Source organism: Polaromonas sp. A23 (assembly GCF_002001015.1).
In the GTDB taxonomy this organism is placed as follows: Bacteria; Pseudomonadota; Gammaproteobacteria; order Burkholderiales; family Burkholderiaceae_C; genus Polaromonas.
In genome coordinates this window covers 284,157-394,535 of sequence record NZ_MUNO01000026.1, presented here as the reverse complement: position 1 = coordinate 394,535, position 110,379 = coordinate 284,157, and the positions used below count along the sequence as shown (strand labels likewise).

Annotated in this window: 113 protein-coding genes, 1 tRNA gene, 1 pseudogene and 1 riboswitch (2 of these 116 running past the window's edge); of the genes and pseudogenes, 58 read left to right on the top strand and 57 right to left on the bottom strand. The window is 61.2% G+C overall.

Annotated features, from left to right (window positions below; genetic code table 11):
- The 7 genes from recR to B0B52_RS15365 form a co-directional block, all read left to right on the top strand.
- A protein-coding gene (recR, locus tag B0B52_RS15395; RefSeq protein ID WP_077594520.1) for a recombination mediator RecR crosses the window boundary here: on the top strand, window positions 1–177 show its 3' portion. The gene continues 450 nt to the left of window position 1, outside the view; 177 of the gene's 627 nt are visible here — the last part of the coding sequence; the start codon falls outside the window, past its left edge; it ends in the stop codon at window positions 175–177.
- 88 nt (window positions 178–265) lie between these two features.
- Window positions 266–679: an MAPEG family protein gene (locus B0B52_RS15390; RefSeq protein WP_077594519.1), complete on the top strand. Its 414-nt coding sequence runs from the start codon at window positions 266–268 to the stop codon at window positions 677–679.
- A 167-nt stretch (window positions 680–846) separates the two neighbouring features.
- Window positions 847–1,893 carry an ABC transporter substrate-binding protein gene (locus B0B52_RS15385; protein ID WP_077594518.1) on the top strand — a complete coding sequence of 349 codons (1,047 nt, stop codon included), beginning with the start codon at window positions 847–849 and terminating at the stop codon, window positions 1,891–1,893.
- A 176-nt stretch (window positions 1,894–2,069) separates the two neighbouring features.
- A complete protein-coding gene (locus B0B52_RS15380) occupies window positions 2,070–2,909 on the top strand; it encodes an ABC transporter ATP-binding protein (RefSeq protein WP_077594517.1) in 840 nt (279 codons plus the stop codon).
- 221 nt (window positions 2,910–3,130) lie between these two features.
- Window positions 3,131–3,970 (top strand): ABC transporter permease, encoded by an 840-nt coding sequence (locus B0B52_RS15375; RefSeq protein WP_077594555.1) that lies wholly within the window; start codon window positions 3,131–3,133, stop codon window positions 3,968–3,970.
- Complete coding sequence (locus tag B0B52_RS15370) at window positions 3,970–4,659, top strand: glutathione S-transferase family protein (protein ID WP_077594516.1); 690 nt, start codon at window positions 3,970–3,972, stop codon at window positions 4,657–4,659. The genes B0B52_RS15375 and B0B52_RS15370 overlap by 1 nt, the downstream gene beginning before the upstream one ends.
- Window positions 4,660–4,803: 144 nt before the next feature.
- On the top strand, window positions 4,804–4,956 hold the full coding sequence (locus B0B52_RS15365; protein WP_077594515.1) for a DUF3096 domain-containing protein: 153 nt from the start codon (window positions 4,804–4,806) through the stop codon (window positions 4,954–4,956).
- Between the two features lie 5 nt (window positions 4,957–4,961).
- On the opposite strand, the gene B0B52_RS15360 is transcribed toward B0B52_RS15365, so the two are convergent.
- From B0B52_RS15360 to gloB, 3 genes are all read right to left on the bottom strand, one after another.
- Window positions 4,962–5,819: a restriction endonuclease gene (locus tag B0B52_RS15360; RefSeq protein WP_077594514.1), complete on the bottom strand. Its 858-nt coding sequence runs from the start codon at window positions 5,817–5,819 to the stop codon at window positions 4,962–4,964.
- Between the two features lie 92 nt (window positions 5,820–5,911).
- Window positions 5,912–7,402, bottom strand: coding sequence for a transglycosylase SLT domain-containing protein (locus B0B52_RS15355; protein ID WP_371327403.1), 1,491 nt, complete (start codon window positions 7,400–7,402; stop codon window positions 5,912–5,914).
- A 101-nt stretch (window positions 7,403–7,503) separates the two neighbouring features.
- On the bottom strand, window positions 7,504–8,274 hold the full coding sequence (gloB, locus tag B0B52_RS15350) for a hydroxyacylglutathione hydrolase (RefSeq protein ID WP_077594512.1): 771 nt from the start codon (window positions 8,272–8,274) through the stop codon (window positions 7,504–7,506).
- A 12-nt stretch (window positions 8,275–8,286) separates the two neighbouring features.
- On the opposite strand from gloB, the gene B0B52_RS15345 reads away from it, so the two are divergent.
- The 5 genes from B0B52_RS15345 to B0B52_RS15325 all read left to right on the top strand — a co-directional run bounded on the left by B0B52_RS15345 (window position 8,287) and on the right by B0B52_RS15325 (window position 14,925).
- Complete coding sequence (locus B0B52_RS15345) at window positions 8,287–9,096, top strand: class I SAM-dependent methyltransferase (RefSeq protein ID WP_077594511.1); 810 nt, start codon at window positions 8,287–8,289, stop codon at window positions 9,094–9,096.
- A gap of 43 nt (window positions 9,097–9,139) precedes the next feature.
- Entirely contained in the window at window positions 9,140–9,616 is a 477-nt protein-coding gene (rnhA, locus tag B0B52_RS15340) for a ribonuclease HI (protein ID WP_077594510.1), read from the top strand.
- Window positions 9,617–9,768: 152 nt separating this feature from the next.
- The gene (locus B0B52_RS15335) at window positions 9,769–11,109 is read left to right on the top strand and encodes an efflux RND transporter periplasmic adaptor subunit (protein ID WP_077594509.1); all 1,341 of its coding nucleotides are present in this window, start codon (window positions 9,769–9,771) and stop codon (window positions 11,107–11,109) included.
- 32 nt (window positions 11,110–11,141) lie between these two features.
- Window positions 11,142–14,303 carry an efflux RND transporter permease subunit gene (locus B0B52_RS15330; RefSeq protein WP_077594508.1) on the top strand — a complete coding sequence of 1,054 codons (3,162 nt, stop codon included), beginning with the start codon at window positions 11,142–11,144 and terminating at the stop codon, window positions 14,301–14,303.
- A gap of 127 nt (window positions 14,304–14,430) precedes the next feature.
- On the top strand, window positions 14,431–14,925 hold the full coding sequence (locus B0B52_RS15325) for a thioesterase family protein (protein ID WP_077594507.1): 495 nt from the start codon (window positions 14,431–14,433) through the stop codon (window positions 14,923–14,925).
- Window positions 14,926–14,940: 15 nt separating this feature from the next.
- On the opposite strand, the gene B0B52_RS15320 is transcribed toward B0B52_RS15325, so the two are convergent.
- The 5 genes from B0B52_RS15320 to B0B52_RS15300 all read right to left on the bottom strand — a co-directional run bounded on the left by B0B52_RS15320 (window position 14,941) and on the right by B0B52_RS15300 (window position 20,532).
- A complete protein-coding gene (locus tag B0B52_RS15320) occupies window positions 14,941–16,359 on the bottom strand; it encodes a sensor histidine kinase (protein ID WP_077594506.1) in 1,419 nt (472 codons plus the stop codon).
- Between the two features lie 57 nt (window positions 16,360–16,416).
- Window positions 16,417–17,751: a gephyrin-like molybdotransferase Glp gene (glp, locus tag B0B52_RS15315; RefSeq protein ID WP_077594505.1), complete on the bottom strand. Its 1,335-nt coding sequence runs from the start codon at window positions 17,749–17,751 to the stop codon at window positions 16,417–16,419.
- Window positions 17,748–18,380: a molybdenum cofactor guanylyltransferase MobA gene (gene mobA / locus B0B52_RS15310; RefSeq protein ID WP_077594504.1), complete on the bottom strand. Its 633-nt coding sequence runs from the start codon at window positions 18,378–18,380 to the stop codon at window positions 17,748–17,750. Before mobA ends, glp begins: the two co-directional genes overlap by 4 nt.
- Before the next feature lie 147 nt (window positions 18,381–18,527).
- Complete coding sequence (gene moaA / locus B0B52_RS15305) at window positions 18,528–19,658, bottom strand: GTP 3',8-cyclase MoaA (protein WP_077594503.1); 1,131 nt, start codon at window positions 19,656–19,658, stop codon at window positions 18,528–18,530.
- 100 nt (window positions 19,659–19,758) lie between these two features.
- Window positions 19,759–20,532: an SDR family oxidoreductase gene (locus tag B0B52_RS15300; RefSeq protein ID WP_077594502.1), complete on the bottom strand. Its 774-nt coding sequence runs from the start codon at window positions 20,530–20,532 to the stop codon at window positions 19,759–19,761.
- A gap of 255 nt (window positions 20,533–20,787) precedes the next feature.
- On the opposite strand from B0B52_RS15300, the gene B0B52_RS15295 reads away from it, so the two are divergent.
- Window positions 20,788–21,546, top strand: a complete 759-nt coding sequence (locus B0B52_RS15295; RefSeq protein WP_254425722.1) for a type IV pili methyl-accepting chemotaxis transducer N-terminal domain-containing protein — start codon at window positions 20,788–20,790, stop codon at window positions 21,544–21,546.
- Between the two features lie 62 nt (window positions 21,547–21,608).
- Here B0B52_RS15295 and B0B52_RS15290 read toward each other — a convergent pair whose 3' ends face one another.
- On the bottom strand, window positions 21,609–23,042 hold the full coding sequence (locus B0B52_RS15290; protein WP_077594501.1) for an aldehyde dehydrogenase family protein: 1,434 nt from the start codon (window positions 23,040–23,042) through the stop codon (window positions 21,609–21,611).
- A gap of 129 nt (window positions 23,043–23,171) precedes the next feature.
- Complete coding sequence (locus B0B52_RS15285; RefSeq protein WP_077594500.1) at window positions 23,172–23,996, bottom strand: metal-dependent hydrolase; 825 nt, start codon at window positions 23,994–23,996, stop codon at window positions 23,172–23,174.
- 124 nt (window positions 23,997–24,120) lie between these two features.
- On the opposite strand from B0B52_RS15285, the gene B0B52_RS15280 reads away from it, so the two are divergent.
- Entirely contained in the window at window positions 24,121–24,750 is a 630-nt protein-coding gene (locus tag B0B52_RS15280) for a TetR/AcrR family transcriptional regulator (RefSeq protein ID WP_174575500.1), read from the top strand.
- A 48-nt stretch (window positions 24,751–24,798) separates the two neighbouring features.
- Here B0B52_RS15280 and B0B52_RS15275 read toward each other — a convergent pair whose 3' ends face one another.
- The gene (locus tag B0B52_RS15275; protein WP_077594499.1) at window positions 24,799–27,021 is read right to left on the bottom strand and encodes a sodium-translocating pyrophosphatase; all 2,223 of its coding nucleotides are present in this window, start codon (window positions 27,019–27,021) and stop codon (window positions 24,799–24,801) included.
- Between the two features lie 228 nt (window positions 27,022–27,249).
- On the opposite strand from B0B52_RS15275, the gene ppa reads away from it, so the two are divergent.
- Entirely contained in the window at window positions 27,250–27,795 is a 546-nt protein-coding gene (gene ppa, locus B0B52_RS15270; protein ID WP_077594498.1) for an inorganic diphosphatase, read from the top strand.
- 10 nt (window positions 27,796–27,805) lie between these two features.
- On the opposite strand, the gene B0B52_RS15265 is transcribed toward ppa, so the two are convergent.
- Window positions 27,806–28,657 carry an AraC family transcriptional regulator gene (locus B0B52_RS15265; protein WP_077594497.1) on the bottom strand — a complete coding sequence of 284 codons (852 nt, stop codon included), beginning with the start codon at window positions 28,655–28,657 and terminating at the stop codon, window positions 27,806–27,808.
- A gap of 94 nt (window positions 28,658–28,751) precedes the next feature.
- Between B0B52_RS15265 and B0B52_RS15260 the strand changes: the two genes are divergently transcribed.
- Window positions 28,752–29,126: a DUF6463 family protein gene (locus B0B52_RS15260; RefSeq protein ID WP_077594496.1), complete on the top strand. Its 375-nt coding sequence runs from the start codon at window positions 28,752–28,754 to the stop codon at window positions 29,124–29,126.
- Here B0B52_RS15260 and B0B52_RS15255 read toward each other — a convergent pair.
- From B0B52_RS15255 to B0B52_RS15235, 5 genes are all read right to left on the bottom strand, one after another.
- On the bottom strand, window positions 29,095–29,931 hold the full coding sequence (locus B0B52_RS15255) for an alpha/beta hydrolase (protein WP_254425721.1): 837 nt from the start codon (window positions 29,929–29,931) through the stop codon (window positions 29,095–29,097). The two genes, B0B52_RS15260 and B0B52_RS15255, sit on opposite strands and share 32 nt — an antisense overlap.
- A gap of 97 nt (window positions 29,932–30,028) precedes the next feature.
- Window positions 30,029–31,546 (bottom strand): wax ester/triacylglycerol synthase family O-acyltransferase, encoded by a 1,518-nt coding sequence (locus B0B52_RS15250; RefSeq protein ID WP_077594495.1) that lies wholly within the window; start codon window positions 31,544–31,546, stop codon window positions 30,029–30,031.
- A 131-nt stretch (window positions 31,547–31,677) separates the two neighbouring features.
- Window positions 31,678–32,010, bottom strand: coding sequence for a hypothetical protein (locus B0B52_RS15245; RefSeq protein ID WP_077594494.1), 333 nt, complete (start codon window positions 32,008–32,010; stop codon window positions 31,678–31,680).
- Window positions 32,007–32,828 carry a hypothetical protein gene (locus B0B52_RS15240; protein ID WP_077594493.1) on the bottom strand — a complete coding sequence of 274 codons (822 nt, stop codon included), beginning with the start codon at window positions 32,826–32,828 and terminating at the stop codon, window positions 32,007–32,009. The genes B0B52_RS15245 and B0B52_RS15240 overlap by 4 nt, the downstream gene beginning before the upstream one ends.
- A gap of 79 nt (window positions 32,829–32,907) precedes the next feature.
- Window positions 32,908–34,326 carry a GNAT family N-acetyltransferase gene (locus B0B52_RS15235; protein ID WP_077594492.1) on the bottom strand — a complete coding sequence of 473 codons (1,419 nt, stop codon included), beginning with the start codon at window positions 34,324–34,326 and terminating at the stop codon, window positions 32,908–32,910.
- Between B0B52_RS15235 and B0B52_RS15230 the strand changes: the two genes are divergently transcribed.
- Together B0B52_RS15230 and B0B52_RS15220 are read left to right on the top strand one after the other, a co-directional pair.
- Window positions 34,325–36,013, top strand: a complete 1,689-nt coding sequence (locus tag B0B52_RS15230) for an NAD+ synthase (RefSeq protein ID WP_077594491.1) — start codon at window positions 34,325–34,327, stop codon at window positions 36,011–36,013. The genes B0B52_RS15235 and B0B52_RS15230 overlap by 2 nt on opposite strands.
- Window positions 36,014–36,163: 150 nt before the next feature.
- Window positions 36,164–36,502, top strand: coding sequence for a P-II family nitrogen regulator (locus B0B52_RS15220; protein ID WP_007869659.1), 339 nt, complete (start codon window positions 36,164–36,166; stop codon window positions 36,500–36,502).
- 74 nt (window positions 36,503–36,576) lie between these two features.
- Here the strand turns inward: B0B52_RS15220 and B0B52_RS15215 are convergent, their stop codons facing one another.
- The 6 genes from B0B52_RS15215 to B0B52_RS15190 all read right to left on the bottom strand — a co-directional run bounded on the left by B0B52_RS15215 (window position 36,577) and on the right by B0B52_RS15190 (window position 40,090).
- A complete protein-coding gene (locus B0B52_RS15215; RefSeq protein WP_077594489.1) occupies window positions 36,577–37,164 on the bottom strand; it encodes a TIGR00730 family Rossman fold protein in 588 nt (195 codons plus the stop codon).
- Entirely contained in the window at window positions 37,161–37,577 is a 417-nt protein-coding gene (locus tag B0B52_RS15210; RefSeq protein ID WP_139351966.1) for a diacylglycerol kinase, read from the bottom strand. Before B0B52_RS15210 ends, B0B52_RS15215 begins: the two co-directional genes overlap by 4 nt.
- A gap of 96 nt (window positions 37,578–37,673) precedes the next feature.
- Window positions 37,674–38,192: an RDD family protein gene (locus B0B52_RS15205; RefSeq protein ID WP_077594488.1), complete on the bottom strand. Its 519-nt coding sequence runs from the start codon at window positions 38,190–38,192 to the stop codon at window positions 37,674–37,676.
- Window positions 38,193–38,303: 111 nt separating this feature from the next.
- Window positions 38,304–39,068, bottom strand: a complete 765-nt coding sequence (locus B0B52_RS15200) for a DUF3106 domain-containing protein (protein ID WP_077594550.1) — start codon at window positions 39,066–39,068, stop codon at window positions 38,304–38,306.
- A 30-nt stretch (window positions 39,069–39,098) separates the two neighbouring features.
- Window positions 39,099–39,527 carry a DUF3619 family protein gene (locus B0B52_RS15195; RefSeq protein WP_077594487.1) on the bottom strand — a complete coding sequence of 143 codons (429 nt, stop codon included), beginning with the start codon at window positions 39,525–39,527 and terminating at the stop codon, window positions 39,099–39,101.
- Window positions 39,524–40,090, bottom strand: coding sequence for an RNA polymerase sigma factor (locus tag B0B52_RS15190; protein WP_077594486.1), 567 nt, complete (start codon window positions 40,088–40,090; stop codon window positions 39,524–39,526). The genes B0B52_RS15195 and B0B52_RS15190 overlap by 4 nt, the downstream gene beginning before the upstream one ends.
- A gap of 305 nt (window positions 40,091–40,395) precedes the next feature.
- Here B0B52_RS15190 and B0B52_RS15185 point away from each other — a divergent pair, with 305 nt between their 5' ends.
- The 7 genes from B0B52_RS15185 to pbpG all read left to right on the top strand — a co-directional run bounded on the left by B0B52_RS15185 (window position 40,396) and on the right by pbpG (window position 49,667).
- Window positions 40,396–42,177, top strand: coding sequence for an acetolactate synthase 3 catalytic subunit (locus B0B52_RS15185; RefSeq protein WP_077594485.1), 1,782 nt, complete (start codon window positions 40,396–40,398; stop codon window positions 42,175–42,177).
- A 103-nt stretch (window positions 42,178–42,280) separates the two neighbouring features.
- Window positions 42,281–42,772, top strand: coding sequence for an acetolactate synthase small subunit (ilvN, locus tag B0B52_RS15180; protein WP_077594484.1), 492 nt, complete (start codon window positions 42,281–42,283; stop codon window positions 42,770–42,772).
- A gap of 137 nt (window positions 42,773–42,909) precedes the next feature.
- Window positions 42,910–43,926, top strand: coding sequence for a ketol-acid reductoisomerase (gene ilvC / locus B0B52_RS15175; RefSeq protein ID WP_077594483.1), 1,017 nt, complete (start codon window positions 42,910–42,912; stop codon window positions 43,924–43,926).
- Window positions 43,927–44,100: 174 nt separating this feature from the next.
- On the top strand, window positions 44,101–44,913 hold the full coding sequence (pssA, locus tag B0B52_RS15170) for a CDP-diacylglycerol--serine O-phosphatidyltransferase (RefSeq protein ID WP_077594482.1): 813 nt from the start codon (window positions 44,101–44,103) through the stop codon (window positions 44,911–44,913).
- 217 nt (window positions 44,914–45,130) lie between these two features.
- The gene (leuA, locus tag B0B52_RS15165) at window positions 45,131–46,825 is read left to right on the top strand and encodes a 2-isopropylmalate synthase (protein ID WP_077594549.1); all 1,695 of its coding nucleotides are present in this window, start codon (window positions 45,131–45,133) and stop codon (window positions 46,823–46,825) included.
- Window positions 46,826–46,869: 44 nt separating this feature from the next.
- Complete coding sequence (locus B0B52_RS15160) at window positions 46,870–48,408, top strand: 2-isopropylmalate synthase (RefSeq protein WP_077594481.1); 1,539 nt, start codon at window positions 46,870–46,872, stop codon at window positions 48,406–48,408.
- A 194-nt stretch (window positions 48,409–48,602) separates the two neighbouring features.
- Window positions 48,603–49,667 carry a D-alanyl-D-alanine endopeptidase gene (gene pbpG, locus B0B52_RS15155; protein WP_077594480.1) on the top strand — a complete coding sequence of 355 codons (1,065 nt, stop codon included), beginning with the start codon at window positions 48,603–48,605 and terminating at the stop codon, window positions 49,665–49,667.
- A 77-nt stretch (window positions 49,668–49,744) separates the two neighbouring features.
- Here the strand turns inward: pbpG and B0B52_RS15150 are convergent, their stop codons facing one another.
- From B0B52_RS15150 to B0B52_RS15135, 4 genes are all read right to left on the bottom strand, one after another.
- Window positions 49,745–50,536, bottom strand: coding sequence for an IclR family transcriptional regulator (locus B0B52_RS15150; protein WP_077594479.1), 792 nt, complete (start codon window positions 50,534–50,536; stop codon window positions 49,745–49,747).
- Between the two features lie 84 nt (window positions 50,537–50,620).
- A complete protein-coding gene (locus B0B52_RS15145) occupies window positions 50,621–51,382 on the bottom strand; it encodes an arginyltransferase (protein ID WP_077594478.1) in 762 nt (253 codons plus the stop codon).
- Entirely contained in the window at window positions 51,379–52,152 is a 774-nt protein-coding gene (gene aat, locus B0B52_RS15140; protein WP_077594477.1) for a leucyl/phenylalanyl-tRNA--protein transferase, read from the bottom strand. Before aat ends, B0B52_RS15145 begins: the two co-directional genes overlap by 4 nt.
- Window positions 52,153–52,271: 119 nt before the next feature.
- A tRNA-Asn gene (locus B0B52_RS15135) sits at window positions 52,272–52,347 on the bottom strand.
- 159 nt (window positions 52,348–52,506) lie between these two features.
- On the opposite strand from B0B52_RS15135, the gene thiD reads away from it, so the two are divergent.
- Window positions 52,507–53,349: a bifunctional hydroxymethylpyrimidine kinase/phosphomethylpyrimidine kinase gene (gene thiD / locus B0B52_RS15130; RefSeq protein WP_077594476.1), complete on the top strand. Its 843-nt coding sequence runs from the start codon at window positions 52,507–52,509 to the stop codon at window positions 53,347–53,349.
- Between the two features lie 23 nt (window positions 53,350–53,372).
- Here the strand turns inward: thiD and B0B52_RS15125 are convergent, their stop codons facing one another.
- The 9 genes from B0B52_RS15125 to B0B52_RS15085 all read right to left on the bottom strand — a co-directional run bounded on the left by B0B52_RS15125 (window position 53,373) and on the right by B0B52_RS15085 (window position 62,438).
- Window positions 53,373–54,638: a cytosine permease gene (locus tag B0B52_RS15125; protein WP_077594475.1), complete on the bottom strand. Its 1,266-nt coding sequence runs from the start codon at window positions 54,636–54,638 to the stop codon at window positions 53,373–53,375.
- A gap of 66 nt (window positions 54,639–54,704) precedes the next feature.
- Window positions 54,705–54,803, bottom strand: a riboswitch (TPP riboswitch).
- 99 nt (window positions 54,804–54,902) lie between these two features.
- On the bottom strand, window positions 54,903–56,003 hold the full coding sequence (locus B0B52_RS15120) for an NAD(P)/FAD-dependent oxidoreductase (RefSeq protein ID WP_077594474.1): 1,101 nt from the start codon (window positions 56,001–56,003) through the stop codon (window positions 54,903–54,905).
- 63 nt (window positions 56,004–56,066) lie between these two features.
- Window positions 56,067–56,396: a ferredoxin FdxA gene (gene fdxA, locus B0B52_RS15115; protein ID WP_077594473.1), complete on the bottom strand. Its 330-nt coding sequence runs from the start codon at window positions 56,394–56,396 to the stop codon at window positions 56,067–56,069.
- 89 nt (window positions 56,397–56,485) lie between these two features.
- On the bottom strand, window positions 56,486–57,799 hold the full coding sequence (locus B0B52_RS15110; RefSeq protein WP_077594472.1) for a sulfate adenylyltransferase subunit 1: 1,314 nt from the start codon (window positions 57,797–57,799) through the stop codon (window positions 56,486–56,488).
- Entirely contained in the window at window positions 57,799–58,755 is a 957-nt protein-coding gene (cysD, locus tag B0B52_RS15105; RefSeq protein ID WP_077594471.1) for a sulfate adenylyltransferase subunit CysD, read from the bottom strand. Before cysD ends, B0B52_RS15110 begins: the two co-directional genes overlap by 1 nt.
- Before the next feature lie 16 nt (window positions 58,756–58,771).
- A complete protein-coding gene (locus B0B52_RS15100) occupies window positions 58,772–59,392 on the bottom strand; it encodes a phosphoadenosine phosphosulfate reductase family protein (RefSeq protein ID WP_077594470.1) in 621 nt (206 codons plus the stop codon).
- A gap of 5 nt (window positions 59,393–59,397) precedes the next feature.
- On the bottom strand, window positions 59,398–59,802 hold the full coding sequence (locus tag B0B52_RS15095; RefSeq protein ID WP_077594469.1) for a DUF934 domain-containing protein: 405 nt from the start codon (window positions 59,800–59,802) through the stop codon (window positions 59,398–59,400).
- Window positions 59,803–59,812: 10 nt separating this feature from the next.
- Window positions 59,813–61,621 (bottom strand): nitrite/sulfite reductase, encoded by a 1,809-nt coding sequence (locus B0B52_RS15090; protein WP_077594468.1) that lies wholly within the window; start codon window positions 61,619–61,621, stop codon window positions 59,813–59,815.
- A 25-nt stretch (window positions 61,622–61,646) separates the two neighbouring features.
- Window positions 61,647–62,438 carry a sulfite exporter TauE/SafE family protein gene (locus B0B52_RS15085; RefSeq protein ID WP_077594467.1) on the bottom strand — a complete coding sequence of 264 codons (792 nt, stop codon included), beginning with the start codon at window positions 62,436–62,438 and terminating at the stop codon, window positions 61,647–61,649.
- Window positions 62,439–62,639: 201 nt separating this feature from the next.
- On the opposite strand from B0B52_RS15085, the gene B0B52_RS15080 reads away from it, so the two are divergent.
- Window positions 62,640–63,443: a response regulator gene (locus B0B52_RS15080; protein WP_254425720.1), complete on the top strand. Its 804-nt coding sequence runs from the start codon at window positions 62,640–62,642 to the stop codon at window positions 63,441–63,443.
- Between the two features lie 40 nt (window positions 63,444–63,483).
- Here the strand turns inward: B0B52_RS15080 and B0B52_RS22480 are convergent, their stop codons facing one another.
- Complete coding sequence (locus B0B52_RS22480) at window positions 63,484–63,627, bottom strand: hypothetical protein (RefSeq protein WP_168173555.1); 144 nt, start codon at window positions 63,625–63,627, stop codon at window positions 63,484–63,486.
- A 126-nt stretch (window positions 63,628–63,753) separates the two neighbouring features.
- Here B0B52_RS22480 and B0B52_RS15075 point away from each other — a divergent pair, with 126 nt between their 5' ends.
- The 4 genes from B0B52_RS15075 (at window position 63,754) to B0B52_RS15060 (ending at window position 70,516) form a co-directional block, all read left to right on the top strand.
- Complete coding sequence (locus B0B52_RS15075; RefSeq protein ID WP_139351957.1) at window positions 63,754–65,679, top strand: hypothetical protein; 1,926 nt, start codon at window positions 63,754–63,756, stop codon at window positions 65,677–65,679.
- Window positions 65,680–65,806: 127 nt separating this feature from the next.
- Window positions 65,807–66,205: a diacylglycerol kinase family protein gene (locus B0B52_RS15070; RefSeq protein ID WP_077594464.1), complete on the top strand. Its 399-nt coding sequence runs from the start codon at window positions 65,807–65,809 to the stop codon at window positions 66,203–66,205.
- A gap of 43 nt (window positions 66,206–66,248) precedes the next feature.
- Window positions 66,249–67,730: an exosortase O gene (gene xrtO / locus B0B52_RS15065; protein WP_077594463.1), complete on the top strand. Its 1,482-nt coding sequence runs from the start codon at window positions 66,249–66,251 to the stop codon at window positions 67,728–67,730.
- Window positions 67,727–70,516 carry a TIGR02921 family PEP-CTERM protein gene (locus B0B52_RS15060; protein ID WP_077594462.1) on the top strand — a complete coding sequence of 930 codons (2,790 nt, stop codon included), beginning with the start codon at window positions 67,727–67,729 and terminating at the stop codon, window positions 70,514–70,516. The genes xrtO and B0B52_RS15060 overlap by 4 nt, the downstream gene beginning before the upstream one ends.
- Window positions 70,517–70,741: 225 nt before the next feature.
- Here B0B52_RS15060 and mnmC read toward each other — a convergent pair whose 3' ends face one another.
- On the bottom strand, window positions 70,742–72,604 hold the full coding sequence (gene mnmC, locus B0B52_RS15055) for an FAD-dependent 5-carboxymethylaminomethyl-2-thiouridine(34) oxidoreductase MnmC (protein WP_077594461.1): 1,863 nt from the start codon (window positions 72,602–72,604) through the stop codon (window positions 70,742–70,744).
- An 18-nt stretch (window positions 72,605–72,622) separates the two neighbouring features.
- Window positions 72,623–72,895 (bottom strand): oxidative damage protection protein, encoded by a 273-nt coding sequence (locus tag B0B52_RS15050; RefSeq protein WP_077594460.1) that lies wholly within the window; start codon window positions 72,893–72,895, stop codon window positions 72,623–72,625.
- A gap of 157 nt (window positions 72,896–73,052) precedes the next feature.
- Here B0B52_RS15050 and B0B52_RS15045 point away from each other — a divergent pair, with 157 nt between their 5' ends.
- From B0B52_RS15045 to trxC, 4 genes are all read left to right on the top strand, one after another.
- Window positions 73,053–74,081: a sulfate ABC transporter substrate-binding protein gene (locus B0B52_RS15045; protein WP_077594548.1), complete on the top strand. Its 1,029-nt coding sequence runs from the start codon at window positions 73,053–73,055 to the stop codon at window positions 74,079–74,081.
- Window positions 74,082–74,396: 315 nt separating this feature from the next.
- Window positions 74,397–74,750: a hypothetical protein gene (locus B0B52_RS15040; RefSeq protein ID WP_077594547.1), complete on the top strand. Its 354-nt coding sequence runs from the start codon at window positions 74,397–74,399 to the stop codon at window positions 74,748–74,750.
- Complete coding sequence (locus B0B52_RS15035; protein WP_077594459.1) at window positions 74,737–74,967, top strand: hypothetical protein; 231 nt, start codon at window positions 74,737–74,739, stop codon at window positions 74,965–74,967. The genes B0B52_RS15040 and B0B52_RS15035 overlap by 14 nt, the downstream gene beginning before the upstream one ends.
- 44 nt (window positions 74,968–75,011) lie before the next feature.
- Window positions 75,012–75,449, top strand: a complete 438-nt coding sequence (gene trxC, locus B0B52_RS15030) for a thioredoxin TrxC (RefSeq protein ID WP_077594458.1) — start codon at window positions 75,012–75,014, stop codon at window positions 75,447–75,449.
- A gap of 8 nt (window positions 75,450–75,457) precedes the next feature.
- Here the strand turns inward: trxC and B0B52_RS15025 are convergent, their stop codons facing one another.
- The gene (locus B0B52_RS15025) at window positions 75,458–76,939 is read right to left on the bottom strand and encodes a DHA2 family efflux MFS transporter permease subunit (RefSeq protein ID WP_077594457.1); all 1,482 of its coding nucleotides are present in this window, start codon (window positions 76,937–76,939) and stop codon (window positions 75,458–75,460) included.
- A 276-nt stretch (window positions 76,940–77,215) separates the two neighbouring features.
- Here B0B52_RS15025 and B0B52_RS15020 point away from each other — a divergent pair, with 276 nt between their 5' ends.
- Window positions 77,216–78,040 (top strand): AraC family transcriptional regulator, encoded by an 825-nt coding sequence (locus B0B52_RS15020; protein WP_077594456.1) that lies wholly within the window; start codon window positions 77,216–77,218, stop codon window positions 78,038–78,040.
- 117 nt (window positions 78,041–78,157) lie between these two features.
- Here the strand turns inward: B0B52_RS15020 and B0B52_RS15015 are convergent, their stop codons facing one another.
- Entirely contained in the window at window positions 78,158–78,625 is a 468-nt protein-coding gene (locus B0B52_RS15015) for a YbaK/EbsC family protein (RefSeq protein ID WP_077594455.1), read from the bottom strand.
- A gap of 207 nt (window positions 78,626–78,832) precedes the next feature.
- Window positions 78,833–79,078, bottom strand: a complete 246-nt coding sequence (locus tag B0B52_RS15010) for a hypothetical protein (RefSeq protein WP_077594454.1) — start codon at window positions 79,076–79,078, stop codon at window positions 78,833–78,835.
- Between the two features lie 334 nt (window positions 79,079–79,412).
- Here B0B52_RS15010 and B0B52_RS15005 point away from each other — a divergent pair, with 334 nt between their 5' ends.
- The 4 genes from B0B52_RS15005 to alkB all read left to right on the top strand — a co-directional run bounded on the left by B0B52_RS15005 (window position 79,413) and on the right by alkB (window position 82,131).
- On the top strand, window positions 79,413–79,958 hold the full coding sequence (locus B0B52_RS15005; protein WP_077594453.1) for a hypothetical protein: 546 nt from the start codon (window positions 79,413–79,415) through the stop codon (window positions 79,956–79,958).
- Window positions 79,959–80,054: 96 nt separating this feature from the next.
- Entirely contained in the window at window positions 80,055–80,504 is a 450-nt protein-coding gene (locus B0B52_RS15000) for a hypothetical protein (protein WP_139351956.1), read from the top strand.
- 151 nt (window positions 80,505–80,655) lie between these two features.
- Complete coding sequence (locus B0B52_RS14995; RefSeq protein ID WP_077594451.1) at window positions 80,656–81,393, top strand: 2OG-Fe(II) oxygenase; 738 nt, start codon at window positions 80,656–80,658, stop codon at window positions 81,391–81,393.
- Between the two features lie 81 nt (window positions 81,394–81,474).
- Window positions 81,475–82,131: a DNA oxidative demethylase AlkB gene (gene alkB / locus B0B52_RS14990; RefSeq protein WP_077594450.1), complete on the top strand. Its 657-nt coding sequence runs from the start codon at window positions 81,475–81,477 to the stop codon at window positions 82,129–82,131.
- A gap of 102 nt (window positions 82,132–82,233) precedes the next feature.
- Here the strand turns inward: alkB and B0B52_RS14985 are convergent, their stop codons facing one another.
- The 4 genes from B0B52_RS14985 to B0B52_RS14970 form a co-directional block, all read right to left on the bottom strand.
- Window positions 82,234–82,491, bottom strand: coding sequence for a hypothetical protein (locus tag B0B52_RS14985; RefSeq protein WP_077594449.1), 258 nt, complete (start codon window positions 82,489–82,491; stop codon window positions 82,234–82,236).
- A gap of 108 nt (window positions 82,492–82,599) precedes the next feature.
- Window positions 82,600–83,145, bottom strand: a complete 546-nt coding sequence (locus B0B52_RS14980; RefSeq protein ID WP_077594448.1) for a DUF1697 domain-containing protein — start codon at window positions 83,143–83,145, stop codon at window positions 82,600–82,602.
- A gap of 7 nt (window positions 83,146–83,152) precedes the next feature.
- Window positions 83,153–83,770 (bottom strand): HAD-IA family hydrolase, encoded by a 618-nt coding sequence (locus B0B52_RS14975; RefSeq protein ID WP_077594447.1) that lies wholly within the window; start codon window positions 83,768–83,770, stop codon window positions 83,153–83,155.
- A 10-nt stretch (window positions 83,771–83,780) separates the two neighbouring features.
- Window positions 83,781–84,167: a RidA family protein gene (locus B0B52_RS14970; RefSeq protein ID WP_168173554.1), complete on the bottom strand. Its 387-nt coding sequence runs from the start codon at window positions 84,165–84,167 to the stop codon at window positions 83,781–83,783.
- 442 nt (window positions 84,168–84,609) lie between these two features.
- Here B0B52_RS14970 and B0B52_RS14960 point away from each other — a divergent pair, with 442 nt between their 5' ends.
- The 6 genes from B0B52_RS14960 (at window position 84,610) to B0B52_RS14935 (ending at window position 88,926) form a co-directional block, all read left to right on the top strand.
- On the top strand, window positions 84,610–84,924 hold the full coding sequence (locus B0B52_RS14960; protein WP_254425725.1) for a DUF1924 domain-containing protein: 315 nt from the start codon (window positions 84,610–84,612) through the stop codon (window positions 84,922–84,924).
- 35 nt (window positions 84,925–84,959) lie between these two features.
- Window positions 84,960–85,439, top strand: a complete 480-nt coding sequence (locus B0B52_RS14955) for a diheme cytochrome c (protein WP_077594445.1) — start codon at window positions 84,960–84,962, stop codon at window positions 85,437–85,439.
- Window positions 85,411–86,163: a cytochrome b/b6 domain-containing protein gene (locus B0B52_RS14950; RefSeq protein ID WP_077594444.1), complete on the top strand. Its 753-nt coding sequence runs from the start codon at window positions 85,411–85,413 to the stop codon at window positions 86,161–86,163. The genes B0B52_RS14955 and B0B52_RS14950 overlap by 29 nt, the downstream gene beginning before the upstream one ends.
- Window positions 86,164–86,199: 36 nt before the next feature.
- Window positions 86,200–86,871 (top strand): response regulator transcription factor, encoded by a 672-nt coding sequence (locus B0B52_RS14945; protein ID WP_077594443.1) that lies wholly within the window; start codon window positions 86,200–86,202, stop codon window positions 86,869–86,871.
- Entirely contained in the window at window positions 86,868–88,229 is a 1,362-nt protein-coding gene (locus tag B0B52_RS14940) for an ATP-binding protein (RefSeq protein WP_077594442.1), read from the top strand. Before B0B52_RS14945 ends, B0B52_RS14940 begins: the two co-directional genes overlap by 4 nt.
- A gap of 148 nt (window positions 88,230–88,377) precedes the next feature.
- On the top strand, window positions 88,378–88,926 hold the full coding sequence (locus B0B52_RS14935; protein WP_077594441.1) for an NADPH-dependent FMN reductase: 549 nt from the start codon (window positions 88,378–88,380) through the stop codon (window positions 88,924–88,926).
- 129 nt (window positions 88,927–89,055) lie between these two features.
- Here B0B52_RS14935 and B0B52_RS14930 read toward each other — a convergent pair whose 3' ends face one another.
- Window positions 89,056–89,703, bottom strand: coding sequence for an FMN-dependent NADH-azoreductase (locus B0B52_RS14930; protein ID WP_077594440.1), 648 nt, complete (start codon window positions 89,701–89,703; stop codon window positions 89,056–89,058).
- A gap of 154 nt (window positions 89,704–89,857) precedes the next feature.
- Between B0B52_RS14930 and B0B52_RS14925 the strand changes: the two genes are divergently transcribed.
- The gene (locus tag B0B52_RS14925; RefSeq protein ID WP_077594439.1) at window positions 89,858–90,763 is read left to right on the top strand and encodes a LysR substrate-binding domain-containing protein; all 906 of its coding nucleotides are present in this window, start codon (window positions 89,858–89,860) and stop codon (window positions 90,761–90,763) included.
- Here B0B52_RS14925 and B0B52_RS22265 read toward each other — a convergent pair.
- Window positions 90,760–90,954, bottom strand: coding sequence for a hypothetical protein (locus B0B52_RS22265; RefSeq protein WP_139351955.1), 195 nt, complete (start codon window positions 90,952–90,954; stop codon window positions 90,760–90,762). The genes B0B52_RS14925 and B0B52_RS22265 overlap by 4 nt on opposite strands.
- A 65-nt stretch (window positions 90,955–91,019) precedes the next feature.
- Between B0B52_RS22265 and B0B52_RS14920 the strand changes: the two genes are divergently transcribed.
- The 5 genes from B0B52_RS14920 (at window position 91,020) to B0B52_RS14900 (ending at window position 95,553) form a co-directional block, all read left to right on the top strand.
- Window positions 91,020–91,604, top strand: coding sequence for an alpha/beta hydrolase (locus tag B0B52_RS14920; RefSeq protein WP_174575499.1), 585 nt, complete (start codon window positions 91,020–91,022; stop codon window positions 91,602–91,604).
- Entirely contained in the window at window positions 91,601–92,593 is a 993-nt protein-coding gene (locus B0B52_RS14915) for a sulfate ABC transporter substrate-binding protein (RefSeq protein WP_077594437.1), read from the top strand. Before B0B52_RS14920 ends, B0B52_RS14915 begins: the two co-directional genes overlap by 4 nt.
- A gap of 2 nt (window positions 92,594–92,595) precedes the next feature.
- Window positions 92,596–93,471, top strand: a complete 876-nt coding sequence (cysT, locus tag B0B52_RS14910; protein ID WP_077594436.1) for a sulfate ABC transporter permease subunit CysT — start codon at window positions 92,596–92,598, stop codon at window positions 93,469–93,471.
- Window positions 93,468–94,391 carry a sulfate ABC transporter permease subunit CysW gene (gene cysW / locus B0B52_RS14905; RefSeq protein WP_077594435.1) on the top strand — a complete coding sequence of 308 codons (924 nt, stop codon included), beginning with the start codon at window positions 93,468–93,470 and terminating at the stop codon, window positions 94,389–94,391. Before cysT ends, cysW begins: the two co-directional genes overlap by 4 nt.
- 76 nt (window positions 94,392–94,467) lie before the next feature.
- Window positions 94,468–95,553: a sulfate/molybdate ABC transporter ATP-binding protein gene (locus B0B52_RS14900; protein WP_077594434.1), complete on the top strand. Its 1,086-nt coding sequence runs from the start codon at window positions 94,468–94,470 to the stop codon at window positions 95,551–95,553.
- 7 nt (window positions 95,554–95,560) lie between these two features.
- Here B0B52_RS14900 and B0B52_RS14895 read toward each other — a convergent pair whose 3' ends face one another.
- From B0B52_RS14895 to B0B52_RS22725, 4 genes and pseudogenes are all read right to left on the bottom strand, one after another.
- Window positions 95,561–95,953: a nuclear transport factor 2 family protein gene (locus B0B52_RS14895; protein WP_077594433.1), complete on the bottom strand. Its 393-nt coding sequence runs from the start codon at window positions 95,951–95,953 to the stop codon at window positions 95,561–95,563.
- Window positions 95,950–96,225, bottom strand: a complete 276-nt coding sequence (locus B0B52_RS14890; protein WP_077594432.1) for a DUF2277 domain-containing protein — start codon at window positions 96,223–96,225, stop codon at window positions 95,950–95,952. The genes B0B52_RS14895 and B0B52_RS14890 overlap by 4 nt, the downstream gene beginning before the upstream one ends.
- 1 nt (window position 96,226) lies before the next feature.
- The gene (locus B0B52_RS14885) at window positions 96,227–96,781 is read right to left on the bottom strand and encodes a GNAT family N-acetyltransferase (protein ID WP_077594431.1); all 555 of its coding nucleotides are present in this window, start codon (window positions 96,779–96,781) and stop codon (window positions 96,227–96,229) included.
- A gap of 77 nt (window positions 96,782–96,858) precedes the next feature.
- Window positions 96,859–97,038 (bottom strand): annotated as a pseudogene (locus tag B0B52_RS22725) (VOC family protein); the annotation flags it as partial.
- On the opposite strand from B0B52_RS22725, the gene B0B52_RS22845 reads away from it, so the two are divergent.
- Entirely contained in the window at window positions 96,977–97,432 is a 456-nt protein-coding gene (locus B0B52_RS22845) for a TOBE-like domain-containing protein (protein WP_077594430.1), read from the top strand. The pseudogene B0B52_RS22725 and the gene B0B52_RS22845 overlap by 62 nt on opposite strands.
- A 163-nt stretch (window positions 97,433–97,595) precedes the next feature.
- Here B0B52_RS22845 and B0B52_RS14870 read toward each other — a convergent pair whose 3' ends face one another.
- Both B0B52_RS14870 and B0B52_RS14865 read right to left on the bottom strand, forming a co-directional pair.
- Complete coding sequence (locus tag B0B52_RS14870; RefSeq protein ID WP_217349805.1) at window positions 97,596–98,600, bottom strand: C1 family peptidase; 1,005 nt, start codon at window positions 98,598–98,600, stop codon at window positions 97,596–97,598.
- A gap of 38 nt (window positions 98,601–98,638) precedes the next feature.
- Entirely contained in the window at window positions 98,639–100,492 is a 1,854-nt protein-coding gene (locus B0B52_RS14865; protein ID WP_139351954.1) for a hypothetical protein, read from the bottom strand.
- Between the two features lie 258 nt (window positions 100,493–100,750).
- On the opposite strand from B0B52_RS14865, the gene B0B52_RS14860 reads away from it, so the two are divergent.
- Together B0B52_RS14860 and B0B52_RS14855 are read left to right on the top strand one after the other, a co-directional pair.
- Window positions 100,751–101,257 carry a disulfide bond formation protein B gene (locus B0B52_RS14860; protein WP_077594428.1) on the top strand — a complete coding sequence of 169 codons (507 nt, stop codon included), beginning with the start codon at window positions 100,751–100,753 and terminating at the stop codon, window positions 101,255–101,257.
- A gap of 65 nt (window positions 101,258–101,322) precedes the next feature.
- Window positions 101,323–102,867, top strand: a complete 1,545-nt coding sequence (locus B0B52_RS14855) for an alkaline phosphatase D family protein (RefSeq protein ID WP_077594427.1) — start codon at window positions 101,323–101,325, stop codon at window positions 102,865–102,867.
- Window positions 102,868–102,960: 93 nt separating this feature from the next.
- Here B0B52_RS14855 and B0B52_RS14850 read toward each other — a convergent pair whose 3' ends face one another.
- Complete coding sequence (locus B0B52_RS14850) at window positions 102,961–103,377, bottom strand: hypothetical protein (RefSeq protein WP_077594426.1); 417 nt, start codon at window positions 103,375–103,377, stop codon at window positions 102,961–102,963.
- 164 nt (window positions 103,378–103,541) lie between these two features.
- Between B0B52_RS14850 and imuA the strand changes: the two genes are divergently transcribed.
- Genes imuA through B0B52_RS14835 form a run of 3 tightly spaced genes read left to right on the top strand, consistent with a single transcriptional unit; the run spans window position 103,542 to window position 108,919 of the window.
- Window positions 103,542–104,315 (top strand): translesion DNA synthesis-associated protein ImuA, encoded by a 774-nt coding sequence (gene imuA / locus B0B52_RS14845; RefSeq protein ID WP_077594425.1) that lies wholly within the window; start codon window positions 103,542–103,544, stop codon window positions 104,313–104,315.
- Window positions 104,275–105,708 (top strand): DNA polymerase Y family protein, encoded by a 1,434-nt coding sequence (locus B0B52_RS14840; protein ID WP_077594424.1) that lies wholly within the window; start codon window positions 104,275–104,277, stop codon window positions 105,706–105,708. The genes imuA and B0B52_RS14840 overlap by 41 nt, the downstream gene beginning before the upstream one ends.
- A 22-nt stretch (window positions 105,709–105,730) precedes the next feature.
- The gene (locus B0B52_RS14835) at window positions 105,731–108,919 is read left to right on the top strand and encodes an error-prone DNA polymerase (protein WP_077594544.1); all 3,189 of its coding nucleotides are present in this window, start codon (window positions 105,731–105,733) and stop codon (window positions 108,917–108,919) included.
- Here the strand turns inward: B0B52_RS14835 and B0B52_RS14830 are convergent.
- Together B0B52_RS14830 and B0B52_RS14825 are read right to left on the bottom strand one after the other, a co-directional pair.
- On the bottom strand, window positions 108,916–109,593 hold the full coding sequence (locus B0B52_RS14830) for a phosphoribosyltransferase (RefSeq protein WP_077594423.1): 678 nt from the start codon (window positions 109,591–109,593) through the stop codon (window positions 108,916–108,918). The genes B0B52_RS14835 and B0B52_RS14830 overlap by 4 nt on opposite strands.
- 36 nt (window positions 109,594–109,629) lie before the next feature.
- Window positions 109,630–110,379, bottom strand: partial view of a nitronate monooxygenase family protein gene (locus B0B52_RS14825; protein ID WP_077594422.1) — the 3' portion only. Its footprint extends 408 nt past the window's final position; only the last 750 of its 1,158 coding nucleotides appear in the window; the start codon falls outside the window, past its right edge — the gene reads right to left on this strand; the stop codon is at window positions 109,630–109,632.

The window sequence follows — 110,379 nt, the reverse complement described above, 5'->3', positions numbered from 1 at the left end:
GTGATCCTCGCCACCAACTTCACCGCCGAGGGAGAGGCTACCGCGCATGTGATTGCTCAAGCACTCAAGAGCCGCGGTGTACAGGTCACGCGCCTGGCGCGAGGCGTTCCCGTGGGCAGCGAGCTTGAATACGTGGACCTCGGCACCATTGCCCATGCGCTGGTTGACCGGCGCTAGGGCAGCCAAACTGATTCCGATTGCTACTATTTAGATAGCTGAACCGTGACCACCCATAACGACTGAAAGCCAGAAAGGCACTTTGACAATGACCTATGCACGATTCACTGTGGCCTACTGGTGCCTGCTTGTTGCGGCGCTTTTGCCTTTTGCCTGTGCGGCGCTGGCCAAGTGGGGAATGTGGCAGGTGTCCCCGCGCCAGGGCGGCTACGACAACAACAATCCGCGGGCCTGGCTCGCGCGGCAGACAGACTGGCGGGCGCGTGCCAACAGCGCGCAGGCCAACACTTTTGAAGCACTGCCATTTTTCTTTGCGGCCGTCATCATTGCGCACCTGCTTCAGGCTTCGCAGGTGCGGCTTGATGTTTTTGCGTTCGTATTTGTGGTCCTGCGCATCGCCTACATCATGATGTACGTGGCGGACATGGCCAAGAGTCGAAGCGCCATCTGGTTCCTGGCATTGCTGGTCAATATCGGCATTCTTTTTCTGGGTTATCGGTAACGTCTGGTAACCAAGGACTCTTTGCCTAACACCCGCCTTGCGCGGCGCGAGTTAGGCAGAGAGTCCCCGTTCCGTACAAACCCGCACGGGATGATACCGATGCGTGGTTTCTCCCTGTTGGCTATTCTCTTTGTGAACACATAAAAAATCGCAGAGAGGCTTCCAGCATGAACCACAGCACCATCAATCGCAGAACATTCGCCAGTGCCGCAGCACTTGGTGCGGCCACTCTGGCTTTCCCCGCTTTGCGCGCGCAAGGCAAGCTCGAAAAAACGAAGATTGCCCTGGCTGTTGGTGGCAAGGCTGCCTTTTACTATCTGCCGTTGACCATTACCGAACAGCTGGGTTACTTCAAGGCTGAGGGTCTTGAAGTCGAGATCAGTGACTTCGCAGGCGGTGCGCGTGCGCTGCAGGCGGTGGTGGGCGGCTCGGCCGATGTGGTGTCGGGTGCTTACGAACACACCATCAACCTGCAGTCGAAAAACCAGATGTTCCAGGCCTTTGTGCTGCAGGGCAGGGCACCGCAGATTGCTTTTGGTGTGTCCACCAAAAACATGCCCAACTACAAAACGGTGGCTGATCTGCGCGGGAAGAAAATTGGCGTTTCGGCACCGGGATCTTCGACCAACATGATGGCCAACCTGGTGCTGTCGCGCGCCGGGCTCAAGCCCGGGGACGTGAGCTTCATCGGTGTCGGCACGTCGGCCGGTGCGCTGGCGGCCTTGCGTTCGGGCCAGATCGATGCCATGAGCAACACCGATCCGGTGATGACCATGCTGGAACAAAAAGGCGAGGTGAAAATCATCTCGGACACGCGCACGCTCAAAGGCACGGTCGATGTGTTCGGCGGACCCATGCCGGCGGCCTGCCTGTATGCACCGACTGATTTCATCCAGAAAAATCCCAACACCTGCCAGGCGCTGGCCAATGCCATCGTGCATGGCCTGAAGTGGCTGCAAACCGCCGGCCCGGGCGACATCATCAAGACCGTGCCCGAGAACTACCTGCTCGGTGACCGCGGCCTGTACCTGGCGTCGTTCAACAAGGTGCGCGACGCCATTGCGCTGGACGGGCTTATTCCGGACGAAGGGGCCAGGACGGCACTCAAGGCCCTGGCCAGTTTTGACCCCAGCATCAAGGCCGACAAGATTGATCTGGGCAAGACCTATACCAACGAGTTTGCGCGGCGGGCAAAGGATAAATTCAAAGCCTAGAAATAGGCCCCTACGCTTGTCGCTTCGCGTACTGCGCTGCCCCCCGAGGGGGCCGCTGCGCCTGCGGCCCGGCTAAGCCGGTTCCGCGGCCCCGGCTGGTATGGAACTTCCACAGCCACTTCGCTTGTCGCTTGCCTCTGTCTAAGCAGTCCGGTTCGCGGCGACAATATTCACCCATGACAGACACAGCCGAAAATCACGCCAGCAATTACGCGCTTGAGCTGCTTGACATCAGCTGCACCTTTCGCTCGCCGGGTGACGCGGGGCCGGGTTACACCGCCGTTGGTGAAACCACATTGCGCATCCGAGCGGGTGAGTTTGTCTCTGTCGTCGGGCCGACGGGCTGCGGCAAGTCCACGCTGCTCAATATCGGCGCCGGCTTGCTGCCCCCGACCTCGGGCACCGTGAAGGTGTTTGGAAAACCCCTGGAAGGCATCAACACCCGCGCCGGCTACATGTTCCAGACGGAGGCACTGATGCCCTGGCGGAATACGATCGACAACGTCATGGTTGGCCTGCAATACCGCGGCGTGCCCGATGCCGAGGCGCGCGTCCAGGCGCAGGCCTGGCTGGACCGGGTTGGCCTCCGTGGTTTTGGCGACCGTTACCCGCACCAGTTGTCCGGTGGCATGCGCAAGCGCACGGCGCTCGCGCAGGTGCTGGCGCTGGACCCCGACATCATCCTGATGGACGAGCCTTTTTCGGCCCTCGACATCCAGACTCGCCAGCTCATGGAAAACGAAGTGCTGGACCTCTGGGCTGCCAAAAAGAAGGCAGTCCTGTTCATCACGCACGATCTTGACGAAGCCATCGCCATGAGCGACCGCGTGGTGGTGCTGTCGGCCGGGCCGGCCACCTTCCCGATGGGCGAGTTCGACATCGACCTGCCGCGCCCGCGCAATGTGGCAGAAGTCAGGACGCAGCCGCGCTTCATCGAGCTGCACACCCAGATCTGGGATGTGCTGCGCGACGAGGTGCTCAAGGGTTACGCTCAGCAACTCCGCAAGGCCGCCTGATATGTGCCCCTACGGTCGCTCACTGCGTGTAGCTCCCGAGGCCTTGCAGGCCGCCGCTCGCCAGAGGCTTCGCTTCTGTCGCCTGTCCAAAGCTGCTCAAGCAGCTTTGGAGCCGCAGGCTCCAGCCCCTCGGTGGCCGCTGCGCCTGCGGGCCGGCAAAGCCGGTTCCGCGGCCCCGGCTGGTATTGAGAGTCCCCTCGCTCGCCGTGCAGGAGTCTGATGTGTGGCACTACCTCAAACCCTCTGACCGAAACCTGCGCGTCTGGCAAATTGGCATGCTGGTCGTTTTTCTGACCGTGTGGCAGCTCGCTTCGCGCGACCAGCAACTGGCATTTTTCCTTGGTGAACCGGTCAAGGTGGCGGGGCGTGTGTGGTCCTGGTTCATGCCTTTCGGTTTCGGACCCAGCCTGCTGTTCCCCGATGGGCTGCCGGGCAATGCCGACATCTACCTGCACCTGGGTACAACGCTGCTCGAAACGGTGCTGGCCTTCGGCATAGGCACGGTGCTGGGCCTGGCCTGCGGTCTGTGGCTGGCGCTGGCCCCCATGGCCAGCGCAATCATGGACCCCTACATCAAGGCCGCCAACTCGATGCCGCGCGTGATCCTGGCGCCCATCTTTGCCATGTGGTTCGGCCTGGGCATCTGGAGCAAGGTGGCACTGGCGGTCACACTGGTGTTTTTCATTGTGTTTTTCAATGTCTACCAGGGGGTCAAGGAGGTCAGCCCGGTGGTGCTGGCGAACGCGAGGATGCTGGGTGCGAATCAACGGCAACTGCTGCGCACGGTGTATTTGCCGAGCGCGACCAGCTGGGTTTTTTCCAGCCTGCATACCTCGGTGGGCCTGGCTTTTGTAGGTGCCGTGGTGGGTGAATACCTGGGCTCGGCGCGTGGGGTGGGTTACCTGATCTTGCAGGCCGAAGGCACGTTTGATGTCAACACTGTGTTTGCCGGCATTGTGGTACTGACGGCGTTTGCGCTGGTGCTCGACGGTATTGTCGGCCGCATCGAGCGCCGGCTCATGAAGTGGCAGCCGCGCACCGGAGAAACGGAGAAGCTGTGATGGAAGGTCATCCACCCCTGATTCTTTATTCCGGGCCGCTGAGCATGTTTGGCGCCAAGGTTCAGATTGCCGCGCTTGAAAAAGGAATCGATTTCGAGCTGGTGATGGTGCCCTTCGAAATGAAGCGCCTGTACCAGCCCAGACATCCTGAAGTGGCACGCATCAATCCCAAGCAGCAGGTGCCGGTGCTGGTCCACGGCGAGCTGGAGATTTTCGACTCGACGCAGATCTTTGAATACCTTGAAGAGTTGCAGCCTGAACTGCCGCTGTGGCCGTCAGGCAGGGCGGCCAAAGCCCGGGCACGGCTGCTTGAGCATCAGTCGGACGAGGTGTATTTCCCGCCCATCATCCGGCTGATGAGCCTGCAGGACCAGCCGCAGGACCCGGTGGCCATCGCCGCGCGCGAGGCCTCGATGAGCTACTACCGGAAGATGGACGCCTTGCTGGCCGAGCGCGACTACCTCGCCGGCCCGTTCTCGTTTGCAGACATCGCCTTTTACATGGCGCAGCTTTTCGGCGAGCGCATGGGCGCCGCCATGGATGAGGGCACGCCGCGCCTGCTCGCCTGGCGCGAGCGGATTTCCCAAAGACCGGCGGTGCGGCAGGTGGCCGGGGCCATGGCGGCCTACCTGTTGTCGCAGAACCGGCCACTGCCGGCCTTCCTGGCAGCCTTGTTGCCAACCCGCTGAGGGCGCCTGCAGGCGGGCCAAGCCTGAGGGGGCCTGTTTGTTTCGTCCTACATACACGCTGGCAGCCGCTCGTTACATTGGGATCTGCATGCTCGCAACACCCAAGGTGCCGGCGGCATCCTCTTTCATCACCGCAAGGAACCCATGAACCTTCACCTTACCATCGGCCCTGTTGTTTCCCTGATCGCCGGCATCCTGATCCTGATCATGCCGCGCCTGCTTAACTTCATCGTTGCCATTTACCTGATCGTCATCGGCTTGCTCGGATTGTTTGGTACGGGCGCGCTAGAGCTCTAGAACGCTCAGGCTTTTTCCTGTACCCGCGCGAGCAGCGCCTGTTGCTGGGCTGGCGTGCGCCGCGTGATCAGGTCCAGCACGGCGTTGCGGTCCAGCAGGTTGATGCCTTTGAGCTTGGCGAACTTGCGCACGCTTTCGGTACAGCTGGACAAAGTGGCACAGGTCCCCCGCGTGAGATGGTGCGCGCTCATCAATTCAAGCAGCGGCTGCAGTTCGCGCGGACCTACCGATTGCCCCGGCCACTGTCTGCACAGCACCACCGCGACGGGGCTGCCCTTGCCCTGCTGCGCATGGCGTGAATACAACCAGATGGTGGCGCCACCCGCGGCGCCATGCGACTGGCTGCGGGTTTCAAACCCGCCCTGGCCCAGCAGGGCCTCGCACAGTGCGTCAAATTGCTGCGGCGACATGTGGTCAAACATCGCGGATGTCCAGATCACCGTGGCCGGTGGGCTGGCAGGTGCCGCGACTCGCGCTGGGGCTGTTCTGGGCTCAGCCCTTTCGGCTGAAGCGGATGGCCGGGCACCGGCCGCCAGGACAGGAGTGGCCCGGGCGGGGGGCTGTGCCGGTGTGTACGCATCGTTGACGGGCAGGCTACCGTAACCTGCAGCGCCGTGCGCCGGCTTGCGCCAGGCGGGTTCGAGGGCCAAGTTGTCGGCAGACATTTCGGCCTTCAGTCTGCCGACGAAATAGCTACCCGCCAAAACCAGGCCGAACAGCAACATCACCGCGCCCACGGGACGCAGCGCAGGTTCCATGATCGGCAGCAGCAAGATGATTCCCAGCCCCATGGCGACCAGCCCCAGCACATAGAGATACCTGCCGCCGCGTTGGGCTGGGTTGTGAGGTGTGCGGGCGGCCATGGCGGATGCACTCAACTATGCCATTGAGTCGATAGCTAACAACGCTTGGCGAATGCGGGCCAGGGGACGATTTTCCTTGAAATCATGGAAAACTAGCGCCTTTTGCTCTTGACGATGGCCTTGGCCGGGGCGCGCCGAACCGCCTTGATCGTTGCACGCTTTGCTGGCGATCCTGCAACGTTGCGGGTCTTGACAGGCAAGAACACCACGATCTGTTGTCCTGCCTTGAAGGCGGCGGATGCGCTGACCTTGTTCCAATCCGCGACGCTTGCTGCACTCAAGCCGTAACGCCGCGCGATGCTTGCGACTGTCTCACCCTTGCGCGCCTTGATGGTGCTGCGGCGTGTCACGATTTCAGGGGCGAAAGCCATCTGGGCGTTGTCGGCAACCTGGCTGGTGACATCGTCGTCCATCCTGGCGGTACGCGGCACCAGCAGTGTTGAACCGGCCTTGATCAGCATGCGCGGCGGAATGTTGTTGACTCCTCGCAGATCCGCTTCGCTCATGCCAACTTTTTTCGCGGCCTCGCCCACGCTCAATGTGGTGGGCGCGGTCCAGGCTGTCCAGCTGGCGTATTGACCTTGTGTGTAAGCGTCGAAGTTACGCTGAAACACCTTGGCGTTATCCCAGGGCAGGAGGATGTGCGGCGTGCCGGCTGCGAGAATCACCGGGCGATGCGCCGCGGGATTGAGCGCCTTGAAGTCGGCAATGCCGACGTCGGCCAGCCTTGCGGCCAGCGTCACGTCGATATCGCGATTGATCTGCACCTGCTGGAAGTAGGGGTGATTTTCAATCAGCGGCAGCTCGGCGCGGTAGGTTTGAGGGGCGGCAATGATGTTTTTGACCGCCTGCAGCTTGGGCACGTACAGTCGGGTTTCGTCAGGCATGCGCAAGTCCAGATAACCAGTCCCCAAACCGAGTTTCTGGTTCTTCGCGATTGCACGGCCCACACTGCCTTCGCCCCAGTTGTAGGCAGCGAGTGCCAGGTGCCAATCGCCAAACATGCCGTGCAGTTTTTGGAGGTAGTCCAACGCAGCGCGTGTTGACGCCAGCACGTCGCGACGGTCATCACGGAAGGCGTTTTGTTTCAGGTCGAAGTATTTACCGGTGGCTGGCATGAATTGCCACATGCCGGCAGCTTTGGCGCTGGAGACAGCCTGCGGGTTGAAGGCGCTTTCAATGAAAGGAAGTAGCGCCAGCTCGGTCGGCATGTTGCGGCGTTCGAGTTCTTCAACCACATGAAAAAGGTATTTGCTGGAACGCTCCGTCATGCGCTGGATATAGTCCGGCCGGCTGGTGTACCACTGCTCGCGGTCGGTGACCAATTCGCTCTCAAGATTGGGCATGGCAAAGCCGCGGCGTATGCGGTCCCACAAATCGGCCGGGGGCTGCAGAGAGGCCACGCCGCCGGAGGCCGCCTGCGTCTGCCCAATGGCCGACAAGGGGCCGGTAGGATATACCGGTGTGGCAGCAGGTGCTGTGGAGGAGGTACTCAGAACGGGGTCGCCGGGCATGCCGGGCGGGCTGGTACTGGCACAGCCCGCAACCAGGACGACGGCGGCAGCAAGAAGGAGGGATTTCAGCGGAGAGGTCAGTCGAGAGATCAGTCGAGAGATCAGTTGGATAAGGCTGGGTCGAAGGGCAGCGAGGGGAGAGGGGGAGGTGAATGTCTGCTGCAGCTCGGTCATTTGAATTGGTTCTTCCATTGCCTGATGGCGGCAAATACGGTGTTGTCGTCGTGCGCCGCAGGATCAAAGCGGTGGGCAGCGGCCACGACCACGGGCTGTCGGGTACGTAAAAACGGGTTGATCAGCAACTCCTGGGCTATCGAGGTGGGCAAGGTGGGCTCCCCGCTGTCTCTCAGGGCAGCACAGCGTGCATGGTAACCAATCAGCTCGCTGTTGTCAGGTTCTACTGCAAGTGCAAAAAGCAGGTTGCTCATGGTGTATTCATGGGTGCAGCACACTCTGGTGTTGCCTGGCAGCGCGGCCAGACGGTCCAGCGATGCCAGCATTTGCGCGGGCGTGCCCTCGAACAGGCGCCCGCAACCGCCCGAAAAAAGCGTGTCCCCGCAAAAGAGCAGGGGCCGTCCATCCACGTCGGGGGTGTAAAAAGCGATGTGGCCTGCGGTGTGGCCGGGCACGTCCAGCACCTGAAAATCAAGGCCCAGCGCCCGTACCGTGTCCCCGTCCCTGAGCCGAGTGAGGGGCTCGGGGATGCGCTCGCGGGCCGGACCGAAGACTTTCGCACCGGTTGCATCGCGCAGGGTGTCGACGCCGCCGATGTGGTCGAGGTGGTGGTGCGTGACTAGAATCGACTCTAATTGCAGTTGCCGGGCCTTGAGGACCTCAAGCACGGGCTGGGCATCGCCAGGATCAACGATCAGGGCACGCCGGCCGTCTTGCAACAGCCAGAGGTAGTTGTCGTTAAAGGCGGGAATGGGAGTCAGGTGCATGCGGCGGTCTCGATGGGCTCACAAATTATAGGTTTCACCGACTGGTTCAGGACCCCGCCCGGCGAGTATTTGCTGGCGTGGGAGCGCGAGCGATTCGACCTGGCTGTGGCCGACATGTTCGGTTACCACGCGCTGCAGCTGGGGTTGCCCGAGCTTGATGCCTTGCGCAGCAACCGCATGCCGCACAAATGGCTGGCGCTGCAGGGTCCCGAGTCGGCTCTGCTGGATGGTTTGTCGGGTGCCGATGAAAAACCGCCAGCTTCCCCGCGCGTCGCCTTGCTGACCGACTCGGCTGCCTTGCCGTTTCCGGAAAGCAGCCTCGATCTGGTATTGCTGCCGCACACGCTGGAGTTGAGCAACGATCCGCATGCCACGCTGCGGGAAGTTGAGCGTGTGCTTGTTCCTGAGGGCCGTGTGGTCATCAGTGGCTTGAACCCCGCCAGCCTTTGGGGCTTGCGTCAGCGCCGCGCGCATTTCTACCGTCGCCTGGGTTATGGCGAGCTGTTTTTGCCCGAGGCGGGGGAGTTCATCGGCTACTGGCGGCTGCGCGACTGGTTGCGGCTGCTTGATTTCGAGGTCGAATCGGGGCACTTTGGCTGCTACCGGCCCGCCGTGAGCAGGCCGGCTTCGCTGGAGCGGTTTGCCTGGATGGACCGCATGGGCGAGCGCTGGTGGCCAATTTTTGGAGCCCTGTATTTTGTAGTCGCTGTAAAACGTGTTCGCGGCATGCGTCTGCTGGAGCCCAACTGGAAAGCGCAGAAGGCGCCCGCTACCGCGCCAGCGGCCCTGGCTAACCAGATCCGCCGTCCTGGCTCTTTTTGAGTCTTCTTTTTTCACAACGACAACATCCGGAATTCGGCAAAGCATGACTGATTTTTCTCAAATCACGGCACAGCAACACGTGGTTATCTACACAGACGGCGCCTGTAAGGGTAATCCCGGCCCCGGAGGCTGGGGTGCCATGCTGACTACCGGTGACAGCGTCAAGGAACTGTTTGGCGGTGAAATGGGCACGACCAACAACCGCATGGAAATGATGGCCGTGATTGAAGCGCTGGCCGCGCTCAAACGCCCCTGCCGGGTAACGCTGTACCTCGACAGCGAATACGTACGCAAGGGCATCACCGAGTGGATCAGCGGCTGGAAAGCGCGTGGCTGGCGCACCGCAGCCAAGCAACCCGTGAAAAATGTCGATCTCTGGCAAAAGCTCGATGCTTTGGTTACCAGCAGTGGCCATGCCATCGAATGGCGGTGGGTCAAGGGGCATGCTGGCGATCCCGGCAACGAGCGTGCCGATGCCCTGGCCAACAAGGGTGTGGTTCTGGCGCTGTCCAGGGGCTGATGCGGCGTCGGCGGGGGGAGGCGGTGCCAATGTAAAGCCAGCGTAAATCTGGCCTTGATTTTGCTCAGGATTCCACCTCGGTGACACTGGTGGCGCAACCTGCTGTTACATTGATCCATTGTCAAAGTTTGACCTTAATCAACCGTTCCTCCATGGCATCAAAAGCAATTTATTCTGTCGTCGCGGTGCTCGGCATTGCTGGTCTGTCCGGTGCCGCATGGTGGTATCAGAACAAGGCCGGCAGCCCGGCCAAGGCCGCGTCTGCGGGGCAGTCGCAGCCGGCAGCCGGTGCGCGACCGACGGTTGAAGCCGCCAGGGTGAAGGTCGTAAGCCTTGTGGACGACGCGCAGGCAGTCGGCAGCCTGCGTTCACGCCGCAGCGTGGTGCTGCGCCCCGAGGTCAGTGGCCGCATCACGCAACTCAATTTCACGGACGGCCAGCGCGTGCGCAAGGGCCAGGTGCTGGTGCAGTTTGACGACCAGTTGCCACTCGCGCAGGTGCAGCAAAGCCAGGCGGAGCTGTCGATCGCCCAGGCCAACCAGAAGCGCAACCAGGAACTGGTCGCGCAAAACTTTGTCAGCCAGCGTTCCCTTGATGAAAGCGCGGCCAACCTGCAGGTGGCGCAGGCGAAGCTGTCGCTGGCCAGGGCCACCGCGGCCAGGCTGAAAATCGTCGCGCCCTTCGACGGCATTGCCGGCATCCGCCTGGTCAACCCCGGGGACTACCTCAAGGATGGGGCCGACATCGTCAATATTGAAGACATTGATGCCGTGTTTGTCGACTTCCGGCTGCCCGAGCGTTTTCAGAACAAGCTCAAGCGCGGCCAGACCGCCGTGGTGGACATGGACGCGCTGCCGGGCCGGAAATACGCCGCTGTGGTGCAGGCGATCGATCCGCTGATTGACGCCAACGGGCGCTCGGTGGCGGTGCGGGCCTGCATCGACAACCGGCAGCTGCAGCTACGCCCCGGCATGTTTGCCCGTGTCAACGTGGTGTTCGGCGAGCGGGACAACGCCAGAGTCATCCCGGAAGAGGCTCTGGTGCCTCAGGGTGACCGGCAGTTTGTCATCAAGCTCGTACCCGGGCCGGAGGCGCAAACCTGGATCGCCCGGCGGGTGGCGGTGCAGGTGGGTATCCGTCGGCCTGGCCAGGCGGAAATCGCCAGCGGGCTGGAGTCGGGCGACATGGTGGTCACCACGGGCCAGCAACGGCTTCAGCGCGACGGCATGACCGTGCGGGTGGTGGATCTGAGCCCGCCCGCTGCCGCACGGCCGTCCGACGGTGCGTCCGCCGCCGCTCCGGTGGCGGTGGCCCCCGAGGCCTCGCGCGTGCTGGCGGAAAAACCCTTGGGTGGCGCCAATCCCTGCCTGGTGGGGATGCGTGAGACGGGTCCCACGCCCACAATGTCCGGAGCGCCACGCGGCAGCGCCGTGCCGGCTCCGACCGAAGCCATGCCTGAAGCCAGGGCCCGGGCGACACGCAAGCCTGCCTGAGCCCGAAGCTATTCCTTGACTGGACCCCTCTGATGCAACTGGCTGAAGTCTCCGTACGCCGACCGGTGTTTGCTACCGTGCTGTCCCTGCTGATTGTGCTGGTCGGCGTGGTGAGTTTTCAGCGCCTGGCGGTGCGCGAGTACCCGAAGATCGATGAGCCGGTGGTGACGGTCAGTGTGCGTTACCCCGGCGCTTCGGCCGAGGTGATCGAGTCGCAGGTGACCAAGCCGCTCGAGGATTCGATTGCCGGCATCGACGCGGTGGATGTGCTGACCTCGATCAGCCGCGCAGACCAGAGCCAGATTTCCGTGCGTTTCCGGCTTGAGAAAGACGCCGACGCCGCGGCCGCCGAGGTGCGCGACCGTACCTCGCGCGTGCGCAACAAGTTGCCGCAGGCCATTGAGGAGCCGGTGATTGCCAAGGTTGAGGCCGATGCGTTCCCCGTGATCTGGCTGGCCTTCACCAGCGACAGCCTGACCAGGCTGCAGATCAACGACCTCGTCACCCGTGTCGTTAAGCCGCGCCTGCAAACCGTGACCGGTGTGGCTGACGTGCGCATCTTCGGTGAACGCAAATACGCGATGCGGGTCTGGCTCGATCCCCGGAAAATGGCGGCCTACCGCCTCACGACGCAGGACATCGAGGACGCCATCCGCCGCAGCAACCTGGAGGTTCCGGCCGGCCGCATTGAGTCGCAGCAACGCGAGTTCAGCGTGACGTCCGAGACCGGCCTGGTGCGTCCTGAGCAGTTCGGGGAGGTGGTGATACGCAGTGTCAACGGCTTCCCGGTCAAAGTGCGTGATGTAGCACGTGTCGAAGAAGGTGCGGCCGACGAGCGCAGCGGCGTGCGGCTCAATGGCCGGGCGGCCATCGGAGCCGGCGTGATCCGACAGGCGACGGCCAACCCGCTGGACCTTTCGCAGGGCGTGCGCAACATGATTCCGAGGCTCAAGGCCGATCTGCCGCCGGAAGTCAACATCGACATCGCCAACGACAACTCCGTTTTCATCGACCGTTCGGTCAGCAACGTCTACAAGACCATTGCCGAAGCGGTGGCGCTGGTGGCGCTCGTGATTTTTGTGTTTTTGCGCACCTTCCGCGCGTCCATCATTCCCATCATCACCATCCCGGTGAGCCTGATCGGCACCTTTGCCCTGATGGCGCTGGCGGGCTTCACCATCAATACCCTGACCCTGCTGGCGCTGGTGCTGGCCATCGGATTGGTGGTGGACGATGCCATCGTGATGCTGGAAAACATCTTTCGCCACATCGAAGAGGGGCTGGATCCGTTTTCAGCGGCCATCAAGGGTGCGCGTGAGATCGGTTTTGCCGTGGTCACCATGACGGCGACGCTGGTGGCCGTTTATGCGCCCCTGGCCTTCACCCCGGGGCGGACCGGCCGGCTGTTTGTCGAGTTTGCGCTGGCGCTGGCCGGCGCGGTCGTCGTGTCGGGCTTTGTGGCGTTGACCCTGACGCCGATGCTGTGCACCAAGCTGCTCAAGCATAACCCCAAGCCCAATGTCTTTGACCGCGGCATGGAGCGTTTCCTCAATGTGGTCTCTGACCGATACGCCAGCATGCTGCGCTGGGTGCTTACCAGGCGCTACCAGCCGGTGCCCGGCACGGGTGCGGCGGGCGGGAAGGTCAGGGCGTTTTTGCTGCAGGCTCGCTGGATCGTGGTGGGCGTCATGCTGGCCAGTGCGCTGGCGATCCTGTTGATCTTCCCGACCATGAAGCAGGAGTTGTCGCCGCTGGAAGACCGGGGCACCATCCTGGCCACCGTCAATGCGCCCGACGGCGCCACGCTGGACTACACCAACCGTTATGCGCAGGCGCTGGAGAAAATGGGTCAGCCCTACAAGGAGTTCGACCGGATTTTTGCCAGCATCGGCAACCCCACCGTGTCGCAGGCCAGCGTCATTTACCGCACGGTGGACTGGGATGACCGCAAGCGCAGCACGCTGGAGATGGCGCGCGAACTGCAGCCTAAATTCGCCAGCCTGCCGGGCGTCACCGCGTTTCCGATTACGCCTCCCTCGCTGGGGCAGGGCTTCCGCGAGCGGCCGCTCAACTTTGTGATCCAGACTTCGGACAGCTACGCAAACCTCAATCTCGTGATCGAGCAGATGCTGGCCGAGATAGCGAAGAACCCGGGCATCCAGTCACCGGTGTCGGACCTGCGCCTGAACAAGCCCGAGCTGCGGATCGACGTCAACCGCGACAAGGCCGCTGATCTGGGCGTCAGCGTGGAAGTGGTGGCCAAGGCGATTGAAACCATGCTGGGCGGGCGCAACGTGACGCGTTACAAACGCGACGCCGAGCAGTACGACGTGATCGTGCAGACCGAGGCCAGTGGCCGCAGCACGCCGGAAGACATCGAGGGCATTTATGTGCGGGGGCGCAACGACGCGATGATTCCGCTGTCCAGCCTGGTCACGGTGCGCGAGGCGGTCTCGCCGCGCGAGCTCAACCACTTTGGCCAGCGACGGGCTGCTTCCATCACGGCCAACCTGGCACCCGATTATTCACTTGGCCAGGCACTGACCTTCATGAACGAAACTTCGGCCAAGGTGCTCAAGTCCGGCTACAGCACCGACCTGAACGGCACCTCGCGCGAGTTCAAGAATTCCCAGGGTGCACTGGCCATCGTGTTTGTGCTGGCACTGGTCTTCATTTTCCTGGTGCTGGCCGCGCAGTTCGAGAGTTTCATCGATCCACTGGTGATCATGCTGTCGGTGCCGCTGTCCATGATTGGTGCGTTGATTGCGCTCAAGCTGTCAGGCGGCTCGCTCAACGTGTATTCCCAGATCGGGCTGATCACCCTTGTCGGGCTGATCACCAAACACGGCATCCTGATTGTCGAGTTCACGAACCAGCTGCGCGGGCAGGGCATGGACATGCTGGAAGCGCTGGTCAAGGCGTCCGCGCAGCGCCTGCGCCCCATCCTGATGACCACAGGCGCCATGGTGCTGGGCGCCTTGCCACTGGCGCTGGCTACCGGCGCCGGCGCGGAAAGCCGCGTCCAGATCGGCTGGGTCATCGTGGGCGGCATGTCGCTGGGCACGCTGCTTACCGTGTTTGTAGTGCCTACGATGTACGCGCTGTTTGCCCGCAAGAAAATTCCGGGGGCGAACAAGGCAGAGGCCGTGGAGCTGCCTTCCGGCGGCAGCCACGGCGAACTCATCGCCAAATAGATGCTCGCTGCGCGCACGCAGCGCACGCAGCAGATACCTGTTCTGTAGATTCAGGCTGTGCCGTCCTCCGGGCGGCACAGCGCCGGTTGCCTTCGCAGCCGATTTTCACTACAGACCAGGAAAAATCATGTTGCTCAAACAAACTGCCCGACAGGTTCAGCTTCAGCCGAAATCCGCGCCGCTGCCGCAGCTGCTGGTGGAAGCTTCAAAGACCTTCCACCACACCATCGACATCTACCTCAAGGATTCGAATGCCTATGCCAACACCTATTTTTCACGCTACTTCGAGTGGCAGGGCGTGTGCCGCGAGCGCTGGTTTCACCGGTGTATTTCGGCCGACATGCTGCAAAAGGCCGGCGTGTTCATCACCAAGTGCGCCCACCAGGAGTATGTGCACGAGACCTTTCCGTTCCAGGAGGTGGATTGCCAGCTCAACACCTTCGAGGTCAAGCAGTGTTCGTTTTACCTGCTGTTCCAGTTCATGGTGAGTGGCAGCGTGGTCTCTACCGGCTACCAGCAGGTGGTGTTTGCCAGCCACGACAAACGCATCCAGCGGCTGCCGGAAGACATCCTGCGCAAGGTGAAGGAGTACGAGTTGCCCACCGCCGCCATCAGAAACTGAGAAGCCGCCGCCGCGTCACGCAGCAAGTACCCCCGGGCGCGTGCTGCGTGGTCCGGATGCCGGCATACAGGCCGGGAATTCCATGGCAAAAAGGGTGTATTGCCCCTCGACGGATTCGCAGCGCATCCTGCCGCCGAAGGATGTGATGACGCGCCTGCAAAAAGCCAGGCCGATGCCGGCCCCCGCCGAATTCTTGGTGGTGAAGAAGGTGTCGAAAATTTTCGGCAGGGTCGCGGCCGAGATGCCGGTGCCGGTATCGACAAAGCTCAAGGTGTGCATCGGCGTACCGGCGGCGAGGGTGAGGGTGATCGAGCCCTTGCCTGCCACCTTCAGGGCATACAGCGAATTTTTCAGCAGATTGAACAGCACAAAAACAAACAGCGGGCTGGAGCCGTGGAACTCGAAGTCTTCCACGATATGCACGCTGACCCGCTCGCGTTCCCCTTTGGCAAACGGATAGGCCTCCAGTGCTTCTGCCACGCATTCGCTGGCCCGTTGACGCCCGAAGGTGCGGGTGTCTATCTGTTCCATCCGGGCCGAGGCCAGCATCATGTCGATTACCGCGTTGGAGCGGTCTACCTGGTGCCGGATGGCCTGCGACAGGTCGGCCATTTTCTGCGCTGCCCCGGGGCTGAACGTGGACTCGCACAGCCCGTGCGCCACTGCCAGCTCATAACCCTTGTGCAACTCCGGAAGGAATTGCGCCAGAGCTTCGGCCTGCAGGCGGATGGTGGCCAGTGGCGTGCGCATTTCGTGGGCCACGCTGGCGGCAATCACCACCGGGCTCATCAGGTCGTACTTCATCACGGCGACGGCGATCAAGCCCAGGCTGATCGCGATGAACACGACACCGGGCGGGTAGAACTCCACGCCGTAATTGCACAGGTAGTCCACCGCCGCAAAAAAATAGATGAACACGCTGGTAATACACAGGCGCAACTGCTGGCGCTGACCCGGCGGTGCGACCTGCTGCTGCCGGAAGGTGATGTACAGGCCCCGCGTCACCACCACGACGGTCTGCAATACATGCAGGGGGTGGAGGGGTCCGGCCTTCGGGTAGTAGCCGAAGAAGTAGTCGTAGTAGCCATTGACGATCCAGGGGGTGGTCAGGTCCAGGATGCCCAGGACAGCGGCGATGGCGTAGGACGTGACGACAAAGCGGCGCTCGCCCTTGCGGCCGGAGATTTCGGTCAGGAACTGGTAGAGGCTGGTTGGCAGGAAAAGTATCAGCAGGTAGCCGGACTTGACGAGGATGCCCGCCCATTGCGGGTCCTGAACCTGGAACAACACCGCCCAGGTGGCCTGCCAGAAGACAGTGGTGATGCAGAGAATGAAAAAACTGGTGCTGACGCGGGTAAAGCCTTTTTCCGCAACCACGTACAGCCCGTAAGCCAGAAACAGGGCCGATACGATGGCGGGCAGTATGGAATACATGAGTTCTCCTGATGCGGCGCCAATGTCGATGGACGTGTGCTGGTCAGGTGCGCGGGTTCACAGGACACCCTCAAACATCATCACATCCACCTCGTCGCCGGGGGCCACATTGCCCTGGCCATGGTGCAGCACGATCAGGCCATTGGCCTGGGCCATGGAGCTGAGCACACCCGAGCCCTGGTTGCCGGTGGTCTTGACTTGCAGCGAGCCGTCGGCAGCGCTGCTGACCGTGCCGCGCTGGTATTCGGTGCGGCCCGGCTTCTTGCGGATGGGCTCGAGGCTGCGCGCCTTGAGCAGGGGTGCCGGTGTGGTGTAGCAGCCCATCATCTGCAGCAGTGCAGGGCGTACAAAGGCGAGGAAAGTCACCATCACCGCGACCGGGTTGCCGGGCAATCCGAACAGGATGGCGGCAGGGGAACTGCTATTGTTTTGGGAGCTGACAGCGCCCGTATCTACTAGGCTGGAGGCCGATTTGCCTTGAGAAATTCGCCCCACAGCCATAGGGCGGCCTGGACGCATGGCAATTTTCCAGAAAGCCACATCGCCAAGCTTTTTCATCATGGCCTTGGTGTAGTCGGCTTCGCCCACACTCACGCCACCCGAGGTGATGATCGCATCGGCCCGCGCGGCTGCGTTGGTGAACGCCGCTTCCAGCAGCGCCGGGTCGTCGCGCACCGCGCCCAGGTCGATCACCTCGCAGCCCAGGCGTTTGAGCATACCGAACACGGTGTAGCGGTTGCTGTCGTACACCGCGCCTTCGCGCGGAGGCTCGCCCAGCGAGAGGATTTCATCGCCGGTGGAAAAGTAGGCCACCCGCAGCGGCCGCCAGGTACGCACGGTTTTGAGGCCCAAAGAGGCCGCCAGCCCAAGGCGCGCGGGCGTGAGAAGCTCACCTTTCAATAGCGCGGAGCGGCCCTGCATGAGGTCTTCGCCGCGCCGCCGGCGGTTGTCGCCGGGCTGCAGGAGTTTGGCGGGCAGGGTGATGGTGTCCGCCTGGACGCTGACGAATTCCTGCGGCACCACGGTGTCCAGTCCGGCCGGCATGATGGCGCCGGTCATGATCTTCACGCACTCGCCGTTTTGCACCGTGCCTTGCCAGGCTTTGCCAGCGAGGGCTGTTCCCACTACCTTGAATGTCAATGCCGTGCCAGCCGCGAGCTGGCTGCCACCGAAGGCATAACCATCCATGGCCGAGTTGTCATGTGGTGGCACGTCAAAAGGCGAGACCACATCGGCAGCCAGCACCCGGCCCAAGGCTTCGAACAGCGGCAGCTCCAGGACGTCCTGCACCGGCTCGACGAGCTGCGATAAAAAGCGCAGAACGTCGGCAGCAGGCAGGGCCTGCGGGTCGTAGCCTTGCAGCTCGGCGGCTATCTGGGCGATGCTTTTCACGGGCGCAGGGCTTCGAGCTGGTGAAGTTCCGCCAGCGTGTTGGCATTGAAGAAAGCGCGCGGGTCGTCGCTCGGCAGGTTGAAAGGCACCTGCACGGTCTTGTGCTGCGCCGTCCACGCATCGATCTTGCGCCCGCCGCCGGTGGTGAACAACATCAGGCTTTCAAGCAGGCGGGTGCGCAGCAGGCAGAACACCGGCTGCGCGCGCAGCTGACCGTCTTCCTCGGGCGCTGCCACCACGGCAATGTCGGCCTCCTCGTGCGCCAGCGCTTGCGCCAGGCGGGCGACCAGGTCCTCGCTGAACAGCGGCGTGTCGCAGGGCACCGTCAGCAGGTAAGGGGTTTCACAGCGTTCCATGCCGGTCAGGAAACCAGCCAGAGGGCCAGAGAATTCACCAAGGCCGGCCGCATCGGGCCAGACCGGCACGCCAAAGGATTCATAGGCAGCGAGGTTGCGGTTCGCATTGATCATCACTTCGCCGACCTGGGGCTGCAGCCGCAGCAGCGTGTGCAGCGCCAGCGGCACGCCGTTGAAATTCTGCAGGCCCTTGTCGGCGCCGCCCATGCGCGAGCCGCGTCCGCCCGCGAGGATCACGCCGGTGATTTCCGCGCCGTCTATCGTATCTATCATGGGTTTCCAGTTTTCGTGGCGAATAGCAGTGCGACGGACATCCCCTTCAAGCCAGGGCCGCGGAACCGGCTTTGCCGGGCCGCAGGCGCAGCGGCCCCCTCGGGGGGCAGCGCAGTACGCGAAGCGACAAGCGTGGGGGCCATACTTCTAGCCGCCTATGTAGCTCATCTCGACGCGTTTGCCACCGTCGCTGCCGGGCACTGACGCGTCCGGGGGCAGCGCGGCGCGCAGTTCCGAATAACGGTCATCGCGGCGGTGCCAGATGTGGGCGACCGCGCTGGAAATCTGCTCATCCGAATACTTGCCGTCGCGCAGCAGCGCACGCAAATCGTGGCCTTGGCTGGCGAACAGGCACAAGAACAACTTGCCTTCTGTCGAGAGCCGGGCCCGGTTGCAGTCGCCGCAAAAAGCTTTGGTGACGCTGCTGATCACGCCGATTTCTCCCGCGCCGTCTGCATAACGCCAGCGTTCAGCCGTCTCCCCGAGGTAATTGGCGTCGATGGCTTCAAGGGGGAATTCCTGCTGCAGGCGTTCAATCACCTGGGCCGAAGGCATCACCTCGTCCATGCGCCAGCCATTGGTGGCACCGACGTCCATGTATTCAATAAAACGCAGCACCGTGCCCGAATTGCGGAAGTGCCGGGCCATGGGCAGGATCTCGGCATCGTTGGTGCCGCGCTTGACCACCATGTTGACCTTGATCGGTGCCAGGCCCACCTTGTTGGCCACCTCAATGCCCTTGAGGACATCGGCGACCGGAAAATCCACATCGTTCATGCGCCGGAACACCGCGTCGTCCAGCCCGTCCAGGCTCACGGTGACGCGCTGCAGGCCGGCATCTTTCAGCGCCTGGGCCTTTTTGACCAGCAGGGAGCCGTTGGTGGTCAGCGTGATGTCGAGCGGCTGGCCTTGGGGTGTCTTGAGCTGGGCCAGCATCTCGATCAGCACTTCGAGGTGTTTGCGCAGCAGGGGCTCGCCGCCGGTGAGACGGATTTTCTCGACGCCGTGGGCCACAAAAATCTTCGTGAGGCGCGTGATCTCTTCAAAACTGAGCAGCGAGCTCTGCGGCAAAAAGGCATAGTCCTTGTTGAAGACCTCGCTGGGCATGCAGTAGCTGCAGCGGAAGTTGCAGCGGTCAGTCACACTGATGCGCAGGTCGCGCAGCGGCCGCGCCAGCGTGTCGGCCAGCAGGCCGGTGGGCGCCAGCAACTGCGCAGGAATATGCGGCACGCGCGCGGCGTAGCGGATGTCTGCGATGGGGATGATTTTGTCGGTCATTGGTAGGGGCCCAAGGGAGAATTTACTCCATCAGGTGCTTTGGCCGCGAGCTTCAGGACTTTGACCCCACCCGGAGCACCCTGTGGCCAGCCAAGGTGGTTCAGACACAGCGCGCTCCATCTACCTCGATGCACACGCCGCTGATGAAAGCCGCTTCGTCGCTGGCCAGGTAAAGCGCGGCGTTGGCAACGTCGAGCGCAGTCGAAAAGCGTCCGAGCGGAATGCTGGCCAGGAATTTCGCGCGGCGCGCTTCTCCTTCGGGGCCGGTGACCGTGCCACCGGCAAACTGGGTGGAGAGTGCCGTGTCCGGATTGAACACCGGGTTGATGCAGTTCACGCGGATGTTGTCCGGGCCGAGCTCGGCCGCCAGCGATTTCGACGTGGTGATGACGGCGCCCTTGGAGCCGTTGTACCAGGTCAGGCCAGGACGCGGTCGCACGCCGGCGGTCGAGGCGATGTTGATGAAGCCGCCGCCGCCCTGGGCGCGGAATACCGGCGTGGCGTGGATGGTCGAGAGGTAAATGCTTTTGACGTTGATCGCGTAGCAGCGGTCGAACTCTTCTTCGGTGGTTTCCAGCGCGGGCTGGTTGCGATGTGTCCAACCGGCGTTGTTGACCATCACGTCGAGCTTGCCGTAACGCTGCACGGCTGCGGCGACCAGTGCCTTGACTTCAGCCGTTTTTGTTACGTCGGCCCAGAAGAAGGATGCGGTGCCACCGGCCTTGATGATCTCGGCGACGACCTTTTCGCCCTGCGCTGTGTTGATGTCGTTGACGATGACGCTGGCGCCTTCAGCGGCCAGCCGCTTCGCAATGCCTTCGCCGATGCCGCCGCCGGAACCGGTGACGATGATGGATTTGTCCTTCAGGCGCATGACGTGTATTCCTTGCAAAGTGTGGGGTTTCTTGTGGCGCTGCGACGCATTGGGGCTCTGGTTCCGCGCCGGGCACATTTGCCCGGAGTCTTCAACCGTTTGTTGATGCTCGTCACAGTCAGCGGCATGTTGCAGCGCAATACTTGCGGCAAGTTCAACCAATCCGGATTATTGCTTATGCACGTCACACCATGCTATCGGGGCCACAGGGCAAATCGCCGCGCCGTGGTTCGGGGGGCCGCCGCCATGATGCTGATGTCCATTTTTCATTCGTCGGCCCAGGCCCAGATGGCGCTTGCCAGTGCCATCAACCGCACGGCGCGGTTCCGTGCGTTGTCGCAGCGTATTGCCAAAGCCTATTGTCAGTTGTACCTCAATGTGCAGCCGGCGTTGGCTCGCGATGTCCTGGTGTCAGCCCGTCACATGGTTGCCGCAGGCGGAGAGGAACTGGCCAAAGGCCTGAATACGGGTCCCTGGCCTGCGGATATTGCAGCCCTGCTCGGCGTTATTCAGAAGCATGTTGATGTTCTCAACAGCCTTCTCACCATGCCGCCTACCCACGAATCGGTCAGGGCCGTGGCCCTGCAGGTGGACAAGTTTTTGATCACCGCAAATACCACCACCGAGACGATTGAAAAACTTTCCGCGGCCGGCTCTGCGAGATTGCTCAACACAGTAGGGCGCCAGCGCATGTTGTCCCAGCGGCTGGCGAAAAACTATTTTCTGGTTGCAGCCAAACTGGGAGAAACAAGCACCCCGCAGCAAATGAATGCCGATGCAGCGGAGTTCAAATCGACCCTTTCCAGCTTGGCCAAGCTACCCATTACCACCGCAAACATCCGCAGCGAACTCACCCTTGGCGAGCAGCAATGGGTTTTCTTTGAAGCGGCCTTGCGCAACAAACCGGATGAATCGGGGCTGAGAAATGTCGCCACGGCCAGCGAACGCCTGCTGGAAGTCATGGACAAACTGACGGGCCTTTATGAGGTTGCGCTCAAGGATGTGTTGGGGTAGCAGGGGAGGAGCGCGGGGGCGCAAAAACCTCCCTCTTTGATGCGAAGAAATTTCCTTAGGCTCTAGCCGTGTTTGATGGCCACCGTCTTCAGCGTGGTGAAGCCATACAGCGCCTCAAAGCCTTTCTCCCGCCCATAGCCCGACGACTTGACGCCGCCGAAGGGCAGTTCGACGCCGCCGCCGGCGCCGTAGTTGTTGATGAAGACCTGGCCGCTCTGAACGCGTTTAGCCATGCGGAACTGGCGTGAGCCGTCACGGGTCCAGATGCCGGCCACCAGGCCGAACTGGGTGGCGTTGGCGAGTTCGACGGCGTGGTTTTCGTCCCTGAAACTCATGGCGCAAAGCACCGGGCCAAACACTTCTTCCTGCGCCAGGCGGTGCATCACCGGCACATCGCGCAGCAGCGTGGGTGCCTGGTAAAAGCCGGTGTCTGGCGCTTCGTCGACGATCTCGCCCTGCGCGACCATCGGTATGCCTGCCACCTGCGCGTCGCTCAGGAAGTCCCAGACGCGCTGCTGCTGCGTCTGGCGGATCAGCGGACCGACGTCCAGGTCCATCGTGGCGGGGCCGACGCGCAGCCGTTCGAAGGCCTGGCCCAGGCGCTCCAGCAGCGGCTCGTAAATCATCTCGTCTACCAGCAGGCGGGAGCCGGCCGAGCAGGTCTGGCCGGCGTTTTGCACGATGGCATTGATGACGGCCGGGATGGCAGCGTCGAGGTCAGCGTCGGCAAACACGATCTGCGGGCTTTTGCCGCCCAGCTCCAGCGTAACCGGGCAGTGGCGTTCGGCCGCGACCTGCTGGATCAAAGTTCCAATCTTGGGGCTGCCGGTGAAGCTGATGTGGTGAATGCCCTTGTGGCGCGCGAGAGCGTCGCCGACTTCATGGCCGTAACCGGTGACGATGTTGATGGCGCCGGCCGGAAAGCCGGCTTCGGCTGCGAGCTGCGCCACGCGGATCAGCGACAGGCAGGCGTCTTCGGCCGGCTTGACCACGCAGACATTGCCGGCGGCCAGTGCGCCGCCCACGCTGCGGCCGAAAATCTGCATCGGGTAGTTCCACGGAATGATGTGGCCGGTCACGCCGTGCGGCTCGCGCCAGGTCATCACGCTGTAGCCGTCCAGGTAGGGCAGGGTCTCGCCATGCAGCTTGTCGCAGGCGCCGGCATAAAACTCGAAGTAACGCACCAGCGCAGCGGCGTCGGCCTTGGCCTGCTTGGTGGGCTTGCCGCAGTCGCGCTGCTCGATCATCGCGAGCTCGTCTGCATGCTGCTCGACCTTCTCCGCCAGCCGCATCAGCAACCGGCCACGCTCGGCGGCGGTGATCTTGCGCCAGACCGTGTCCATGCAGTCATGCGCGGCCTGAACGGCGTGGTCAATGTCCTGCGCATTGCTGCGCTGGATCTCGTCAAAGGCTTGGCCGTCAGAGGGATCGATGACCGGAATCGTTTTCCCCGAAGAGGAGCGAACCGACGCGTTGGCAATGTAATTGAGTTGCATGCCTGCGATTTTGCGTGAAAACACGCCCGCGACCGGATGTCAGGCCCAATCGGGGCTCAGCCCTTATTTAACGGGCGCGGCATGCTACAAAATAGATAGCAGATAAAACCGCCTTCGAAGCGTGGCAATTCAGGTTGCAGCGCCGACAGCGGTATACGCTTTGATGTTGTCTGTCAGCCAACGTGCCGACAGCTCGCTGGCCTGCTGGTCGGGGTGGAAGCCTTCACGCAGGTATTCGCGCCAGGGCTTGAAGGTCTGGCGCACCAGGCCGCGCTGGCCAAAAAGGAAAGCGGCCGCGCTTTTCCATGTGCGCCATTGCCACAAGGTACCGTCGTGATGCAGGTTGTTGACGGTCTGGCGCAAGGTGTCGGTCAAGAACACGGTGGTGATTCGGCGGAACCACTTGATGCGCCACTCGTGGCTTCCGCCGAGCGCGGTGTACACATCGAAGGCCGTATTTTTATGCTCCGACTCTTCGGCGCAATGCCACAGCCACATGGTTTTCAGGCGCGGCTCGCAGCCGTCGAGCATGTCATGGTTGCGCAGCATCCACTCGGCAAGAATCGCGGTGAAATGTTCGTTGGCGGCGGTGATTGCCAGTGCATGAAGCGGATTGGTGTCGGCAAGCAACTGCATGTTGCGCTCGGCGCGGGGCGCCCAGTCGTTGACCAGGCCCTGCTTTTCGAGGTGCCCATTGAACAGGCTGTGAATCCGGCGGTGGGTGGCTTCCTGGCCGATGAAACCCTGGACTTCCGCTTTGTACTTGTCCTGCAATTCGGCGGGCAGGGCTTTCAGGCCGTTGCGCACAGAATCAATGAAAAACTGTTCACCGACCGGAAAACTCATCGAGAGCGCATTGAAAAAGGCCGTGCGAAACGTATCGCCTTCGCACCAATGGCGCGGCAACGGCGTTTCAAGGTCAATCAGCAGGCGGCGCACCACAAGTTCGCTCATGTCTTCTCCGGTCGATAGTTTGGTACCGGAGGGTACCATGGGCTGACTATAGGGTGAGCTTGTGGTACTGTCAAGTACCAACAAGTATTCATACCAGGTTCCAAGGGGTGATATGGTTTTAACAATGCGCACCGACCCAATACCGCCTGAAGTCGCGTCCCTGGACCGCGATCCCGTCACCGCCTACCGCTCCCGCCTGCTTGAAGGCATGGCGTACAGCGTGGCCCTGAAGGGCTACGCCGACACTACGGTGGCAGACATCGTGCGTGAAGCCGGCGTTTCCAAGCGCACCTTCTACGAATGTTTTGCCACCAAGAAAGACTGCCTGATTGCGCTTTATGTGGCCTCCAGCCATGGGGCGTTCAAGGTGCTGAAGGAAGCCATTGATCCCAGCCGCGACTGGGAGACGCAGGTCGACCGCGCGCTGAATGCCTACCTGGGCTGCCTGGCCAGCAACCCGGCGTTGCTGCGTACCCTTTTTATTGAAATCCTCGGCCTTGGCGCTGAAGGCCTGCAGGTACGGCGCCGCATGAACCAGGAACTGGCCGACTTTGTGGTGCAGGTCGTTCACGCCGGCCACCAGCACAGCCCGCAGGACGAGTCGCTGACAGCGGCCATGGCCATGGCGGTGGTGGGCGGCATCAATGAACTGGTGCTGCAGGCCATCGAGGGCAACCGTACTGCAGAGCTGGCCACGCTCACACCCGCGTGCAGCGCGCTGGTGCGTGCCGTGTTGGCCGGGCCGCAGCCATAAAAAAGGCCCGCCGAAGCGGGCCGAAGTAAAGCGTGGCTTTTTCTTCTTTTATTTGGTGGCTGGCGTCGGCGTAGCCGCTGCCGCCGGCGCCTGGGTGGGCGCCGGTGCGGGCATGGCCGGTGCCACGGGTGTTGCCACAGGTGCGGCCGGTGCGCTCATCGCAGCGGGGGCTGCCACAGGGGTGGCCGGTGCTGCATTGGCGGTGCCGCCGTGGAACTTCATCATCAGCGGCACGATCAGCAGCGCCACGATATTGATGATCTTGATCAGCGGGTTGATGGCCGGGCCGGCCGTGTCCTTGTAGGGGTCGCCCACGGTGTCACCGGTCACAGCGGCTTTGTGCGTCTCGGAACCCTTGCCGCCGTGGTTGCCGTCTTCAATGTACTTTTTGGCGTTGTCCCAGGCGCCGCCACCGGTGCACATCGAGATCGCCACGAAAAGACCTGTCACGATGGTGCCCATCAGCAGGCCGCCCAGCGCTGCGGGCCCCAGCAGCAGGCCGACAAGAATCGGCACCACCACAGGCAGCAGCGAGGGGATCATCATTTCCTTGATGGCCGCGGTGGTCAGCATGTCGACGGCGGTGTCGTACTCGGGCTTGCCCGTGCCGTCCATGATGCCCTTGATGTCGCGGAACTGGCGGCGTACTTCAACCACCACTGCACCGGCTGCGCGGCCCACGGCTTCCATTGCCATGGCGCCGAAGAGGTAGGGAATCAGGCCGCCGATGAAGAGGCCAATGATAACCATCGGGTTGCTCAGGTCGAAGGTGATGGCCCGGCCGTAGGCTTCGAGCTTGTGGGTGTAGTCGGCAAACAGCACCAGCGCAGCCAGGCCGGCGGAACCGATGGCGTAACCCTTGGTCACGGCCTTGGTGGTGTTGCCCACGGCGTCCAGCGGGTCGGTGATGTCGCGAACGCTGGCCGGCATGTCTGCCATTTCAGCGATACCGCCGGCGTTGTCGGTGATGGGGCCGTAAGCGTCCAGTGCCACCACGATACCGGCCATGCTCAGCATGGATGTGGCCGCAATCGCGATGCCGTACAGACCGGCGAGGTAGAACGAAACCCAGATCGCGATACACACAAAAATCACCGGCCAGGCGGTCGAGCGCATGGAGACGCCGAGGCCGGCAATGATGTTGGTGCCGTGCCCGGTGGTTGATGCCTGGGCAATGTGCTTGACCGGTGCGTACTGCGTGCCGGTGTAGTACTCGGTGATCCAGACCAACGCGCCAGTCAACACCAGGCCAACGGCGCAGGCGCCGAACAGGGCCATCTGCGAACCAGCGGCCTTGATGGCGTTGTCGGGGATCAGCCAGGTGGTGACGAAGTAAAACGCGATCAGCGACAGGCCGCCGGCGACGGCCAGGCCTTTGTACAGCGCTGGCATCACGTTGGTCATGCCGGGCGAGGCCTTCACGAAGAAGCAGCCGATGATGGACGCGATGATGGACACCGCGCCGAGCGCGAGTGGGTACACCACCGCGCTGGTGCCGGCGTTGGTGACGAGCAGGGCGCCCAGAACCATGGTGGCAATCAGCGTGACGGCGTAGGTCTCAAACAGGTCGGCAGCCATGCCGGCGCAGTCGCCGACGTTGTCGCCCACGTTGTCGGCAATCACGGCCGGGTTGCGTGGGTCGTCTTCCGGAATACCGGCCTCGACCTTGCCCACCAGATCGGCGCCGACGTCAGCGCCCTTGGTGAAAATGCCGCCGCCCAGACGGGCGAAGATGGAGATCAGCGAGGAGCCGAAGGCAAAACCGATCAGCGGGTTCAGCAAGGCGGCCAGGTTGCTGTCGGGCTTGTAGTTGCCGTTGCCGACGAGGAACCAGTAGAACGCCGTGACGCCCAGCAGGCCCAGGCCGACCACCAGCATGCCAGTGATGGCGCCGCCGCGGAAAGCGACGTCAAGCGCGGGGCCAATGCCTTTGGTGGCGGCCTGCGCGGTGCGCACGTTGGCGCGCACCGAGACATTCATGCCAATGAAGCCGCAGGCGCCGGAAAGCACGGCGCCGACCACAAAACCGATAGCGCTGGGTACGTCCAGGAAAATGCCGATCAGGATCGCCAGCACGACGCCGACGATGGCAATGGTTTTGTATTGGCGCGCCAGGTAGGCGGCGGCGCCGGTCTGGATCGCGGCTGCGATCTCCTGCATGCGCGGGTTGCCGGCGTCCTGGGAAAGAATCCAGCTGCGGGCCCAGAAACCGTAAGCTACGGCGACCAGTCCGCAAATGAGCGCAAGAATGAGCGCTGAGTTGCCTGTCATAGAGAAATCTCCTACGTTGTTTTTCGCTTGGAGGGGGCGCCACGCTAGCGGTGCCCCCGCTGCGTTGCTTCCTCGTTGCTCTCAACATGCGTGGAGACGATTGGCCAACCTTTGAAATTTAACGCCAAAACGTGACAACTTGGCGAAGCGTCAGGTGTGAATCAGTAAAATGAGGGTAAATACCAACTGATCCTTTTACTTTTTTCATTACTTCAACACAAAGAGACCATGTCCCTCGATAAAGTTACCCCCGGCAAAAACGCCCCCGAAGCTTTCAACGTCATCATCGAAATTCCGATGAACGCCGACCCGGTGAAGTACGAAGTAGACAAGGAATCCGGCGCCATTTTTGTCGACCGCTTCATGAGCACCTCCATGCACTACCCGACCAACTACGGTTATGTGCCCAAAACCTTGAGCGGTGACGGTGATCCGGTGGATGTGCTGGTGATCACGCCGGTGCCATTGATTCCCGGCGTGGTCGTCACCTGCCGCGCCATCGGTATTTTGAAGATGACCGACGAAGCCGGCGAAGACGGCAAGGTGTTGGCGGTTCCCGTCGACAAGAAATGCTCGCTGTACACCCAGTGGCAAAAGCCTGAAGACATGAACCCGCTGCGCCTGAAAACTATTGCGCACTTCTTCGAGCACTACAAAGATCTGGAAGAAGGCAAGTGGGTCAAGATCAACGGCTGGGAAGGCACGGAATCGGCCCACAAGGAAATCACCGACGGCATCGCCAACTACAACCGGGAACAGGCCAAGAAGGCTTGAGCCGCCAAGCTCAAGACCAGATCTGGTAGACCCAGTAGCTTTCGTCGTCCCTGATGCGCCGCGCCAGTTCGCCCGGCGGCAGGCCGGTGATGGCGCGCACCTCGCGGCTCAGGTGCGGCTGGTCGGCATACCCGCCCTGGGCGGCCGCCTCCGCCCAGGAGACGGTGCCCGCTTCCAGGTCGGCGCGGCTTTCCAGTAAGGATCGCTCGGCGCGTCGGTAGCGGCGCAGGACGCGCAAGGGCTGGCCGGCCCAGATCTTGATGCGCCGCTCAATATTGCGCGCGCTACGGCCCCAGCCCGAAGCCGCTACATGGATCGCCAGGCTGTTCACCCAATCTCCCAGCACGCTGCCGGGCGCCGCTCCGGCGCTGCGCGCTGCCTGCCAGCGTGGTTCCAGGAAGTTCGCGATCAAGGCCACGCGCGTGGCGTCGTCCGCGGCGGCTAAGACTTGCTGCGACAGCGCGAGCCAGGGACCATCGAGCACGTCGCCCAACGCGACGAAACGGTCAACCTGGCGTGACATGTCCAGCCCGGTCAGCGCATGCAAGGCCTGCGGAAAGAACAACACGATGAAGACATGTACCGGTCCCGGGTTCTGGCTGACGCGCGGCTGGGTCTGCGGTCCGCCCAATGCTGCTCGTGGTGTGGGCAGCCCGGTTTCCAGCGCCATCACCTCGCCCTGGATGATCCAGCTGATGCTGCACATCGGCGAAGCCGGAAAGCGGTTCAGGCGCTGTGCTGGCGGCAACGGTGTGCGACCCGTGGTGTTGCGAATGACATAGGCGCGCACGCACGAGGCGAGTGGTGTAGTCGGCGCGATGACCCGGGCCGTGGCAGCGAAGTCGTTCTCGGGTGGCGGCATGTTCCCGGATCGTACAGCAGCGGAATGCCGGAATCGTTCAAGACGGCGCGTGGTCACGCGGGCACAGTGGCGGCTTCTATTGAAAGGAAGCGAAATGAAAAGATGGATAGGCCGCTGGATCATGGCCGTCGGCGTTGTGCACATGCCCGTGGCAATGGTTAAACACCACGCCGCTTGGGTCGATATCTTGGGGGCAGGCGTTTTCGATGTGGTGGCCGGTGATGTAGCACGCGGGCATGCCGCTTGGTTCCTGATCGCAGGCCTGCTCCTGTTGGTGGTAGGCGCACTGGTCGACAGTCTGGAGAAAGCGCATGTTCCGCCGCCCTTGCCAATGGGCGCTGGCATGCTGCTCGTGGTGGGACTGGTGCTCTTGCTGATGCCGCGCTCGGGCACCTGGTTGCTGCTGCCGCCGGCGCTGGCCCTGCTGGGCCGCGCGTTCAGGCCGGACGCTGTGGGTCCGGGTAGATAAAGCTCTTGAGCCCGAACAAGCCTGGGCGGTCAAACGGCTGCCACTGGCCTTCGGGCTGAGCCAGCCGGTCGGCCACAGCCCACCAGGCGCTTGGGTTCACGCCCAGGCCGATATGGCTGGCCACCACCTCGATGTTTTCGGTTTGCGGATTGTGGGAGGCAGGTTTTTGCACGCTGCCTTGCCAGGCCACGATGCCGTCGCTGCGGGAGTAAATGCTGGTGGTCGGCACCGGTGGTGCCGTCGGTAGGTCGTAGCTCTCTGTTTCTCGAGCGACCTTGCGTCCGCTGGCCAACTCGTAAATGCGCCAGGCGTTGGTGGACTTGTGTGAACCGGCAAACGGGGACCCGAGCGTAATGACGCCGCGCACCATGTGCGGCAGCTCCTTGGCCAGTTCACGGGCATACACCCCCCCGAGGCTCCAGCCAACCAAGCTGACCTTGCGCCCGCTGCTGTCAAAAGCACGCTTGACACCGGCCCTGGCCGATTCCAGCACCCCCGCACGGGGGCCAAAATTAAAACCTTGCTCCCATCCGCCGGTCTGGTAGCCCAGGGAGTCCAGGTAGCGGCGTAATGGGATGGTGGAGCCGTCATTGGCTGAGAGGCCAGGGAAGACCACCACACCGTGGCCGTCGCCGCGCGGTGCCCGGGCCAGCATGGGCCAGGCAGGCAACAGCGCGCCAAACTCCCAGATGGCGCGAAACTCCAGCGCCAGCAGCCAGGCGTTAGGTGGCGGTCCGTCGTGCAGCTCTTGCTGCTGGTTTTTTGACTGCTTTTGCGCTGACTGCTTTGGTTCCGGTCGTGCCATGGTGGGGAGCATTGCTTGTTTTTCTGTTGTTCTTACCAGCAACAGTATTGGGGTGGCGGGTAGCTTTTGTAGAGAGAGGCTTCTCTAGTGGGGTCTCTTAGGCGACAGTAGTCTTACGGGTTTTCACTGGGCTTGCCTGCCTCGTAGGTGATGCGGCAGTTGCCGGTGCAGCCCCCAGCAGGGCCTGCGCCTGTTGGAAGGCGTCTTCAATGGCCTGCGCCAGGTCTTGCGCCTGCGGCAAGGCCTTTTTACCGGCGACGATGCCAAAGTCGACATGCCCCGCATAGGTCTGAATAGTGATGTTCAGCGCCAGCCCGTGCAGCACGATGGACAGCGGGTGAAAACTCAAAATGCGCGCACCCGCCAGGTACAAGGCCACCGGTGGGCCCGGGACGTTGGAGATGGCAAGGTTGGCCACCATGGGCAGGCGGCTCGCCAGGCCGGTTTTGCCGTAGGCATTGAGCGCTGCCTTGGCCGCGCCGCCCACCAGCCAGGGTGCCAGCAGTGACGGGTAGTCCGTTGGCAAGAGGCCCTTGAGGCTTTGCATCGATGTCTTCACCTTGGCGGTGGAAGCCATGATGGCGTTCATGCGTTTGAGCGGATGGGCCAGGTGAGTGCCCAGCTCCACCAGGCTCATGCTGACCTGGTTGCCCAGCTCGGCGGCATTGCTTGCGCCCGCTTCGCGCAGCGACACCGGCATGGCCGCGACCAACGATTTGCTTGGTACACCGCCGTGATTAGCCAAGTAACTGCGCAGTGCGGTGGAGCAGATCCACAGCGCCACGTCGTTGAAGCTGCCGCCGACGGCCTTGCCCATGGCCTTGCATTCGGCCAATGGCACGCTGGCCGCGACAAACACACGGCCCTGCGTGACGCCGGTGTTGAACGGGCTTTTCGGCGCCAGCTTCATCGGCATCTTCGGCCGGCCACCGTCGCCTTGCATCGACTGTTTGGCCAGCGTGCTGCCCAAGGTGCCGGCTGCAGCGGGCAGGGACTTGGCCAGCTTGGCCACCTGGGCCAGTGAGTTAGAAAACACCGAGCCAATCATCTTGCCGATCTTCAGGTCCGCCGCCGTTTTGCCGCGCCGCGCCGGGTCGGGCGGCGGGACTTCGCGCGGCACCGGCCCCATGTCCAGCATCGCGTTGGCCAGCATCACGCCACCTTTGCCGTCCAGCGCCGCATGGTGGATTTTCGAGAAAAAGCCACCAACGCGTTCACCCGAAGGCAGCTTGATTGCGTCAAAGACATAAAACTCCCACAGCGGGTGGGCGCGGTCAATCAACTCACTGTGCAGCTTGGCCACCATGGTGTGCGCTTGCGCCAGCGTCATCGGCTTTTGCGCGGAGCAGGGCACACGCCGTATATGAAAATCGATGTCCACCACATCGGCCTCCACCCACAGCGGGTGACCCAAGTCAAACGGCATGAACACCAGCTTGCGGCTGAATACAGGCGCAAGGTGCATGCGCCTTCCGATGTGCTCTTTCACAGCCTTGTGAAAGCTGCCCTTGAAACCGGCAGGCAGTTCGCACAGATTGAGCGAACCCACGTGCATGGGCATCTCGGGGGTTTCAAGGTAGAGAAAGGTTGCGTCCAGGCCGGTCAGGGATTTCATGAATTGTTTTGCGGTTTTGATGGAGCAGACGTTAACCGAGCCCGGCCGCTGACGGCACTAGGGTTTGCCGGGGCGCGTTATCCGTTATCGGAAGGAAACAAACCCTGTTCAGTCAGGCGCCCAAGAGAGGTTCAAACCGGCACGATTTCAAAGCGGGCGTCGCCCATGTCTTTCCCGAGCGGTCGAGACGCAGCCAGAATGGCGTCTGCTTCGGCGTTTTGCCACAGGGCAATGATCTGCTCTTCAGCTTCCGAATCCTTCTCAAGAGGGAGCCCGTCGTTGAGCGACTGGACCAGCATGTAGGTTTTGAGGGTGGGTAACACTTCGTCAGGCCCACCCAGCGCGAACTCAAGCGCCATGCGAAAACGCAACTCGGCGGCAGCGCGTTCGGCCGGGCTGAGGCCGGGGCATTCGAGAAGGTTGACCTTGTAGCCGCCGGCCGGAGTGTCTTGTTTGCTTGTCATGGTGTTCCTTTGTCCGGGGCGTCCGTGTCGCCGCATTCAATGTTTTCAATATCGGCGAGCAGGCCTTGCTCGTCGTCCCGCAGGCCGGCAACTGGTGTTGCCTTGGCCAGCGCCACCCAGACGCCAAAGGGCAGTTCTTGCCGGGTGCGGCGCGGGGCGGCGCGCACAACCGTTAGCTGGGTTCCCTCCATCTGCATCACGCCACATTCCGCCGGAACTTCGTCCGCGGTGGCGATGGGCCGGCCCCTGGCATCGCAGCCCAGCACATACCAGCACTCGCCGCCCAGGTCGAGGTAGGCGGCGCGCTTGTCGGGGCGCCTCAGATCGCCCAGCAGGTCGGAGCGGCGCACCTTGATCTCGTGGACGATGGGGTCCACGTAGGCGGCCACCGAGGTGTTGCGGATCGAAAAGACATCGGGCTTGGAGATGCACCAGCGTGCTTTGCTTTCCCCGTCGGCCGCTGGCAGTTGCGCCCTCAGGCTCAGGTCGCGCCAGGTGATGCGGCCGGCGCGCACCATGTCGCAGGCGACGCGCTCGACCAGCGCTTCATGCGCCGACAAGGCCGAGCGGTTACGCACCAAGGTGCTGGCCAGATAGCTGACGCCCGCATCAGTGACGCGCAGGGTTTCATGACCCAGCGGGCCCGCGATGCGCTCCAGCATGCCCCAGGCCAGCAGCTCAATTTCAAGCACGTCCTGGCAGGGCCAGCCGGCGGAGCGGTAGATTTCGCGCAGGCGCCGTGCGTGCAGGCGGCCCAAGGGCGCGGGTGCATCGACAGGCGCTTCTGAAGGGGGGAGGTCGGCTGGATGGTCGAGCATGGGTAAGAGCTTAAAACAGCGCCGGATATAAGCCAAATTGGCATCCAGCCCAATAAAAACGGGCGCCAATAGCTACTATTTACATAGCGGATGAGTCTGGGGGCGGCTTGGCACCGGCCTGCCGGAAAGGGTTGCGGCGCTCCAGCTCTTCCATGTAGCCCGCAATGCCTTCTCCCTCGCGTTCCAGAAAACGCTCGACTGCGTCGGAGAACGCCGGATGCGCCAGCCAGTGGGCACTGGTGGTTTTCACCGGCAGCAGGGCGCGGGCCATCTTGTGTTCACCCTGAGCGCCGCCTTCAAAGCGCTGGTAGCCGTGTTCGATGCACCACTGCAGGGGCTGGTAATAGCAGGCTTCAAAGTGCAGACAGTCCACGCGCTCTGTGGCGCCCCAGTAGCGGCCGTAGGCTACTTTTTCCTTGTTTTCAAGGTCTTTTTTGGCTGTGGCCCTTATTCCACCTGCACCGACAGCTATCAAACTCGTAGCAATGGGGTGGCCTTCGCGCTCCGCCACGAACAGCAGCCAGTTCTCCGGCATGGTGTCCTGCATGCGCCGGAAGAAGTCGCGGCTGAGGTAGGGCGCGTTGCCGTGTTCGTAATAGGTTCGCTCATAACAGCTGTAGAAAAAGTCCCAGTCCGCGTTGCTGATATCTGCGCCCAGTGACCAGCGAAAGCGGACGCCGGCATCAAGAACCTTGCGCCGTTCCTGGCGGATTTTTTTCCGTTTCTCCTGGTTCAGCGACATCAGGAAGTCGTCGAAGTTTCGAAACAGGCGGGTGTGGCCGAGTTTGGCCGAGGAAATGGGGGAAGAACTGTGGCCTCCAGAGTCACTGTCTTTTTCAGTCAGGGCCGCGGGTCCGGCTTCGCCGGCCCGCAGGCGCAGCGCCCCCTCGGGGGGCAGCGAACCACACGTAGTGGGGAGCGTGGGGGCACTGTTAGTCCAGTGAAACTGCACGTTGTGCCGGAGCATCAGGCCGGCTTCCTCGCACGCGGCTACATCGGGATCACTGGCAAACAGCAGGTGCAGCGACGACAGACCTTCTTCCGCACACCAGGCCACGAGTGCCTGGACCAGCAGCGTGCGGGTTGCGGCATCGCGTGCCAGCAGGCGTGGGCCGGGCACGGGTGTGAAAGGCGGCGCCACCAGCGCCTTGGGGTAGTAGGGCAGCCCGTGCTGATGGTAGGCGTTGGCCCAGGCGTGGTCGAACACGTATTCGCCGTAGGAGTGGTCCTTGAGGTACAGGGCACAGGCGCCTGTCAGCTGCGTGCCCTCCCAGAGCGTGACGAAACGTGTCGTCCATCCGGTGGCCGGCGTGGCGCTGCCGCTTTCGAACATGGCGGCGAGGTACTCGTGGCGCATGAAGGGGTTCAGCCCGCCGGCCGGATCCTGCAAGGCGAGCAAGGCGTTCCAGTCGGCAGCATCGACCTGGCCGGGCGTGTCCAGCACACGAATGACATAATCGTTTTCAGCCAAAGCACCAACCGTATTTTTCTTTTTCATGACTCTCAAAATCTGCGTTGCTCAGTTGAACTATTGCGTTGGCGACATGCCGGGCAATGCGCAAAAAATCATCGAAGCCGCTCGCACCGCCTATGCCGATGGCGTGCGGTTGCTGCTGACGCCCGAGATGGCGATCTGCGGCTACGCGGCCGAAGACCTGTTTCTGCGCCGTTCTTTCATCCAGGCCTGTGATGATGCCGTGAATCTGGTGGCCCGCGAACTCGCCGGGTTAAAAGGGCTCACGGTAGTGGTGGGCACCCCCACCCATGGCGACAGCGGCAAGGCCCTGCGCACCAAAAGCGTGGAAGTGCAGCAGCGGCACAACGCCGCGCGGGTGCTTCGCGAAGGCCGCATCGTCGACACCTATGCCAAGCGCGAATTGCCCAACTACCAAGTGTTCGACGAGCGGCGTTATTTCACGCCGGGGCAGGGCGTCTGTGTGTTCGAGGCGGGCGAAGGCACCGGGGCGGTCAAGGTCGGCCTGCTGATCTGCGAAGACGCCTGGTTCGAAGAGCCGGCGCGGCTGGCCAAGAAGGCCGGTGCCGAGCTGCTGGCGGTCATCAACGCCTCGCCCTTTCATGTGGGCAAGGGCGGCGAGCGTGAGCTCATGATGCGCGAGCGTGTGCTGGCCACCGGCCTGCCCATGGTTTATGCGCATTTGGTCGGCGGTCAGGACGAAATCGTCTTTGAAGGCCATTCGTTTGCCCTGCAAGCTGATGGGGCACTGGCTGGCCGCGCTGAAAGTTTCAAGGAAAATCTGTTTGTAGCCCAGGCGGTGCGGGGGCCAGCAGCTATCAAACTGGTAGCAGATCGCGTTCCCGAACGCAGCCCCGAAGCCGACCTGTGGGACGCCCTGGTGCTGGGGGTGCGCGACTACCTGGGTAAAAACGGTTTCCCCGGCGCCATTCTGGGCCTGTCCGGCGGCATCGATTCGGCGTTGGTGCTGGCCATTGCGGTCGATGCGTTGGGCGCCGACAAGGTGCGCACCGTCATGATGCCTTCGCCCTACACGGCTGACATCTCCTGGATCGACGCACGCGAGATGGCGGCGCGCATGAAGGTGCGTTACGACGAGATCTCCATCATTCCGGAATTTGAAGCCTTCAAGGCCTCGCTGGCCGGGGAGTTCAAGGGCTTGCCGGAAGACACGACTGAAGAAAACATCCAGGCGCGTATCCGGGGGGTGTTCCTGATGGCGCTGTCCAACAAGTTTGGCTCCATCGTGCTGACCACCGGCAACAAGAGCGAAATGGCCACTGGGTACTGCACGCTTTATGGCGACATGGCCGGCGGTTTCGCCGTCATCAAGGATTTGCTGAAAACCACGGTGTTCCGCCTCGCCGAGTGGCGCAACCGGAATGATCCCTATGGCACCGGCAGCAACCCGATCCCGGAGCGCATCATCACGCGGCCGCCTAGCGCCGAGCTGCGCGCCGACCAGACCGACCAGGACAGCCTGCCGCCCTACGAGGTGCTGGACGCGATTTTGCAGCGCTACATGGAAAACGACGAAAGCGTGGAAAACATCATCGCCGCGGGTTTTGACCGCGCGGTGGTCGAGCGTGTGACGCGGCTCATCAAGATCAATGAATACAAACGGCGACAGGCTCCGGTGGGTATTCGGGTTACCCACCGAAGCTTCGGCAAGGATTGGCGCTATCCTATTACCAGCAAATTTAACAAATAGAGCCCTCACGCTTTTCACTTCGTGTAATGCGCTGCCCCCCGAGGGGGCGCTGCGCCTGCGGCCCGGCAAAGCCGGTTCCGCGGCCCCTGCTGGTTTGGGAGGGGATGCCCCCGACGCTTTGATGATATTTAGAACTAACGGAGATAGTCAGTGAAACAAATTACCGCCGTCCTCAAGCCTTTCAAGCTGGAAGAAGTCCGTGAAGCCCTGGCCGAATGCGGCGTGACCGGGCTGACCGTGACGGAGGTCAAGGGCTTCGGCCGCCAGAAGGGCCACACCGAGCTGTACCGCGGCGCCGAGTACGTGGTGGACTTCCTGCCCAAGGTCAAAGTTGAAGTGGTGGTCAAGACCGAGGATGTCGAGCGCTGTGTGGACGCCATCGTGCGCGCCGCCCGTACCGGCAAGATCGGCGACGGGAAAATTTTCATCACAAGCGTGGAGCGTGTCGTGCGCATCCGCACCGGGGAAGAGGACGAAGCGGCAGTCTAGATGTGTGCCCCCACGGTCGCTCACTTCGTGTAGCTTCCTGCCCCCCCGAGGGGGCCGCTGCGCCTGCGGGTGCGTTAAATCTGGTCCAGCCGCAAACCTTCGGGCGCCATGCCCGCGAGCTGCACCAGTTGCTGCAGCAGGGCCTCCGGCTCGCTGTCCACATGGATCAATTCCATCTGCCAGTCGCTCATGAAGCCGCTTTTCACCGATGAGGTCAGAAAAGCCAGCAGTTCGGTGTAATAACCGTCCAGGTTGAGCAGGCCTACCGGTTTGGCATGGTAGCCAAGCTGGCGCCAGGTCCAGACCTCAAAAAATTCTTCCAGGGTGCCGATGCCGCCGGGCAGTGACAGGAATGCGTCTGCGTGTTCGGCCATCATGCGTTTGCGGTCATGCATGGTGTCCACGATGTGCAATTCGGTGCACCCGGTGTGCGCCCATTCCTTTTCCACCAGCGCCTTAGGAATGACGCCAATCACGCGCCCGCCAGCCGCGAGCGTGGCATCGGCCACGATGCCCATCAGGCCGTTGCGCCCGCCGCCATAGACTAACTGGCCGTCATGCTCGCCGATCCATTCGCCCACGCGACGCGCGGTTTCGGCAAATACGGGGTCGATTCCCGGGCGTGAGCCGCAGTAGACGCAGATTGAGAAAGCCGGCGTCATGCGAAAAAGCGTTGAAAAAGCGCCATGGCCCAAGTACCGCCGCAGAGCAGCAGGCTCAGCAACACGGCCGCGCTACCCATGTCCTTGGCGCGTTTGGACAGGTCGTGCCATTCCGGCCCGATACGGTCGATAGCGGTTTCTATGCCGGTATTGAGAAGTTCAACAATCATCACAAGAATTACCGAGCCTGCCAGCAATGCGGCTTCTACCCAGCTGCGGCTCAGCCAGAACGCGGTGGGGATCAACACCATGGACGCGATGGCCTCCTGCCGGAAGGCTGTTTCGTGCCAACCAGCCTTCAGGCCGGCCAGGGAGTAGCCGAGCGCGTGGACGACGCGGTTCAGTCCTTTTCGGTCTTTCTGCGGATTGACGGGAGGCTCGACGGGCGAGGGGGCGCTCAAGGAGGGCGGCATCATGGGGACTGGCAAGGGCTGAGGCATTTCTGCATTGTCCCGCACCTCTGTGGCAATTTGATGTGCCGTTTTCATGGCGGAGCCGGTTCCGAAGTTTCAGCCCTTGCGGGCCAAGATGCTTGCTTGCAGGCTACTGACCAGCCGCGTTCCCGCAAGCGCGTCATGCCAGAACTGCCGGTCAGGATGAAAGCGGGAGAGGATGGCCCAGATGGCAATCCATCCGCCCGCCAGGACAAGCGCCTGCTTGACATCCAGCGCCAGCAGCCAGCTGGCTGCCAACGGTGGCAGAAACCAGAGCCAACTCAGGGTATAGCGGACAAAGGCGCGTTTCTGGCTGACCGGGTTCCCCTGGAGATCGGTCAAGCGGATATTCCAGGTTTTCATGGCCAGAGTCTGGCCTTTGGCCCAGAACCATACAAAGTAGATGCCGAACACCACAAACAGAAATGACTGCTGTGCGTTGCGGTTATCCATGGCATTGCGAGTCTGGCTCAGGGTGCTGAAGAGGTAGTCGGCAATGAAAACCACTCCGAACATCAATATGCCCTCATACAGCCAGCAGGCCATGCGGCGACGCAGTGAGGGGGTGGGAAGGGCTGAAAAGTCCGGAGGCATCAATTTTTTTTTCGTGGATGGAAGCGGCAGGTATGGCGGCCAGTTATGACAACGCCGACGCGCACCAAACCGCCCGAAGCGGCCAGTTATCACTTTTGACAGACTTGTGAGCTAGGGAGTCTGGGGTGTAGTTGCGCCAGGCACAGCAGCTGGCGTTGCAGCTGCACCCAGGCCGGTACCGGGTTGGGCATCGGCTATTTTAGGTGCTGGTTTGCCCTTGGGCTTGTCTGCACGCGATGGCACGCTGGCCAACTTTTGTGGCGCAACGGGTTTGGCGGTGGCAGCAGCCCCCACAGGCTTGGCCGGGGCTTTGGCGGCGAGTTTGCGTTTTTCCTCTTCACTGAGCGCCTGGTAGGCCTGCCATTTGGCCTTTTTTTCCTCGGCAGTCAACTCTTTGGACAGTTCCTTGGTTTTTGCAAAGTTCAGCCTGGCCAGGGTCCGCTGCTGCGGGCTGAGCGCCACCCACTCCTTCATTCGGCCCTGCATTTTGACCTGCTCTTCGGTCGAGAGCGTTGGGTAGCTTTTTGTCATCTGCAGCCACTTGCGCTTGTGGCCCTGACTCAGGCCATTCCAGCTCGCTGCCAATGGCTGCAGGATGTTGCGCTCAACTGGCGTCAATTCTGTCCATGCTGGCCCGGAGACGGACTGGGCGACCACCACTTTGCTGGCTGACGCCTGGGTAGCAGGCACTGGCGCAGGTTTGGTCGGTGGAGTTTGGGCTTTCGCCAGGTTGCCGAGGCTCAAGCCTAGCGCCAAGACGAGAAAACCGAGAAACAAACCGTATGGCGCCCATGCTCCGCCCGATCCGGGCAATGCCGCTCCGTTGATGCTGGTCGGCACCCCGCGTACGGTAAAACAGTGGCGAGGCTGGGACATGACCTGGTTTTTGTCAGTCACGGCACCGGCTTAACGGGTCGCTTTGAGAAACTGCACAAATCCGGGGTCGGAAAAGGCGTCGGGCGGCAGTTCATCGGTTAGCAAGGCCGAATCGACCTCGGCCAGTTCCTGGACAAAACTATCGGTTTGCAGGGAGTTGATGGTAAGCAGCCCCACCACCAGCGCAATCAGCGGCACGATGGAGCCAATACGGTTCCACAAACTGAATCCTTCGTCTGTGCCCCAAGTCAGCACAGGCCCCGCCCCTTGCCCTGCGGTCACAGGCGAAGTCTGGAAGCGGGCTATCTTTCGCGCGGCCACAGCCTGGGCCCGCGCGGCGCGCAGCCGCTCTGAAACGTCGTAAGACAGGTCCGCGGCGGCGGCGGAAAGGTAGGAGGCAGTTTTCAGGCCATAGCGGTCCTGAAGGATTTCGGTACGTTTTTGCAGAGAGTGATTCATAGTTGTATTCCCTTGGCGGCCAAAGCCTTGCTGAGCGCATGGACAGCCCGCGAACAGTGCGTTTTCACGCTTCCCTCGGAACAACCCATGGCGGCAGCCGTTTCAGCTACATCCATTTCTTCCCAATAACGCATCAGAAAGGCTTCTCGTTGACGGCCGGGCAGCTCCTTGATCTCTATCTCGATTTCTTGCAGGATCTGTGCCCGTTCCGTGGCGTCTTGGGCGCTTTCCGTTCCTTCAGAGTTGGTGGAGCTCTCTAAAGTTTCAAGCAAATCGAAATCACCGTCATCACCGGCTGATTCGAAGTCACTCATGTTGGAAAACAGGGCGTTGCGCGTCTTGCGGCGCCGGAACCAGTCGAGGGTGGTGTTGGAGAGGATGCGCTGAAACAGCATCGGCAACTCAGCCGCTGGCTTGTCGCCGTAATGCTGGGCCAGCTTCATCATGCTGTCCTGGACGATATCGAGCGCTGCCTCCTCGTCCCTGACGTGATAAACGCTGCGTTTGAAGGCACGTTTTTCAACGTTTTTCAGAAAATCGGAGAGTTCTAGTTCAGTTGCCAACGGATTGAGTCCCGATTTGTCCCAGCGCTGTCATTGTTGTACTTTTGCCTGACTGCAGTGCTCCCCCGGCCAAGCCACAAAATTATCGCATCAAGTGTTGGTTGAGCCGCGTTTTTTTGGGTTGTTTCCAATGGCGGGGCCCTGTGATGCCATAATGCGGGTTGCAATTCAAACAGCAAACGGGTCATGACCCGGCGGATTATGTTTTCGCCCATGGTTTTGGCCTCAAGTCTCGACGCCGCTCCACAAGAGTGGGTGAAGAGGCACCCAAGGTATTTCGTTAGAGAAATTCACAAAGGTTCATCATGGAAATCACAAAAGCCGAAATCGCTTCGGCATCAGCGGCAGCGTCTGCCCATTCAAATTCTCAAGAGCTGCGTGGCGCAGAGATCCTGATCAAAGCACTGCAGGCCGAAGGCGTCAAGCACGTGTGGGGCTATCCGGGCGGTGCCGTTCTGCACATCTACGACGCTTTTTACAAGCAGGAAACGATTCAGCATGTGCTGGTTCGCCACGAGCAGGCCGCCGTGCACGCAGCTGACGGGTACGCCCGTGCCACCGGTGAAGTTGGCGTTGCGCTGGTTACCTCCGGTCCAGGTGTGACCAACGCCATCACCGGCATTGCTACGGCCTACATGGACAGTATTCCGATGGTGATCATCACCGGCCAGGTGCCGGTGGCGGCGATCGGCCTGGACGCCTTTCAGGAGTGCGATACCGTCGGCATCACGCGTCCCATCGTCAAGCACAATTTTCTTGTCAAGGATGTGCGGCATATGGCCGACATCCTGAAAAAAGCCTTCCATATTGCCCGCAGCGGTCGGCCTGGGCCGGTGGTGGTGGACATTCCCAAAGACGTCTCCTTCAACAAGACCCTCTACACCGGTTATCCGCAGACGGTTGAAATGCGCTCCTACAACCCGGTGCGCAAGGGCCATGGTGGGCAGATTCGCAAGGCTCTTCAGTTGCTGATGTCGGCCAAGCGGCCTTACATCTATACCGGCGGCGGAGTTTTGCTGAGTAATGCTTCGCAAGAATTGCGCACTTTGGTGGACATGCTGGGTTATCCATGCACCAACACGCTGATGGGCCTGGGTGCCTATCCGGCCAGCGACAAGAAATTTCTCGGCATGTTGGGCATGCACGGGACGATTGAAGCCAACAACGCCATGCAGAACTGCGACGTGTTGCTGGCTGTCGGCGCCCGTTTTGATGACCGTGTGATTGGCAATCCCAAGCATTTTGCGCAAAACGAACGCAAGATCATCCACATTGACATTGACCCGTCGAGCATCTCCAAGCGCGTCAAGGTCGACATTCCCATCGTTGGCGACGTCAAGGACGTGTTGACGGAGCTGATCGCCATGATCAAGGAGTCCGGCCTCAAACCCGACGCCCATGCTCTGGGAGGTTGGTGGGACACCATTGAAGACTGGCGCAAGCGCGATTGTCTCAAGTACAGCATGGGTGCGGGCGACGTGATCAAGCCGCAGTACGTGGTGGAGACCCTGTGGAACATGACCAAGGACGCTGATACCTACATCACGTCCGACGTGGGCCAGCATCAGATGTGGGCTGCTCAATACTACCGCTTTGATGAACCTCGTCGCTGGATCAACTCTGGCGGCCTGGGGACCATGGGTGTGGGCATTCCGTATGCCATGGGCATCAAGCTGGCCAAGCCTGACAGCGAGGTTTATTGCGTTACCGGTGAAGGCTCTGTACAGATGTGCATCCAGGAGCTCTCCACCTGCCTGCAATACAACACACCGATCAAGATCGTTTCGCTAAACAACCGTTATCTCGGCATGGTTCGGCAGTGGCAGGAAATTGACTACGAAGGCCGCTACAGCAGCAGCTACATGGACGCACTGCCCAATTTCGTGAAGCTGGCCGAAGCCTATGGGCATGTCGGCATGTTGATCGAAAAACCGCAGGACGTTGAACCTGCCCTGCGCGAGGCTCGAAAGCTTAAGGACCGTACCGTGTTCATGGACTTCCGCACCGATCCTACGGAAAACGTGTTTCCGATGGTCAAGGCCGGCAAGGGCATCACGGAAATGTTGCTCGGGTCTGAAGACCTCTAAGCCACACGAATTCATTCATCATCCGTCTCCTGACGAATCTATTGTTTGCCGAGCCCGTGCATTACCGTGCACGGGGGAGGGCAGCGAAAAGAGGAATCTTCTTATGAAACACATCATTGCAGTTTTGCTGGAGAACGAGCCCGGTGCTCTTTCACGCGTGGTCGGCCTGTTCTCTGCGCGCGGCTACAACATCGAGAGCCTGACTGTGGCACCCACGGAGGACGCCAGCCTGTCGCGCATGACCATACAGACCACCGGGTCCGACGACGTGATCGAGCAGATCACCAAACACCTGAATCGCCTCATTGAGGTCGTCAAAGTGGTGGACCTCACCGAGGGGTCCTATACCGAGCGCGAATTGATGATGGTCAAGGTCCGTGCCGTTGGCAAGGAACGCGAGGAAATGAAGCGCATGGCTGATATATTTCGCGGTCGAATCATCGATGTGACCGAGAAGAGCTACACGATTGAGCTCACCGGTGACCAGTCCAAAAACGACGCGTTTCTGGAAGCGATAGACCGCACGGCGATTCTGGAAACAGTGCGTACCGGCTCCAGCGGCATAGGCCGCGGCGAGAGAATTCTCAGAGTGTAATTTTCAGCTGTCCGTGCGCGCGTTTCGACAGGCTCAACGCGAACGGATTTTGAGTGGCGACAAGCGTTTAACCGTTCGCCCTGAGCCTGTCGAAGGGCATTTTCGCCAGAACCCGTTAACGATATTCGGAGAGAAAAATGAAAGTTTATTACGACAAAGACTGCGACCTGAGCCTGATCAAGGGCAAAACCGTCGCCATCATCGGTTACGGCAGCCAGGGCCATGCCCATGCGCAAAATCTGAACGACAGCGGTGTCAAGGTCGTGGTCGGCCTGCGCAAGGGCGGCGCTTCGTGGCCCAAGGTCGAAAAGGCCGGTCTCAAGGTCGCTGAAGTGGCCGACGCCGTCAAGGCGGCCGATGTTGTGATGATCCTGTTGCCGGACGAGCAGATCGGCGCGGTCTACGCCAATGATGTGGCGCCCAACATCAAGCAGGGCGCTTCGCTGGTGTTCGCTCACGGCTTCAATGTGCATTACGGCGCCGTTATCCCGCGTGCTGACCTCGACGTCTGGATGGTCGCTCCCAAGGCTCCGGGCCACACTGTGCGCAATACCTACACCCAGGGTGGTGGCGTGCCTCACCTCGTGGCTGTTCACCAGGACAAAACCGGCAAAGCCCGCGACTTGGCCCTGAGCTACGCCATGGCCAACGGCGGTGGCAAGGCCGGCATCATTGAAACCAACTTCCGCGAAGAAACCGAAACCGACCTGTTCGGCGAGCAGGCCGTTTTGTGCGGTGGCACGGTCGAACTGATCAAAGCCGGTTTCGAGACTCTGGTGGAAGCCGGCTACGCTCCTGAAATGGCGTACTTTGAGTGTCTGCACGAACTCAAGCTGATCGTTGACCTGATTTATGAAGGCGGCATCGCCAACATGAACTACTCAATCTCCAACAACGCTGAGTACGGCGAGTACGTGACGGGTCCGAACATCGTGACTTCGGCCACGAAGGAAGCCATGCGCAAGTGCTTGAAGGACATCCAGACCGGCGAATATGCCAAAAGCTTCCTGCTGGAAAACCGCGTTGGCGCACCGACGCTGTTGAGCCGCCGACGTTTGAATGCCGAGCACCAGATTGAAATTGTGGGCGAAAAACTCCGCGCCATGATGCCCTGGATTGCCAAGAACAAGTTGGTTGACCAGACCCGGAACTGATGCCGAGAAAAGGGCTCCTCAGCCCTGTTTGAGCCAGCTTTCAGGCCGCGCAAGACATTTGCGCGGCTTTTTTGTTTCCTGTAATAGCCGTTTGGTATCCTCTCAGCATGAATCAATCTCTTTCCGCGTTACACCATGGACGTGCAAAATCTTCCGAAATCCGGAGGACCTTCCATGCATGATGGCCATGAGCCCGATATCGAGATCGATGAAGCCCTGCCGCGCAAGCGCCGCAAGGGCATCTACATCCTGCCCAACCTCTTCACCCTGGCGGCTCTGTTTGGCGGTTTTTATGCCATCGTGATGGCGATGAATGGCCGGTTTGACCAGGCTGCAATCGGTGTGTTCTGTGCCATGGTGCTGGACAGTCTGGACGGTCGCGTGGCCCGAATGACGAACACCCAAAGTGCGTTTGGCGAGCAGATGGATTCACTGTCCGACATGGTTTCTTTCGGTGCTGCGCCGGCTTTGATTGCGTACGTGTGGGCTCTGACCAGCCTTGGGCGTTGGGGCTGGATTGCGGCGTTTGTCTACTGTGCGTGTGCTGCGCTCCGGCTGGCCCGGTTCAACGTGAATACGACGGTTGTCGACAAGCGCTTTTTTCAAGGATTGCCATCGCCCGCGGCAGGGGCGCTGGTGGCCGGCTTTATCTGGTTGATGACAGAGGCCGGCGTGCGGGGCGAAGAAGTTCGTTGGATCATGTTTGGCTTGACGCTTTATTCGGGCCTGACCATGGTCACCAACGTGCCCTTTTATAGTTTCAAGGACCTGAGCCTAAAGCGCAGCGTTCCGTTCGCAGTGATCGTGCTGATTGCCCTGGGTATTGCGGTGATCAATATCGATCCACCCACTGTCATGTTCGGATTGTTTGTCATTTATGGTTTTTCGGGCTACGTGCTTTATGGCTGGCGCAAAGCCAAAGGGTTGCAGACGAGCGTGATATCGACTTCGACTGATGAGCCCGATGAGCGCGGCTTGCATAAATAGGTGGTTCTCCCGAGGCAATTCCTTCGCCGCAGGCTTACGAATGTTTTGTGATACATTGACAGCCATGAAACGAATTTCGCTAGCACTACTGCTATCTGCCAACGGGCGGAGACGGTAGCGCGCACGCGTACACCCAATTCAACGGCCCGTTTGCACCAGCAACGGGCCGTTTTTCTTTGGGTTGCTGGGTTTGAATTTCAGGATTGACGAAATGACCATGTTGAAAAACCCTTCGAGTAAATACAAGTCTTTTCCACCGGTTCGCCTGACTAACCGGAGCTGGCCCGATGCCGTGCTGAGTCGGCCTCCGATCTGGTGCAGTGTGGATCTGCGTGATGGCAATCAGGCGCTGATCGAGCCCATGGACATAGGGCGCAAGCTCAAGATGTTCGACACCCTGGTGAAGATCGGTTTCAAGGAAATTGAAGTGGGTTTTCCCTCTGCCTCGCAGGTGGAGTTCGACTTCGTGCGGCGGCTCATTGATGACAGGCTCATCCCCGACGACGTCACAATTCAGGTTCTGACGCAGGCACGTGAGCCACTGATACGTCGGACTTTTGAGTCACTTCAGGGTGCTCCCAGAGCCATTGTCCATCTTTACAACGCCACCGCGCCAGTGATGCGTCGCGTTGTCCTTGGCATGAGCGAGGATGAAATTGTCCAGCTCGCCACTGCCAATGCGCGCCTTTTCAAGCAATTGGCTGCCGAGCAGCCGGACACGCAATGGACTTTCCAGTATTCGCCGGAAATGTGGTCCGGAACGGAACTTGATTTTTCCAAACGAGTGGTTGATGCGGTGACCGAGGTCTGGCAGCCCACGGCGGAGCGCAAGTGCATCATCAATCTGCCCTCCACCGTAGAGCATTCGACGCCCAATATTTTCGCGGACATGATGGAGTGGATGCACCGCCATCTGGCGCGGCGCGATGCTATTGTTCTTTCCGTTCATCCCCACAATGATCGGGGCACAGGTACTGCGGCGGGTGAATTTGCTTTGATGGCCGGAGCCGACCGGATTGAAGGGTGTCTTTTCGGAAACGGCGAACGCACAGGCAATGTTGACCTGGTCAATATCGCCCTCAATCTCTATACCCAGGGCATTTCGCCTGATCTGGATTTCTCGGAAATTGACGAGATCCGTCGCAGCGTCGAATACTGCAATCAGCTGCCCGTGCACCCACGCCATCCCTACGCCGGGGACCTCGTTTACACATCGTTTTCCGGCTCGCACCAGGACGCCATCAAGAAAGCCTTTGCCGACCGCAAGGATGGCGATATCTGGAGCATGCCCTATCTGCCCATTGATCCGAAAGACCTGGGGCGAAGCTACGAGGCCATCATCCGGGTTAACAGCCAGTCGGGCAAGGGCGGCATTGCCTACCTGCTTGAAAATGAATTTGGTCTCGAGCTCCCGAGGCGCCTGCAGATTGAATTTAGCCAGATCGTGCAGGGCGTCATGGATGCAACCGGCAAGGAACTGACCGCGCAGGATCTCTTCGCCTTGTTTGAAAAGGAATACGGTTTGCGATCCACCGCTGCACCACAACATCTGGTCATCGAGGAAACAACAAAGGCAAACGCCAAGTCTTTCACCATCAAGGCCAACGTGGAAGTGGACGGCAGCAGCCATCAGATTGTGGGCGTGGGTACGGGGCCGATTGATGCTTTTGTTACCGGGCTGGAGGCTTCTACCGGCCGCGCTATCCGGGTACTTGACTATCACGAGCACGCCATCGGGGCCGGAGCCAATGCGCGGGCTGTGGCTTATCTGGAATTGCGAGTCGACGGGCAGACACTCTTTGGCATCGGCATGGACAGCAACATCGTGTCGGCGTCTCTCAAGGCTATTGTGTCCGGCCTGCAGCGGAGTACGGCCGGACAGGACACAGCGGCAGCTAACATAGCGCACTGAGTATTTTCTTTAAAGACAGCAAAGCAGCCCTGCAGGAGCCCGCCATGACCGACAAATTGATTATTTTTGACACCACCTTGCGCGATGGCGAGCAATCGCCTGGCGCGTCGATGACACGCGATGAAAAGCTGCGGATTGCCCGTCAACTCGAGCGTCTGAAAGTTGATGTGATCGAGGCTGGTTTTGCGGCCAGTTCCAACGGCGACTTCGAGGCGGTGCAGGCTATTGCCAATGCCATCAAGGACTCAACCATTTGTTCGCTTTCCCGTGCCAATGACCGTGATATTTCACGTGCGGCAGAGGCTCTCAAAGGCGCGAACAGTGCCCGTATTCATACGTTCATTGCCACCAGCGCTCTGCACATGGAGAAGAAGCTGCGGATGAGCCCGGAGCAAGTGCTGGAGCAAGCCAAGCTCTCGGTGCGCTTTGCGCGCAACCTCGTGGCCGATGTGGAATTCAGCCCGGAAGATGGTTACCGCAGCGATGTGGACTTTCTATGTCGCGTGCTTGAGGCAGTGATTGCCGAGGGTGCAACCACCATCAATGTGCCGGATACCGTAGGTTATGCGGTGCCTGAGCTGTATGGCAATTTCATCAAAACCCTGCGCGAGCGCGTGCCTAACAGCGACAAGGCGATCTGGTCGGTACATTGCCATAACGATCTCGGCATGGCGGTGGCCAATTCACTGGCTGGCGTGAAGATTGGCGGCGCGCGGCAGGTGGAGTGCACCATCAACGGCCTCGGCGAGCGTGCAGGCAACTGTTCGCTTGAGGAAATCGTCATGGCCGTGAAGACACGACGCGACTATTTCAACCTCGACATGAACATTGATCCGATTCACATCGTTGCTGCGAGCCGCATGGTGAGTCAGACCACCGGCTTTGTCGTCCAGCCGAACAAGGCCGTTGTGGGTGCGAATGCTTTTGCGCATGCCTCGGGCATCCATCAGGACGGGATGCTGAAGGCGCGTGAGACCTACGAGATCATGCGCGCCGAAGACGTGGGCTGGAGCTCCAACAAGATGGTGCTGGGCAAGCTTAGCGGCCGCAATGCCTTCAAGCAGCGCCTGCAAGACCTCGGCATCGAGATGGAAAGCGAGGCTGACACCAACGCTGCTTTTGCCCGGTTCAAGGAGTTGGCTGACGGCAAGAGCGAGATTTTTGATGAGGATATTCTGGCGCTTGTAAGTGAGGAAAGTCTTGCGCACGAGAACGAACAGTACGGTTTTGTTTCTCTCTCTCAGCATAGTGAAACCGGCGAACGTCCCCAGGCGACTGTTGTTTTTACGGTGGACGGCAAGGAAGTCCGTGGTCAGTCAGATGGCAATGGTCCGGTGGACGCGTCGCTCAAGGCTATTGAAACTCTCGTCAAAAGCGGGGCCGAGATGGTGCTCTATTCGGTGAATGCCATCAGTGGCTCCACGGAGAGCCAAGGAGAAGTCACAGTTCGCCTTCAAAACAGCGGCCGCGTGGTGAACGGGGTCGGTGCCGACCCGGATATCGTGGTTGCTTCGGCCAAAGCCTATTTGAGTGCCCTGAGCAAGTTACAAAATAAAGCCGACAGGGTTGCCGCTCAAGGTTAAGCCGAAGAACTTCAAAAAACCCTTTATATTCAATGGCTTAATAACTTTTTATGACTTTTTGGCCGTGTGAGGCCAGGATTCTCTGGTATTTGATTGTTGCGTTTAGGAAAGTTACGCAAGCTTTTGATATTGCGTGACTTTTTCTATTTGTATACACTCCGGCATTCGTACTAATCGAACCCGGAGACGAATCAATGTCCATTACGCTGAATTCGATTTTCAAACAGACCTTACAGGTCGTTGGAATTCTTACTTTTTCGGTGGCATTGATTTCGCCCGCGGCTGAAGCAGCGCCGGCCAAGCGCCAGGTTGTTAAAAAATCACACGCAAGCAAGACGGTTTCCAAGCAGGTCATCTCAGGCCGGAAAAGCGCTCGTTTCGTGACGAAGGCTCCCCGCAAATCCATAGTCACGGTGTCTTCGCCGCCGCGACCTTCTTTTGGGCAGCTTGCCGGCTTGCACGGCGCTCAGGACCCACTGGAGCTCAAGTCCAGTGTGGCGTTGGTGATTGACCAGGATACCAATGAAGTGCTGTTCAGCAAGAACGATCATGCGGTGCTTCCCATTGCTTCATTGACCAAGCTGATGACGGGTGTGATTATCAGTGGTGCTCGTCTGCCTATGGACGAGAGTATTACCATCAGCCAGGACGACGTGGACACGGAAAAGGGCAGCCGCTCCCGCCTGCGCGTGGGAAGCAGCCTGACGCGTGGTGAACTGCTTCATCTGGCTTTGATGTCCAGCGAAAACCGTGCGGCCCATGCCTTGGGTCGTACCTACCCCGGCGGCATGTCCACTTTTGTCAGCCTGATGAATGCCAAAGCCAAAATGCTGGGTATGAAAGACACCCGCTACGTTGAACCGACTGGCCTGTCCAGTCAGAACCAGTCCAGCGCGCAGGATCTGGCGACGCTGGTTAACGCAGCCCACAGTGATCCTGTCCTGCGCGAGTTGTCCACTTCCACCGGTTATCAGGTCGCGGTGGGCCGGCAGACCCTGCAATACAACAACACCAACCGGTTGGTCAAAAACCCCGAGTGGGAGATTGGCCTGCAGAAAACCGGCTACATCTCTGAAGCAGGCCAATGTCTCGTCATGCAGACAAAAATTGCAGGGCGCAAGCTGATCATGGTGTTTCTTGATTCGGCCGGCAAATTGAGCCGTCTCGGCGATGCCGAGCGGGTTCGTCGTTGGGTGGAGTCGCAGCCGGTCGGTGCATCCAAAATAAGTGCTGCCGCCCCGGCTACCAGTGGCGGCTAAAGCCAGCCCGCATCTCCTGCCGGTGCTATATTAATAGTAGCTACTCGCGCAGGTCGCATAAGGGCTGAAGCCCGTTTTTACTTGAAATTGTCGGACCTGTAGCCGAGCGCTGCCGAAATTTCGCTCGCCGTTGATTGCAGCTTCGGCAGCCAGTTTTCGTCCAGCCTGTCGGCCGGTGCCGAAATCGACAAACCTGCCACCAGCTTGCTTTGGTCGTCGTAAATACCGGCAGCCATGCAGCGCACACCCAGTTCCAGTTCTTCGTTGTCCCGTGCCATACCGTATTGGCGTGCTTTCGCCAGCTCGCGTTCGAGCACTGCAAGCTGGGTGATGCTGTTCTTGGTCTGACCAGGCAAGCCTGTGCGAGTAGCGTAGCTGCGCAGCCGCTGGGGATCGTCAAAAGCCAGAAACAGCTTGCCTACCGAGGTTAGATGCAGCGGCGCCCGCCCACCGATGGCACGTACCACCTGCATGCCGGAGCGCTCACTGTAGGCGCGTTCGACGTAGATGATTTCGTCGCCCTGGCGCATGCTCAGATTGACCGGTTGCTGGATCAGTTTGTGCAGCTCGCGCATGGGCGTCAGCGCAGCGTCACGAACGCTCAGACGCCCTTTCACGAGGTTACCGAGCTCCAGCAGACGCATGCCAAGACGGTAATTGCCCGCCACTGGCCGGTCTACGAAACGGCCGGTGGCCAGATCATTCAGGATACGGTGCGCGGTTGACGGATGAAGCCCCGATTTTTCGCTGATTTCCTTCAGCGAAACGGCTTCCTCGCGACCTGCCAGAATCTCCAGCAGGGTGAACATGCGTTCGATGACCTGAACCGTAGGCTTGGCTGGGGGAGTGAGGGGGTCGAGCTTTCTCATGGGTGATGTTGTGGATTTTAGCTGGTGAAATCAGCATTGCCTTGGCCCACGCTTGGATGCGTCCCTGAAACCTCCCAAACTCTTTCAGGTTGCGTTGGCCTGCGTCGCCTTGTCGGCTTCCACCCACTGCCCGTCTATAAGGATCTGGTTTGGCAGAAACCGGGCTTTGTAGCTCATTTTCGGGCTCTCCGCGATCCAGTAGCCCAGGTACACATGGGGCAGCCCCATCTGCTTTGCCTGCTCGATTTGCCACAGCACGCTGAAAGTGCCGTAACTCGCCCGTGCGTCGGGCTCATAAAACGTGTAAACCGCGGACACGCCATCTTCCAGCACGTCGAGAATTGAAACCATTTTCAGCGCGCCGGCCTCGCCATTGGGCAGAGTTTCGCGGAACTCCACCAGCCGTGAATTGACGCGGCTCTGCAAAAGAAACTGCGTGTACTGGTCGATGCTGTCATGGTCCATGCCGCCCCCGGCATGGCGTCCGTTCTGGTAGCGCAGGTACAACTGGTAATGCTCAGGCAGAAAGCACAGTTTGAGAACCCGAACTTGCAGGGTTTTATGTTGCTTCAGCGCGCGGCGCTGGCTGCGGTCTGGCTGAAAGCTCGCTACCGGCAAACGCAGTGGCACACAAGCATGGCAGCCATCGCAGTAGGGCCTGTAGGTAAACATGCCGCTGCGACGAAAACCGTTGGTCACCAGTTCCGAGTAGGCCGCGTTGTGGATGAGGTGGCTGGGCGTGGCGACTTGAGAGCGAGCCTGCCTGCCTGGCAAGTAACTGCAGGGGTAAGGCGCCGTGGCATAAAACTGCAGCGTCTGGAGGGGCAGGTCTTTGAGGTGCGTCACGTGGTAAGTTCGTTCTGCGTCTTGGCCTTCAGTATTTGATTCCAGTATAGGGCGTCAAATTCCCATCGGGGGGCAGTTTGAGTCATGTTTGTTGCTACAGCCGAGACAAATTCCGCGCGCGGCATCTCGGTGGCGCCGAATGAGGCCAGGTGCCCTGTGTTCTGCTGACAGTCGACCATAGGCATTTCCTTGGCACGGCAGAAAGCCACCAGTGCCGCCAGTGCAATTTTTGACGCATCGGTCTGGCGCGCAAACATGGACTCACCAAATACCATACCGCCCAGGTTCACGCAATACAGCCCGCCCACAAGCTCGCCGTGTATCCAGGTCTCCACGCTGTGGGCATCACCTGCGCAGTGCAGCGCTGTATAGGCCTTGACCATGTCCGGAACGATCCAGGTGCCCGGCTGCCCGTCACGTAAAGTGGTAGCGCAGGCGTGGATGACCTGGGGGAATGCGGTATCGAACCGGATCTCATGGCCGGGCGCGGCAACAAAGCGCAGCAATGTTTTACGAAGCGAACGATGCAGTCTGAAATGGTCCGTGCGCAGCACCATGCGCGGGTCAGGGCTCCACCACAAAATAGGCTGGCCGGCACCGAACCAGGGGAAGATGCCCATCGCGTAGGCCTGTCTCAGGGTTGAAACACCCAGCGACCGGCCTGCCGCCAAAAGCCCTGGGGCCGGGTCGCCTGCGGCCCATGCGGCCTCCACGGGGGGGAAAGGCTCGTCTGCATCAAGCCAGGGCAGGGGGTGAGGTGACTTGCGCATGGCAGGTATTGTGGTGGGCTTGATGCAGGCGCTGCAACCAACGCGTGGCCACAGTCTGCAAATAGTACCCTCAACAACGAAAAAAGCCTGAACGTTGATGACGTTCAGGCTTTGAATTTTGGCTCCTCAACCTGGGCTCGAACCAGGGACCTACGGATTAACAGTCCGGCGCTCTACCAACTGAGCTATTGAGGAATACAGCCTAAGATTATAGCCTGATTTTTCTGGGCGTTCGTCTCAAGGGCTGGTCCGCGGAGCTGCGTTCTGGATGCTTCCTCGGGTTCCGGGTGGTAAACCGCTTCACTGATAATCCTGCATTGCTTTCGCTTTGCCCACCACCGGATCTCTTTCTCCATGAGCAACGACATTTTCGAATTCCAGTACCCGCGCGTCCTGTCCATTGCCGGATCTGACAGCAGCGGAGGGGCGGGTATCCAGGCCGATCTCAAGACTTTTGCAGCGCTGGGCTGTTATGGCATGACGGCGGTCACCGCGCTCACTGCACAGAACACCCAGGGCGTGCGCGCCATTCATGGCGTGCCACCGGGCATGCTTCGTGACCAGATTGACGCAGTTGTCGAAGATATCGGTGTTGATGCGGTAAAGATAGGCATGCTGCATGCGCCCGAAATTGCGCTGACTGTGGCTGATGCCATTGATCGGCATGCACTGAAGAATGTTGTGTTTGATCCCGTGATGGTGGCTACAAGCGGCGCGGTCCTGATTGACAACCCGGCAATTGAAGTTTTGGTGCGCGAGCTGTTTCCGCGGGCCATGCTTGTCACGCCCAATCTTGATGAAGCGGCTTTGCTGGTGGGCAGACCTTTGCGCAATGCCGAAGACATGGAAGCTGCTGCACACGAGCTATTGAGTAAAGGTGCACGCGCCGTGCTGCTCAAAGGCGGCCATCTGCCGGGGGACACCGTCATGGACTTGCTGCTTACCGCAGCAGGTGAGCGCCACTGGATGCGCGCTGCCCGCATTCACAGCGCCAATACCCATGGAACAGGCTGCACCTTATCCTCGGCCATTGCTGCCGGGTTGGCACTCGGACAGCCATTGCTGGAAGCCGTGGAAGCCGCTCGTGCCTACGTTCGTGCGGGGCTGGAGGCCGGGGCCAAAGTGAAAACCGGCGCGGGCAGTGGGCCGCTGAACCACGGGCACGCACCGGTGGCCATGCGGTTAAATCGCCTCTGAACGCGTTGCCTCGCTTTTAGCGTCTAGCGGGCACGGGTCAGACGGGCTGCGATAAAAGTCAAAGCCAGCGTGGGCAGCGCAGCGCCCCAGTCAGGCGCGAGTTTTGCACACAGATGGTAGGTGGCGATGCCGAGAAGCCAGATTGCCACCGCACTCACATCGACCTTTTTTCTTCCCAGCAGGGATGAAACGCCGGACACGCCGCCCAGGCGCGCCAGGATCACGCCGTACAGGGGAACAAACACTGAACTGAGCATCAGCAGAAATGGCTCCAGGCTATGCATGGGAAGCACCAGTGCCAGGGCGGTGCACAGGACCGCCAGAACGACCCCCCAGCGGCGCAGGCTCCAGCCGGGTTTCAGGCTGTGGCCGGCCACCGAGCCCGAGTACAGGTCACCATAGGCGTTGTCCACCTCGTCGATCAGTATCAGGCCGAGGGCAATCAGGCCGCCCTGGGCCAGCAGCAAGGCGGCAACGAGGTCGGTACTTGGCGTGGTCAGCGCGATCAGCACTCCGAGGCCGTAACACCAAGTGTTGGCAATCGCATAACCGAGCCAGGTGCCACGCAGCGCACTTTTGCCATCGCGGCCGTGACGCGAAAAATCAGCCACCAGCGGCAGCCACGACACCGGCATGGCAATCACAAGATCCAGAGCCGACAGTGTGCTCATGCCGCCTGCGCCGGGACGATTCCATATCGTTTCCCAGCCCTGGGCTTGTGCGCGGCCAAGGAACTGCCAAGTCAACCATACCAACGATGCAATCACCAGCGGCAGGCCAAACCTGCCAATGAATTTGCGTACCAGCGCGACCATGGAACCCGTCAGCAACGCAATCAGCACGCCACCCCATAGCAAAGTGGCCAAAACAGGCCAGAAAGAGGCGGTGAATGCGCCGGACTGACGCGCGATGGCGACAGTGCCGTCACGCATGACGACGAGCTCGAACGTGGTCCAGCCGATCAATTGCACGATGTTGAGCAATACCGGCAGGCGCGCGAAACTGCTGCCGTAGGTGGCGTGCATCAGGCCAGCACTCGACAGGCCGCTGTCGCAGCCGATTTTTGCGGTCCAGGCCAGCAGCCCTGCGCCGAGGACGGAACCGGCAACAATGACCGCCATGGCCGCTTTCGCGCCGAGTGCGGGCACCAGGTAGGCGCCGATTTGCATCACCAGCAGGCCTACGCCCAGGCTGAGCCACAGCGCTGCATGGTCACGCCAGCCGAACAGGCGCTCGCCCTGCGGCAAAGGTGTCAGTGCGGTGTTTGAAGTGTTTGTAGGGAACGCCATCAACTTTTCCTTGTGTCAATGGCAGGTCGGCTTGCGTGGGCGCCGGCAGTGTCGAAAAGACTGCGTTGCGCCCTGTACATGCTTCCCTGCGCGAGGATTACCTCAGTCAGGTTCAAAGGGACTTTCTCAGTCGCCACTTTCATGGCAACACCCCCAGCGAATGCGATCTTGAAGACCGCAGCAGAATTGTAGCCCGCTCGCCTCAGGCGCCCAAAGGAAAAAGCCCGCTGAAGCGGGCCTTGTTTCCTGTTGGAGCGCAGCGGGTCAGTCGAAGACTGGCGACTCCACACCCAATACCTTGTGCAGTTTCGGGCTGGTGGTTGTGTATTGCAGATGGATTTTCTTGTCCGGGAAAATGAAAGGCGCAGCACCGAAAGCGGCGAGCGCGCACTCATGAAAGCCACTGAGGATCAGCTTCTTTTTACCGGGGTAAGTGTTGATATCGCCGACGGCAAAAATGCCCGGTACGTTGGTCGAAAACTTTTCGGTGTCCACCTTAAGCTGTTTGCGCTCGATGTCCAGGCCCCAGTCTGCAATCGGCCCGAGTTTGGGTGACAGGCCAAAAAAGACCAGCAGCACGTCAAGCGGTACCACGCGGGTGACACCGTCCGAGCCGGTAACCTTGGCACCCGTGAGCTTGCCGTCCTTTTCCTCGTAGCCCGTGATCTGGCCAACGATGAACTGCATCTCGTAGTTGTCGCAGAGCTCTTTCATCTTCGCGACGCTGGCCGGTGCGGCCTTGAAGCCGTCTCGGCGGTGGATCAGGATCACGCTTTCGGCCTTGTTCGGGCCTTCCTTGACGAAATTGAGTGCCCAGTCGAGGGCGGAGTCGCCACCACCCACAACGACCAGATTTTTTCCGGCAAAGTCTGCCGGCGACTTCACGCGGTAAAAGAGTTGCGTGTTGTCGAATTTTTCCAGACCATCAACCTTCAGCAGACGTGGCTGGAAAGCGCCCACACCCGCGGCGATGAAGATGGTTTTGGTCAGAAACTGCGTGCCTTTGGAGGTCTGGACGAAAAAGCGGCCATCTTCCTGCTTTTCAACGATGCAGACTTCCTGCCCGAAGTGAAAGGTCGCGCCGAAGGGTTCGATTTGCTTGAGCAGCGAGTCGGTCAATTCCTTGCCGGTGCACATGGGCACGGCGGGGATGTCGTAAATCGGCTTGTCCGGGTAAAGCTCGATGCACTGGCCGCCGGGGTAGGCCAGCGAGTCAATCACATGGGCCTTGATTTCCAGCAGGCCGAGTTCAAACACCTGGAACAGCCCGACCGGGCCCGCGCCGACGATGACCGCATCGGTCTCTATCGGGCCATCGTGTGCGGCCGCCGTGTTGATCACTTCCTGGTTCAGTTGAGGTTCCATAGTTTCTGGTTCTTGCAATTTTGAGCGGGCCGGGTGGGTGCGCGTCACGGTGCCGGGTGCGGCTTAACGGACGAGCTGGTCCAGTTTGCTGGTGACGTCTTTCCACTCTTCGGCATCAGGCAAGGCTTCCTTGCGCTTGGTAATACTTTTCCAGCCGGGGGCGTTGCTCAGCTCGGCATTGATTTTGATGAAATTGACCTGATCGGCGGGCACATCTTCCTCGGCATAAATGGCGTTGACCGGGCATTCGGGGATGCAGACCGCGCAATCGATGCACTCGTCGGGGTCGATCACCAGCATGTTGGGGCCTTCGCGGAAGCAGTCCACGGGGCAGACATCCACACAGTCGGTGTATTTGCAGCGGATGCACGATTCAGAAACGATGTGAGTCATGTTGTTCTAGCGGGATCGGTGGAAACCCTCGATTTTAAGAGGATTCCGTGAGCAGGGTTAAGTTGGCGTTGGGGCGGGCCTGATCCTGATCAAAGGATTAGCGCGGCACCAGAGGTCTTGTTCGAGGCTGTGTCCACCAGCACCAGCGAGCCCAGCACACGCGAACGTGCGTAAGGCAGGGTGGCCAGCGGTTCCTGCAGGCTCAGTTCGACGTGGCCAATCGCATTGGGCGGTAGCTCAGTGGCGTCTTCTTCGGCCAGGGTGTTGACATCGAGCTTGTGGACGATGCGCTTGACCTTGGCCTTGACCCAGCGATGGCCATGCAGCGCCCAGTAGGCACGGCCAGCGATCAGGGGTTCGTCATCCATCCAGGCGATGGTGACCGACAGCTCGCGCGAGGGTTCAAAGGTATCGGTCGCCAGCAGCCAGTCGCCGCGCGAAACGTCCACTTCGCGGTCCAGCACAATGCCGGCGCTGTGGCCGGCCAGGATGGAGCGGGGCTGGCGCGTGTGGTCCAGCACCTGCGCCACCACGGCGTTTTGCCCGCTCGGCAGCACGGTCACGGTCTGGCCAGGCTGCACACCGCCTGTTGCGACCCGGCCCCAGAAGACCCGGCGACCCTGCGTGGTGTCCGAGGAGGAAGAAAACTTCTCCACCCATTGCACCGGGAAGGCAAAGGCCTCGGTACTTTCGGCCGGCGTGGCAGGCAGGTGTTCCAGCAGTTGCAACAGCGACAGGCCGTCGTAGCCGCACCAGCCTGGCTTGGCGTCCACCACGTTGTGGCCAATCAACGCAGAGATGGGCACGATGGCCTTGACCGGAATCTTTGCGGCGAGCGCAAAGGCCGTCAACGCCGCACTGATATTTGTGAAAGCCAGCGTGGAGTCCTCCACGGCGTCAAGCTTGTTCACCGCGAACACGATGGACGGTACACGCAGCAGGTTGACCAGCAGCGAGTGGCGGCGGGTTTGCTGCAGCAGCTCCATGGACGGATTTTTCCAGTCCAGCTTGGTGGCATCGACCAGCACCACGGCGGCGTCGGCACTCGACGCCGCGGTGACCATGTTGCGCGTGTACTGCTCATGGCCGGGTGCATCGCCGATGATGAACTTGCGGCTTTCGGTGGCGAAGTAGCGGTAGGCCACATCAATGGTGATGCCCTGTTCGCGTTCGGCGCTCAGGCCGTCGGTCAGCAAGGCCAGGTCGGTTTCGCCCTGGCGCTGCACGCCGGCCAGGTGGTCCTGCAGCACGGCCTTGCTGTCCACCAGCAGGCGGCCGATCAGCGTGCTTTTGCCGTCGTCGACCGAACCGCAGGTGATGAACTTCAGTGCAGATCTGAGGTCGTTTTGGCCAGTAGCCCCCGTCGGTTGTGTGCTTCCAGCTATCAAATCAGTAGTGCTCATCAGAAATACCCATCTTTTTTACGCTTTTCCATTGAAGCATCGGAGGTCTTGTCGTCCATGCGCGTGGCGCCGCGTTCGCTCACATCGGCGGCCAGGGTTTCGATCACGATCTCGGCGGCGGTAGCGGCCGGGCTGTCCACCGGGCAGGTGCAGGTGATGTCGCCCACCGTACGGAAACGGACGGTTTTTTCAACCACCTGTTCGCCGTCGCGCGCGGGTGTGAGTTCGGTCACCGGCACCAGCAGGCCCTTGCGTTCGACCACCTTGCGCTGGTGCGCGTAATAAAGCGAAGGCAGGGCGATCTGCTCACGCTCGATGTACTGCCAGACGTCAAGCTCGGTCCAGTTGGAAATCGGGAATACGCGGAAATGCTCGCCGGGCTGCAACCGGGTGTTGAACAGCGTCCACAGTTCCGGGCGCTGGGCCTTGGGTTGCCACTGGCCGAAGCTGTCGCGGTGCGAGAAGATGCGCTCCTTGGCACGGGCTTTTTCTTCGTCGCGGCGTGCACCACCAATCAGCGCGTCAAAGCGGAATTCGTCAATCGCTTCGAGCAGCGTGACCGACTGGTGCACATTGCGCGACTCGCCGGGGTGCGCCAGTCGCACGGTGCCGCGTTTCATCGAGTCTTCCACGTTGCGCACGATCAGTTCGGCGCCCAGTTCTTTCGCGCGCAGATCGCGGAAATCGGTGACTTCGTGGAAGTTGTGGCCGGTGTCGATCATCAGCAGCGGGTAGGGGATGCGGCCCACACCAAAGGCTTTCTCGGCGCACTTGAGCATGACCAGCGAGTCCTTACCGCCCGAAAACAGCAGGGTCGGGCGCTCGAAGGCGGCTGCCACTTCGCGCAGGATAAAAATGGTTTCCTCCTCGAGCGCATCGAGGTGGGCATTGGACAGCCGCGCGATGGAGATCGCCGGGTCGGCTGGCAGCAGTTTGGATGGTGTGCGGGCGTTCATAAGTCTGTGTGTGGAGTCAGTGTGCGAGGTGCAGACCGCATTCGCGGTTGTCTTCGCCCTTGGTGGGGTCCACATAGTCGAAGTTGTTGGGCAGGCCGTTGATTTCACAGTACTGGTAAAGGTCCTTGGACGACCAGTGCAGCAGCGGCGCGACCTTGATCAGCCCGTCCGGATTGACGCTGACCGGGTCCATCTGGGCACGCACGGCGGTGTCGGTGGCGCGCAGGGCGGTGAACCAGACCTGGGGTGCGGTTTCACGCAGGGCGCGAGCAAAGGGCTCGAGTTTGACTTCATCAGTGAAGGCCGCGTGGCGTGGATCGTCCAGCGCCGGAGTCGGGCCTTCCACGGCCTCGCGGTGCGCACGTGAGCGGCGCGGCAGATAAATGTGCAGGTCCAGCTTGAGCAACTTGGTCACTTCGTCGGCGAAGCGGTAGGTGGCCTCGGTGTTGTAGCCGTTGTCCATCCAGATCACCGGAACCTTCGGGTTGGCGCGCGTCACCATGTGCAGTATCACCGCCTCGAAGGGGCGGAAATTGGTGGTGACGATGGCTGGCCGGTCGAGTCCGATGGCCCAGTCCACCAGGCCCTGCGCATTGCGGCCGAGTTCTGCGTTGATTTTTGCGAGGTCGAGGCTCATGGTGTTCAGGCCGTAGCCCCTTCCTTTGCTTCCTTGAAGTGGGGTTGTACGTCGACGGCGTCGCCCTGGTATTTGCCGACGCCGTAACCGGGGTAGGACGCCAGCACGCGTTCGGCAGTCGCCATGTCCTGGTCGGCGCGGAGTACGGCGACGTCAAAGCCGCTGCGCTCCATCTGGGCCAACTGGTCCACCAGCACATCGCCGGTGGCACGGATTTCACCTTTGAATTCGCGCCGGCGGCGCAGCAGGAAGGCCTGGCTGAAAGCGCGGCCATCGGTGAATTTCGGAAAGTGCAGGTCGATGCGCGTCACGCCTTCCAGCGAGGCTTGCAGTGGGTCGGCGTCGTTGGCGAGCACCAGAACGGAGGTGTTTTCAACAACGGCGTGGTCGGTAAATGGCAAAAGTTTCATGCAGTTCTCCTCAGGCGGCCACAGCGGCGGCAAAACGTGCGCCCTTGGCGGCTTCCTTGAAAGGATCCATGCCGACGCGGCGTAACGTTGAAATAAAGGTCTCGCCAGCTTCACGCTCGCGGCGGTAAGTGTCCAGCACGGCCTCAATCACTTCGGGCACTTCAGCTGCGGAAAACGAAGGGCCAACCACCTTGCCGGGCACAGGGTTGCCACTCAGCGCAGAGCCGTCCGAGCCGCCCAGCGACACCTGGTACCACTCCAGGCCGTCCTTGTCCACACCCAGGATGCCGATGTGGCCACTGTGGTGGTGGCCGCAGGAGTTGATGCAGCCGCTGATGTGCAGGTCGATCTCGCCCAGGTCATGCAACTCGTCCATGTCCTGGTAGCGCTCGGTGATGGCCTCGGCGATCGGAATGGAGCGGGCATTGGCCAGCGAGCAGAAGTCGCCGCCGGGGCATGCAATCATGTCGGTCAGCAGGCGGATATTGGGCTTGGCAAAACCGGCCTTGCGCGCGGCGCGCCACAGCTCGGGCAACTCGTCGCAGCGCACCCAGGGCAGCAGCAGGTTCTGGTCGTGCGTGACGCGCACTTCGCCAGCGCTGAAGCGGTCAGCCAGGTCGGCCGCTACATCGAGCTGGTCAGCGGTCGCGTCACCGGGCGCCTGGCCCAGGCGTTTGAAGGACAGCGTCACGGCGCGCAGGTCGGGGTTCTGGTGCGGCGCGACGTTCTGCTTGAGCCAGCGGCCGAACTCGATGTCGTCTTCCGCGGCAGCGCGCAGGATGTTGGCAATCTTCGCATCGGCGCTCTTGCGGTCGCACTTGAGCGTGGGCGGCACGAAAGAAGCCGCGACACGGTCCAGCTCGGCCTGCGTGATGGTGTGCGGGCCGCCGTCATGCTCCATGATCTGCTTGTATTCGGCTTCCACGTCATCGATGTACTTCTGGCCTTCGGCTTTCACCAGGATCTTGATGCGCGCCTTGTACATGTTGTCGCGGCGGCCATAACGGTTGTACACGCGCACGATGGCTTCGATGAAGTTCATGATCTGGTGCCAGGGCAGGAACTCGCGGATCACGGTGCCGATGATGGGTGTGCGGCCCATGCCGCCGCCGACCAGCACCTTGAAACCCAGCTCGCCTTCCGCATTGCGCACCAGATGCAGGCCGACGTCGTGCCACGCCGTGGCGGCGCGGTCTTCCTTGGCACCGCTGATGGCGATCTTGAACTTGCGCGGCAAAAAGGCGAACTCGGGGTGCAGCGTGCTCCATTGGCGCAGGATCTCGCCAAAAGGCCGTGGGTCGGCGATTTCGTCAACCGCAATGCCGGCACGCTCGTCGCTGGTGATGTTGCGGATGCAGTTGCCGCTAGTCTGGATGCCGTGCATGCTGACGCTGGCCAGCAGGTCCATCACGTCGGCCGACTTGTCGAGCGGAATCCAGTTGTACTGGATGTTCTGGCGTGTCGTGAAGTGGGCGTAACCGGCGGTCAGTTTTGAGCTGACGGACAGGCCGTTTTTCAGGTTGACGGGGCCAAGCTGGTCCTGCTTGGCCTGCGCTTCGTTGAACAGGGCGGCGTTAGGCTGGTCGTACTCGCGGGCAATTTTGGCCAGCACACGCACCTGCGCGCTGGAGAGCTCGCCATAAGGCACGGCCACGCGCAGCATGGGCGCATAACGCTGCACATACCAGCCGTTTTGCAGACGCAAGGGGCGAAACTCGTCTTCAGGCAGCTGGCCCGCCTGCCAGCGGGTCAGCTGGTCGCGGTACTGGTCAGCGCGTGCCTGGACGAACTGGCGGTCAAATTCGGTGTATTGATACATGGCTGTCAGAGATCAAAAAGTGGATTCAGATGGCGATTAATTTGGCGCCGGCATAAGCCAGCAGCAGGGAAAGGAGGGAGCGTATCCAGCGGTCGGGCGTGCTGTTGACCAGCCGCGAACCGAGCCAGATGCCCGGCAGCGAGCCGGCCAGCAGCTTGGCCAGCAGCACCCAGTCCACAGAGCCGATGGATGCATGGCCCAGGCCCGCCACCAGCGTCAGCGGCACGGCGTGGGCAATGTCCGCGGCCACAATGCGCGGCAGCGGCAAGGCGGGGTAAAGCAGCATCAGAACAATGACACCGATGGCGCCGGCGCCCACCGAGGTCAGGGTCACCAGGCTGCCGATGACCGCGCCGAACAGCAACGGCAGCGCCCAGTGGCGCGCCTGTGTGGCGGCGTGCAGGTCGGCACGGGCGATGTCGCGCGGTGCGGCCTTGCCATACACGGCCTTGTAGAGCATGGCCGTGGCTGTGAGCAGCAGCGCCACGCCCAGTGTCGTGGTCATCGCGGCATGGGCGGCGGGGCTGGCGGGGCCGACAATGTGCAATATATACAGCGTGAGCAGTGAAGCCGGAATGCTGCCCGCAGCCGTTTGCCCCACAATTTTCCAGTCCACCATGCGCGTGCGGGCCAGACTGACCGTGCCGCCGAGCTTGGTGAAAGCGGCAAACAGCAAGTCGGTACCAATGGCCAGGTGCGGCTTGATGCCGAAAAAGAAGATCAGCAGGGGGGTCATGAGCGAACCCCCGCCCACGCCGGTCAAACCCACCACGAGGCCGACGGCGAAGCCGGCAAAGACAAAAGCAAAATCATGCATAAGCCGCACACTTTAGGTGTACTGCTTATAAAAACAAACGACAGATTCGTTCTGCGCTTATGCGAATAAGCTTATTCACCAGTGTTTATGCGGCTCTCCGGGCTTTCGGAGGTCGAATTTCGTGTCATCCGGACAACGCTGTTGCAACAATTGGACACAAGCCCCGTATCATCCACGGCAATGACAAACACAGGCGGACCAGTGAAGCGGATATTCGTCAAGTATTACGGGTTCAGCGACGCTGAGCGCCATGCGCTGGAGTCCATGCTCCGCCTGTCAGAGTCCCGCGATGTCGTTTATACGGCCTGGACAGCACAGACCGCCGAGGCTGTTCATGCACCGGACGTCCTCATCATTGACGGCGAGAGCTGGGAGGCCGTGCTGGAGCTTGCCAACCCCTCTCATGACGCCGTCAAGCTGATCTGGGTTGGCGAAGATGCCCCGCTTGAAGCCTGGCGCGTTTTTCCGGCACCGGTCAAATGGTCGGCCGTACTGGACGCGATGGACAAGGAGTTCGCGCCGGCTGCCTCCGCGTCCGCACCGATTGATCTGGATATCTCCCATGAGCACGATCTCGACGTGCTGCTCGACGAAACCGGTGACGACACCCAGCCCCTGCCGTTGGAGCCTGGCGAATTGCCGGCGCCAGGACGCCGTGTGCTGCTGGTTGATCGCGGGCGCGATGACCGCTTGTATCTGCGTGCCAAGCTTGCCGCGGCCGGTCTGCACGAGGTGGACGAAGCGGCCACCGGCATCGAGGCGCTGGTGCTCCTGAACACCCATGCCTACCACCTCGTGACGGTGGACCTCGGCCTGTCCGACATGGACCCCTGGCAACTCGTCAAGGCGGTGGACAACACCCGGCCGGCCATTGCCCATATGTTTGTGACCGGCTCGGCACCCAACTGGCAGCAAGGCTTGCGGGCACGCTTCTCGGGTGCGCAGGTGTACCTGAAAAAACCCCTGCACCCCGGGCAACTCAAAAATTTGCTACAAAATATATAGCTGCTTGCGCCCGCGAACAAAGGGCGCAAGCCTGTTTTGTTCACAATCGCTGGTCAAGTCGCCTGAAACGCCCCGGCGAGAGGGCATTTGCCAGACGCGCCTCCATGGGCAGGGGTTCTCCGTGCAGCTGCGCGGCCAGCAGTTCGGCGCACATCAGCGCAAAAGTCAGCCTGCGCGAACCCATGGCTAGCAGGCGACTTCACCTCAACTTCACGTAGTTCATCAAGACCTCACAGACGCACATCAGACTGCACCCACCGAAAGTCGAGCGCATCAGTTAGGTGTTTTCCTTTCGGGGAAAGATCGGTCTGTGAATTCAATCAATAGCGTCGCTCCACTTCCACCCTACACACGGCTTTTCGGTCCGGTAACGAATGGAAAGATCTTCCGACTTCTAAAGCTGTATCTGCTGCTGGTGACGGTCGGCTCGGCTTTGCTGCTTGTCGCGCATCAGGACGCTCTGCAGATTTTCGGTCTGGGTTTGATGGTGCCGGGTGGCGGATTTCTGGCGCATGCTGATATCTGCACAGGCAGCGGCATAGCTCATATCGCTGCTTGGCTGTGTTCGGTGAGTGCCTTGGCATTGGCGCTGTTGATCTGGTTTGGCACGGGCAATGTGTTGCTGCCCCCGTTGGTGTGGCTCGGCTCGGCCCTGTGGGCCGCAAGCATGGGCCATGGCGCCATTCAGCCAGGAGTGGTCTATAACGTGTACCGCATGCTCGCGCTGCTTGCTGCGGCTCTCTGCCTGTCAATGCTGGCCTGGTTCGTGTTTGCAGGCCGACAAAGGCGCATCGATAACGAGTATTTGGTCCGGCAAACGGCTCGCTTGGACACGATCTTCACAGCCCACTCACCAAGCCAAAAACCAGAGATGTCCTTGGAGCATCTGCAACGGGTGAGATTCGCACTCGACCGCGCGCTGCAGCCTGTCGATGAATTTTCCGGGTTCGAGCAACGCGATCAATTTCAGACGGCGGCGCTGCGGTATCAAGTCAACTTTCTGGCTTATGGCATTGCCGTGACGCAGGCACGCTTCACACCCGCGTTGGGCGGATACATGAGCGACGCGCAAAGCAAGCTACTTCACAAGCAGACGCAGCACCGCACATGGGCTTACTGGTCGCTGGAAAATCTGTGGGGAAACCTGCGTTGGAATCCCGACCCGACCGCCCGTGAAAACATCATGTTCACGGGCTTCGCGGCGCTGCAGATGGCCCTGTTCCAGGCGAGCACAGAAAGTCAGGAATTTTCGAAAACAGCTGCCTTTACCTTGGCGCACCCGAACGGGCGACGCTACGAACACAGCTTTGAGTCCTTGCTGGCAAACTTGGAGAAAGAATACGAACGTGCACCTTTTTATTTGATGGCCTGCGAACCCAATTGGGTCTATCCCTTGTGCAACACCATGGGCGCCACGGCACTGTGTGCCCACGATGCGCAATACGGCCAGGCGAAATGGGCCCGTCACGCACCCCAGTTTCGCCGGCATCTGGACGCGGAGTTTCTGGATGGTAAGGGCCGGTACGTGCCATGCCGCTCCACGTATACGGGATTGGCCTTGCCCGCCATGGGTGGCGCCATGCCGCTGGCGATGCCCTGCTACTTTTTGAACGCGCTGGCACCTGATTTGGCACGTCGCCAATGGCTGTTGCTGAGACGTCAGCTGTTCGATAGTCATGGGCGACTTCGACGCAATGCGTTTTGGCCCATCGACACAGGAAACTATGGTTTCTCAAGAGGCAGTGCCTACGCAGCGGCGGCCTTGGCGGCGGCAGAGTTGGGTGATGCGTGTGTGTACCAAAACTGCATGGATGCCTTGGAGCACTCGTGTCCGACCATTCTCGAGCATGGGGTTGCCCACAGGAGTAAGGCCTCGGTATGGGCGCATGGTGTCGAGTTGATGGCGCTCTCCGGAGGGCGCAACAGTTTTCGAGACTTGATCAGCAACCCACTTCCATCAAAAGGTCCTCGGTTGGAAAACCTGTCCTATCCCGACGTGCTGGTTGCAGCAGCGCACTCCGATGATGCAAGCGGATCTTTGCAAGCGGTGCTTTACGGCGGAGCCGGCGATGGCGTTCAGAGCCTGGGTGTGTCGGGCTTGCGTCCGTTAGCAGCCTATCGGGTGACAGGTGCAAGCCTGACGCAGGTGCTGGCGGACGACATGGGTCAGGTGCGCTTGCAGGTTCCGCTGGCTGGACGCACCTGTTTGACGCTAGAACCGGCCGGCGCGCTGTGATGGCTTGTTGCATCTTGATGGCCGCGGTATGGGGCTGCTTGTATGGCTTGCAGGTTATGCGGGTGTGCACGGTTCGACGAACATGTGCTGCCCAGGCGTGGCGGCTGGTGAATAAGAAGGATGAAACATGAAAGAAGTCCCTCACGCCGGCGCGTCGCAGCGATTCACTCTGACCGCACGCTTCAAGAGCTTTGGCTATGCCTTCGAAGGCTTGGCTTTGATGCTTAAAACACAGCACAACGCTTGGCTGCATCTGATCGCCACGGTGCTCGTGACCGGGTTGGCCGTGTGGTGTCGAATGAACGCCAGTGATTGGCGCTGGCTGATTGGCGCGATGACTATGGTGTGGATGGCAGAGGCCATGAACACAGCCGTTGAGTCGCTCTGCGATGTGGTGTCCCCACAGTACTCATTGGCAGTCAAATGTGCAAAAGATCTTGCGGCCGGCAGTGTGTTGATAGCGGCTTGCGCAGCAGTAGCCACCGGTGTCATCACCTTCTGGCCCTATTTGGGAAAGGGGCTGTAAATTTGGTCAGCGAACACCACCCATCTGCCAGTCAAGGCGCCACATGAGCGCGGCAACGTACTCAATCCTGCCCGCGCTAAGCAACGGTCCACGTGCGATCACCAGGGACTTGCGTTGGCGGCGTTACGCAATGTTGGCGGCGTGGCTGATCGCCAGTTTCGAGCCCTTGCGTTGGATGTTCTTTGCGCTGGAACAACCCACACATGCCGTGCAACGGGTTGTCCTCATGGGTCTGATCTTGCTGGTTTTTTTCGATTTCGTGCGCAAAGCGCCATCATCACAAGCCCACCCCCGTGCATTGCCGATTGTGTTGGTCGGCGCCACGTTCGCAGCCATCGCCCGCATCAGCACCGATGTGCATTTCATCCAAGCCACGGCCGCGTTGCTGTTGCTCTATGCGATCAGCGCCACCTATATGGATGCGGCTACCTGGCGCCAGCGCCTGGTGCTGTTGCTGGTGACGCTGTTGTGCCTGCCCATACAAGCACACATCGACGCACACCTGGGTCTGCCACTGCGCTTGTGGACGGCGCACGCGGTGGCGCCATTGCTGCACGCGCTGGGCGTGGGCAATGTCACCGTGGAATCCATCATCGTCACCGAGAACGGCGTGGCCGATGTGGCCAGCGCCTGCAGTGGTGTGCGTACGCTGTGGTATGCCATGGCGCTGTGGCTGTGTGCACGTTTGGCCTGGCCTCAAGCCATGGCGCAGCGGTGGTGGCTGGCGGGAGCTTTCAGCGCCGCCATTGCCGTGGGTTTCAATGCATTGCGGGTGACCGCCCTGGTCGTGGCCATGCATCACCAGGCCCCGCCCTTGCTGGTCGACATGGCTCATACGTCTTTGGGGTTGCTGGCGCTGGCGCTGGTGGGTGCGGTCAACTTTTGGCTGTGCCGCGGCCCGGTCATGGCTCCGCTGTCGGCGAGTCAGGTACGCCAACTACGGTGGCAAACCTACACGCTGCTGGCGGGACTGATCGCCAGTATTGCGCTGTTGCCCACACCCACGCGCCAAGTGCAGGCTCCCGCAAACCTGCAGGCACTTAACTGGCCCGCGCAGTTGCAGGCGGAGTCCGTTGCACTGTCCAGCCAGGAGAAAAACCTGGTGTTGGGTTACGGCGCGACCATTGCCGAAAAGCAGCGTTTTAATCTGCGCGGCACACGTGGAAGCCTGTTGGTCGTGCAAAGCAACAACTGGCGCGCGCACCACGCACCCGAGCTGTGTCTGCTGGCACAGGGCGTACACATTGAACAACAGACGCGAATAAGCACACGCCACGGCGACTACCGCGTGGTCACGCTGCAAGCAGGCGCGCAAACCGCGGTCACCTGGTTCCAATCGGACGCGCAGGTTGCGCCCGATCTGGCCGCACGGCTGTGGTCGCAATTGCTTCACCCCCAACAACACTGGTCTCTGGTCACGCTGGTGGTCGATGGTCCCGCGTCCGACGCCGTTGTACAAGACCTCCACCGCGCCGTGCATGCGGTGGTGGCCTCCTCCTCCCACACAAGTAGAGAGCTCCCATGATGCGCATCCTAAAAACTATTGGGCCCTTTATTCTGAAGTGCGCCGTCGGCTTGTTCTGGTGCTGGAACCTACTGTTCATCTGCTCGACCTTGCCCATGGTCCCCGCCGTTCCGCTGTTACTTACGGAATGGTGGCAGGGCGACGTACCGTTTGACTACGTCTTCATTCTGTTGTCGTGGATGGTCGTGCCTTGGCTGTGCGTATTGCTGGCCAGTACCCGGTTGCGGGGGCGACCCGAGGCCCTGGCGTTTCTGTTCTTTGCCGTCGAAGGGCCGTTCTATAGCCTTTGCCTGTACCGGTTGATCATCATGCGCGAACTCAGCCCTGCCGTGTCGCAATGGCTGCTGGTTGCGATACTGGGCCTGTGCGTACACGGGTACCACAGCTGGGTCCGCCCACTGCCTGCAACGCGGGTATGGCATACCGTGCGCCTGATGGCCAGCACGGGTCTGGCGCTGGCAGCCCTGTATGCGGGAGCTTTGGTCTTGCTCGCCTGGTCGCCCGCTGCTCTGCGTGGCATCTTTGAGTTGTTCAACCCGATCAATTGGTTGCACCTGTTGCAGGCCTTGACGCAAGGTTTCTTTCTGCTGTTCCTGATTCCCATATTCGGCTTGCTGTTCGTGCTCACGGCGGGCAGCCTGCTGGCTATGCCACTGTGCATGGCCGTTTTGTGCCTGCGCGCACTGGTGAAGGCCTGGCGATCGGGTGCACTCTCGCTGCCGCAACGCATGGCGGCCGTCGCGACCATGTTGGTACTGCAAGGCCTGCTCTTCGTGCAAATCAACCACCAACCGCAACAGGAGGCCTTCGCGCTGCTGAGTTCTCCCACGCTGACAGCCGCACAATTTCAGGACAAGGCACCCATGCTGCGCGCCGGCTTGCTGAACGCCTACCTGGGCGCTTACCGCTATGCCTCGTCCACCGGCGAATCAACCGCCGTGGGCAACTGGTACCGCCAATTGCTTGGCCTTCCGTCCGATGTGGCCGCGCTACCCAACGCCGCGTTCAACGCGCTGGCCAAGCCCATGCTGTACGAGGGCAGCAACATGGCGGTGGACGCCAAGCGCGCTGCAGAGCTTTACGAACAGTACTTTGACACCCCCATCCAACGCGGCGAACGCAGCGCCATTGCACAAGCCCTGTCGGCCACGTACAACCAGGACGAACGCGAATCCGGCCTGATCAACATCGACCAGCGCAAGGTACGCGTGGCCGAGCAAAGCGCGCGTGTCGACGCGAGTGGAGACCTGGCACGCATCACGCTGGATGAGACCTATGTCAATCTCACCACGGAGCAGCAAGAAATCTTCTATCTGTTCTCCCTGCCGGAGAGTGCGGCCATCACCGGCCTGTGGCTGGGCGAAGACCGCGACCATATGCAGGCCTTCACCATCGCCAGCCGGGGCGCGGCGCAGCGCGTCTACAAGGCCGAGGTCCAGCGCCGTGTGGACCCCGCGTTGCTTGAGCAAGTCGGTCCGCGCCAGTACCGCCTGCGCGCCTTTCCGGTACCGCCACGCCCGCGAGCGCACCATGCGCGCGGTGAGACCGCCGGACCCAAGCTGTATCTGCGCTTGCAATACACCACGCTGGCGAGCCATGGTGCCTGGCCGCTGCCAGTGCTGGCCGAAAAGCGCAACGTCGCCTGGGACCGGCATACGCAACGGCTCTGCAATGGCAGCGCTTGCCCAGGCGACCTCTCAAACTGGTGGCCCAAGGAACTGCCCGTGGCGCTGAACGTCGCTCCGAGTCGCCACGCCTACCGCGTGGGCCCGCTCGGTCCCACCATCATTGCCCAACCGGCAACGGCCAGCCTGCCCACGGTAGCCGGCAAGAAGCTAACGCTGGTGTTAGACCGCAGCTGGTCCATGGCCGCACACCGCCCGGAACTGCTAAAAGCCCTGGACCAGTTCAAACAGCAATCGGCTGGCAACACGGTGTCGGTGCTGTTCACCACCACGCCGGTGATGCAAGAGACGACACGCCGGGTCCCCTTAGCCGACGTGACCCCGGCCCTGCTCACGGGGTTTATGGGGGGCGGCCATGTTGACCAATTGCTGCAACAGGCCGCCACCCACATCCCCGAGGCGCAAGACCTGACCATTGTCCTGACCGACAACGGCGCTTTCGATCTGAGCAAAGACAAGGCCCGTACCCGGTTCAAAAACGGCATGCTGAGCATGGTTCACCTGGGCGGCGCGATGGCCCCAGCCTACGACGACGCCACGCTGGAATCCATGCAAACCAGCGGTGGCTCCGCATTTGCCAGTCTGCAGGAAGCGTGGGAGCACTATGCACGCGCGCAGAACGCGGCGCCTGGCTTTTTGATGCAGCGAGACGGTTACGCCTTCTCGGTGGAAGACAGCAACGCCAGAACCGCGACCGACGAGGCTTTTGCACCCCTGGCTGCCCGCCTGTGGATTGCCCAGTCCACCCGACAAACGGCGCCACTGGCAGTGCCGCAACTTGCTGCTCTGCATGCCATTGCGCAAAACCACGGCGTGGTCACGCCCTATTCGTCCATGCTGGTGCTGGTTAACACCCAACAGCAAGAGGCCTTGGCCAAGGCAGAGGCAAGTGATGACCGGTTTGAACGGGCTCAGGAGTCGGGCACCGAGACACTGCAAAAACCCAGCAACCCGTTGACTGCCAACATCACGCCAGAACCTGAGGAATGGTTACTGCTACTGGTGAGCCTGGCCGTGGCCACATGGATGATCCGCGCGCGGCGCGCGGCTGGCTGCCAACACCGGGCCACCCCGAGGTATCGAGCAGCAGGGCTGGGGTGAGTGCCAAAGTGAGGTAAAGGAGGAGCCCGAAGGGCAGGGGACGCGAACGGCCGCGCTTACCCCAACTCTGCTGCGGGCGCACAAGTGGAACACTACCCTCCCCGAAGCGTCGGGGCCTAGATCCACAAAAAAGTCCGGTAATGCCCAACTTCTTGAACTCACCCAATTGCTACAAAATATATAGCGTACTATTCCCGTGGTTAAAGGGCAAAACCGCGAAAACACTCACGGTCGCTGATCAAGTCGCGTGAAACGCCCCGGCGAGAGGGCATTTGCCAGACGCGCTTGCACAGGCAGGGGTTCCCCGTGCAGCTGCGCAGCCAGCAGTTCGGCGCACATCAGCGCAAAAGTCAGCCCACGCGAGCCCATCGCGGTGTTCACCCACAATCCGGGCAGCAAGGCGACATCAAGCGGGCCCACCAAGGGCAACCTGTCGGGAGAGGCGCAGCGCACACCGGCCCAGTCCTGCACTGAGCCGTCTTCAAACGAAGGGGTAAGACAAGCCGCCACTTCGGGCAGCAGCAAACGCAGTTTTTCCAGATTGGCCTGCTGATCATGAGCGCGGATATCCGTGTTGTTTTGGTCCCGCTCAAAACTGGCGCCGCACAGCCACACTGGGCCCTGCGCTGTCGGCACGTCCGACACGAAGCTCCCATGGCCATTGACCGGAAACCCTGGAAAGGCCTTTACGGGACCGGTTTGCAAGCCCCAGGACACTTGTCCGCGAATCGCCTGCAGGGGCAGGCTGACTCCTGCCAGCAATGCGCTGGCATAGCCCGCAGCCAGCACCACGATGGAAGCTTGTGCCAGCGTGTGGCCCTTCGCGTCCTGCGCTTGCCACAGGTGGGTAGTCGCGTCTCGCCGTAGTTGAAATACCTGAGCGTTCCCCTGCCATGAAATGCCCGTTTGAGAGAGTAAGGCATTCACCAGCCGGGAGGGTTTAACCCAGCCCGCCCGCTGATGCCAGCAGGCTGCGGGTTCCAGCACGCCTACCTGACCGAAGCGCTCTGGCGCGGCGGTTTCGCTCCATTCGCGCCCAGCCTCCGGCCAGTCAACGGGAAGGCCTGCGCTCCCGTCCAGCCGCCGCTCCAGCGCGCCGGTTGGTTTCCAGTCGCTCCCCTCCTGCAAAAGCGCAGCCGCCTGCTGCAGTGTGGTCCGCACGCCGCAACGCGAAAGCCGCGACAGCAAACTGTCGTCCGGCGAAACATGCGGCACCAGCAGGCCCGCGGGCAGACCTGATGCGCCGCCTGCCGGTGCCTCATGCGCATCAAGCACTGTGACCTGGCAGCCGCGCCGGGCCAGGCTGGAGGCTACGGCTGCGCCGGCCAGGCCACCGCCTATGACCACGCAAGTTGTGGGTTTCACAGGCGTGAGTCGCTTGGGCTTGCACGGTTCCCAGCGCGGATCGAACTGCCCTTGCAGGTTGTCGCGCTTGGGCGGAAGGCCGGTGGTTTTATGAACCACAAAGCCGCACTGGGCCAGACTGTCCAGCACGGCGCGCGCTACCGTCCAGCTTGCTATGCGTGTGCCGCGGCGGCAGCAGCGCGCCACGGCTTTCAGGGTGTGGAGGTCCCAGATGTCAGGATTTTTTGAGGGGCTGAATCCGTCAAGGTAAACCGAGTCGGCCTCCATCACCTGTTCTCGCAAAACGGCTTTGGTGTCCCCGATGCAGAGCGTTAGCAAGACGCGCCCCTCTTCAAACACCAGACGGTGAAAACCTGGCAGCAAGCCCCAGAGCTGGCTGGCCAGGTGTTCCGCAAAAGGCAGCAATTCAGGATGGGCAGCCGCCGCGCGCAACACATCGGAGGCGCTGGCAGGGTGAGCCTCTGTCGAGACAAAATGCAGAATTCGAGGGCGTTGGTGGTCTGCCTTCCACGCATGCCAGGTGACCAGAAAGTTCAGACCCAGCCCAAAGCCAGTCTCCAGAATTCGCCACTGCGGCTGATCGGCCCAGGCTGCAGGCAGTCCGCAGCCGTGCAAAAAGACCTCACGCGCCTGCGCCAGCCCGCCCAACTCACTGCGGTAGCGGTCGCCATAACGCGGACTGTAGGGCGTGCCGTCAGCCAACCACTCGATCAGTTCAGCCATGAAAGGCTGTGACCTGGGTCATTCAGCAGGGGGAACGTAGCCCTGTACTTTGTCTGCGCCGGTGCCGAAGAAATGGTTTTCCATTTGGCGCGCCAGGTACTGGCGGGCGCGGGCATCGGCCAGGTTCAGGCGGTTTTCATTGACCAGCATGGTTTGCTGCTTCATCCATTCGGCCCAGGCTTCCTTGCTGACTTCTTCCCACAGGCGTTTGCCCAGCGGGCCGGGGTAGGGCGGAAAGTCCAGGCCCTCGGCTTCGCGGCCTAGTTTGATGCATTTGACAGTGCGTGCCATAGGTGGGTTTTCTTTCGTGAGATGTCGTTATGGATGCGTTATAGATGATTAGGGTATTAAGAACTAACTTCTTATTTGTTCCAGTTTTGGTCTGCGACTCCCAGAATCCAGTTTTTCATTGACTCGCATGCAAATGCACCAGATCAGAAAGCAGACCATGACCCCACGCCGCCATTTTATGAATGTTTCCAGCCGCCTGGCATTAGCCGTTGCGCTTGCAGGGTCGGCCACCGCCGCTCTGGCTCAAAAACCATCGGTGACGCTGCTTAACGTTTCCTACGATCCGACGCGTGAACTGTACGTTGAGTACAACGCCGCCTTCGCCAAACACTGGAAAGCCACCGCCGGCCAAGAGGTGACCATCAAGCAGTCGCACGGCGGCTCGGGCAAGCAGGCCCGCTCCATCATCGACGGGCTGGATGCTGACGTGGCCACCCTGGCACTGGCCGGCGACACCGACGCGCTGGTGAAAAACGGCGGCTGGCTGGCCGCAGACTGGCAAAAGAAGCTGCCGCACAACGCATCGCCCTATACCTCGACCATCGTGCTGGCCGTGCGCGAGGGCAATCCCAAGGGCATCAAGGACTGGGACGATTTGATTCGTCCGGACGTCAAGGTCATCACGCCTAACCCCAAGACCTCCGGCGGTGCGCGATGGAACTATCTGGCCGCCTGGGAATTCGCCAAACGCAAATACGGCAGCGACGCCAAGGCCAAGGAGTTTGTTGCCAAGCTGTACGGCAACGTGCCCGTTCTCGATACCGGTGCACGCGGCTCGACCATCACCTTTGCCCAGCGCGCCCAGGGTGACGTGCTGATTGCCTGGGAGAACGAGGCCTACTTGCTGGAAAAAGAGTTTGGCGCCAAGTTTGACGTTGTGGCACCCTCCATCAGCATCCTGGCCGAACCCGCCGTGGCAGTGGTGGACAAAAATGTGGACAAAAAAGGCACACGCGCCGTGGCCGAGGAATACCTGAAATTCCTTTACTCGGAAGAAGGCCAGGACATCGCCGGCAAGAACTTCTACCGACCGGCCGTCTCGCAAAAGGCCATCGCCAGGTACGCCAAGCAGTTCCCCAAGCTGAACCTGTTCACCATTGACCAGGCTTTCGGTGGATGGGCCAAGGCCGACAAGGAGCACTTCGCGGACGGCGGCTCTTTCGACCAGATCTACACGAAAAAATAAGAGCGTTGTTCAAGACGGGTGCTGGTTAAATCGACCGAAGTTTCCATCGCCGATCTCTGGCACTGACAGCGGCCGGACGTTTCCAGGGGCGCTATAAAAAATATAGCTGCTTGCGCCCGTACCGCAAGGGCAAAAGGCCAATTTGACTGCATGAAAATGCAAAAAATGCCCTGGCACGGGATTTGGCGCATTTTAGTGATACAAAACAGCTGCAAGCCCTTGAGTGGCGGGTGTATGTAGCTATCAAATACATAGCTAATGTCGGACTGTCCGCAAGTGCTTGTTTTTTGCGCAAAAGTCCCCAGTTACTGGGGCATGAACACCGCCCAAACCCCTTCTTCCAGTGCCAGCCTGACCGTGACCCACGTGCTGGCCGATCTGCTTGAGCGGCTGGAACACAGTGCTGTGCCGGTGGATGCGGAGCAATATCGCTCAGTGGTGAGCCGCCTAGCCGGTGCCTTGGGCGAGGCAGAGCCAGGCCCTGAATTGGGTGCTTTGCTCGACACTCACCCGGCCGCGGCCGAAATGTACGAAAATACGCACTACCAGCACGCGGGCCTATGCCGTTCGCCGCTGGATCCGGCGCTGGCTGCCGAACGGCAGGCCAGGCAAGCCATAGAGCGCGCAATGCGCCAACCCAACCAAGGAAACACCCATGGCCAGAGCTGATGCCAAAACCACCGTCCTCGCCGACGGACTGCGTTACAAATCCAAGGTGTCGGGCTCCCCGTTTGTGGCGTCCGCCTCTTTCGGCGCCGCCACAATGTCGTGCTTCATGTGCGGCAAACACCGTCCCCGTTCGCAAATGGGCACACGCAAGGTGCTGGGTAAATCCCACGCCGTGTGTGCCCCCTCATGCAAGGCGCTGGACGAAGCCGGCAGCTGAGTTCATCACGCAGAAGCGGTAAATGCGATAAGCGGTAAGGGCCGATGACAGATTCGACGCACATCGTGTGTCCACACTGCCACACGACCAACCGCGTCAAGAACACGGACCTGGCGAAGGCGCCCGACTGCGGCAGCTGCCACCAGGCGCTGTTTACGGGGCACCCGGCCAGCTTCGATGAAGCTGCGTTTGACCGCCACATCGCGCGCAGCCAGATCCCGGTACTTGTTGATTTCTGGGCACCTTGGTGCGGCCCCTGCCTGCAGATGGCGCCGGCCTATGAGCAGGCGGCTGCGCAGCTGGAGCCCAAGGTGCGTGTGGCCAAGGTCAATACCGAAGAAACCCGCAACCTGGGCGCACGTTTCAACATTCGCAGCATTCCCACAGTGGCACTGTTCGTGAATGGCCGCGAGGTTGCACGCCAGGCCGGCGCCATGGGCGCGGCCGATATCGTTAGCTGGACGCGTTGGCACCTGGCCTAGCGTGCCACTTACCGCAGTCGGTCAGGTGCCGGCGCAGGCTGCAAAAACACCACAGCGCACATCGCCGAGGCCAGCGCACACAAGACCGCCGCCAGCACCACCCAACGGAATGCGTGAATCAGCGTGGCAGGAGACGCGCCCTCCATCGGGCCGCCTAGTGCTGCTGTAAACACCACGCCGAGCACAGCCACGGCCAGCAGGCCTGCCACCCGCGCCACGGCGTTGTTCACGCCTGAGGCCACGCCTGCATGGGCCGTGGGCACCGCGTTCATCACGGTGGTGGTCAGCGGCGCGATGGCAATCGTCATGCCCAGGCCCAATACCACCATGGCCGGGAAAAAGCCCGCCCAGTAGGACCAGCCCACACCCGGTAGCGCCATCAAGGCCAGGCCGGCGGCGGCCAGCGCCGGGCCGCCTATCAGCATGCGCCGCGCACCGAAGCGCTGCATGGCCTGACCGGCCTTGGAAGACAGCAAGCCCAGCAAGATGGAAAAAGGCAGCAGCGTGGCGCCTGCCGCGGTGGCCGAGTAGCCGAAGGCGCCTATCAATACAAACGGCAGGAAAAACAGCACGCCGCTCATCGCAAAGTACAAAAGCAGTGTCAGCAGGTTCGTTCCGACAAAATCGCGCGACTTGAACAACGAGGGCGGCATCATGGGTGCCCGCACTCGCAATTGCGCCACGCCAAAGGCCACCAGCGCGGCACTGCCCAGCACCAATGACAGCAGCACGTGCACATGGCTCCAGCCGCGTTCGGGCGCCAGCGTCAGGCCATAGGTGAGGGCGCCCAGGCCGCTCGCCACAAGCACTACGCCGAGCCAGTCGAAGTGCCGTGGCGCATCAGGGTCGCGGCTGTCGGGCACGGCGCGCAGGGCCAGCCAGATCGTGGCCGCGGCCAGCGGCACATTCAAGAAGAAAATCGCGCGCCAGGAGACGGTGTCCACCAGCCAGCCGCCCAGCACCGGACCTGCCGCACCAGTGATGGCTGCCCAGGCGGCCCAGGTACCGATGGCCTTGCCGCGCGCCTCGCCTTCAAACACATTGCCGATGATGGCCAGGCTGGCCGGCACCAGCAGTGCCGCGCCCACGCCCTGCAGGGCGCGCGCTGCAATCAGGGCGCCGGCGCCCGGGGCCAGGCCGCAGGCGGCTGATGCGACGGTAAAAAGCGCAATGCCGATGATGAACACCGTGCGCCGCCCGAAGCGGTCGCCCAGCGAGCCGCCCACCAGCACCAGGGAGCCGAGTGCCAGCAGGTAGGCATTGATCACCCATTGCATGGCCGCCAGGCCGGCGCTGTTGCTGCCCGCAAAATCGCGCTGGATGGCGGGCAGGGCGATGTTGACGACCGAGCCGTCAATGAAGGCCATGGACGAGCCGAGAACCGTGGCCGCCAGGGCTAGGCCATGTCGTGCCACCGGTACCGCTGACCCGGCCGACCGCTGCGCGCGGATGAAGCCTTCGTCGCAGGGCGACAGGGCGTTACCTGCCATGGCGATGCTCCCGGGTGTTAGGCCGGGCCCTCAGTTTGTTCAGCAGCCTGCCGTTAAGCATGTGAGGCTCTCCTGCTTGTTCTTCAAAAAAATGCATGTACTTGTTCCCGCCGGCGTATCCTCGCAGCGGTCTGGTTGCAGGCCTACAGGTTACTGACTTTTTGGAAAGGCCGTCACGATCCGCTGGTTCAGGTTCTTGCCTCATCGCACCTTAAAGATGGGCCGGAATTGCATCGGTCTTGCGGGAAGACACGGAACCACGCAACAATAGAAGCCATGAGTGATGCTGAAAGCGGCCAGGCAACTGCAAGCTGGGTTCGCCCTGAGCGCAAAGTTAGTGGGGTGACACGTTTTCGCGCTGAACTACGCGATGAGCACTTCTGTTCGCATAGTCACGATAGTTATGCGATTTCACTGACGGAGTGGGGTATTCAGGAGTTTGAGTATCGTGGCTCGGTCCACCGATCATTTCCAGGCCAGATTTCCATACTTCATCCTGGTGAATCGCACGATGGGCGTCCCGGAAGCGTTGAGGGGTTCGGATACTGCTCAGTGCATTTGGACCCCGTCGCCATCCATGATGCCGTACGCGCTCTGGCAGGCGCCGCAGCGCCCCTGCCGCTTGTTCGTGAACCGGTTCGCTCTGAATATGGGTTTGCCCATCAAATGCGGAGGTGGTTCGTCGGTGATATCGATTCTTTGTCCGCAGAGTTCATCGTGTTGTCGGTGGCGCAACTACTCATCACAAGTAGTGGAAGTTCGGTCGCGAGGACAAAACCAGTAAATGTAGATGCTCTGGACGCAGTGGCGGAGTATCTTCGGGCGAACGCCGCGCGGAATGTGCAATCTGCTGAGTTGGAAACGATCTCCGGGATGTCTCGCTTTGAGCTGGCGGTACAGTTTCGGAAACGGTATGGCACGTCTCCACATCGCTATTTGTTGATGCGGCGACTGGATCTTGCGAGCTCCTGCATTCTTTCTGGCGCGCCCTTGGCGGAAGCGGCATCAGAAACCGGTTTTGCCGATCAGTCGCACATGACGCGCGTCTTCAAAGCGACCTACGGATTTACGCCAGGACGCTGGAGTCAACTCGCAGCCTGATTTGCGTTCTGCGTACGCGCAAAGACGTTCGCCCTTGGGTGTTCAACACGCTCACGTTGACTCGAGTCAAATGACTTTCCTGCCTCACCTTCCCAAATCAGGAGGCAAAGGAAATTTTCAAGCCGGAATTGAGCCGCAGATGTCCACCCACCGACCCTCAGAGATGATGCAGAGGCGGGCGGGGGCGATGCGAAACGCATGCGTGGTAGAACCGGCTCCGGGAACAACTTCATTAAATCGGCGCAAGCCGATGTCGAGATAGACAGGTAACGGGTCTCTCAAGCCAAGAGGGCAAATGCCGCCAACCGGATGGCCGGTGAGCGCTTCAGCTTCCGGCGCCGCCGCCACACGCGCCCGACCACCAAATTGGTCCTTGAGCTTGCGATTGTCCAAGCGCGAGTCACCGCATGTCACGACAACGACCCACCCGTTCCGCGTCTGCAATAGCAGTGTTTTGGCCACCTGCGCCGGTTGCAACCTCCACAATTCCGAAATGATCGCGGTTGTGTGATTCCTTCCAATATCTACTATTTCGATATCCGACGCCTTTTCCTTCAAGACAGCCACTACGGTCTCAAGACTCATAACTTTTCCTTCAAACGTGAAGGGATTGAATCTTGCCCAATCTGGGCGGCGCGTCTAGAACGTTTGTGCAGCACCATGGGCTTCAAAGAGGCTTGCCCTGGCGCTGTTTCCGGCTGCTAGGCCGGCCTCTCAATTTGCCGCCGCAGACATCATGCGCGGGAGCCGATCCTGCCTGGCTGGAATTGTGCCGGTCTTTCGTTGGAGTTTTTACAACTGACCAAGCTGTACGGACAGGTCATGCAGCCTGATTTTTCCCTTGTAATAACGCTCTAGTCGCCACTCCCTGAGAACTTCAATCCCCACGTTGAAGTTGTCGTAATCCAGCGCATAAAGATCGCCCAGGTCAAACTTTTCTTCTGACTCCAGCGCGCGGACCAGGCGCGCCAGCGTTTGTGCTGCCTGAGAGTCCGACTCTCTCTCAATCAGTTTGCGGGCTTGCTTGATCGGGTTCATACGTATCTTTCGAAAAATGGAGCCAAGCGTCTGTTCAACCCGCGAACTTGTCGTAGCGAATCGGCGAGTCGTCAGAAAATTATGGCGGCCTTATGACCGTTCTGTCTATCGTGCGTAAGAATCCGTAGCAAAAAATCCCAATATCTTGATGACGAGATGGCTTTCCTACCCAGAAAGCTGGCATCCAGAGCTGGTACCCAGTATTGGCACTATCTCGCCAATCCTCGGACGCCTTCCGTGCATGCCCTATCCCAAAGGTTTGGCTGTCATGCGATGGACATACGGTGCACCTAGGATTCACAAGTCCTTACGATTGCCAGGGGGACGCAGCCAAATGCAACTCCAAAAATCAGATAAAGCCAAACTTGAACTCAGCTCCCGCTTGCGGGTGCTTAACCTGCGTGAGCGTTCGGCGCTTTTTCTTGCAGACGGCCGCAAGACGCGTCATGAAATGCTCGGCCTGCTGCAGGACGATGGAAGCATGGTGGACAAGCTCATCACCGATGGCTACCTGATTGTCGTTGCGGGCGGCGGTGCTGCCAGCACTGCCGAAGCCCGCGAATCCGCACCCCCGGTACTCACCACCGAGCCTGCCCGGCTGGTCGCCGAGTCGCCAACACTGGGCGGAGATAATTTCGAAGGCAAGCGCTCGCTGGCCACGACCCGGATGTTCCTGTTTGACATCTGCGAGCGCATGTTCGTCAGAAAAATGCCTGAACTGGCGAAACATTTCCGCGACCAGTTGCGCGAAGCGCGGGACCGCGAATCCATGATGGCCATTGCGGCAGACATCATCCTCAATGTCGAGGAAATTGCCGGGGCGGAAAGAGCCGATGGCCTGAGCCAGCGCATCGCGATGCTGCTGCCGCCCGAACCCTGAGGCTGGCTGGATGAAGGGTGACATCAAGGTGTCACGTAGTCTGGGCAAGATCAGAAATCCCCCGGCATGCCCCAGCCGCCTGTTCTTTTTGCCACCATGCTTCGCACTCACCCCCTTTCCGACAAAGACGCCTGCATCATTGCCGTTGCGGCACTGGACGACCTTGTCAATGATCTGGTGAAAGCCAGCTGCCTTCATATGTCTCCGGCTTTCCTGGACTGGGTTGCCGACGAGGCAACCCCGCTGGTGGAAAGCCAGGTGGCCAGGTTTTTCAATAGCCCGCGCTTTGCCGGGAGCCTCCTGATGGGTGACCCAAGAATTGCATTGGCGCGCTGGGTGCGGCACTGGGTCTGTCCGCACATCGTGGCCCGTTTCAGCGCGCTGGCCGTCTACCTGCCGGAGTTTGCGCAAAGCCGTCCGGTGCCGCAGCTACCTTTGCAAGCCGCCCCAGTTGCGGCTCCATCGCCGCGTCCACGCCAGCGTTGGGTGTCGGGCCCGAGCCACACGGGATTTGGCCAGCGCGGCCTGGGAGCTCCAGGCTTTTAGCACGCTATTAATAAAGTAGCATGTTGCGCCCGTCCTTACTGGGGTAGCGAGCGATTTCATGGGTAAAGGTTGTCGAAATAGGCTGGAATACGCCAAAAGAAATGTCCGATTCCGGCGAGCTGAAGCGTCGTCATCACCCTAAGCTGGGGCCATGACATCGACGCAACTTTCCCGGGTACCGGCTATCCCGGCGAGCCTTCCTGCCGAATTTGACTGGGCGGCGCTGACCGAAGAACTGCAGGCGCGCGGCAGCGCCGTGTTGCCGCAACTGTTGGGTCCTGACCAGTGTGCAGAAGTCGCCGAGCTTTACCGGCAAAGTGAGCTGTTTCGCAGCCGTGTCGTGATGGCTCGCCACGGTTTTGGCCAGGGCGAGTACCAATACTTCGGCTACCCGCTGCCCGGGCTGGTGCAGCAGCTTCGCAGCACGCTGTATCCCCGGCTGGTGGATGTGGCCAATCGCTGGAACGAAGCCATGGGTATAGACGTGCGCTACCCGGCTGAGCATGCCACCTTTCTGGCGCGTTGCCATGCGGCCGGGCAGGTACGGCCGACGCCGCTGCTTTTGCAGTACGCGGAAGGTGATTACAACTGCCTGCACCAGGACCTGTACGGCGAGCATGTGTTTCCGCTGCAGGTGGCGGTTCTGCTGTCTCGGCCGGGAGAAGACTTCACCGGCGGAGAATTTGTGCTGACCGAGCAGCGCCCGCGCATGCAGTCCCGGCCCGAGGTAGTTCCGCTGCGCCAGGGCGATGCCGTGGTGTTTGCCGTGCATCACCGCCCGGTGCAGGGCAGCCGCGGGTTCTATCGGGTCAACATGCGCCACGGCGTGAGCCGGCTTCGCTCCGGCCATCGCCACACACTCGGTGTGATTTTTCATGACGCGCAGTAGCATCGTTGCATTTGAGTAACAGCTTTCATCCGTACGGGCTGAGCCTGTCGAAGTCTCTGTGCCCTGATCAAGGAATGACGTTTGACCAGCGATCTTTTTGACGACTTGCCGATTACCGTGACGCGGGAGACGCTCGCACCGGGCGCAGCCTTGTTACGCGGTTTTGCTCGTGAAGGTGATGCGACGCTATTGCAGGCTATTGAAGAGGTCACTGCGCAGGCGCCGTTCCGCCACCTGGTCACGCCCGGCGGATACACCATGTCGGTGGGCATGAGCAATTGCGGTGCACTCGGCTGGGTGTCAAACCGCAGCGGTTACCGCTACGACCCGCTGGACCCGCTCTCCGGTCAGCCCTGGCCGGCCATGCCGGCGCCTTTGATGGTCTTGGCCGAGCGGGCGGCAGCGCAGGCCGGCTTTGAGGGCTTCCGGCCAGACGCCTGTCTCATCAATGTCTACGAGCCCGGTGCCCGTCTCTCGCTGCACCAGGACAAGGACGAGAAGGATTTCGCAGCGCCCATCGTTTCAGTTTCCCTTGGCCTTTCGGCTGTGTTCCTGTTCGGTTCCGCCAGCCGCAGAGACAAGCCACAGCGTTATCGTCTGACCCATGGTGACGTCGTGGTCTGGGGCGGCCCGTCACGCCTGGCCTTCCATGGCGTGGCACCGCTGGCAGACGGTGAACATCCCTTGCTGGGACGCCGCCGTATCAATCTCACGTTTCGTTGCGCGGGGAGGGTGTGATGGTAAAAGCGGGCATCAGCCCTTATCTGGCGGGCATCAAATGCTACTAAAAACGTAGCGAAGGACAGACCGAAGCACAAACACCGTTGCTGAAAACGGTTGCTAGAAATCTTCCGTCTTGAGCACCAGCGGGCTGTCCCGGGTGTAAGTGACGCCCGGAAGAATGAAGTCGACCGCCCGCGCATTAATCATTTCTGCGTCAAGCGCGTAGGCGTCTTTCAGCGAGCCCGGCCCCTGGCCCGCGCCGAAATGTTCTTCCATGGCCTCTCGGGAAATTTTGGCCGGTATGGGGCCACCGGCATGCGGCACTTCAAAACTCAGCCAAGTGCCGTGGTCCTCGACATTCAAGAACGGTTCCATGGTTCCCTCCAGAAGATGTTTCCAGAATAGCCGACTGGTTACAGGACGTACAGCCCTTTAAACCTGACAGTGTTTGAGAAAAACCACGAAGTCGCGTGCCGGGCTCATTCAAGGAGCGTCATGCTTCCCGACAAGGCGAACCACCGTGTTCCAGTTCCTCGTGGTCACCGGTGAGCCCAATAATTTTTCCAGAAACGCATTCGGGCTGCCGGGCGACTTGGCAATTTGCCGGCTGACGCTGAACACCTCAGTGCCGTTGACACCCAATATTTCTACATCGCCGCGAGCCGACGCCCGCGGCCATGCAGGCGGTTCGGCGTATTTTGCGGGCAGGAAGGACACGCAGCATGCGTAGACGCTGCCGGGTGCTACAGACTTGAACGGATGGCTTGCGACGAGGCCGACCAGATAATCCACTTGACGCACATAAGCGGGCTCCTTGAGGCCGCACTCAGCCTGCAGTAACCGGCAGGCCAAGGCCAGAACCTTACGTGCCGCGGTGTTGCTTCTGACAGAAAAAACAAGGGTGCCATTGGTCAGGAACGATGCAGCTGTGTCTGCACCGGCGGCCAGGAAGGCCGCTTCCAGCTGCGCCTTGTCGGGGCAGTTTGCCCGGCCCAGGTTCAGGTTGCGGAAGAAGACGGCGTGTTTCATGCCCGGACTATGTCATACAGCCTATGCGTTCAAGCGCGGCCCGCACATCCTCGGGCCCGCGCACATGAACAGCCTGCAGTCCGGCAGCTTGAGCGCCGGCGACGTTCTCGGCCAGGTCGTCAAAAAACAGGATGGCCTGGGGCGCAACGTTGATCGCACGAGCGATGTGGTCAAAGGCCTTCCGCTCGGGCTTGCGGCAGCCCATGTCGGACGAGACGAAGATGCGGTCAAACGCCTGAACGACCGCCGGGAACATCGCCGACCAGGCAGCCTGATGGGCGGTATTGGAGTTGGTGAAGGCATAACAGGGCAGCTGCCCGCGGGCGAGCTGGATCATCGCCAGGGTTTCGCTGATTTCGCCGAGAAAGAGGGCGTTCCAGCCCTCGGCAACACGCGCATGGCCTTCCTGCAGCTGGAGGGTGTTGCTCAGATGGGTGAAGTATTGCGCTGCGGTAATTTCACCGCGCTCATGCTGCTGGTAGGCGGCGTCAAACTGGAAGCCGGCCTTGATCTCGTCGAGGGACAGCCGCGACACCGGCTGCCAGTGCTCGAAGGCACGGTTGAAGTCGATGTCGATCACCACGCCGCCGAGGTCGAACAGCAGTGCCTGCACTTGGGCTGTCATGACGAAGCGCTCAGGTGGCCGCCACGGCTTCAACTTCCAGCTTCCACTTCGGGTCCAGCAACCGGCAGCAAACCACGGTGAGGGTGGGTTCGTGAGTGCCCAGAACTTTCACGCGTGTGCGCACATTGGCTTCGTCGTAGCTCGGGTCGGCCAGATAGGTGCGCACGGAAACCAGGTTGTGCAGGTCCATGCCGGCAGAGCGCAGCAGGGTCTGGATGTGTGTCCAGATCACTTCGGCCTGTTCCTCGAAAGACTCAGGCATGGTTTTGCCGTCTGCCAGATAACCGTTGAGGCCGCTGATCACCAGCATGCGCGAGTCGCCGCGGATTTCCATGGCGTGGCTGTAGCAGCGGTATTGCGGGAAGAGTTCTTTGGGGTTGTGTTTGATGACTGGCATGGGGAAGGGCTCTCTTGTTGTGGCAGGCAGAAGATGGGACGCGGCGTGAGCACGGGCCATCTCTTGGGGGCGAACGCCGAGTCTATCGGCCGGACGCGGTTTTTCAAGCCCCGGCTTCCCACTTCGGATTCCACACCACTTCCCGGAGATACCGATCGGGGTTTTGGAAGTAACTCGCGTAGCCACCCTAGAAAGTTTCATGCGGACTTCAAAAATGAATTTCATGCTGACCGTCCTCGGACAGCTGTCAGGCACAGCGTACCCCGGTTTAAGAAAACCCTAAGGACCGCGCAGCATCATGAAGGCATCCCAAAAAGAGGTGTCACACATGAAACTGTCGCTTTTACTTTCACACCGCGCGGGGCTTGGCTTCGTACTTGCTGCAGCTTGGCTTGGCTGTGCCGTATTTGCACCGGTGGCCCGGGCAGCCACGCCGGCGGAGATGCTAGGCGGCTACACCGCCCAAGCCGGTGCGCCTGCCTTGCCGGCCCGGGGCCAGCAGCTGTTCACCACCCGGCAGGGCCGCGAGTGGAGCTGCGCCTCCTGTCATGGCGCCGTGCCCACGCAGGCCGGTAAACACGCATCCACCGGCAAGTCGATCTCCCCATTGGCACCGGCCTTCAACCCCGAGCGTTTCACCGATGCAGCGAAAACCGAAAAATGGTTCCGCCGCAACTGCAACGACGTGCTGGGCCGCGAATGCAGCGCCGCCGAAAAGGCAGATCTGTTGAGCTGGCTGCTCACCCTGAAGCCCTGAAGCCGGCGACCCACCCACGCTGAAAGGAAAACATCATGGTTCGTGGTTTTCGTTCCCGCTTTTACAAAACCTGTTTCGGCCTGCTTGTTGCAGTGAGCGTTGCACATACCGCCCTGGCAGATGGCGGGCGTCTGGTCCCGTTGCTGCCGAAGTACCAGCAGGAGTGCGCGGCTTGCCATGTGGCTTATCCGCCGGGCATGCTGCCGGCTGCCTCGTGGCAGCGCGTGATGGGCAGCCTGAAGAACCACTACGGCACCGACGCCTCGCTGGACGCGGCCACAGTCAGGGACCTGTCCGTATGGCTGGGCACCCACGCGGGCACCTACAAACGCGTGAAGGAAGAGCCGCCTCAGGACCGCATCACGCGTTCGGCGTGGTTCATCCGCAAACACGATGAGGTGGCACCTGCCACCTGGAAACTGCCGGCAGTCAAAAGCGCAGCCAACTGCGCCGCCTGCCATACCCGAGCTGACCAGGGAGAATTCAATGAACGCGACATCCGCATCCCCCGCTGATACGGCGGAAACCCGATTGGCAACAACACCTGCGCAGGCACAGGCTGCCGTCCGGATGCTCGTCTGGGATGCGCCGGTGCGTGTTTTCCACTGGTTGCTGGCGCTCAGTTTTGCAGGGGCCTACATCACCGCCGAAAGCGAGAGCTGGCGGCTGCTGCATGTCACGCTGGGCTACACCCTGGCCGGGCTGGTGGTCTTTCGTGTGCTCTGGGGTTTGATCGGTACGCGTTACGCGCGCTTTTCGACCTTTGTGCGCGGACCGCGCGCGGTAGCTGGCTATCTGCGCGCCATGGTGCGCGGCCGGCCTGAGCACCATGTCGGGCACAACCCGGCCGGTGCGCTGGCCATCGTGGCGCTGCTGGGGCTGGCCGCGCTGATCGCAGCGACGGGCTGGGCCACCTACAACGACGTTGGTGGCGGCTGGCTGGAAGACCTGCACGAGCTGGCGGCCAACACCATGCTGGCGGTGGTGGGGCTGCATATCGCCGGCGTGGTGGTCGCCAGCTGGCTGCACCGCGAGAACCTGGTGCGGGCCATGGTCACCGGCTACAAAACCGGCAGCCCCCAGGACGGTATCGCAAGGGCCTGGCGCAGCGTGGCGGCGCTGATGCTGGTGGCGGTTCTGGGCTTCTGGTGGCTGCAGTGGCAAGGCGCGCCCTCAACCAGCCTGACGGACCGGCCCGCAGCAGCGGCCAAGGCCGGCCACGATGGCGACGACGATTGAGACCGCCTGCCATAGGACAAGTGGGACAATTGCCGCATGCGCATCCTGCTTGCTGAAGACGACACGCTGCTCGGTGACGGCCTGCAGTCCGGCCTGAGGCAGCTCGGCTTTCAGGTTGACTGGGTGCGCGATGGCACAGCCGCAGAACGAGAGCTGCGCGCGCAGGCTTATGACGCTGCCGTGCTCGACCTTGGATTGCCGCGCAAGGACGGCCTGGAGGTTCTGGCCAGCATTCGGCGGGCAGGCTTGATGACGCCGGTGCTGGTGCTGACGGCCCGCGACGCGGTGCCGGACCGCATACGCGGACTCGATGTCGGGGCCGACGACTATGTGGTCAAGCCGGTCGACATGCAGGAGCTGGCCGCCCGCCTGCGGGCGCTGGTGCGCCGGGCGCACGGCCAGCCGCAGGAGTGCCTGAGCGCGCAGGATGTCGTGCTTGACCCGGCTGCCCGCTCCGTGCACCAGGCCGGTCAGCCGGTGTCGCTGTCCACCCGCGAGTTTGACCTGCTGCAGGCTTTCATGCTCAGCGCCAACCGTGTGCTTTCCCGTGAACAGCTCGAGCAGCAGCTCTACAGCTGGGGCAAGGAGGTGGAGAGCAACGCCGTGGAGGTGCATGTCCACAACCTGCGGCGCAAGCTGGGCAGCGCGCTGATCCATACAGTGCGCGGTGTGGGCTATATGCTGCAGCGCGACGCGCCAAAATCATGATCAGGCGGTTGCGCTCCCTGCAGGGCCGCCTGACGGCCATGGTGCTTTCCGTGGTGCTGGCGGTCTGGCTGGCGACGGCTGTGATGACCTGGGTTGATGCGAGCCATGAGCTCGACGAGCTGCTTGATGGCCACCTGGCCCAGGCTGCCGCCCTGCTGGTGGTGCAGCAGGCGCAGGAGATGGAGGAGGGTGACCGCGGCGTTGATACCGCCACACTGCACCGCTACGCGCCCAAAGTGGCGTTTCAGGTGTTTCATGAGGACAAGCTCACGCTGCGTTCTGCCAACGCACCCGTCACGCCCATGGTCGAGCGCAGCAAACATTTCAAAACCGGCTTCACCACGGAGCAGATGGCCGGCTCGGCGTGGCGGGTGTTTGCCACCCATGGCGCGGATGAAGATGTGCAGGTGTATGTGGGAGAGCAAATGGGCTCCCGCGACGACATTCTGTGGGCGGTGCTGCGCAGCACGCTGTGGCCCATGGCGCTGGCCCTGCCTTTGTTGGCCCTGGCGCTGTGGTGGGCCGTGTACCGCGGCGTTGCACCCATGCGCCGGCTCGGCCGCGCGCTGGCCGAGCGGCAGCCGGCAGCCATGCAGCCCCTTGCCGTGAACGACGCGCCATCCGAGATGGTGCCCATGGTGGATGCCCTGAACGGCCTGTTTGCGCGCATTGGCATGCTGCTTGAATCTGAACGCCGTTTTACCGCCGATGCCGCCCACGAATTGCGCACACCGATTGCCGCCATCCGGGCACAGGCCGAGGTGGCGCTGGGCGAAGCTGACGGAGCGCTGCGGAGGCACGCGCTGCAAAACACGCTGGAGGGCTGCGACCGCGCAACCCGGCTGGTGGAGCAGTTGTTGACCCTGTCGAGGCTGGACGCCGCTGCGCTGCCGGCGTCCGCGCCGGTGGACATGAGTGCGCTGACGCGGCGTGTCATCGCAGAGCTGGCGCCCAAGGCCATTGGCAAAACCCAGACACTGGAACTGGACGCTGCAGAAGCCTGCCATCTGCAGGGAGACGAAACCCTGCTTGCGGTGCTGGTGCGCAACCTGGTCGACAACGCGGTGCGGTACAGCCCGCCCCTGGCGCGCGTGAAGGTTTCGGTTCAGCAGCAGGCGGGAAGGGTGGTTCTGAGTGTGGAAGACAGCGGCCCGGGCATGACCGAAGCCGAGCGCCTGCGGTTGGGGGAGAGGTTTTTCCGGGTGACCGGCAACACCGAAAGCGGTAGCGGCCTGGGCTGGTCCATCGTGCGGCGTATCGCGGCTGTGCATGGGATGGTGTTGCAGGTCGAAGCTTCGGCGGAGCTGGGCGGCCTTGCAGTGCGGGTGCTTGGGCCGCAGGCGCCTGGTCCGCTTTAAGCGCTGCCACGGAGCCGCTTTCGGGCATTTCCCTCCTCGCGTCCTACAGCGCGCAGCCCTGAACTGGTTTACAAAATGGGAAGCCTCTCGCGCTTGCGGCGCGGCGAGCTTGCATTGCTGTCCAACCCGATTATCTCCGGAGAACCCCATGTCCCAATACAACATCGCTGTCGTCGTCGGCAGTATCCGCAAGGACTCCTTCAACAAAAAACTTGCCAAGGCGCTGGAGAAATTGTTCCCCGCCGATTTCAGTTTTACCCAGGTGCGCATCGACGACCTGCCTCTGTATAACCAGGACGATGACGGCAACCCTTCAGCGCATGTGACACGCCTCAAAGGCGAAATCAAGGCGGCGCAGGGTCTGTTGTTTGTGACACCGGAATACAACCGCTCGATACCGGGTGTGCTGAAAAACGCCATTGACCACGCCTCGCGCCCCTATGGCAAAAGCGCATGGGACGGCAAGCCAGCCGGCGTCATTGGCGCCTCGGTCGGCGCCATTGGTACGGCACTGGCGCAGCAGCACCTGCGCAACATTCTGGCCTACCTGAATGTGCCCACGCTCGGCCAGCCCGAGGCTTTCGTCCACAATAAGGAGGGGCTGTACGACGAGGCCGGCAATCTTGGTGAAGCCAGTCGGAAGTTTTTGCAGGATTGGGTCAATGCCTATGTGGCATGGGTGAAAAAGTACGCCTGAGAAGGTGAGCAGGCCCTGAACTGTGGTCCCTGTGGCCCGTTTAACCCGTGCAGACAGCCAGAAAAAAGCCCGCATTGCGCGGGCTTTTTTCTTGACTACGGTAGCGCCACAGGCCTCTGCCTGCAAGGATCAGGCTGCCAGTGCGGCCTGCGCTTCGTTGGCGGCTTTGGCTTGCGCAGCGATGTCGGCGTTGGCGGCGGTCAGGGCTGCGGCTTTTGCTGCGTCGCCCATGGCCAGGCCTTCAGCGCGCACAAAACGCACGTCGGTAATGCCGAAGAAGCCGAACACGGTTTTCAGGTAGCTCTCCTGGTGTTCCATCGCGTTGCCGGCGTCGCTGGTGGAGTACATGCCGCCGCGGGTGGATGCCACGATGACCGTCTTGCCGCCTGCCAGGCCCACCGGGCCTTTGTCGGTGTAGGTGAAGGTGCGGCCGACCTGGGCCACGCGGTCAATCCACGACTTGAGCTGGCTTGGGACAGAGAAGTTGTACAGCGGCGCACCAACCACGATGACGTCAGATGCAAGGAACTGGGACACCAGCGCTTCCGACACAGCGTTTTCGCGCTTTTGTGAGTCGCTCAGCGCGGCGCCAGCAGGCATGCGAAAACCCAGCGACTCGGCCGACAGATGGCTGGGGGTGTCCACAGCCAGGTCGAGGTAGCTGACTTCAGTAGCCGGGTTGCTTGCGCGCCAGGAAGCGACGATTTGTGCGGTGAGCTGGCGGGAAACCGAGTTGCCGCCGAGGATGCTGGAGTCGATGTGAAGAAGCTTGCTCATGGTGAATTCCTTTACTGGGGTGAATCGGGTTAGGCCGCTTTTGAGCCATGAATAGATTGTGTGGATGGATCGATTCATTGATAAGATGGCAAAAATGCGATATATCGTCCTAAAAATAGGACAATTGACTTTCTCAAAGCCCCCGGAGTGAGTGATGCAGGACTTGAACGACATGGTGTATTTCGCCGAGGTGGCCGAGCGCGGCGGCTTTGCGGCGGCTGGCCGTGCGCTGGGTTTGCCCAAGTCGCGGCTATCGCGCCGAGTGGCCGAGCTGGAGGCCCAGCTCGGCGTGCGGCTCTTGCAGCGCACCACGCGCAAGCTCTCGCTGACAGAAGCGGGCGAGCTTTACCTCCGCCACTGCGTTGCCATGCGCGACGAAGCGCTGGCCGCAGGCGAGGCGGTCTCGCAAATGCAGAGCGAGCCGCGCGGCACCCTGCGCATCAGTTGTCCCGTCACGCTGGCGCAAGGTACGTTGGGCTATCTGGTGCCGCTGTACCTGGCTCAGTATCCGCACGTGAAGCTGGACATGCGCGTGACCAACCGTCCGATAGACCTGGTGGAGGAGGGGATAGACGTGGCGCTGCGCGTGCGCCCCACACTGGACGACAGCGGCAGCTTGGTTGTCAAACAGCTCGGCGCGTCGTGCAGCTATTTGCTGGCTAGCCCGGAACTTCTGAGGCGCCAGGGCGTGCCGACGACGCCCGAAGACCTGAAGAAACTCGATACCGTGGCGATGTCGGCTGCCGACGGGCGCAGCAGTTGGGAGTTGATTGGCCCGCAGGGGCAGGAGTACGTGCTGCAGCACCAGCCGCGTTATGTGGCCGACGACCTGCAGACCCTCAAACTTGCGATGCTGGCCGGCACGGGCATGAGCTTTTTGCCGGGTATGTTGAGCCAGGCAGAGCAGCAGGCCAAATTGCTGGTGCAAGTGTTGCCCGGCTGGTCATTGCGGCCGGGCATGCTGCACGCGGTGTTTCCATCGCGCCGCGGGCAAGTGCCGGCAGTGCGCAGCTTTCTGGATTTTCTTGGTGAGCATCTCAAGTCCGAATCCCTGGACTAGAAGGCGCTATTGTTTTTGTAGCTGCTTGTGCCCGTCGCATAAGGGCGAATGGCCACTTTTGCTTCAAGGAATGGGCAAAAAGCGCCTAAAGCCTCTTTTGTTATATCGATATGTGGCATAAATTCAAAACGATATATTCTTTTGAGTTTTAAGACTTGCTCCCCAAAATGCATTTTTCCGAATGCATTCAAGGAGCACACATGGCAAGTCACAAACCAGGTCACCTCGCAAATCTCGCTTTTTCCTGAGCGGCATAGTGCGTTTCATCATCGTTCCCGGTTGGCGCGACTCCGGCCCCGGCCACTGGCAAAGCCTGTGGGCCGAACGCCTGGACGACGCCGTACGTGTGAAGCAGGACGACTGGATCACGCCCAGCCGCCAGGCGTGGGTGGCCACCCTGGCGCAGACCATCCTCGCGCAAAACGAGCCTGTGGTTGTGGTGGCGCACAGCCTGGGGTGCATCGCTGTTTCGCATCTGCCGGTTGACGCGGCGGCGCGCATCCAGGGCGCTTTGCTGGTGGCGCCAGCCGACCCCGAGCGGCGTTCCATCCTGAGCGACTTCGCGCCGGTGCCCTGCGATAAATTGCCTTACCGCAGCGTGCTGGTGGCCAGCAGCAACGACCCTTATTGCCCGGTGCGCCTGGCTGGCGCCTATGCACGTGCCTGGGGCAGCGAGTTTGTCCGCATCCAGGACGGTGGCCACATCAACATCGAGTCGGGCCATGGCGAATGGCCGCTGGGTGTCGCGCTGCTGCAGTCGCTGGCCGGCGATCTGCCGGTGGCTTCCCGTCTTCATGTTCCTTTTTCTTCTTCCTCTTCTGCTTCCCTGGAAACCGTATGACTTTCAACATCAAACTCGCTCTTGCTTCACTGGCGTTGGCCGGCGGCGGAATGGCTTCGGCCCAAACCCTGCTCAACGGCTCGTATGACGTGGCGCGCGAGTTCTACAAAGACTACAACGCGGCCTTTGTCGCCCACTACAAAAAAACCACTGGCAAAGACGTCAAGGTGGACCAATCGCATGCTGGCTCCAGCGCCGTGGCGCGGTCTGTGGCCGATGGCCTGGACGCCGACGTGGTGACCATGAACACCACCACAGACATCGAGTTCCTGGCCGACAAGGGCCTGGTGGCCAAAGACTGGAACAAACGTTTTCCGAACGACGCGTCGCCCACCACCTCAACCATGGTGTTCCTGGTGCGCAACGGCAACCCCAAAGGCATCAAGGACTGGGCCGACCTCGTCAAACCCGGTGTGCAGGTGATCGTCGTCAACCCCAAGACCGGTGGCAACGGCCGCATGGCTTACCTGGCGGCTTGGGGATCGGTGCGCAAAAATGGCGGCACCGATGCGCAGGCAGCGGAGTTTGTCGGCAAGCTTTATAAAAACGTGCCCATCCTGGCCAAGGGCGGCCGCGACGCCACCTCCATCTTTCTGCAGCGCAACACCGGGGATGTACTGATCACGTTCGAATCCGAGGTGTTATCGGTCAACCGCGAGTTCGGCGAAGGCAAGGTCGATGCGGTCTACCCGTCGTCCAGCGTTGTCGCCGAAAACCCGGTTGCCGTCGTGGAACGCACTGCGGCCAAGAAGGGCACGGGCGAAGTAGCCAAGGCGTACCTTGATTACCTGTATTCCGACGTGGGCCAGGAGATCGCGGCCAAACATGCGATTCGCCCGCGTTCTCCGGCCATTCTCAAAAAGTACTCGAACGTTTTCAAGCCGATCCAGCAGTTCACGGTCAAGGAATACTTCGGATCCCTGAGCGAGGCGCAAAAAGTCCACTTCAATGACGGTGGCCAGTTCGACAAGATCTACACGGTCAGGTAATCATGAGTGCTGCCATTCTTGCCGCGCCACCCGGGGTGGCACCGGCCCGGCGCGCCTCCAAAAAGGTGCTTCCAGGCTTCGGCCTGACCCTGGGCTACACGCTGTTCTACCTCAGCATCATCGTGCTGATCCCGCTGTCGGCACTGCTGTTCAAAACCTTCACGCTGACCTGGGACCAGTTCGTCACGGCGGTCACGTCGCCGCGCGTGATGGCCTCCTACCGGTTGACGTTTGGGGCTTCGCTGATTGCCGCGCTGGTCAACCTGGTGTTTGGCCTGCTGGTGGCCTGGGTGCTGGTGCGCTACAAATTCCCCGGCAAAAAAATTGTTGATGCGCTGGTTGATTTGCCCTTTGCGCTGCCCACCGCGGTGGCCGGCATTTCATTGACGGCGCTGCTGGCCGGCAACGGCTGGGTTGGGCAATACCTGGAACCGCTGGGCGTCAAGCTGGCGTTCACTCCAGGCGGCGTGGTCATCGCGCTGATTTTCATCGGCCTGCCTTTTGTTGTGCGCACGGTGCAGCCGGTGCTGGAAGACGCCGAGAAAGAACTTGAAGAAGCCGCCACTTCGTTGGGCGCCACACGGCTACAGATCTTCACCAGAGTGATTCTTCCGCACATCGCCCCCGCTTTGCTGACCGGCTTTGCCATGGCCTTTGCGCGCGCCATCGGCGAGTACGGCTCTGTGATTTTCATCGCCGGCAACATGCCCATGATTTCCGAGATCACGCCGCTGATCATCATCGGGAAACTTGAGCAATACGACTATGCCGGTGCCACGGCGGTGGCTGTTGTTCTGTTGATCATTTCCTTTGTGCTGCTCTTGATCATCAATGCCTTGCAAGCCTGGCAGCGCCGTTTTGCGGGAGCACCTGCATGAGTGCCATTCAACGTCAAAACACCGCTCGCGCCAGGGCAGGCACCACCGAAGCCCCCTGGGTTCGGTACATCCTGATCACGATCGCTCTGGTTTTCCTGTTCCTGTTTCTGGTGCTGCCGCTGGCCGCGGTATTCACCGAGGCCCTGCGCAAGGGCTTTGGGGCCTACTTTGACGCACTGAAAGAGCCCGACGCCTGGTCGGCCATCAAGCTCACGCTGATTGCTGCCGCCATTGCCGTACCGCTGAACCTGGTGTTTGGCGTGTCGGCCGCCTGGGCGATTGCCAAGTTCGAGTTTTGGGGCAAGTCATTTCTGACAACGCTGGTGGACTTGCCGTTCTCCATCTCGCCCGTGGTCGCCGGCCTGATGTATGTGCTGATCTTTGGGGCGCAGGGCTGGTTCGGCCCCTGGCTGCAGGCGCATGACATCAAGATCATTTTTGCGGTGCCGGGCATTGTGCTGGCCACGGTGGTGGTGACTTTCCCTTTCATCGCCCGTGAACTGATTCCGTTGATGCAGGCCCAGGGTACCGACGAAGAGCAGGCCGCCATCGTGCTGGGTGCTACCGGTTGGCAGACCTTCTGGCATGTGACGCTGCCTAACATCAAGTGGGGGCTGATCTACGGCGTGATTTTGACCAATGCCCGTGCCATGGGGGAGTTTGGTGCGGTGTCCGTGGTGTCTGGCCACATCCGCGGGCAGACCAACACCTTGCCGCTGCACGTTGAAATTCTCTACAACGAATACCAGTCGGTGGCCGCCTTCGCAGTTGCTTCCCTGCTGGCATTGCTGGCGCTGGTCACGCTGGTCATCAAATCGGTGGCCGAGTGGCGCGCCGAGCAGGAGCAGAAAGCCGCGGCCGAACTGTCGCCTGAACAGCCCCGACTTGTTCCCTCTCCCTCTGGGAGAGGGCCAGGGTGAGGGCAGCTTCCAAGCTTCAGCCAGCGCCAGCCCTCACCCCCAACCCTCTCCCCGCGGGAGAGGGAGAAAGAAAATCATGAGTATTGAAATCCGCAACATCAACAAACACTTCGGTAACTTCCGGGCACTCAATGATGTAAGCCTTGACATTGAATCCGGCGAACTGGTTGCCCTGCTTGGGCCTTCAGGCTGCGGCAAAACCACCTTGCTGCGCATCATCGCGGGGCTGGAAACTGCCGATCAGGGGAGCATTCTGTTCAGCGGCGAAGACACCACCGATGTGCATGTGCGCGAGCGTCAGGTCGGTTTTGTGTTCCAGCACTACGCGCTGTTTCGCCACATGACTGTTTTTGAAAACGTGGCTTTCGGCCTGCGCGTCAAGTCGCGCGGCCTGCGCCCCAGCGACGCCGTCATCAAGAAAAAAGTGCACGAGCTGTTGGGCCTGGTGCAGCTCGACTGGCTGGCCGACCGTTTTCCGTCGCAGCTCTCCGGCGGCCAGCGCCAGCGCATTGCACTGGCACGCGCATTGGCGGTCGAGCCCAAGGTGCTGCTGCTCGACGAACCCTTCGGTGCGCTGGATGCCAAGGTGCGCAAGGAGTTGCGCCGCTGGTTGCGCCGCCTGCACGACGACCTGCATGTCACCAGCATTTTTGTTACGCACGACCAGGAAGAAGCGCTCGAAGTTGCCGACCGCGTGGTGCTGATGAACCAGGGCAAGGTCGAGCAGATCGGCTCGCCGCAGCAGGTCTGGGACCATCCGGCTAGCCCCTTTGTGTACGGCTTCCTCGGCGACGTCAATTTGTTCCACGGCCGCGCGCACGAAGGCCAGATCCAGCTCGAAGGCATGCGCCTGGATTCACCCGAACACAGCGGCGCGAAAAACGCGAAGGCCTATGCCTACGTACGCCCGCACGACTTCGACGTGCAACGTTATTCACCCGGCGCCGAAGGCATTGCCGCCCAGCTCAGCCGCGCCATCGTGATCGGCCCCGTTGCCCGGCTGGAACTGACGCCTTCCGAAGACAGCGAGCAGGCCGACCCGCTGATCGAGGCGCAGATTCCTTCGCAGCAATACCGCGACATGGGTTTGCGCGAGGGCGATCTGCTGGTGCTCACGCCGCGCAATGCGCGGGTGTTTGTGGATGTGGGGGAGGGGATTTGAGGCTTGGTTAAGCCTGCACGGCGCTGATATGGCCGGCAACAATTTTCCAGCTGTCGCTTCCCTCCAAGCGCCAGATGCGGGTGTACCGGAGATCATCCGCGAAAGCCGCGCCCGCATGGCTACCCGACAGCTTCATGCGGACTGAAACAACAGCCATCTTGTCCCAAACTTTTATTTGCTGCTCCGAAGGCTCCAGCGTGTGGAATTTCAGCGTGCCAGAGCGGTGCAAAGCCAGATCGTCCTGTTTACTGAAGACTTGACCCAGGTGGCTGGTGAAGATCAGGTCGGAAGAGATCAGCCCGTCAAGCTCGTCGACGTCGGAAGCCAGCATGGCCAGGCGCAGGCGTTTCTCTGCTTCAACAATTCGACGTTCATCGGTCGAGGCATGGTTATTGTTCATGTGCTTGCACCGAATCTGCTCGCCGATCGAGCACGCGCCCGCTCAGCCTCGACTTCGCGGTTGCGAGGTTCGGCGTTGGTCACCAGTGACCGGATGAGGTTTCGCGCCGAGGCTGCAACCTCTTGCACCGCACGGTCGAACGCAGCTTCGTTGGCTTTGGACGGAACATTGAACCCACTGAGCTTTCTCACAAACTGCAGCGAAGCGTCGCGGATTTCGAGTTCCGTGGCTGGTGGCTCGAAGTTGAACAGGGTTTTGATGTTGCGGCACATGTCAGGCCTCCTGCTTTGGAATTTCGATTTTATACAGTTCAAACCGCTCAAGCCCTATTTGCTTTTTACTGTGGTGTCGAAAGCCGAAGCGTTCATAAAGGGACATCAGCTTGGTTCTTCCCTGCTTGCAATCCAGCCGCAGATGCTGCCGCCCATGCAGCCGTGCAAGTTCGCATGCATGGGCAAGCAAGGCTTGCGAAATTTCCCGACCCTGGGCACGTGGATGCACAGCCACCTTGTGGATAAATGCTGAAGATCCCTCAGGGATTTCAGGCCAGAAGTCCCGATCTTCAAGCTGGAAGCGGAAGACTCCGACGGGTCCCTCATCATCGCTGGCCATGAAATACCAGCCCGCTCGCACGTGCTCCTGAATGGCAGCTTCATTCACTTCTGAAGGAGACCAAAGCATTTCGCCACGCCGGATCAAGTTTTCTGCGGCTGCCATCAGTACCTCAGCCACCAATGGTGTTTCATGGGGTTGAGCTTGTTGGATGAGCATCTTTGATGTGGGTGTTTTCGATTGCGAGGCGGAGAAAGGGCATGAACCCGCATTCATGCCGCAAATTCCGTCTTTCCAGGTTGCTGGGTTATATCAGCATTCCCCGGGAGGCGTGATGCCTCCGCTTCCCTTTCCTATTCGGCGGGCTTGATCACCACCGACTCCGCCGAGGCTACCATGGGCCTGTGGTGGACCGCCTCGATGTTGTTGTCTAGGTCTAGCACAAAGGCGCCATAGTAGCCGGGGTGGTACTTGCGCTCGCCGGGGGAAGCGTTGTCGGTACCGCTTGCTATCAAAGCGGCTTCGCAAAACGCCAGGGCCTATGCCTATGGGCGCCCACACGACTTCGATGCGCAGCGTAATTCGCCGGATGCTGAAGGCATTGCCGCCCAGCGCAGCCGCGCCATTGTGATTGGTCCCATTGTCCGGCTGGACTTGACGCCGTCCGAAGACAGCGAGCAGGCCGACTCGCTCATCGAAGCGCAGATTCCTTTGCAGCAGTGTCGTGCCATGGGTTTGCGTGAGGGCGACCTGCTGGTGCTCACACCACGCAACGCGCGGGTGTTTGTGGATGATGGGAGGGGGAGGGGGAGGGGAATCATAGGCCCGAACTGTCTACCAGACCGTGGGAAGTTCATCGTGACTAAAGCGACTCAGCATCAGTCGGATCACCCTAGGAGTCTGAGCGGCGGAAGGATTCTCAAATGACCAAAAATATTTCGACCTCTCAAAATCGTGCAGGAGTCACTTTCTTGGAGCGGCCAAGAGGTTAGCACCCCTGAGATTGTTGAATTTTTCAGCACTAACCTTCTGCCGCGCAGCCTTCTAGGTAACCATCGATCCACACTAGCCGACTCCAAACTCGTCAGCGTTATTCCTCAAACTGTTCGAGATCGAGCCACTCGGATTTCAGCACTGTCCAGAAGTCCTGCGCCAAGCCCTGCTCGACGTATTCGTAGGGCAGAAAGCCATAGCCACCGTAACCCCACTTTGAGCCCCAAGAGTTCCGGATGACCAAGGCACCATTTTTGCCGTGGTCATCGTCGTAGCCGACCGCCATGACGGCATGACCACCGAGTAGCTTGTCATTGCTGCCGGGAAACGGGATTTCGCCGGAACCCGTGAGCGACGAGTAAACCGGAAAGCCAAAAACTGAGCTGAACCCGGAGGAGAGCGTCCGCTTCAGCGCAGCCAAAGTGCCCTTACCGTCAACAGCAGGAGGATCAAGGCGGGTGTACTTCAACGCTTGATAGTTTGATGCTGACGCGTACAGGAATGCCGTCGGTTCCTCCTCGAATTGCTCGATCATGTAGGGCCAGTACTGCTCGGGCGGCATGCCGAAAGCAGCAACTGCCTTGATTGTCGTACGCAGGTAGGAACCGGTATCGCCAGTCCAGCCCTGCAGCTTGCGCGATACCTTGTATACGAACAGGCGGGAACCGTCTACATGTTGCGTACCGCTGCGCCGCTGCATGTACTCCATCAAGCCAACGACTGCCTGGGCGGTGCAGGAGCCGAGGTTTCCCTGATCCTCGACTGGGGAACACCAAGAAATATTGTTCACCCGCCGTGGCAAGTCGCTCTTGCTGGCAAGCAGCGGAAACCGCTTTCCGAGCTCCGTGATCTCTGGCTTCGGCAGATTCGCGAAACAGCGATCGCGAAGATCAGGGAGGTCGGGGTGGTACCCGAGCGACACGGTCGGACCACCTGTGTCCTCCGTCGAGGCTAGCGCAAGAGGTGAGCGCACTCTGAACCGCGTTGCCCAGTCCGGGTCGGTTCCCCAGCCCGGATCGGTTGTCCACCCAAGAGCTTTACCCATATGCAAAATTTGCTTCTGATCATCGAACGGCCATTTTTTGCCGGATTTGGTTGTCATGCGCGCCTCCTTTGCTTTCGATGCTCTCGGACTCCTTGCTACCTCTGGTCGATGTTGAATTTGTTCACGCCGATTTTCAAGGCTTCGTACTGGTGGCGAGTGCTGTCAAACGCGTTCGCGAGCAGCGTCAGCTTCTCCGCTGCCTGAACCAGCTTCACGTCTTCGACGCGGAACTCGGCCAGGGCGAGTTCCCGCACCTTGTCGTCCTTGGCGATGCTAAATGCCGAGCGCTTGTCGGTGTGAGTGCCTTCCTGTGCTCGCAGGTCCGACCGGTTGACAGCAGAGAAACTCTTGTCGAGTTTGGACTTTTTGTCATCCAGGTTTTTACGTTTTTCTTCGAACTGCAACTTCAGCTTTCTATTTTCTTCGGTGTCCTTGCCCGCGCGGATGTTCGCTGCAATCGCGGGCATCGCGTCAAAGGTCGCTGCAAGTTTTTCCGACTCGGTTTTTGCGATGTCATAGGTCTGTGTGGGGCTCGCTAGCGATGCCGCTACGGGCCCCATCGTCTGTACTGCGGACTTCTGCCCGCCGCCGCTCGACTTGTCCTTCAGTACACCCACCGTCCTCAGGCAGTCCGCTTTCACGGTCTCGTTCTGTATCCCGTTGCACTTGACTAGCGAGTCGGCGAAAGCCTCCGCCGCTTTTGCGCGAGCTTCAACATCGCGCAGCAAAAGCTCCTTACTGTCTAACTCGATTTCTTGCGACAATAGCGCGAAGCGAGTTTCGCGCGCTTTGTCCGCGAACGAAGAAAGATTGGCCACGCAGAATTCGTAGAGTCCGCTCCGGTAGGTCTGGCGTGCACCAACCAGTGCGGCTGTCGCATTGCTGGGCAACAACCGGCCATCCTGCTGAGCTCCTGCGACTCCAATTTCTAAAATCGTTTCGGCCGCGCCGCCGGCGCTGATTCCGCGCCCGGTACTCAACTCGACTAGGCAGGCCTCAATCAGCGATTGGCCCGGATCGCGTCGCACGAACTCCTTCTGCATTCTCGCCAAGACTTTTGCGACTTTCTCGTCCGGCTTTGAACTGATGCCGCCACCGGCTAAGACCGAGGCACTTTCTGCCGAGGACTTGGCGGCAGTGTCCACACTGACCTTCATCAGTTCCTTAATTGCATCTCGCTGGCCGGTGGCCTGATCAAGCGTCACCTTGGCGTTGTCCCGATAGGTTTCCAGATCCTTGCGCTCGGCCGTGCAGGTTCCATCGTCGTCGATGCACTTTTTGTCGTCCACTTTCTGTTTCGCAGCAACGTACGCCGAGGTCGCGTCTAAGACCTTCTTCTCGGCTGTGGCGAGCTTAGCCGCGGCCTGGTCGATGTCGCTAATAATGCCGACCATCCCAGAAAGGTTTGCGAAAGCATTGCTGTTTGCCTTTCCGCCTAGCGTACCAAGAGAGCGCCCGAAGGCGCCCCCGGCGGTCTCGCCCAGCATTAACGTAATCATGGTCTCATTAAGCCGACTCATGATGAGGGTGTAATTGGTGGCGTTGATGGCGCCATTAGAGTATGCCTCGCAGGCGCGGTACATCTGGTCGCGCAGCAGCTGGGTCGAAACGGTGCGCTCCGAGAGCTGAAGCAAGCTCTCAATCTGCGCGCCGCTGAGTGATCCGGAACCCTGACCAAAGACGCTCACGCCGAAGCCGAAGGAGTTCGCGATACTGCCGGCGACATCCGGGCTGGGCTCGGTGCAGACGACTACTTGCGGGACAATCTGGCCATATCGTTCGGGGAAGCTCGGGCGATGATTGGTAACGATGCGCTCGCGTGCGCCAGTCGCGACAGAGTCGCCGTCATTCAGTTTGAATGTCCTAAAGATTTCACTCGGACTTGTTGCGCAGCCGGCTGTGGCGATAGATGCAAGGAGGAAGAACAAACGAACAGCAAGAGTTTTCAAAGCTCTTCTTTGTGCAACCATGGCTGGCTAACCTCCATTGTGCGTAATGTCGGAGACGTTTGATTTATAGCAGTATTTTCTTCACTGGCCATTGGTCTTTTGCTGTGAAAAAATACGCACATATCGAGACTCATCAATGCAGCAATCAGCCATGGCTAGCCAGAAAGTACCTATAGCGGGTTGCTGTTGGGAACTTATCTCCTCTCTAAACCCACGAACCATCGGACAATCCGTACATCGATCAAAAAAAGGACCGTGATGTTGTTGAAGTATTTTGAATCCGCGCCGCGCCACGTGCTGGCACTGGTGTCCGTGGGCTGTGTGGCCATGCTGGCTTTTGGGCTGTACCTGCAGCATGCGGTGGGTCTGGAGCCTTGCCCCATGTGCATCGTGCAGCGTTATGCGCTGGCGTTGGTGGCAATTGTTGCCGGCATCACGGCTTTCACGAATAAAAAAGGGCTGCTCATCACAGGCTCGGCGCTGACGGTGCTGCTCGCTGGTTTCGGAGCCTTTGTGGCTGCCCGCCAGAGCTGGCTGCAGTGGTACCCGCCGGAAGAAGCTTCTTGCGGACGTGACTTTTACGGAATGATTGAGACCTTTCCGCTGCAGCGCGTGATCCCGTTGATTTTCAAGGGCAGCGGTGACTGCACCAAGATCGACTGGACTTTTCTGGGCCTGTCGATTGCCAACTGGTCCTTCCTCTGTTTTGTAACGATTGGTCTGATTGGCTTGCTGCTGGTTGCCCGCCTGGCGCGTAAACGTTAAGCTCCCTGAAAAAAATCGCCCCGCGTCCGCCGGGCGGCTATTGATTCAGGGAAGGACAACAAACCATGACGATTCTGCTTGGGCCTGTCGCTCAGTTTCTGGGTGTGCAAGAAAACCTGTGGGGTGTCAGCCTGCTCGTGGTGACCGATGCCGCAACTGCACCCAGCCTGCAAAGCTCCGCTACGGTAGAGGCTTTCACGAAACTTGACACTCTGCAAAGCGGCGCCACGCTGTGGCGCGGTGGTTTGTCCGTCGCATTAAAAGACGCCGCCCAGAGACCTACCTACAGCGTTGACGGACAGGTATTTGATTTTCATGTCCCGGCGGCGGGTGCGCCGCCGCGCATGGCTTATGCCTCGTGCAACGGGTTTTCAAGCCCGGGCCTGATGAAGCAGGTCAAGGACAAAAATGCGCTGTGGAAGCGCCTTCATAACCTGCACACAGGGCGAGAGCGCATCAATGGCCGCAGTTTTGGCCCTTACCACCTGATGCTGCTGGGCGGCGACCAGGTGTATTCAGACGCCATTTGGCAGGACGCGCGTTGCCCCGACATCATGGCCTGGTCCCAGTTGCCTCGCGACAAGCGCCGCAAGGCGCCCTGGACGGCCGTGCTGCAGGCGCAGGTGTCTACATTTTTTGAAGACCTGTATCTCCAGCGCTGGGCTCAGCCCGAAGTGGCGCAGGCACTCGCGGGCCTGCCCAGCGTGATGATGTGGGACGACCACGACATCTTCGACGGCTGGGGCTCCTACCCTGCGGAAGATCACGACTGCCCGGTGTACCAGGGCATTTTTGCGGTCGCCAGAAAATACTTCGCGCTGTTTCAGCGGCACAGCCCCCAGGACCGGCCACCGCCTTGCACGCTGCCCGACCAGCCTGCTTTCAGCTCGGGCTACCGTGTGGGCAACGTTGGCGTGCTGGCGCTGGACATGCGCAGCGAACGCGCGCCGGAGCGCAAGAGCGGCAACAACCTGCAAAGCACGCAGGTCATGAGTGAAGCCAGCTGGCGTGCCGCTTACAAGTGGCTCGATGCGCAAACCGGCATGAAACACCTGGTGCTGATGAGCAGCATTCCGGTGGTCCACCCCAGTTTCGAGCTGCTGGAAAAAATGCTGGGCATCCTGCCTGGCCAGCAGGAGCTGGAAGACGATTTGCGCGACCACTGGACCTGCGCCGCGCATCGCGCCGAGCGGCTGCGCCTGGTGCACCGCCTGTTCAAGTTCAGCAAGGACACCTCGTGCCGTGTCAGCCTGGTCAGTGGCGACGTGCATGTGGCAGCGGTGGGTGTGCTCGAGTCGCAGCGCGACGCGGGGTCTGCCAACACCCAGGTCATCAACCAGCTCACCAGCAGCGGCATCGTGCACCCGGCGCCGCCTGCCATGGCGCGTTATTTCCTGGAGCAGGCCTGCCAGCAAGTGGAAACCGTAGACCGCGGCATCACCGCCGCCATGTATGAATTTCCCACCACCTCACGCCGCCTGATCGGTGCGCGCAATTTCATGACGATTGAACCCGACGACGCTGGCAACCCGGCGCAACGCCTGTGGATCAACTGGTGGGTGGAAAACGAATCCGAGCCCAGCAGCAAGGTGATTCATCCGGTAGGTTGATCGGCACGGCCAGCAGAAACAAGTTGAGCGGGCCCGCAGCCGTCAAGGCTCCGTCAGTTTCCCCGAAAGAATTCTTCTTGGCGCCCACCGCGCTCAGGGCGGCAGCGGTGCCACCCGTGCCGGCACCAGCAAAATTTCAATGCTGCCGCCCGGGTTGTTACTTTTGAGCCTGAGTTCTTCAGGGCTCAGTTTCAGGATGTCGACCTTGTACTCCTGTGACTCCTCCGTCATCGTGAGCGCGCCGTTGGTATAAGTCCACGCGCCGAAGGCTGCCTTGCTGTTGGGCGAGGTGATCACCAGCGTGCCGTCAGACAAAAACGCGTACAGCGTGCCGGGGGAAACTCCCGTGGACAGGCTGACTTCCCACACCTTGTTGACGAAACCCGGCTTCACGCTGGGCGACTGCGCTGTGGGCGCGTTGGCCACGGCAACCGTTTCAGGTTCTCTGGAGCAAGCCGCAGCCAGCAACAGGACAGCAACGCTGCCAGCCCGCCGGAGGGCGGTTTTCATGGTGTGCAATTCCAAAGAGATTGATTCTCCACTCTAGTCTGAAAAGGTGTAATACTGTACATATAAACAGTATTTTATCGCTTTTTTCCATGCCCGCGTTTTCTCCTGCTTCATTCACTCTGGCTTCTCCCCGGTGCGCCACTGCGAGCGCCTTGCCACCTGGAATGATGCTCCACGCAGATGTCTGGCGCGCCGGCGAGCTGGGCAGCGCGAGCCTGACAACGGTGGACACGGGTTATGCGGCGCTCAACCAGATTTTGCCCGGCAGCGGCTGGCCGCAGGGCGCGCTGGTGGAGATGCTGCAGCCGCAAGCCGGCCTGCATGAATGGGGGTTGCTGGCGCCGGCGCTGGCCACCGTGCAGGCGGCGGCGCCGGCGCAGCTCATGGTGCTGGTGGGTGCGCCCTGGTTGCCGTTCGGGCCGGCGCTGGGTGCACGCCGGCTCGACATGCCGCGCATCCTGTGTGTGCGCAGCCAGGGGCCAACGCTGCTGTGGGCCACACGCGAAGCCCTGCAGTGCGCCGACGTGGCTGCCGTGCTGGCCTGGCTGCCCGATGCCCGCAGTGCGCATTTGCGCCGCCTGCAGATTGCCGCGCATGCGCACAACAAGCTGTTGTTTGTGTTCCGGCCGCTGCGCGCACAGCTTGAGTCTTCCCCTGCGCCGCTGCGCCTGCTGCTCGAAGGGGTGGTGAGCGAACAGGGCAACCTGCAGGTGCATGTGCTCAAGCGGCGCGGCCCGCCGCTGGCCGCGCCGCTGCTGCTGGCCACGCGGCCGGCACGCCTGTCGGCGCTGCTGGCTGCCAGTCGCGAGCGCGTGCGCCGCCAGCGCGAAGAGGCCGCGCCCATGCTGCTGCCTTCGCTGGTGTCGCTTCCCGTCACCTCACCGCAAAGCCCCATCCATGCGCTGCTGGATCGCATTGCACACCTCGATCACCACTGAGCCCGGCCAGGCCGTGTGGGATGAAGCTACGGTGCAGCAGGCCGTGGCCAGCATTGCGCTGGGCCTGTCGCCGCAGGTGGCGCAGGTGGACGAAGCCGTGCTGGTAGATGTGACGGGCAGCCTGCGCCTGTTTGGCGGCCTGGCCCGGTTGATGCAGCTGCTGGAACAGCGGATCACGCTATTTTTTGAATCAAATCGGGCGCTGGCCCTTATAGAGCGGGCGCAAGGTGCTACTTCTTTGATAGCGCTGGGACGTTTGCGCCATGCCGCCAGCCAGCCGGGGCAGGCCCGCACACGGGTGGCGGCCCTGCCCATGGACACCCTGAGCGCGGCGCGCTCGCACCTGGGCGTGCTCGAGCGTATCGGCTGCCGCAACTGGGACGACGTGTTGCGGCTGCCGCGCGATGGCGTGGCCCGGCGCTTCGGTGCGGAGCTGCTGGAGGCGCTGGATCGCGCGCGCGGCAGCGTGCCCGACAGCTACGACTGGCTGGTGCTGCCCGAACACTTTGAAGAAAAGCTCGAGCTCAACGCGCTGGTCACGCACGGCCCGGCGCTGATGGCCGGGGCCGGGCGGCTGCTGGCACACCTGCAGGCCTGGCTGCTGGGCCGGCAGAGCGGGATATGCGCGCTCAAACTGGTCTGGCACCTGGACCGGCGCCGCGATGTTCCGCCCACCGGCGAGATGGAGGTGCGCACGGCCCAGCCCGCGCAGGACCTGCGCCATGTCACGCGCCTGGTGGCCGAACACCTGGCGCAGCAAAAACTGCCGGCACCCGTGCACAGCCTGAGCCTGTATTCACTCGTCACCGAAAAACTGGCGGACGCTGCGGCAGCCACCGGCAGCCTGCTAATGGAAGAACGCCGGCAGGGCGACAGCGCGGTCGAGCTGATCGAGCGTTTGAGCGCGCGCCTGGGCGATGCGCAAGTGCAGGCCTGGCAGCCCGCCGCGGACCACCGACCCGAGCAGATGCAGCGCTGGGTGAATGCGAGGAGTGCTATTCAATCCATAGCTGGTGGTGCCCGCGCTATAAGGGCAAAAGACCAAAAAGGCTTGAAACATCAGGCGGCAGGCGAAACCTGCACCGAAGCGCTGTACCCCACCTGGCTGCTGCCCGAACCGCTGCGGCTGGCGACCTCCGGCAACAGCCCTGTGTGGCAGGGCAAGCTGGTGCGGCTCGTCGGGCCGCAGCGGCTGGAGGCCGCCGAATGGCTGCGGGCCGATGGCGACGCCGCCCGCAGCGCGGGGGTGTGCGACAAGCCCTGGGCCCTGCGCGACTACTTTGTCTACCGCAGCCGGCAGGGCGACCTGCTGTGGATTTACAGCGAGCGCCTGGTGGCCGCGCCACAGTCGGCCCAGCAGCGCGCCTGGTACCTGCATGGTTTTTTTGCCTGAGCCGGCACGCCGCATTCCATTCATGTCCACCTACGCGCTTCCCGACTACGCCGAGCTGCATGCGCTGAGCAACTTCAGCTTCCAGCGCGGCGCCTCGCATGCCGAGGAACTGGTAGCGCGCGCCTCAGGGCTCGGCTACCGGGCGCTGGCCATTACCGACGAATGTTCGGTGGCCGGTGTGGTGCGGGCGCATGAAGTTGCCAAGGAACTGGGGTTCCAGCTCTTGCCGGGCGCCGAGTTCCTGGTGCAGGCCGGCCATCCTTTCCGCCTGGTCGTGTTGCCGCACAACGCGGCGGGCTGGGGCAACCTGTGCGAATTCATCACCGCGGCCAGGCAGGCCGGCGACGTCATCGACAAAGGCAGCTACCGCGTGGCTATGGTCGAGAGCGATTTTGCGCTGCTGGCCGATTGCGAGGTCTTGCTCGCGCCCCTGCCGGGCGCTATCGATACAGAAGCGCTTGGCGCACACGCCGCCTGGGCTACAGGCCTTTTTGGCATAAATTCCTGGCTGGCAGTCGAGCTGCTGCAGGGTCTGGACGACGCGCTGCGCCTGCAGCAGCTGCAGGACGTGGCGGAGCGTACCGGCATTCGCCTGGTGGCGGCCGGCAACGTGCTCATGCATGTGCGCTCGCGCAAGCCGCTGCATGATGTGATGACGGCCATTCAGCAGGGGAAAACCGTGCATGAATGCGGCTTTGCCCTGCAGGCCAATGCCGAGGCACATTTGCGCCCGCGCATGCGCCTTGGCAGCATTTACCCGGCCGCGCTGCTGCGCGCCACGCTCGAGGTGGCGGCGCGTTGCAGCTTCAGCCTGGACGAGATCCGCGCCATGTACCGGTACCCACAGGAAGACATGGTGCCCGCGGCTGAAACGCCGGCGCAGTGCCTGCGGCGCCTGACGGCAGAGGGTGCAAAAAGACGTTACCCCGATGGAATGCTTCCTGAGCGCCAGGCACAGGTCGAGAAAGAGCTGGCCCTGATTGAAGAGCTGGGCTACGAGATGTATTTCATCACGGTGCACGACATCGTGCGGTTTGCCCGGCAGCAGGAAATCCTCTGCCAGGGACGCGGCTCCGCGGCCAATTCGCTGGTCTGTTATTGCCTGGAAGTCACGGCCGTCAGTCCCGAGGAAAGCAGTCTGCTGTTCGAGCGCTTCATCAGCCGCGAGCGCAGGGAACCGCCCGACATCGACGTGGACTTCGAACACCAGCGGCGCGAGGAAGTCATCCAGTACATCTATGGCAAGTACGGCCACGACCGTGCCGCCATTGCCGCCACCGTCATCAGCTACCGGCCGCGCAGCGCGATACGCGATGCCGGCAAGGCGCTGGGGATCGCGCCCGAACTGGTCGAACGTTTCGCGCGGGAGCATTTCTGGTTTGATGGAAGCGATGCGCTGAAGCAGAAAATTGAAGAGGCCGGGCTGCAGAGCGAGGCCGGCGCCATCACCCAGTGGCTGGGCCTGGCCGTGCAGCTGATCGGATTTCCGCGCCACCTGAGCCAGCATGTCGGCGGCTTTGTGCTGACGCAGGGCAAGCTCACGCGGCTGGTGCCGGTCCAGCCGGCCTCCATGGAAGACCGCCGCATCATCCAGTGGGAAAAGAACGACCTGGAAGCCATGGGCCTGCTCAAGGTGGACGTGCTGGCGCTGGGCATGTTGTCGGCCATCAGGCGCTGCCTGGACATGGTGAACCGCACACGCTGCAGCGCTCTTGAAATGCACACCATTGCGCCGGACGACAAACCGACCTACGACATGATCTGTGCGGCCGACACCGTGGGCGTGTTCCAGATCGAAAGCCGCGCGCAGATGTCCATGCTGCCGCGCCTGCAGCCGCGCGGCTATTACGACCTGGTGGTGGAAGTGGCCATCGTGCGGCCCGGGCCCATCCAGGGCGGCATGGTGCATCCCTACCTGAAAAACAGGGAGCACCTCCGGAAGGGCGGAGAGATCAAGCCTGAATACCCGGCGCTCAACCCCGCGCTGGAGCGCACGCTCGGCATACCGATCTTCCAGGAGCAGGTGATGCAGATCGCCATGATTGCCGCCGACTTCACGCCGGGGGAGGCCGACGATCTGCGCCGTTCCATGGCGGCGTGGAAGCGCAAGGGCGGGGTCGAGCGTTTCCATGGCCGGCTGGTCAACGCCATGGTGAAAAACAGGTACAGCACCGAGTTTTCGGAGCGCATCTTCAAGCAGATCCTGGGCTTTGGCGATTACGGTTTCCCCGAGAGTCACGCCGCCAGTTTCGCCAAGCTGGTGTATGTGAGCAGCTGGCTCAAATGCCATGAGCCGGCCTGTTTCCTGGCGTCCATGGTCAACTCGCAGCCCATGGGTTTTTACACGCCCTCGCAACTGGTGCAGGACGCGCGCAAGCATGGTGTGGAGGTGCGCGCCGTGGACGTGACTGCCAGTGAATGGGATTGCACGCTGGAGGAGCCAACCGTTTGCCTGGCGCCCGAACGGAGGAAAAACCAGCCCGCCGTCCGCCTGGGTTTACGTCTGGTGGGAGGCTTGCCCGAAGCCGCGGCTCTGCGTGTGATGGCCGCGCGTGCGCAAGCGCCTTTTACATCCACCGAAGACCTGGTCTCGCGCGCCCGGCTGGGCACGCTGGAGATCAATGCGCTGGCGGCCGCCGACGCCTTGCGGCCGCTGGCCGGCCACCGGCGCCAGCAGGTGTGGGAAGCCTCGGCCATCAAGCCGGCGCCCGAACTGCTCAAGGCCGTGCCTACACACGAGACCGCCTTGCAGTTGCCCGAAACACCTGAAGGCGAAAACATCCTGTTCGACTACCGGGCCACCGGCCTCACGTTGCGGCGCCATCCCGTGGCCCTGCTGCGGCCGCGGCTGGCCAGGCGAGGGTTGCTGAGCGCCGGTGAACTGAATGCCCTGCCCAACGGGCGAGAGGTTGCGGCTTGCGGCATTGTCACCGTGCGCCAGCAGCCGCAAACCGCCAAGGGCACCATCTTCATCACGCTGGAAGACGAGACTGGCCCGGTCAATGTGATCGTGTGGAAGTCGCTGCGCGAAAACCAGCGCAGCGAGGTGGTGCATGCGCGGCTGCTGGCGGTGTACGGCGTGTGGCAGCGCAGCGAAGAAAGTGGCACCCTGGAAGGGTATGGCGCCGTGCGCAACCTGGTGGCGCACCGGCTTGAAGACCTGACGCCGCTGCTTGGGCGGCTGGGTACTTCCAGCCGTGATTTCCATTAGAAAGCCTGGAACTTCTTTTCCCTTGCATGTGCGTCTTCGCACAATGTCTGCACCTCGTTGTCGCTGGTCTGCGGAAACCGGCGGTACCACAAGCCAACGGCGTCAAACGGTTCCGGCGTGGCCGGGCAAACCACTTCGTCAGCCGCGTCCTGCAGTGCTTCGCAGCTGTCCGCAGCGCCCACGGGAACGGCCGCCGCCAGCCACGCTGGTGCCTGTTGGCGTACAGCCAGTAGCGCCGCGCGCATGGTGGCGCCGGTAGCCAGTCCGTCATCCACAACGATTACCGTCCGGCCACACAAGTCCGGCGCTGGACGCGGGCCGCGGTAAAGCTTCTCGCGCCGTATCAGTTCGGCTTGCTCCCGCGCCACCACGTCTGCCAGTGCGTCGGGTGGCACCGTCATGCCGGGCAACGGATTCATCACACGCACGCCGCCGCTGGCAATCGCTCCAATGGCAAATTCCTCGTAGCCCGGAAATCCCAGCTTCCGCACCACAAAAATATCCAGCGGCGCTTGCAGTGCCATGGCAACTTCATAGGCGACGGGTACGCCGCCACGCGGCAGGGCCAGCACCAGCAAGCGGGGGCGGCCACGGTAATGCGCCAGCGCGCCGGCCAGCACACGGCCGGCCTGGCGGCGGTCTTCATAAAGGGGTGCGGATGCATAGGGATTCATGGGTACCTACAGGTACCTCCATAGAGGCACCCCCAGTTAGGCCTCTACAGTAAATCTATCGCCATGCGTTGTCATCAGACAAGTCCTATTTGAGGGGCAGACTGACCCGGCAACCCGCCTGAGCGCGTCGTCGGTTTGCTGCTGCAGCGCCTGCATCAGCGAGCGCGCGTCCCGGTGCCTGAGCAGCGGTGCAGCCTGACCGGACCAGAGCGACATCAAGTCTGTTCTGCCCTGGGCAATGGCCGCTGGTTTCAGCTGGCCTGTCAGCCAGTTCTGGACCGGGTAGGGCGCAATACCACCCTCATGTGCTTTCAGCTCGTTCATGAAGCGGTTTTCAATGCCGCGCGCCAGGCGCCCGCTGAAGGCGCGGGTGAGGGCGGTGTATCTGGCGTCAGGGCTGAACAATTTTTGGCGGTGGATGTCGCTGGCCGATGACTCGACGCAGGCCAGGAAAGCCGTGCCGATCTGCACCCCCTGAGCGCCCAACGCCAGGGCGGCTGCAATGCCGCGCCCGTCCGCAATGCCGCCCGCGGCAATGACCGGCGCCTTGATCGCATCGACCACTTGGGGGATTAACGCGAGCGTACCGGTGAGCGAGTTTTCGGGCGGGCGCAGAAAAGACACGCGGTGCCCGCCGGCCTCAAAGCCTGTTGCCACCACCATGTCGACGCCGGCGCTGTCGAGCGCCATCGCCTCTTCAGGCGTTGTGGCGGCGCCCACAGTCACGATATCAAGCGCCTTGCATTGGCGCAGGATGTCCGGCGACGGAATGCCGAAAACAAAACT

Excerpts from the sequence above, each read along its gene's own strand:
- cysD (WP_077594471.1), bottom strand. The coding sequence starts at position 58,755 with ATGAACGCCCGCACACCATCCAAACTGCTGCCAGCCGACCCGGCGATC.
- B0B52_RS15085 (WP_077594467.1), bottom strand. The coding sequence starts at position 62,438 with ATGCATGATTTTGCTTTTGTCTTTGCCGGCTTCGCCGTCGGCCTCGTG.
- B0B52_RS15325 (WP_077594507.1), top strand. The coding sequence starts at position 14,431 with ATGTTGCTCAAACAAACTGCCCGACAGGTTCAGCTTCAGCCGAAATCC.
- B0B52_RS14980 (WP_077594448.1), bottom strand. The coding sequence starts at position 83,145 with ATGAAACACGCCGTCTTCTTCCGCAACCTGAACCTGGGCCGGGCAAAC.
- B0B52_RS15090 (WP_077594468.1), bottom strand. The coding sequence starts at position 61,621 with ATGTATCAATACACCGAATTTGACCGCCAGTTCGTCCAGGCACGCGCT.
- B0B52_RS15160 (WP_077594481.1), top strand. The coding sequence starts at position 46,870 with ATGACCGACAAATTGATTATTTTTGACACCACCTTGCGCGATGGCGAG.
- B0B52_RS15025 (WP_077594457.1), bottom strand. The coding sequence starts at position 76,939 with ATGGCAGGTAACGCCCTGTCGCCCTGCGACGAAGGCTTCATCCGCGCG.
- B0B52_RS15120 (WP_077594474.1), bottom strand. The coding sequence starts at position 56,003 with ATGGAACCTCAACTGAACCAGGAAGTGATCAACACGGCGGCCGCACAC.
- B0B52_RS22480 (WP_168173555.1), bottom strand. The coding sequence starts at position 63,627 with ATGGGTTCGCGCAGGCTGACTTTTGCGCTGATGTGCGCCGAACTGCTG.
- B0B52_RS15345 (WP_077594511.1), top strand. The coding sequence starts at position 8,287 with ATGGGCTCACAAATTATAGGTTTCACCGACTGGTTCAGGACCCCGCCC.
- aat (WP_077594477.1), bottom strand. The coding sequence starts at position 52,152 with ATGCGCAAGTCACCTCACCCCCTGCCCTGGCTTGATGCAGACGAGCCT.
- B0B52_RS15015 (WP_077594455.1), bottom strand. The coding sequence starts at position 78,625 with ATGAGTCTTGAGACCGTAGTGGCTGTCTTGAAGGAAAAGGCGTCGGAT.
- B0B52_RS15290 (WP_077594501.1), bottom strand. The coding sequence starts at position 23,042 with ATGCAACTCAATTACATTGCCAACGCGTCGGTTCGCTCCTCTTCGGGG.
- B0B52_RS14995 (WP_077594451.1), top strand. The coding sequence starts at position 80,656 with ATGACATCGACGCAACTTTCCCGGGTACCGGCTATCCCGGCGAGCCTT.
- B0B52_RS15035 (WP_077594459.1), top strand. The coding sequence starts at position 74,737 with ATGGCCAGAGCTGATGCCAAAACCACCGTCCTCGCCGACGGACTGCGT.
- fdxA (WP_077594473.1), bottom strand. The coding sequence starts at position 56,396 with ATGACTCACATCGTTTCTGAATCGTGCATCCGCTGCAAATACACCGAC.
- B0B52_RS14960 (WP_254425725.1), top strand. The coding sequence starts at position 84,610 with ATGCTAGGCGGCTACACCGCCCAAGCCGGTGCGCCTGCCTTGCCGGCC.
- B0B52_RS15300 (WP_077594502.1), bottom strand. The coding sequence starts at position 20,532 with ATGCGCCTGAAGGACAAATCCATCATCGTCACCGGTTCCGGCGGCGGC.
- B0B52_RS15265 (WP_077594497.1), bottom strand. The coding sequence starts at position 28,657 with ATGCCGCCACCCGAGAACGACTTCGCTGCCACGGCCCGGGTCATCGCG.
- B0B52_RS14940 (WP_077594442.1), top strand. The coding sequence starts at position 86,868 with ATGATCAGGCGGTTGCGCTCCCTGCAGGGCCGCCTGACGGCCATGGTG.
- B0B52_RS15390 (WP_077594519.1), top strand. The coding sequence starts at position 266 with ATGACCTATGCACGATTCACTGTGGCCTACTGGTGCCTGCTTGTTGCG.
- B0B52_RS14895 (WP_077594433.1), bottom strand. The coding sequence starts at position 95,953 with ATGAACAATAACCATGCCTCGACCGATGAACGTCGAATTGTTGAAGCA.
- B0B52_RS14890 (WP_077594432.1), bottom strand. The coding sequence starts at position 96,225 with ATGTGCCGCAACATCAAAACCCTGTTCAACTTCGAGCCACCAGCCACG.
- B0B52_RS15240 (WP_077594493.1), bottom strand. The coding sequence starts at position 32,828 with ATGCTCGACCATCCAGCCGACCTCCCCCCTTCAGAAGCGCCTGTCGAT.
- B0B52_RS15370 (WP_077594516.1), top strand. The coding sequence starts at position 3,970 with ATGGAAGGTCATCCACCCCTGATTCTTTATTCCGGGCCGCTGAGCATG.
- B0B52_RS14935 (WP_077594441.1), top strand. The coding sequence starts at position 88,378 with ATGTCCCAATACAACATCGCTGTCGTCGTCGGCAGTATCCGCAAGGAC.
- thiD (WP_077594476.1), top strand. The coding sequence starts at position 52,507 with ATGAGCAACGACATTTTCGAATTCCAGTACCCGCGCGTCCTGTCCATT.
- rnhA (WP_077594510.1), top strand. The coding sequence starts at position 9,140 with ATGACTGATTTTTCTCAAATCACGGCACAGCAACACGTGGTTATCTAC.
- B0B52_RS15235 (WP_077594492.1), bottom strand. The coding sequence starts at position 34,326 with ATGAAAAAGAAAAATACGGTTGGTGCTTTGGCTGAAAACGATTATGTC.
- B0B52_RS14855 (WP_077594427.1), top strand. The coding sequence starts at position 101,323 with ATGACGATTCTGCTTGGGCCTGTCGCTCAGTTTCTGGGTGTGCAAGAA.
- mobA (WP_077594504.1), bottom strand. The coding sequence starts at position 18,380 with ATGATAGATACGATAGACGGCGCGGAAATCACCGGCGTGATCCTCGCG.
- B0B52_RS15200 (WP_077594550.1), bottom strand. The coding sequence starts at position 39,068 with ATGTCCCAGCCTCGCCACTGTTTTACCGTACGCGGGGTGCCGACCAGC.
- B0B52_RS14930 (WP_077594440.1), bottom strand. The coding sequence starts at position 89,703 with ATGAGCAAGCTTCTTCACATCGACTCCAGCATCCTCGGCGGCAACTCG.
- B0B52_RS14840 (WP_077594424.1), top strand. The coding sequence starts at position 104,275 with ATGCGCTGCTGGATCGCATTGCACACCTCGATCACCACTGAGCCCGGC.
- B0B52_RS15320 (WP_077594506.1), bottom strand. The coding sequence starts at position 16,359 with ATGTATTCCATACTGCCCGCCATCGTATCGGCCCTGTTTCTGGCTTAC.
- cysT (WP_077594436.1), top strand. The coding sequence starts at position 92,596 with ATGAGTGCTGCCATTCTTGCCGCGCCACCCGGGGTGGCACCGGCCCGG.
- B0B52_RS15020 (WP_077594456.1), top strand. The coding sequence starts at position 77,216 with ATGAGTGATGCTGAAAGCGGCCAGGCAACTGCAAGCTGGGTTCGCCCT.
- leuA (WP_077594549.1), top strand. The coding sequence starts at position 45,131 with ATGTTGAAAAACCCTTCGAGTAAATACAAGTCTTTTCCACCGGTTCGC.
- ilvN (WP_077594484.1), top strand. The coding sequence starts at position 42,281 with ATGAAACACATCATTGCAGTTTTGCTGGAGAACGAGCCCGGTGCTCTT.
- B0B52_RS14835 (WP_077594544.1), top strand. The coding sequence starts at position 105,731 with ATGTCCACCTACGCGCTTCCCGACTACGCCGAGCTGCATGCGCTGAGC.
- B0B52_RS15335 (WP_077594509.1), top strand. The coding sequence starts at position 9,769 with ATGGCATCAAAAGCAATTTATTCTGTCGTCGCGGTGCTCGGCATTGCT.
- B0B52_RS15000 (WP_139351956.1), top strand. The coding sequence starts at position 80,055 with ATGCTTCGCACTCACCCCCTTTCCGACAAAGACGCCTGCATCATTGCC.
- B0B52_RS15280 (WP_174575500.1), top strand. The coding sequence starts at position 24,121 with ATGCGCACCGACCCAATACCGCCTGAAGTCGCGTCCCTGGACCGCGAT.
- B0B52_RS15095 (WP_077594469.1), bottom strand. The coding sequence starts at position 59,802 with ATGAAACTTTTGCCATTTACCGACCACGCCGTTGTTGAAAACACCTCC.
- B0B52_RS15110 (WP_077594472.1), bottom strand. The coding sequence starts at position 57,799 with ATGAGCACTACTGATTTGATAGCTGGAAGCACACAACCGACGGGGGCT.
- B0B52_RS15125 (WP_077594475.1), bottom strand. The coding sequence starts at position 54,638 with ATGGCGTTCCCTACAAACACTTCAAACACCGCACTGACACCTTTGCCG.
- B0B52_RS14915 (WP_077594437.1), top strand. The coding sequence starts at position 91,601 with ATGACTTTCAACATCAAACTCGCTCTTGCTTCACTGGCGTTGGCCGGC.
- B0B52_RS15275 (WP_077594499.1), bottom strand. The coding sequence starts at position 27,021 with ATGACAGGCAACTCAGCGCTCATTCTTGCGCTCATTTGCGGACTGGTC.
- B0B52_RS15005 (WP_077594453.1), top strand. The coding sequence starts at position 79,413 with ATGCAACTCCAAAAATCAGATAAAGCCAAACTTGAACTCAGCTCCCGC.
- B0B52_RS15365 (WP_077594515.1), top strand. The coding sequence starts at position 4,804 with ATGAACCTTCACCTTACCATCGGCCCTGTTGTTTCCCTGATCGCCGGC.
- ppa (WP_077594498.1), top strand. The coding sequence starts at position 27,250 with ATGTCCCTCGATAAAGTTACCCCCGGCAAAAACGCCCCCGAAGCTTTC.
- B0B52_RS15215 (WP_077594489.1), bottom strand. The coding sequence starts at position 37,164 with ATGACGCCGGCTTTCTCAATCTGCGTCTACTGCGGCTCACGCCCGGGA.
- imuA (WP_077594425.1), top strand. The coding sequence starts at position 103,542 with ATGATGCTCCACGCAGATGTCTGGCGCGCCGGCGAGCTGGGCAGCGCG.
- moaA (WP_077594503.1), bottom strand. The coding sequence starts at position 19,658 with ATGACCGACAAAATCATCCCCATCGCAGACATCCGCTACGCCGCGCGC.
- B0B52_RS14970 (WP_168173554.1), bottom strand. The coding sequence starts at position 84,167 with ATGCCAGTCATCAAACACAACCCCAAAGAACTCTTCCCGCAATACCGC.
- B0B52_RS15230 (WP_077594491.1), top strand. The coding sequence starts at position 34,325 with ATGACTCTCAAAATCTGCGTTGCTCAGTTGAACTATTGCGTTGGCGAC.
- xrtO (WP_077594463.1), top strand. The coding sequence starts at position 66,249 with ATGAGCGCGGCAACGTACTCAATCCTGCCCGCGCTAAGCAACGGTCCA.
- B0B52_RS15250 (WP_077594495.1), bottom strand. The coding sequence starts at position 31,546 with ATGAAATCCCTGACCGGCCTGGACGCAACCTTTCTCTACCTTGAAACC.
- B0B52_RS14850 (WP_077594426.1), bottom strand. The coding sequence starts at position 103,377 with ATGAAAACCGCCCTCCGGCGGGCTGGCAGCGTTGCTGTCCTGTTGCTG.
- B0B52_RS15205 (WP_077594488.1), bottom strand. The coding sequence starts at position 38,192 with ATGCCTCCGGACTTTTCAGCCCTTCCCACCCCCTCACTGCGTCGCCGC.
- gloB (WP_077594512.1), bottom strand. The coding sequence starts at position 8,274 with ATGCACCTGACTCCCATTCCCGCCTTTAACGACAACTACCTCTGGCTG.
- B0B52_RS15245 (WP_077594494.1), bottom strand. The coding sequence starts at position 32,010 with ATGACAAGCAAACAAGACACTCCGGCCGGCGGCTACAAGGTCAACCTT.
- B0B52_RS15100 (WP_077594470.1), bottom strand. The coding sequence starts at position 59,392 with ATGAGCCTCGACCTCGCAAAAATCAACGCAGAACTCGGCCGCAATGCG.
- B0B52_RS14870 (WP_217349805.1), bottom strand. The coding sequence starts at position 98,600 with ATGACAACCAAATCCGGCAAAAAATGGCCGTTCGATGATCAGAAGCAA.
- B0B52_RS15050 (WP_077594460.1), bottom strand. The coding sequence starts at position 72,895 with ATGGCACGCACTGTCAAATGCATCAAACTAGGCCGCGAAGCCGAGGGC.
- B0B52_RS15185 (WP_077594485.1), top strand. The coding sequence starts at position 40,396 with ATGGAAATCACAAAAGCCGAAATCGCTTCGGCATCAGCGGCAGCGTCT.
- B0B52_RS14900 (WP_077594434.1), top strand. The coding sequence starts at position 94,468 with ATGAGTATTGAAATCCGCAACATCAACAAACACTTCGGTAACTTCCGG.
- cysW (WP_077594435.1), top strand. The coding sequence starts at position 93,468 with ATGAGTGCCATTCAACGTCAAAACACCGCTCGCGCCAGGGCAGGCACC.
- B0B52_RS14925 (WP_077594439.1), top strand. The coding sequence starts at position 89,858 with ATGCAGGACTTGAACGACATGGTGTATTTCGCCGAGGTGGCCGAGCGC.
- B0B52_RS14885 (WP_077594431.1), bottom strand. The coding sequence starts at position 96,781 with ATGAATGCGGGTTCATGCCCTTTCTCCGCCTCGCAATCGAAAACACCC.
- B0B52_RS15210 (WP_139351966.1), bottom strand. The coding sequence starts at position 37,577 with ATGCCGCCCTCCTTGAGCGCCCCCTCGCCCGTCGAGCCTCCCGTCAAT.
- B0B52_RS15045 (WP_077594548.1), top strand. The coding sequence starts at position 73,053 with ATGACCCCACGCCGCCATTTTATGAATGTTTCCAGCCGCCTGGCATTA.
- B0B52_RS15010 (WP_077594454.1), bottom strand. The coding sequence starts at position 79,078 with ATGAACCCGATCAAGCAAGCCCGCAAACTGATTGAGAGAGAGTCGGAC.
- B0B52_RS15285 (WP_077594500.1), bottom strand. The coding sequence starts at position 23,996 with ATGAGCGAACTTGTGGTGCGCCGCCTGCTGATTGACCTTGAAACGCCG.
- B0B52_RS15295 (WP_254425722.1), top strand. The coding sequence starts at position 20,788 with ATGTCCATTTTTCATTCGTCGGCCCAGGCCCAGATGGCGCTTGCCAGT.
- pbpG (WP_077594480.1), top strand. The coding sequence starts at position 48,603 with ATGTCCATTACGCTGAATTCGATTTTCAAACAGACCTTACAGGTCGTT.
- pssA (WP_077594482.1), top strand. The coding sequence starts at position 44,101 with ATGCATGATGGCCATGAGCCCGATATCGAGATCGATGAAGCCCTGCCG.
- B0B52_RS15330 (WP_077594508.1), top strand. The coding sequence starts at position 11,142 with ATGCAACTGGCTGAAGTCTCCGTACGCCGACCGGTGTTTGCTACCGTG.
- B0B52_RS15195 (WP_077594487.1), bottom strand. The coding sequence starts at position 39,527 with ATGAATCACTCTCTGCAAAAACGTACCGAAATCCTTCAGGACCGCTAT.
- B0B52_RS15070 (WP_077594464.1), top strand. The coding sequence starts at position 65,807 with ATGAAAGAAGTCCCTCACGCCGGCGCGTCGCAGCGATTCACTCTGACC.
- B0B52_RS15255 (WP_254425721.1), bottom strand. The coding sequence starts at position 29,931 with ATGGCACGACCGGAACCAAAGCAGTCAGCGCAAAAGCAGTCAAAAAAC.
- B0B52_RS14955 (WP_077594445.1), top strand. The coding sequence starts at position 84,960 with ATGGTTCGTGGTTTTCGTTCCCGCTTTTACAAAACCTGTTTCGGCCTG.
- B0B52_RS15260 (WP_077594496.1), top strand. The coding sequence starts at position 28,752 with ATGAAAAGATGGATAGGCCGCTGGATCATGGCCGTCGGCGTTGTGCAC.
- B0B52_RS14945 (WP_077594443.1), top strand. The coding sequence starts at position 86,200 with ATGCGCATCCTGCTTGCTGAAGACGACACGCTGCTCGGTGACGGCCTG.
- B0B52_RS14975 (WP_077594447.1), bottom strand. The coding sequence starts at position 83,770 with ATGACAGCCCAAGTGCAGGCACTGCTGTTCGACCTCGGCGGCGTGGTG.
- B0B52_RS14950 (WP_077594444.1), top strand. The coding sequence starts at position 85,411 with ATGAACGCGACATCCGCATCCCCCGCTGATACGGCGGAAACCCGATTG.
- B0B52_RS15040 (WP_077594547.1), top strand. The coding sequence starts at position 74,397 with ATGAACACCGCCCAAACCCCTTCTTCCAGTGCCAGCCTGACCGTGACC.
- B0B52_RS15385 (WP_077594518.1), top strand. The coding sequence starts at position 847 with ATGAACCACAGCACCATCAATCGCAGAACATTCGCCAGTGCCGCAGCA.
- B0B52_RS15360 (WP_077594514.1), bottom strand. The coding sequence starts at position 5,819 with ATGGCCGCCCGCACACCTCACAACCCAGCCCAACGCGGCGGCAGGTAT.
- B0B52_RS14985 (WP_077594449.1), bottom strand. The coding sequence starts at position 82,491 with ATGGAACCGTTCTTGAATGTCGAGGACCACGGCACTTGGCTGAGTTTT.
- ilvC (WP_077594483.1), top strand. The coding sequence starts at position 42,910 with ATGAAAGTTTATTACGACAAAGACTGCGACCTGAGCCTGATCAAGGGC.
- trxC (WP_077594458.1), top strand. The coding sequence starts at position 75,012 with ATGACAGATTCGACGCACATCGTGTGTCCACACTGCCACACGACCAAC.
- B0B52_RS15150 (WP_077594479.1), bottom strand. The coding sequence starts at position 50,536 with ATGAGAAAGCTCGACCCCCTCACTCCCCCAGCCAAGCCTACGGTTCAG.
- B0B52_RS15380 (WP_077594517.1), top strand. The coding sequence starts at position 2,070 with ATGACAGACACAGCCGAAAATCACGCCAGCAATTACGCGCTTGAGCTG.
- B0B52_RS14860 (WP_077594428.1), top strand. The coding sequence starts at position 100,751 with ATGTTGTTGAAGTATTTTGAATCCGCGCCGCGCCACGTGCTGGCACTG.
- B0B52_RS14830 (WP_077594423.1), bottom strand. The coding sequence starts at position 109,593 with ATGAATCCCTATGCATCCGCACCCCTTTATGAAGACCGCCGCCAGGCC.
- B0B52_RS15060 (WP_077594462.1), top strand. The coding sequence starts at position 67,727 with ATGATGCGCATCCTAAAAACTATTGGGCCCTTTATTCTGAAGTGCGCC.
- mnmC (WP_077594461.1), bottom strand. The coding sequence starts at position 72,604 with ATGGCTGAACTGATCGAGTGGTTGGCTGACGGCACGCCCTACAGTCCG.